The sequence below is a fragment of the Novosphingobium aquimarinum genome (assembly GCF_009746585.1).
Classification (GTDB): domain Bacteria; phylum Pseudomonadota; class Alphaproteobacteria; order Sphingomonadales; family Sphingomonadaceae; genus Novosphingobium; species Novosphingobium aquimarinum.
Map to the genome: position 1 here is coordinate 1 of NZ_WRPO01000001.1, position 113,344 is coordinate 113,344.

A 113,344-nucleotide genomic window follows, 5' to 3' on the forward strand; every position below is an offset into this window, starting at 1 on the left:
CTTCAACAAACTCAAGAACTGGCGGCGCATCGCGACCCGCTACGACAAAACCAGGGAATCCTACCTTGGCTTCGTCGCTCTCGCCTCAGTCAAACTCTGGATACCCTTTGTCCACGAAGCCTAGCCTACGCTCTGGGCCAGCCGGTTTCTTCGATCCAACTTCTTCGCGGCGAAACTGCGCGCACCAAGCTTGTGCGTATCGGCCCGCCGCGCGGATGATCATGCTATGCTGATTGCCCAAGGGGATGCGCGCGACAGCCGGTTGGACCGCAACCTGGCCTTCGCGCTCGCGGCGGTGGCGGGCGGCCTCAATGCGGCGGCATTTCACGAGGTCGGCTTCTTCTCGGCCAACATGACCGGAAATGTGTCCGCCCTCTCCAGCCTGCTCGCGATGGGGCAGTGGCGACAGGGTCTTGGCTATCTCGCCATCGTCCTCTCTTTCATCATCGGTTCCCTGGTTTCGACGCTCGCGATCAACTCGGGCCTGCGACGTCGAATCGGTACCATCTACGCACGCGTCATCCTGATCGAAGCCGCTCTTCTCGCCGCGCTCGGTCTGGCACGCATGGCGCTCGATCGCTCCGCCGGCGTGCCGATGCTCATCGTCGGCCTCGCGTTTCTGATGGGGCAGCAGAACGCCATCGTTACACATATTTCGAACGCGCGCGTGCGCACCACCCATGTGTCGGGAATGGCCACTGATATCGGCATCGGGCTTGCCCGGATGCTCGATATCCTTCGCGGCAAAGCTGACCCCGCAGAGCATGGGGAGATCATGACCCGCCTGAGCCTACATACGGGCACGGTGCTGTCCTTCCTCCTTGGCGGCATCGCCGGGGTGCTGGCCTGGCGCATCGTCGGCGATCTCTGCTTCGTGATTGCGGGCCTTGTTCTCGCAGCCGTCGCGGCAAGTTCCATGCAACGCGCCGCCCAGATCATCTTGCGAAATGATCCGCTCGATTGATCAGCTTTGCTTCATTACTCATTACTATGGTGAAATGAGGCCATCGGCCAAAACAGTCAAAGAGGGCCGATGAACCTGCTGCCACAATGGACCGAAAAGGCTGACAAACGCGGGCTCGACCCGCTCGGCATGCAGAATAGTGGCGTGCTGCTCTACCAGTCGCTGCTCCCCGGCATCAGCAACGTCACCCTGCGCATGCGCTACTATGGCTATTATTGCTGGATCAGCGAAACCTATGCCCGCCGGGGCGCGACCAACGACTTCGAGACCTGGCGCAACTGGGTGCGCCGCGCCGAGGCCCTCTATGCCCTCGTCTCAGCACGGGCCGGCGAAACCGGGGTCGGCGGCATCGAATGGGCCAATCGCCGCCTTGCTGGCGCCGGACGTGTCATCGACTTCGAGGCGGCTGCCTCAACCGATCCGGCGCAGGAACGCTATCTTCGCCAGTCGCTCGGCGTCTTCGGCGGTGCCTATTACAGCCAGATGGCCGAAATGAACCTCTTCACCGAGAACCGGCACGGCATCCAGGTCGCCACCAAGGATCTCGGCCGTCGCGCAGCCTCCCTGTTTGCCGACGCCATCGGACCGGACCTCGCCAGGCTGCTGCGACAGAAGATCACCGACGCCAAGGTGACCCTCCGCGAACTCGACCGCCTTCAACCCATCGCGCCTTCGGAAATCCCCGAGGAAAGCGAGGAGCGGACCTTCTACGAAACATTGCTCTTTGCCCGGTCCGGCGACGAGGGAAAGACCGGGCCGAGCCGCGCCGCGTCTCTGGGCCTCATCCTCGAAACCGCCAACGCGCACGAAGAATGGCCAGGCCCCGACCAAGTCCGCTGGCATCTCTTCGATCCGCCCGAACAGGCCCTTCCTTCCCGGTTGGAGACCCAGCGACTCGCCTGGGAAGCCTATCAATGCCAGGACATGATGCAGGTGGCATGCGCAGCGCTGCTTGGCTGGGGCATAGCAATCATCAACGCCGAGCCACAAGGCAGGTCGCTCCCGGAAATCCGCGCGGATGTTGTCGCCCATCTGGAGAGGCTGGAGGACCCCGATCCGACTTTAAGTTGGCGCGTGCTGCGTCTCGGGGTCGATTCGCAGAGCTTCGCCTATGCCGATGTATGGGACGAACTCACCAGCGCACGCGGTGCGGCAGCTGACAAGGCCGTCAGCGCGCTACGCCTGATCGCTGCGCTCCACCAGAGGCTCCTTGACCGGCCCGATCTCGCCGGCGCCGCGGCGCAAGGTCTGCCCGATCGCGGGGTGGCCCATTCACTGCGCACAGAAATATCCTGGCTGGAAGGCAGGGAAGGGGAGAGCATCGTCCCTCTCATCGCCGACTATATGATCGAGCGCATCATCAGGCGACACAGCCATGTCGCCATGCAAAAGCTGCGGCGACAAGGCGATTATACGTTCCTGTACGAGCAGCGCGAAGGGCGCTTCGTCTATCTGGCCGCCTATCAGCCGGTCGCCACGACCCCGCGCCTGGCATCCGCAATTCAGTTTCTCGCTGACATCCATCTCCTCGACGACGACGGCCTGACACCACACGGTCTGGCGGCGCGGGATGCCGGTCAATGAAACTCCCCGATCGTCTGGGCCGCCGCAGCGGTCGCCCTTTCCATAGTGCGATCGCCACCAGCTTCGCCGTGGAATTCTCCGCGGTCGAGGAAATCCTGCTGCCACAGCTCATGGCCAGCGGCGCCGCGAACCTCCTTCTTCTGACCGATGCCCGCATGACCGCGCTCGCGCTCTCTGACGGCGCCACCCTTCCTGTCGCGCTTGGCCGCGACTATGCGCTCTACAGCCCGCCAGCCGCCGACGGTATTTTTCACCCGAAGATCATCCTGCAAGTCGGTCGGGAAAGCGCCAGGGCTTTCGTCAGTTCCGCCAACCTCACCGCATCCGGCCTTGCCGGCAACGCCGAGGTCGCGGTCGAGATCGAATGCAAGAACGAGGAAGGCCCCGAGCGCGACATCATTCGGGCCGTCTGGCGCTACCTCGACGCACTGGTGCCCGCCGCCAGTTCCCCCGCGCGCGATGCACTGCGCTGGGCGCACGAACGCGCGTCCTGGCTCGCTGGCCCGGCGACGGATAGGGCCCACGAGATGGAGGACGGGACCGCCATCGCTTTCCTCCATGGTCCCGGCGACACGGGAATAGCAGACCGATTCGTGTCGCTGCTCGATGGCGCGAAGGTCCAGACCCTGATGGTGATCAGCCCCTATTGGGACCATGACCTTGCTGCGCTGGCCGATCTCTCTCAGCGCCTCTCCCCCAACCGGATCATCCTGCCGATCGACCGCAATCATCACGAATTCCCGATCGATGCACCTTTTGCCAAAAAGGCGAGGATCGTCGATCTTCACTGGCCATCCCGGCGCTTCACCCACGCCAAGATCATCATCGCTTCGACCGCGCAGCACGACCATATCCTGTTCGGCAGCGCCAATTGCACACGCGCCGCGCTCGGAACGGCGGGGGCTGCAGGTGCCAACGCCGAAGCCTGCATCTATCGAAGGGTTCCGTCCGGCACAGCACGACAAGCCCTCGAACTAGACCGCTGGATCGACGCGGAACCCATCAAGCTTTCCGACCTGTCACCACCGGTCGCGACGTCCCCTATCCCGCTCGATACGATCGAAGCCCGACAACCCGGTACGTTCGAACTCGACCAAGGCCAGCTCTTCTGGACACCGGCACGCGCGGATACAGGGACCGGAGACATTGAGTTGCTCGATCGGTCGGCGCGCCTGATCGAGACCATCCCGGTGACGTCCTTCGTCCAGACCGACGGCCGGCGAAGCGCGCCGATCGATCCCGCATTGCACAGATCCTTGTTCTTCGCCCGCCTTGTCACGGGCGACGTCATCTCGACCCTCGCGCACATCACCCACCGTGCGATATTACGCGCCCGACGCCGGGAGGCCGCGACCGGCAGCGTGGCCCGCGCGCTTGCGCCTTTCACCGATGGCACGGATTTCGATCTCTGGATGCATCAGGCATTCGAGACCCTCGTGCGCGCGGACTTCGAGTCCGTGACCCAGCCGCGCGCCCTGTCAGCCGCCCGGCCGCAGGAGCGCAAAAGCGCGGACGAGCCGGCGGCGCCCGTCCGCTTGAGCTATGAGGAGTTCACCCAGGCACGCTCTGGCGTCGACCGTTCGGGCGGCGAGGGCGATAACAGTCTTGCCGGCACCTATAGCGACACGATTCGCGACTTCCTCAATCTGCTCTCCGGTCGAGGACCTGGAACGGACCAACCTGACGACGACGATGCGGCTTTTGATGACCCGTCTGACGAACAGGCCGACACCGACCACGAAGACGACCCGGCTGATGACAAGATTGAACCGCGCGACACCGACAAGCCATCTGTTGCGCCTGCGCCCGTCGACGCCAAGCTCTATGAGCGGCATATTCTCGGTTATTCCGAGGATCTGGAAGCCGGCGACGAGGCGCTCGGTTCCAGCGACGTGCTGCGCCTGCGCTACTGGATATTGTTCCTCCTCTACAAGGCCCGGTGCCCTGACCTGCCGAAGGGGCTGGACACATCCAGTGCCCTTCTTGGATGGCCACGCTTCGTCGTGCGCGTCCTTGTCGCCTTTTTCTGCGGCGGGAAACCCGCGATACGGCGCGTCATGCTCGCACGCGATTTCGAGGCCATGCCGGTCGATTTCATGGAATGCTGGATCACCATATTGTGGAGCCTGGAGGCGATCGAAAAACTGCTGGCGAACCAACGCAAGGACCGGGAGTTCCTCAAATATATTCCCGAGCTGCGCCGACGCGTGGTGTCCCTGCTCGGCCTGAGATCCGACGAACTTAATGGGGAGACCGCAACCGCGATTCGCGCCGGACTTGACCAGTCAATCGGCGTCAGGCTCGGCCTTGGTAGCCTCGCCGTTCGGCTCGACATGCCCCAGCCATAATGGCAGCCTGCTATTCTTGAAGTCCCAGTTCCCAAGCGGCGCAAACCATTCAGGCACCGCCTCGCCATGGAGCTGGATCACCTGATCGCCATCGACCGTCTGCGCGGCATAATAGCGGCTGAAAATCCGGCTTGCCCAACCGATCCCGTCAAAGCCCTGGTCTGATGGTTCCTCAGGCTGCGCGACGAACTCGACTCCGCCGATTTCGCCACCATCCATCCGCGCGATCGGCTCGTCCACGGTCCAATCGCCAAACAGGAAAAGGACCTGCGCCAGCCTGCGATCGCGAGGATCGGTGAGTTCCATGTCCCCGCTATACATGCGCGCCGCGCCGATCATGAACTCCGCCAACCCCTCCGGGCTCAACGTCCTTGGCATTTTTCTGTCGGCGTCGAGCACCAGGCAAAGCGGCGGCCGCGTCATGATGATCACCTCGCCAAGCCTGCCGAACTCATTCGCCATCACCGCGTCCTGCATGGTCACACGCAGGCCGCCGTCCGGACGGCGAAAACGCTCAGGAGAAATGACGGTCCAGATGTTCCAGAGCGACCAGAAGATCGCCAGCTTGAGCGGCGTGCCGACCATGTCGGCATAGGATTGCAGCGAGTTAAGGTAAGCCGCCGACATTGAGGTGCGCTGCTTGAATGGCTTGCTGCGGCGCACATTCTTAACCTCGACAAGCCATTGCTCGCCATCGTCGAGAACGACCCGAAAGTCGGGCGCACGCGCCTTCGCAGTGCCATGCACGCGGCCGATATCCTCAGTCTTCAACATCCGATAGCGCCCGAGGGTCACAACTGTCGCTTCGAACAGCCGTTCGGTCCGCGAGCCATGGATCAGCGTCGCGTCGGATAGCGCCGTTTCGAGCTTCGGTCGGGCATCCGCCATGAACCTGTCAATGAGCGTCCGATCGTTGAGCGCTATTCCTTCCCGCTGCGCGAAGGCGGCCAGAGATGCCAGCAGATCGAATGCCTTCGGCTGGGGATGTTCAGGGCTATCCTTGCTCACAGGCTACTCCAGGTCGAACCTGGTTCGACATCGGGCGGGTTCATATATTGCCGGAATCCAGCCAGATTCTCACCCTAAGATCTTCAGCATCGGGGAAAACCGGATCGTCTCGGCAATATCACGACGAGAGACATAGCGCCGGGAAAAGGCGCAATGCCTAGTCCAATTCATTGGGGGGACAGAAAAGGATCATCGCTTCCTCGAGCCTTGAGCTTCGCGCGCTGCTAACCTGGTGGAAGCTCTTGCCAGCATCTTCAACAGCCTTCCGTAGCTTCGGGGCCGGATGCTCCCAATCGTCCCTTACGGGGTCCGCCGCAGCGAAATAAATGTCCGCGTCACCGATAAGCCGCTTGTAATTGCTGTTGTGAATGGAGCCATGGTGCGGAAACATGAAGGTCGAAACTGCATCCAACAGTTCAGCATAATGACTCTCAAAGGCTTCCACATTAGCAGCCTTACGCAGCGGAGCATCACCTGTCCCAAGCCAGCCAATCTTCGCTTGAGGCTGGGGGGAGAGACCGGGGCAAATCACGGTTGCGCCGACGCGAGATGGTTCCGCGGGGCCTGAGTAGAGCGACAGGCTTGTTGCATTCTTGTTGCCAAACGCACGGCGATAGGCTTCGCCAAGGACTGCTGCCTGCTCGGTTATCAGCTTTTGGCGTTCCTCTGAATCGCGGATACGCTGACGAAAGGTCCCATCATCCCAGCCGAGAAGCGTTTCAGCGATCTCCGCGAAGAGTTCCTTCGCATCTTCGTCCGCATGTTGCACATATGGAAGAAACCGCCAGGCGATTTGCAGGTCCTTCTCTACTGAACCTTGGACGTCGATCACGCCGTTGCGAACATAGAAGCTGTCGCGCCCGGTGCTTCGAACCTCAACAGCTTCGTCGCCGAGCGGTCCCAGCTTCCACGGCAAATCTTCGGAACCGCCGCCGATCGGATCGGCAAGTGGCGCATCAGGCCCTGGACCGTCGTCGCTGCCCATAAGCAAGATTCGATCTGCGCCGAGATTCTTGAGCGTTCCCACGGTGTCGACAACGAGATTTTTGAAGAATTCCGGGACCGGCTCGTATCGAGCAGCCGCTCGAGCGAAAGCGACCACTTTCTCAAGATCGTCCACATACGGAATGACTACCGTAGCAACCTTGAGTTTCCCGTCTCCGATAAGGGCCGGAATGCCTGAAATATGATCGCCATCAAAATGAGAGAGGAACAGAAAATCAAGCTGCCGACTGCCACTCCTACGAAGAAAATACGATATCTCAGCTTCCACATGCTTGAGAGGATGTGATCCGCAGTCATAGATGTAGAGGAAGTCTGCCCTGGCAAGCTCTTTTCGTTCTGCCCATTCTTCAAAGAGGGTGCGGCTAGCTGCCAAGCGCGTCAGCCCACCAACGTGAAAACCTCCCTGGCCTACGGCAAATTGGATTCTGTGATGCCCGAGGATTATGCCGTTCATAATGCGGCTCCAAGCCTCGCTGTCATCTCGACTCAGCCGACTGGACCGGTTTCGAAAAGCTCGGTGCAGGCACTCCAAAACCTCACCAGGATTTTCGGAGATCCAGCACTCATAGCGCCGGCTACCTTCAACCAAATCAAGCACGGCCTGTTGTGCCACTGGGAATTGGCGCCATTTTGCAACCTCATGGTCGGCAGCAATGCTCTCCCGAAGGCGGGCAGCACGCATGCTCTGCGGATCATCTGCTTGGGCGCGTTCAAGTTCCAGAAGATCACGGACATGGGCGCACATGCGCTTCCACCGCTTGATTTGCAGCCCCCGCGGACATTTAGGTAAATGATTCCACCCGCTCAAGGCGATCTCCCCGTTTTCGTTGCAGCACCGCCCATCTGGACCAATGTCCACTTACTTGGATGCCCACACGTTACCGAACTATTTCCTGACGGCCCGGAATTGCTCATTCGAACATCCGGAAGGGATAAACGCACGAAGATACGCACCGCCAAGTCCCCATCTCCGCCATGAGCGCCATCAGACTGGGGCGGTGCCGTCTCCAAAATTCGCACTGAGATACTGCCCATAAGGCGGGTTCGTCACCGCCAGGGGCAGGGGATCGGCCAGGCCCCAGAACCTCGTAGTGGCCCAGATATAGCGCCCAAGGTCCGCCTCCCGAACACGGACATGCTCACTTGCCACCGACGTTCCGGGGAGGAGATCATGATAGTCGGCGGCGTGCTCATCCCACAGGTCCGGGGCGATCGCGCGCAGCCTTTCGCAGGACCGCCCCTCACCATGGCGCACGACATTGGCGACCACGAACATCTGCGTCAGCGCATCCCCAAGACCCTCGACCGAAAGATCGATGCCGGCCTGCTCGGCACAGCCCGCAAGCAGTGGCTCAAAGCCGGTGAGCCTGCTCATGTCGGCAATACCCGCATCCTGCGTCGCGCGCGCCCAGCGGCTCATTTGCCGCTCGAACAGACCGGCGAGGGTAAGGACAAACGCCTTGGCCGCCTCGTTGGCGGTATAATTGTCGACCTGCGCTGCAGCCCGATCGAGAAACTGATCAAGGCTATCAGCCTCTCCGGTCTCCAGCACCGCGTGGGACGGCAACTTCGCCATGACCGGCAGGATTACGCGGTCGAAGAACCGACCAAGATTGGCCTGAAAGATCCTTGGTAACTGCTCCACCGTCGACACTCTCGGTATCCCCTCGCGCGGTTCCATGTGCCCCCCGAAGGGCGAAGCTCTCTCGTTTCCTCGCAAGTCACCATAGCCTCGCTGTGGTGACGATGATGCGATACAGATGGACACGAACAATGGCGCAGGGGGAATGCGTGACAAGAGCCAAAGGCGATGCTCACCGCCAATCTTCAAGAAAGCCCTATAATGAGCGCACCGACCTTGAGAAGCTCCAGTCACAATGGACCAAATTATCCGGGCTTCACGGGCGCGATGAACCATCCGCGGCGATCGTGCGCTGCGCCACGGCTGCGGAAATCGCCGCGAATTATGCCGTGCGCACCGAGTGGGGTAAAAAGACCCAGTTCGATGCCGCCATCGTCGACCAGTTCCTCCGATGGGCAAATGGCCTCCCACTGAAGGTCGAGCGCCTGTTCATACCCGTTTTCTTCGCGACCCCCCGGACAAGCCCAACCGCACGCGCCCTGATCAGCTCGGCGGGCAAGATCAACACCGTCCGCAATGCCGTCGTCCACCAAGGGTCCTTCAGCAACAAGGACGAGGCCGAGGCGGTGATTGCCGAGGCGAAGACCTTCATCAACATGATCGTCGGGCTCTCGATCGACGGTTTCGATATCGACGCACAGGCCGCATCGGTCAGGGCCACAGTCCCTGCGGACGGAACGCCAGAGTGACCGCCGGGAGGCCCAAGCGGCACCATTATGTGCCGCAATTCTATCTGCGTCGCTTCGCCTGCCCGGACGATGCGAACAAGGTCCGTGTGGTCGAACGGCATGGCGATATCCTCGCGATCGACCGTAAATCCATCGACCGCATCGGCTATGAGGAGGCCCTCCACGACTATGTCGACGACGGGGTGGCCGGCTCTATCGAAGGCCCGATCAACCATATGATCGAGACGCCTTTCTCCAACAGTCTGACCTGGACAAAGATCGCCGATGGCGCCTGCACCAGCCTCGCCAAGGCCGACAAGATCCCGATCTATGGGTTCGCCCGTCACCTCCAGCGTCGCAATCTCGAGACCTTGCGCTTCATCGAGACCGAGTCCGCCCGCTTCGCAGACGGTGACCTCGATGCCGACCTGAGCGAGGAGGAGCGCGAGATGCACGCATGGATCGCAGCATCCGCCGACAATGCCCATGCCCTGTTCCGCGTTGGCGCCATGGACACGAATATCCCGGAAGACGCCGACGCCATCAACGTCATGGTCTGCCATTCGCCGATCCCTTTGCGGACCTCGACCAACCCGACACTGATGATCTCGGCGCCGGGCCATCAATCCATTTTCGGTGCCTTCTTCAACGAGCTGCGAACCTGGTGGCTCACACTCGATCGATATTGCGGCGCCTTCATCGTCGCCGGTGGTCCGCCCGGCTTCAGCAATTTGCCCATGCCGGCCGACGCAGCCCGCATGATCAACCAGCAGTATCTGGTCCAGCACGGCAACAGCATGACGGTCCGTTACCTCCTCGCCGATGATCCCTATCTCGATGATGATCTTGTCTGGGCCGGCTATGGCTTCGAGCGGTCAACGACCCATGGTGCCCGGTGGCGCAAGCTTGTCGTGGGGCAATGATCCGGCAATCGTGAACCAGCGCATTGCTATAGGGTCCGCCTCCGGTCCGGCGTGAAGGCTGAGCATCTCGGGATTGAAGGCCGAGCGATCGACGACGGGACAGGTATCCCAAGGTCGGGCGGATGCCCGCTGAAGCGGGCACCGGGCTCTATCTCCGCTCCGCTCCGACCAAGCCCCTGCGGGTCTTGGCCCCTGACGGGGTAACGATCCCTTCCGCAGGGGCACGGAGCAGGGGAGGCGTTCATCCCGAGGCGTCAGGATGAGCGGCACGACCACCGCAATGCAGGCTTCGCCTAAGGAATCGCGCTAGTCGCGCGATGCGGATCGTGGAGCCAGCAGACAAGCCATGGCGGCAACGCCGGCAAGGGCGATAAAGCCGACGCCGGTCGCGACCGATTGGTGGTAGCCGAGCAAGTAGAGGATCCAGAAGCCGCCGGTGAGGGCAAAGGGCAGTGTGCCCATGATGAGCGCCGCTTCGTCGAGGCGCCGAAAGATCAGATAGAGCAGGAGGAAAATGATCGCGAGCGTCGCTGGCACAACGATCTTCAGCCGATCGATTGCGCGCGAGAGATATTCGAACTGGCCGGAATAGGCGAGGCTGACCCCGGGCGAGAGCTTCACTTTGTGCGCCACGGCTGTTTGTAAATCGTTCACCACCGATGCGAGATCGCGTCCGCGCACATCGACATAGACCCAGGTCGAGGGCCTCCCGTTTTCGGTTTTCAGCATCGGCGGCCCATCGCTGATTGCGATCTGCGCGACGCTGCCCAAAGTGATTTGCTGGCCGGACGGCGTGAGCACGGGGAGGGCGCGCAGCGCGTCCGGACTGTCGCGCAGTTCGCGCGGATAGCGGACATTGATCGGATAGCGCGCCAGCCCCTCAACGGTCTGGCCAACATTTTCGCCGCCAATCGCACCGGCGACGATCGCCTGGACATCGGCAATATTGAGACCATAGCGGGCGGCGGTCATCCGATCGATCCGGACATCGATATAACGCCCGCCCGTAAGCCGTTCGGCCAGGGCCGAGCTCACCCCAGGCACGGTCTTGGCCACCTGCTCGACCTCGCGGGCGATATGGTCAATGACGGCAAGATCCGACCCCGAGACTTTGACGCCGATTGGGCTCTTGATGCCGGTCGCCAGCATGTCGATCCGGTTGCGGATGGGGGGCACCCAGATGTTCGCCAGGCCCGGCACCTTCACGGTGCGATCGAGTTCCTCGACCAGCTTGTCGGGTGTCATGCCCGGCCGCCATTGATCGCGCGGCTTGAAGCGGATCGTCGTCTCGAACATCTCGAGCGGGGCGGGGTCGGTCGCGCTTTCCGCGCGTCCGGCTTTTCCGAAGACGCTCTGCACCTCGGGCACCGACTTGATCATGCGATCCGTCTGTTGGAGGAGCTCCGATGCCTTGGCGGCGGACAGGCCGGGCAGCGCGGAGGGCATGTAAAGCAAGTCCCCCTCGTTCATGGCTGGCAAAAACTCGCCGCCGAGCCGTGACAAGGGCCAGGCGGTCGTCAGGAAGACCAGCCCCGCCAGGACTAGAGTTGCCTTGGGCCGTTTCAGTACCCAGTCGATGGCCGGGCGATATGCCCTCGTCAGCGCACGGTTGACCGGATTCGCCTGCTCGGAGGGAATCTTGCCCCGGATGAGCCAGCCCATCAGCACCGGCACGAGCGTCACCGAGAGGATCGCCGCCGCTGCCATGGTGTAGGTCTTAGTGAAGGCCAGCGGCGCGAAGAGACGCCCCTCCTGTGCTTCGAGCGTGAAGACCGGGACGAAAGACAAGGTGATGATGAGGAGCGAGAAGAAGAGCGCCGGTCCCACTTCGCGCGCCGCGTCGGTGACCACAGTCCACCGCGCCGGCCCTTCCAGCTCCTCACCGGGGTGGTCATGCTCCCATTGCTCGATCCGCTTGTGAGCATTCTCGATCATCACGATCGCCGCGTCGACCATGGCGCCGATCGCGATCGCAATGCCGCCGAGTGACATGATGTTGGCGTTGACGCCCTGGAGGTGCATCACGATGAAGGCGGCCAAGATGCCGAGCGGCAGCGTGACGATGGCGACCAGGGCCGAGCGCACGTGCCACAGGAACAGGGCGCAGACGATCGCAACGACGACGAACTCCTCCACGAGCTTGTGCGTGAGATTCTCGATCGCCGCATCGATGAGGTGCGAGCGGTCATAGGTCGGCACGATGGCGACGCCGCGGGGAAGGCTCTTCTTCAGGACCTCGAGCTTGTCCTGGACCGCTTGGATGGTGGCGCGCGCATCCGAACCCGAGCGCAGGATAACGACGCCGCCCGCTACCTCGCCATCTCCATCGAGTTCGGCGATGCCGCGCCGCATTTCCGGGCCGAGTTGGATGGTGGCAACGTCCCCGAGCGTCACCGGCACGCCGCCCGCCGCAGTGCGCAGCGGGATGGCGCGGAAATCGTCGAGTGTCTGGAGATAGCCTGAGGCGCGCACCATATATTCGGCCTCGCCGAGCTCGAGGACCGAGCCGCCGGTTTCCTGATTGGTCTGTTGGATCGCCGCGACGGTCTGGGCATGGGTGACGCCGAAGCCGGCGAGTTTCACCGGGTCGAGCACGACCTGATATTGCTTGACCATGCCGCCGATGCTGGCGACCTCGGCGACGCCAGGCAGACTCTTGAGCTCATAGCGCAGGAACCAGTCCTGCAGCGAACGCAGCTGGGCGAGATCATGCCCGCCGGTGCGATCGACCAGCGCATATTGATAGACCCAGCCCACACCGGTCGCGTCGGGTCCAATGGCGCTTCGCGCGGTGTCGGGCAGGCGCCCCTGCACCTGATTGAGATATTCAAGCACGCGTGAGCGCGCCCAATAGAGATCGGTGCCATCCTCGAAGATGACATAGACGAAGCTGTCCCCAAAAAAGGAATAGCCGCGCACGGTCTTCGCTCCTGGCACCGAGAGCATCGTCGTTGCGAGGGGATAGGTGATCTGGTTCTCGACGATCTGCGGCGCCTGGCCCGGATAGGTCGTGCGGATGATGACCTGGGTATCGGAGAGGTCGGGCAGCGCGTCAATCGGCGTGCTACGGACGGCGAGCAGTCCGCCCACCACAAGCGCCAGCGCGCCCAGCACCACGAACAGGCGGTTGTTGGCCGACCAGTCAATGAGCCGACCGATCATCGCGCCGCCTCGCGGTTGAGCGTACGAACGACGGGACCTTCCGCAGCCTGGTCGAAGCTGAAGACAACGCGGTCGCCCTTCTTGAAGCCGCGCGCCAGCGCGGGTGCGCTCAGCCTGAACGTCATCGTCATGGCCGGCCACTTGAGCGCAGGGACCGGCTCGTGGCTGAGGGTGATCCGATCGCCCGTGATGCTCTCGATCCGGCCATTCGTGTAATAGGCGCCCTGCGGGGACGCTTCGGCCCGCGGCGCGGAGGTTGTCGCTGCGATCGGACGGGCCTCTATGCCGGACAGGCTGGCCTCGGAGTCGATCAAGAACTGGCCCGAGGTGACGACCTTCTCTCCTGCTGCGAGACCGGCGAAGATTTCGGTCTGGCCTCCTGCCTCCGCGCCCATCTGCACTTCGGCAGGCCGATAACGCCCTTGCGGCAGGGCCAGCATGACGAGCGTGCGCTTGCCGGTGCGGATGATGGCCTCCGAGGGAACGAGCAGCGCTGTGCGCGCTGTGCCTCCGAAATCGACCGAGGCGAACATGCCGGGCCGCAGGCGTCCGCCGCGATTGGGAAGCTCGATGCGTACCGCAAGAGTTCGGCTTTCGGCGCTGACGCTCGGAAGGATCGCGGCGACACGGCCGGTGAAGCGCTCGCCCGGATAGGCGGCGAGTGTCGCGGTCGCGCCTTCTCCCGGGCGGAGTCTGCCGGCCATGGCCTCCGGGACGGCAGCGTTTAGCCATACCGTGCCAAGCCCATTGATCTCCGCGAGCGTCTGACCGCTTGTCACCGTCATCCCGGCCCTGACGCCGAGCGTCTTGATGGTGCCGCCGGTCGGTGTCGAGATCGTCGTGACATTATGCGGTCGTCCGCTGCTCTCGACGGCCGCGACCGTTCCCGGTGGCATACCAAGCAGCAGAAGACGCTGACGGGCGGCGCGGCTGAGGCCCGCATCGCCTATCCGACGTACCGCCAGATATTCCGTCTGCGCGCCCGCCCATTCCGGCACGAGGATATCGGCGAGCGGTGCGCCCTTGCCGATTACGTCGCCCGGCGCGCGCGCGTAGACGCGCTGAACAAAGCCACCGCTCCGCGCCTGCACAATGGCGACGTCGCGCTCGTTGAACTCGATCGTGCCGGTTGCCGTGAGGGCGGAGCCAAGCGTGCCCGTGCGCGCTTCCGCGATGCGCAAGCCAAGCGATTGCGTCCGCGCGGGGTCGATCGATACGCCAGCCTCACCGCTTGCCGCCTCGTCGGCATATTTGGGGACAAGCTCCATATCCATGAACGGCGACTTGCCCGGCTTGTCGAAATGCTGGCTCGGGACCATCGGATCGTACCAGTAGAGGATTTTGCGTCCGCCTTGAGTCGATGCAGTGGGCGGATCCCCATGGTTCAAGTTCGCCAGGCCATAACCAAGCCCCCCGGCTGCAATGGCGAGCACGGCTGCGGCAATCCCCAACTGCGCTCGCGAGGTGGTGTCGAATTTCATTGATTGTTTCCCCCAAAGGTGAGGACGAGCCGCGCGGCATCGCGCGCGACATCGGCCTCCCTGTCGAGCAACTGGAGCTCGATGTCGGCGACCATGGTCTGGGCCTCGATCACGTCGAGAAGCCCGGCACGACCCGCCGCATAGCTGGCGGTCTCGAGCTCGGCTCTGTTGCGCGCAAGCGGTAGCAAAGTATCGCGCGCGCGGACCCATTGTTCGTGGTGCATGTCATGGTCGGCAAGTCCGGCCTCGAGGTCCGCGAGGAGGGCTCGCCGCATGTCCTCCTGGTTCGCGAGCGCCGCAGCCGCGGTCGCTGCGCTGGCGGCGATCATCGGATCTTGGCGACGCCCTGTGAACAGGGGCAGGCTGATGGTCACGCCGGCCGAAACCATGTCCCCATAGCGCTCGGCCCGGCGCTGGTAGGCGACGTCGAATCCCCAGTCGGGGCGTTTGTCGGCGCGCGCGACGGCAACGTCAGCCTCGGCCTGGGCCACCCGAGCATGGGCCGCTCCGAGATCGGGATGGGCCTGGATGCTTGCCCTAAGCGAGGCGCCGTCGATGGTGAGGGCGGGAACCTCGCCGGCGGTCTCCGGCGACGGCTCGCCCGTTTAGCGTGAAAGGATAGCGCGCTGGCGTGCTACTGCGGCGACGAGTTCACTCCTGCGGTCTTCCAGGGCCGCAAGGGACTGCTGAACCTGCAGTGTTTGCGCCGGACGCGCTGCGCCGGAGCTGACGCTCGCTTTCGCGGCCGAAGGAAGGGGGGCAAGGCGAGAAAGGACACTCTCGAGCGCTGCGAGGCGGCGCTCCGCATAGGCGAGATCGATCCAGGCCAGCGCCGTTGCAACCTTGACCCGACGGGCCTCGGACAGCAGCGTGGCTTCAGCTGCCGCGAGATCGGTCCGGGCCCGTGTCGTGCGAGCATGGCGCTTCGCGGCATTGGGAACCTCCTGTGAGATGCCCACCCGTGCCATCGTCATGCTGTCCTCGGCAAAGCTTCCCGCCGGTGGGCCAGACACAGGAAAATTGTCGATGCCGAGCCCGAGCTTGGGATCGGGCAGCTGACCGGCGGCAGGCAAGGCGGAGCGCCGGGCGTCAGCCTCCAGCGCCTTGGCGCGGAGGGAAGGGGCCTGCGCCTCCGCACGCGCGAGTGCTTCTTCGAAGCGCAGGGGACCTGCGAGCGCGGCGGTCGTGGGTAGCGCCAGCAGCGGCATGGCAAGGAATAGGGTGCGCATGAATATCTCCCATTCGGAAGTTCGCGGTGCGCCGATCAACAGGCGGCCAACACGTCGCCGACGCAGGCACTTCGTCCCGCGTCGGCGCCGCGCGCTGGCCTGGCTGTTCTGATCTGACGGCCGGGAACCCAAGCTTAGCCGGCCGAGGGCGACATACGGTGGTCATGCATGGATTTCATGCAATCGGCCGCGCTCATCTTCATCATGTCACAGGCGCAGTTCGCCATCTGATCATTGTCGCGGACCCATATGCGCTTCTGCACCGGACCAGCTGCGCGCGGCCCAAATTGCGGGACCGATTTCCATTCCCAATGCCCTTGCGGCGCACTGTTCTGGTCAGCGGCCCATGCGGGCGCGGCGAGGCTGACCGCCAGCAGGGCGGCCGAAATCGACTTCTTGATCATCACGAATATCCTTTGACTGAATGGAGCGGAATCGCGGGGCGTCTGGACGCGACAAGAAGCCGCGCGCCTGACGGGCGCGATTGTTCAATCAGCCAAGGAGGGTGGGTGGTTCCGGCTCGGGCGCGTACTCGTGCCCATGCAGGACGCTGACGGTGGTCCAGAACATGGTCTGGTCGTGAAACCATGGGGAGGCGGGCGTTGGCGCTGCATTGCCCAGCACGATCGGCACGACGCATCCCATCGCTCCGATGCAATCGAGCGTCAGCCCTTTGCACGGGGTTCCCTTGGGCGCGGGCTGCTGCTTGGCCATCATTGCCATGCAATCGGCGTCCATCGCCATCGCTTTGGGGGCACTCTTGGCCACGGGCACGCCGTGCGCATAGGCCAGCTGCGCCCCGAAGAGGCCGAGAAGCGCTCCGACAAGGAGCAAAGAGGCGAGCAAGCGTTTCAAGACGTTTTCTATCTATCGCAGCCCATTCTTCCCGACAATCGCCATCTATCCTTGATGGCGCGCAAATATCCGTGTGCCTGACGGACCAAATGCGACGACAACATAGGGATCGCCGCGACGACCCGGGACCTCCATGCCCGGTGATCCCACCGGCATGCCCGCCACCGCAAGGCCAGTGATGCCCTTCGGGCGCTGGGCGAGCACCCGCTTTATATCTGCGATGGGAACGTGACCTTCGAAGACCAGGCCGTCGATGACCGCGGTATGGCAGGAAGCAAGCGCGGCCGGAACGCCGCGCGCGCGCTGGAACGTAGCTCGGGACTGATCGTCGACCATGGTGATCCGCCGTCCGAACTGCGCGCGCACCTGTGCGGCCCATTGCTCGCAACACCCACATCCTGGGTCGCGGTGAACCACGATCGGGCCCGCCGCATTGGCAGCGGTTGCCAAGAGCATCAACGCGGCTCCAAGCAGGTGGCGCTTCAGCATGTTCGGTCCTCTTTCCTTCATCTGCCTATACGCGGTTCCGGAGAAGAACCCCTCGAAATATGTCGCGCGTCAATCGAGGCGCGCAAGGATGACCTTCATCTGTTCGATCTCGCGGGCCTGCGAGCGAATGATCCCGCTGCACAACGTCTTGATCTCCGGATCGTGGATCGATGCTTCGCGGCACATCAGGATCGCGCCCGAATGATGCGGGATCATCGAACGCAGGAAAGCCCGGTCACCGATTGTCATCTGCGAACGGATCAGGGCGAACGACCCCAAGAAAGCGGCCGCTGATAAGGCGATGATCGCAAGATTGGCGGTACGCGAGGCGAACATGTGCTTCATCGCCAGGATCATCAGCACCACCATGGGTGCCACCATCATCAGCGTCATGTAGAGCGTGTTGAGATTGTTGTAGAAACTGTCGAGACTGTCGATCATGACGAACATCACGAGGTACATGATGACGCCGCTGACCAGAGTCTGCACGGCAAGGCTCAAATAGCCGTTCGCCTTGCTGCCTGCGTTCTGCGAATGGTCCATCTCCACTCTCCTGTCAGCCCCGGCTCGGATATCTGCCGCCTCACCTCCTGCGTGTGCGCTCAGAACCAGATCCGGACACCGGCGACAAAGCTCGTCGTTGTCGGATCTTCGCCGTCATCGCGCGCATAGCGGGCCGTCTGCCCGCTTTTCGCGTCGTAGGACACTCCCACATAAGGTGCGAACTGGCGCGTGATCTCATAGCGAAGCCGCAAGCCGAGCTCGGCGCTGGAAAGACCGGCCCCGATGCGGTTTTCCGGGACATCTTGCGCGGCGAAGTTCAGCTCCACCCGCGGTTGCAAGACCAGGCGCTGGGTGAGGCGCTGATCATAATAGCCCTCGACGCGCCCGAGCAGGTCGCCCTTGTCGGAGAGGAAGGCAGCGCCTTCGACCTCGAACCAATAAGGAGCAAGCCCTTCGAAACCGAGGACGGCATAGGCCCGGGAGGGATTGGGCTTGAAGTCGTAGCGCACGCCTGCCTGGAGGTTGAAATATGGCCCTATGGCGCGGCTGTAGAGCGCCTGGATCTCTGCTGCCTCTACACCGTCGCGGAAGGCACCTTCTCCTTCGGATTTCAGCGTGAGCCGGTTAATGTCGCCGCCGAACCAGGCCTCGCCGTCCCACCGATAGCCGTCACGACCCTCGCGGACCTGATATTCGGCAAGGTTGAACATGACCTGTGACAGCGTCTGTCCGCCTTCTTCCGCCATCATCTTCTGGCGCGCCCGCGCCATCTCGGCCGGAGGAAACTGGCGATCGGCATAATGGTCCATTGGGGGCTTTGGAGCCGGCGCACTGCCGGCAGGTAGCGCCGTTCCGGTCGGCTGCATGGCGGGCATCGCGGTCATGTCATGGCCGGCATGCTCGTCCTGATTGTCCATGCCCGGCATCGCGTCATGACCCATGGTCTCTGAGGGACTGGCGGACATGCCCGGCATGCTGGAGTGATCCATGCCCTGCATGTCATGCCCCTGATGCGCCGCAGGGGGCTGGGCAGGCTTGGGTGGTGCGCGCCGGGCTGGGCGCGCCGCGGGCGCTGATCGACGCGGCGCCGGTTTTCTTGCCTTGGGCTTCGGCTTTGCCGCCTTCGGCTGTGCCGCCGGCATCGACATCCCCGGCATGTTGTGCATCGAATGATCCTGCGCGAACGAAGGTGCGGCGAGGGCCATGGCGGACGACGCGGCGAGGAGGGAAGCGAGCCGCATCATGCGGCCTCTCCCTTGGGACGGACGCTGACGACGCGCATCATTCCTGCGTGCATGTGATAGAGCAGATGGCAATGGAAGGCCCAGTCTCCGACGGCATCCGCCGTGAAGTCCCAGGTCACCTTTCCGCCCGGCTGAACGATCACGGTATGCTTGCGCGGCCCATGATCCCCATGGCCGGTCACCAGCTCGAAGAAATGACCATGGATATGGATCGGATGACCCATCATGCTGTCGTTGATCAGGTTCACACGCACACGCTCGCCCTCAATGAACGGGATGGGCTCATGCACGTCGGACATCTTCTCGCCGTCGAACGACCACATGAAGCGCTCCATGTTGCCGGTGAGATGGATGTCGATGCTGCGAGAGGGCGCGCGCACGTCGGGATTGCGGTCGAGCGCCATCAAGTCCTTGTAAACGAGGACCTTGTGACCAACGTCCTCGAGACCCTGTCCTGGCTCGCCCGTCCGATCCATCGGCATCGGCGAGATGGTCTGGACGCCGGGTCCGCGCTTGACCTGAGGTGCGTTGGAGAAGTCGCGCATGTTCATCGCGCCCATGTCATGACCCGCCATGGGCTGACCGCCTGCCATCGCGCCATGGCCCATAGCCGCGTGATCCATCCCGCCCTGGGCCATGGAGGAATGGTCCATCGCGCCCATCGGGCCATGGTCCATTTCCGGCATGGTGCTTTGGGTCGCCGCTCCGGCAGCGATGCCCGAAGCGAGTCGTCCCGACGCATTCTTCTCGGCTGTCGGATCGACCCCGCGCGAGGGGCTCGATCCACCCGACATGTCCACGCCTTCCATGCCCTGCATCCCGGACATATCCATCCCCATGTCCTTCATCGTCGCGATGGGACGTTTGCGAAGGGGCGGAACCGGCGCGCTCATGCCGGCCCGAGGCGCTAGGGTCGCGCGCGCCATGCCGGAGCGATCGATACTCTCGCCGACGAGTGTGTAGGCCTTGTCCTCGGCAGGCGCGACGATCGCGTCATAGGTCTCGGCGACACCGATCTGGAACTCGTCGACCTCGACCGGCATGACATTCTGGCCGTCAGCCTGGACAATGGTGAGGCGTAGCCCAGGGATGCGGACGTTGAACGTCGTCATCGCGGAGGCATTGATAAACCGCAGGCGGACCCGCTGGCCCGGCGTGAAGAGCGCGGTCCAGTTGTCGAAGGGTCCATGGCCATTGACGAGATAGGTATAAGCGGCACCCGTGGCGTCGGAGATGTCGGTCGGGTCCATCCGCATTGCCCCCCAGTCGACCCGGTCCTTGAGCCGCTGGTCTTTCCCGGTGAGCAGACCCGCGAGCGTCTGCCGCTGGAAATTGAAATGGCCTGGATCGACCTTCATTCGCCGAAAGATCGCCTCTGGCGAAAGCTGGCTGTGGTCCGACAGAACGATGACATGCTCGCGGTCGAACCGGACGGGATCGGCACCAGCGGGATCGATGACGATCGGGCCGTAATGGCCAAGCTGCTCCTGGAGGCCGGAATGGCTGTGGTACCAATAGGTGCCGTTCTGGCGGACGGGAAACTCGTAGAGATAGCTCGACCGCGGCTTGATGCCTGGAAAGGACACCCCGGGAACGCCGTCGTGCTGGGGCGGCACGAGGAGCCCATGCCAGTGAATCGAGCTGTCTTCGTCCAGTTCGTTGATCACATTGAGCCGTACTGTCTGGCCTTCGCGAAGGCGGATGAGGGGTGCCGGCACGGTGCCATTGACGCCGATCGCGGCCGACCGTCGCCCATCGATCGTCATCGTTTGTCTTGCGATCTTCAGCGTTATGTCGGTGCCTGATACGGTTGGAAGCGGCGCTGTGAGCCCTTCGGAAACCGGTTGGGCCCATGCCGGCATCCAGGACGCCAACGCGGCCGTCCCGCCTGCAAACCCGACGCCTCGCAAGAAGCCCCGGCGGTCGAGGGTTGAAAGGTCCATTGCGCGCAATCCCTGTCCTGAACTCTCAGGGGTTACGCATAGCCCACATCAACCCCTCAAAATTTCTGCCAGTTTGGCCCGGGCGCGATAGAGCCTGGTTTCCACGGCCTTCTCGCTGATGCCGAGAATGCTCGCACTTTCGGCTTGGCTCATGCCTTCGATCGTTCGCAGGACGAGCACATCCTTGAGGCTGGCAGGTAGGGCGGCGATCGCGGCCATTGTCCGCTCTAGTTCGCGTCGGTCGTCGAGCCGGACGTCGGTCGCGATTCCGGGATCAGCGACGTCGATCGCCTCCTCGATCGGCCGTGCAAAGGTAAAGAGGCGGCGGACAGCGCGGCGCCGCGCCCAGTCGCGCGCCTTGTTGAGCGCGATGCGCGAGATCCAGAGCCGAAACGGTCGTTCGCCGTCATAGCTATGCAGCGCGGCGAATGCCGCGATGAAGCTCTGTTGGGTCAGATCGAGCGCTGCATCCGCGTCTCCGGTATGACCGCGCAGCAGACGAAAAACGCTATCCCGGTGCCGCCGCATCATCTCGCTGTAGGCCGGCTGTCGCCCACCCAGCGCAAGCGCAGCGAGCTCGCCGTCCGAGCAGCCGGCGAGATCAAGGCTCACGGTTCCTTGGCCGTGAGCGCCTTTACGACAGCCGCGTCGAATTTGGCGGCCTGGTCGGGTGTGAGGACCGCTCGCATGGCGAAGATGTGCTCCAGCGTTTCCTTCTGAAGCTGGCCCATCGCCTGATGCGAGCGATCGACTGCTGCGCCGACAGCGGGACCATAGCCATGTTCGGCCTGGATGGCGTCGGCGAGCCGCGCATTGTCCGCCCGAAGTTCGAGCTCCAGCGCCTGTTTGCGGACCGCGAAGCGGCGCTCGATCTCGTCCATGCGCGTTTGTTGCGCACTATCGAGGTCGAGCTCGTGGTGGAGCAGTGCATGTAGTTCATTTTCGACCGGGGCCGGCCCCGCGATAAAGACCCGGCCAAGGAAGGCGCCGGCGATCGCGGCCAGGAAGGCGATCACCGCAATCAGCAAGAGGCGACGGCGATCGCTCATTCGCTCGTGCCGAGAAGCGTCGAGGGCGCCAGCGCTGGGGGCGCGCCGAAGGGCGCGATGGATGCCACCCGAGTCTCGCGCGCAGGTATGGCTGAACCCAGAAAACCGACGGAGAGCGCGATGCCGGCGGCGATGCTGAAGACGGCTCCCGATAAAGGCGCGCCATGTCGGCGCTGGTAGGCAAGCGCGTCGATGACCACGCCGTCGATCGTCTCCAAACGCGGATCGACTGGAAGTTCTCTCAACCGGCTCAGTGCTGCATCAACGTCCATCATCTCGTTACTCCCACCCCTGCGCACTGGATTTACGCATGGTAGCGAAAAATCCCTCATCGCCAATCGGACGGGCACCAATGAGGGGTCGACGCCCGATCTGCGTAATGCTCATCGAACGCGAAGGAGATGTTCCATTAAGACCAAGGCCCTATTCGCCGCCGCGTTTGCGGCCCTTTCACTCGGCGTGTCGGCTCCGGCACTGGCACATCCAAAGCTCGTGAGCTCCTCGCCCGCTGCGAGCGCGACCGTTGCCGCGACAAACCGGCTGACCCTGACGTTTAGCGAGCGTTTGATGCCGCGATTGTCCGGCATCGACCTTGCGATGACCGGCATGCCCGGAATGGCCAATCATGCCCCTATGAAGATCGGCGGGGTGAGGACCACCGTTGGCGAGGATGGCAAGACGCTGATCGCGACTTTGCCGCGTCCGCTCGCCGCCGGCACTTACAAGCTGGATTGGCACGCCGTCTCGGTCGACACCCACCGCATCGCCGGAAGCCTGACCTTCACGGTCCGCTAAATGGCGGACTGGCCGCTCATCGCGATCCGCTGGGCCCTCTACGCGGATCTCGGGCTGCTGTTCGGACTGCTCCTCTTCGCGCTCTACGCCCTGACCGGCGACGAGCGTGAGAAGTTGCTGCGTCTCCGTGGGTCGATCATGGCGCTGGCCGTGCTGGGCATGCTGCTGGGCGTTTATGGCTTCCTGCAGACCGCTGCTGCCATGCTTGGGGTGGCTGTCGAAGGTATCGATCGCGCCAGCGTCATGATGCTGCTCACCGAGACGGGCGTTGGATGGGCTCTGCTCGCGCGCATGGCGGTCCTGGCCATTTTGGGCATTGCCGCCCTGACCACCGTGTTGCGTCGAATGGCTGGGCTCGCGCTCCTCACCCTTCTTGGCGCCATAGCAGTCGCGACCCTCGCCTGGTCGGGCCACGGCGCCGCCACCGAGGGACCGGCAGGGATTGTCCATTTGGCCAGCGACATTATTCATTTGCTGGCCGCTGGGGCCTGGATCGGCGCCTTGGCCGCGTTCATCCGCATCGCATCGCGCCGGGTCCAGACACCGGAAACCCTCAACGCGGCTCATCGTGCGCTTGCCGGTTTCGCGACGTCGGGGACGATCATCGTTGGCTTGATCGTACTGACAGGGCTGGTGAACAGCTATTTTCTAGTCGGTCCGCAGAATGTGTTGAGCGTTGCCGAGAGTGACTACGGCCGTCTCCTCCTGATCAAGCTCGCCTTGTTTGCCATCATGCTGGGGTTGGCGGCGGGCAATCGCTTTCGGCTGACGCCGGCGCTCGGCAGAGCGGTCGGCGGGGAGGGCAACGCAGCGGCGGTGGTGCGTCTGCAGCGAAGCCTGTGGATCGAAACCGCCACCGGCATCCTGATCCTCGGACTGGTTGCCTGGCTAGGAACGCTGCCGCCGCCAGCCTCCGGAGGTTCGTAGAAAAGGGTCTTGACCCTGACATGATGTCAGACCCTAGATCGGCATGCGTCGGAAAGGAGACGGTTTATGACCGATTCGAAGAACGCGGCGCATCAAGCCCATGGCTGCTGTGGAGGCCATGCGTGTCATGCGCATGGCGAAGGCATGAAGACAGAGGTCAAGGATCCGGTCTGCGGGATGACCGTCGATCCGGCAAAGACGCCGCACCACGCCGTCCACCAGGGCCAGGACTATCATTTCTGCAGCGCCGGCTGTCTCGCGAAATTCGAGACGGATCCAACGCGCTATCTCGCGGCGGAACCGCCCGCGCCGGTCGAGGCCGCGCCGGGAACAATCTGGACCTGCCCGATGCATCCGGAAATCCGCCAGGATCATCCCGGCCCTTGCCCAATTTGCGGGATGGCGCTGGAACCCGAAACGGTCAGCACGGACACGGGGCCCAGCGCGGAACTGGTCGACATGACTCGCCGGTTCTGGATCGGGCTGACGCTAACCCTTCCCGTGTTCGTCCTCGAGATGGGCAGTCATCTCATCCCGGCGCTTCATCGCCTTATCGACGCTACAACGTCGACCTGGCTCCAGTTCGCGCTCGCAACCCCGGTCGTGCTGTGGGCGGGGTGGCCATTTTTCGAGCGGGGCTGGGCATCGATCCGCACCCGTCATCTCAATATGTTCACGCTGATCGCGATGGGTACAGGCGTCGCCTGGGGGTACAGCGTCGTCGCGACGCTTGCTCCCTCGATATTCCCGGAGGCCTTCAAGGGCATGGACGGGACCGTCGCCGTCTATTTCGAGGCGGCCGCCGTCATCACCGTCCTCGTTCTGTTGGGACAGGTTCTTGAGCTTCGCGCGCGAGAACGCACATCAGGAGCCATCAAGGCGCTTCTGAATCTTGCGCCCAAGACCGCGCGCCGCATCGTCGGCGATGGACGGGAGGAAGAGGTCTCGCTCGAAACGATTGTCGTCGGGGATCGTCTGCGTGTGCGTCCCGGCGAAAAGGTGCCCGTGGACGCGATCGTCGAAGATGGACGATCAGCGCTCGATGAATCGATGGTCACTGGCGAATCCATGCCGGTCAGCAAGACCGTAGGCGATGTCGTCATCGGCGGCACGCTCAACCAGAGCGGCGCGCTTGTCATCCGCGCGGAGAAGGTCGGTCGGGACACGATGTTATCCCGGATCGTGCAAATGGTTGCCGATGCGCAGCGCTCACGCGCGCCCATCCAGAGACTTGCCGACCAAGTGGCGGGCTGGTTCGTCCCTGCCGTGCTGCTCGTGGCGATCCTGGCCTTTGTCGTTTGGGGAATTTGGGGCCCGGAGCCGCGCTTTGCCCACGGTTTGATCGCGGCGGTCGCAGTGCTGATCATTGCGTGCCCCTGTGCGCTCGGTCTCGCGACGCCGATGTCGATCATGGTTGGTGTCGGGCGCGGGGCAGGGCTGGGCGTGCTGATCAAGAACGCCGAAGCGCTCGAACGGCTCGAAAAGGTCGATACGCTGGTCGTCGATAAGACCGGCACATTGACCGAGGGCAAGCCTTCGGTAACACGGATAGTGCCTGCTGGCGGCTTCGATGCCGATGAATTGCTGCGCCTTGCGTCCGGCGTCGAGCGTGCATCCGAGCACCCGCTGGCGCTGGCGATCGTCGCGGCCGCTGAAGCCAAGGGCATTTCGATTCCGTCGGTCAGAGAGTTCGATTCTCCAACCGGCAAGGGGGCGATCGGCTTGGTCGATGGGAAGCGCATCACGCTCGGAAACGCCCGCTTCCTCGAGGAGAATGGCATTGCTGCCGGTTCCATGGCGAAGCAGGCCGACGAACTTCGCGAGGATGGCGCCACGGGAATCTTCATGGGTGTCGACGGCCAAGTCGCGGGCGCCTTTGCGATCGCGGACCCGGTCAAGGAGACGACGCCTGCGGCGCTGTCGGCACTGCGGAGCGAAGGCATTGCCGTAGTGATGCTGACGGGTGACAACCGGACCACCGCGCAGGCCGTGGCGCGAAGGCTGGGCATCGACAAGGTCGAAGCCGAAGTCCTGCCCGACCAGAAGAGTGCGGTCATCGAACGGCTGAAAGGTGAGGGCAGGACCGTCGCCATGGCTGGAGATGGCGTCAACGACGCGCCGGCTCTGGCGGCTGCCGATGTGGGCATAGCGATGGGTTCGGGCACCGATGTCGCGATTGAGAGCGCCGGTGTCACGCTCCTCAAGGGCGACCTGACTGGCATTGTACGTGCGCGACAGCTTAGCGAAGCGACGATGGCGAATATTCGCCAGAACCTCTTCTTCGCCTTCGTCTATAATGCGGCCGGCGTTCCGATCGCCGCGGGGCTGCTCTATCCCTTTTTCGGTATTCTGCTCTCGCCGATCATCGCCGCCGCGGCCATGGCATTGTCTTCGGTGAGCGTCGTCACCAATGCGCTCAGATTGAACAGAGTGAAGCTATGAATATCGGTGCAGCGTCGGAGGCCAGCGGTGTCTCCCAGCGTATGATCCGCCACTATGAAAAGATAGGATTGATCCCGACGGCGATGCGCCGCGACAGCGGCTACCGTGACTATTCGGATGCCGATGTGCATCGGTTGCGTTTCATCGCCAATGCGCGCGACCTGGGGTTTCCGATCGATGAGATAGCCGCGCTGCTTTCATTGTGGTCGGACCGCAGCCGAGCGAGCGCGGATGTGAAAGCTCTTGCCCTTGCACGAGCCGAGGAACTCGGGCGTAAGGCAGCCGCACTCGAAGCGATGAGGGCCTCTCTGGTACATCTTGCGGAACGGTGCCGAGGTGACAGTCGTCCAGACTGCCCGATTCTTGATCGACTGCAGTTAGAATGAGCACGAGCCTGGGGTGCGGAGGTCGTTCCCGCACATCTCGTCGGAATAGCGACCCAGGGGCGTCCCGTCGGACGGACGGCCAGGCGATATCCAACCACTGTACCTAAGGTGTAGGCATGGACCGGGAGCATATTTATCGCGGGCGGGATGGCTGCTCGCTTTTCGCGCGCGTGATCGATGCGACCGGCAAGGCCGATAGCGCGTCAATTGTCCTCTTTCACGGGGGTGGACCAGATCATCAAAGTCTCTTGCCGCTCGCAGGGCAGCTCAGCGATTTGGCGCGGGTCATCACTCCCGATATTCGTGGCTATGGACGTTCCATATGCAAGATCCCTGATCTCCACCGATGGTCGCAGTACGCGCACGACGTAGCCTCGCTGTTGGATCATTTGGAAATCGACACGGCGATAGTCGGGGGAGCCGGCCTCGGCGGAACCATCGCTCTGCGCGCAGCTATTGAGCACCCAGGGCGAATAGCAGCGCTCGTGGTCATGAGTATGGAGGACATCGAAGACGACGCGGCAAAAGCGGCTGAAATCAAGTTTATGGAGGATTTTGCGTGCCGCGTACGTAAAAGTGGACTTGAAGCGGCCTGGCAGCCGATTCTGAAGAATCTGGCGCCCGTGATCGGCTCCATGGTGAGGGAGGCGATCCCACGGTCGAGTCCCGACAGCATTGCCGCTGCCGCGGCTATTGGTCGCGATCGCGCTTTTCGGAGTGTTGCGGAACTCGCGCAGATCGACGTGCCCGCGCTAATTTTTCCCGGCATCGACTGGCGACATCCGGCTCGGGTAGCAAAGGAAGCCGTCGCTACCATGCCGCAAGGCCGAATGGCCGCGATCGGTATGTCCGGCCAACTTACGAACAGTCAAGATTACGCAGCTGCCTTCGCGCCGGAGATCCGGGCTTTTTTGAAAGGTCTTCCTTAATCCGCGCTCTGTCGTGATTTCGATAAAGAAGTGCCGGCCACGGCGCAGCGCCGGGATTGTTCGTAAAGCCTTGCCGCGAAGGTCGGCGGTCATGTGTGCCGCCAGACCTTAATGGCTGAGATAATGAGGATGACGGCCAGCGCCGGCAGCAGCACAAATGCCGGAACAATCCCCAGCAGCAGTCCGCCGACGAAGGTTCCGCAGATCGAGCCGAGCGCCATCACGAGCAGGAACGTCCGATTGCGGCCGAGCACGGCGAAACTCTGGTCGCGGCTGTAGCGAGTGAAACCGACAAGCATGGTCGGCAGGCTCACCGCGAGCGAAAGGCTGCCGGCCAGCTTTATGTCGGCGCCGAACAGCAGCACGAGCGTCGGAATCAGCAGTTCGCCGCCCGCTACGCCCAGCAGGGACGCGACCACACCGATAGCAAATCCGGCGACAATGCCGGCGAAAAGTTGAACGGTCCCGGTCAAGAGTGGCTGGCCTGCGTTGGAGCCGTGGCCGAAGAGCAGCACGGCAGCGATGACCACCAGCAACACAGCAATAACCTTGTAGAGCGTCTTGGACTTTGCTCGCACCGCCCATCCGGCGCCGAACCAGGCACCGACGAGGCTGCCGACGAGCAAGTTGAGAATGATCGGCCAGTGCGCGGCGACAGCGTCGAACGGCACGGTTCTAGAACGGAAAATGAGCGCTGCTGCGACGACGATGAGGCTCATGGCCTTGTTGAGGATGACCGCCTCAAGCGCTGCGAACCGGAAGGGGCCAATCAGGAGCGGCAAGCGGAACTCCGCGCCGCCCAGACCGATCAGACCTCCGAGTGATCCGATCACCGCTCCACCGCCAAATGCCAACGGCAGGTGGCGGGCGGGTGTTGCGGTGGCGGCATCCTGCATCATAGCGCAGTGATTACACAGATGACGAGTCGGGTGCAGCTACGTTGCCTGACCCGAGGGGTTCATCATTCCCAACTTCTATCCCGTCGAACAAGGCGGCCTGCAGCCGCACTAGCGATTCTCCTGCCAGACGCAAAACGGAACGCCTGCTACCTAGAGAGCTACCTAGAGCGGTAACGCCCATCCTCCGCGAAACGATTGGGCGATCTAACTAACTGTAAAATATGGGAAATTTGGTGGACGCACTAGGGCTCGAACCTAGGACCCGCTGATTAAGAGTCAGCTGCTCTACCAACTGAGCTATGCGTCCACCGGAGCGTTGCCCTTGCGGGCCCGCGGCCGGGGCGATTCGCCCCGGGAGGGGTCCGTATAGCGATAGGCGCTGCGATGTGAAGCGCTAATTTCGCGCGCGTTTCAGCCGAGGCGTTTGGGGGCCTGGTACCAGCGATTGACGGCCATGATCGCGCCCAGGCAGATCATGTTGGTCATCATCGAGGAGCCGCCGTGACTCATGAAGGGCAGGGGGATGCCCACCACGGGAGCGAGGCCCATCACCATCATTAGGTTGATCGCGACGTAGAAGAAGATCGTCGCGGTCATGCCGGCGGCCAGCAGCGAGGAGAAGCGATCGGGCGTTCGCAGCGCCACGCGCAGTCCCCAACTCAGCACCAGCGCGAAGACGAACAGCACGAACAGGCCGCCCATCATGCCCCACTCTTCCGCCATGGTGGCGAAGACGAAGTCGGTATGCGCTTCCGGCAGATAATCGAGATGGCTTTGCGAGCCATTGCCGAAGCCCTTGCCGAACAGTCCGCCCGATCCGATCGCGATCTTGGACTGGGTGATGTGGTAGCCGGTGCCCAGCGGATCGTTCTCGGGATCGAGAAAGGTCAGGACGCGCTTGCGCTGGTAATCATGCAGGAAGGCGAAGAAGGCGACCGGAGCGAGCACCACCCCAGCCGCGCCCGCGCCGAGGAACCAGATCAGCGGCAGTCCCGCCAGGAACATGATCACGGCGCCGCCGAAACAGATCGCCAGTGCGGTGCCCAGATCGGGCTGGAGAATGACGAGACCGGCCGGCAAGGCGATCAGCAAGCCCGCCGGCACCAGTCCGCGCCAGCTCGCGGTCATCGGCGCGGGCAGCGTCTCGTAGAAGCGCGCGAGCACCAGGATGATGCCGGGCTTCATCAGTTCTGAGGGCTGGAGCGTCATGAAGCCGAGGTTGAGCCAGCGTTGGCTGCCCCCGCCCATGCCGCCGATCAGCTCGACCAGCACGAGCAGAACGCAGATCGCGCCATAAGCCGGATAGGCCAGCTCGCGATACCATTCGCGCGGGATCCGCGACATGACGATCGCCATGACCAGGAACACCAGGAACCGGTAGACGTGCGAGGCCGCGTAAGGCTGCAGATGGCCACCCGCGGCCGAATAGAGCACCGCGGCGCCCAGCGAGACGAGGCCCAGCAGCGGAATCAGGACTTGCCAAGGCTGGCGCCCGATCGCTTCGGGAACGAACTGGCGGCTTCTCACTGGCCGGTTCCGGCAGGGGGCTGGAGAGGGATGAAGGGTGCGTTCGCGGAAGCGGTGGGCGCCGGGGCCCCACTGGTCGTCGGCGTCGCGGCGGGGGCGGGCGCCGTCGGCTCGGGACGCGGCGACTGCGCGGAATTGACGATCGGCTGATCGTCCGCGGGCGACTCTTCGGCCTCGCGCACCTTTTCCTTTTCCTCTTCGGCTGACACGGCGGGCGCATTGCCGCCATATTCGGCGGCATAAGCGGCATAGCGCTTGTCGAGCCGCTCCTGCGCCGTGCCGCCCCAGCCTTCCTCGAAGCCATGCAGCATTTCGAGCGCCTTGTGCGGGTCGAACAGGAACGTCATCACGTCACGCGCGATCGGATAGGCGGCACCCGAACCGCCACCATGCTCGACCACCACCGCGCAAGCGTACTTGGGCTTGTCGAACGGGGCGAAGCAGATGAAGTGGCCGTGGTCGCGGTACTTCCACGGCCCGCCCTTGCCGCTCGAGATATTGAGCCCGACGACTTGCGCGGTGCCGGTCTTGCCGGCCATCTTCACATCTTCGATCGGCAGACGAGCGCGCCCGGCGGTGCCGGGGCCATTGATCACATCGGACATGGCCTGGTGGATGTAGTCGAGGTGGTCCTGCGGAATGCCGAGCGAGGGCGCATTCTGCGGCTTGCCGGTGTAGATCAGGCGCGGCATCAGCTTGCGGCCACTGGCGATCCGCGAGGCCATGACCGCCTGCTGCAGCGGATTGACCAGCATGTAGCCTTGGCCGATCGTGGCGTTCACCGTGTCGTAGTCGGCCCATTCCTTGCCGTACTTGCGCAGTTTCCACGCAGGATCGGGCACGGTGCCGTAGGACTGGCCGACGACCGGCAGATCGAACTCCTGCTGCAGGCCGAGGTGCTTGGCCATCTCGGCGATCTTGTCCATGCCGATCTTCTGGGCGAAGTGGTAGAAGTAGACGTCGCAGCTCTGGTAAATGCCCTTGGCCATGTTGACCTGGCCGTGTCCGCGCCGGTTCCAGCAGTGGAACACGCGGTTGCCGACCCGAAGCCCGCCACCGCAGAACACCGAAGCGTCCGGGTCGAGCCCGGCTTCGCGGAAAGCAAGCGCGACCATGGGCTTTACGGTCGATCCCGGTGGATAGAGCCCGCGCAGCACCTTGTTGCGCAAGGGCACGTGATCGTCGTCGGCGAGCATCTTCCATTCGAGCCGGCCGATGCCATCGGAAAAACTGTTCGGATCGAAGCACGGCATCGAGGCCATCGTGAGGATGTCGCCGTTGGTGCAGTCCATTACCACCACGGCGCCCGATTCGGGGCCGAGACGGCGCGAGGCATAGTCCTGCAACGGACCGTTGATGGTCAACTTGACCGGGGCGCCAGGATCGTCCTCGCGGGTTTCGAGATCGCGGACGATGCGCCCACTGGCGGTCACCTCGACGCGGCGCGCACCGGGCTTGCCGCGCAGGCGGTGCTCGAACACTCTTTCGATCGCGTCCTTGCCGATCTTGTAGCCGGGAGTCACCAGCAGCGGGTTGCGCTCTTTTTCGTAGTCCTCGGCAGATGCGGTGCCGACGTAGCCGACGAGATGGCCGACGGTGCACCCGGTCGGGTAGTAACGAGAGAAGCCGCGCTGCGTCACGACGCCAGGCAAATCCGGCAAGCGCACGCTGACGGCGGCGAAGCGGTCCCAATCAAGACCCGTCGCGACTTCGATCGGCGCGAAGCCGCGCGACTTTTCGATCTTGTCGAGCAAGTCGCGGATCTCGACTTCGGAGAGTTCGAGCAGCTTGCCCAGTTCGGCCACCGTCGCGAGCGGATCGGTCATCCGCTCGGGGATCGCATCGACCCGGAAATCGGCGCGGTTCGAAGCGAGCGGGGCGCCGTTGCGATCGAGGATCCAGCCGCGGCGCGGCGGGATCAGCGAAAGATTCACGCGGTTGCTTTCCGCCTCGAGCTGGTACTTTTCGTTCTGCGTGACCGACAGATAGCCGAGCCGACCCGCGAGCAACACGCCGACACCGGCCTGCAGCGATCCGAAGACCAGGCTGCGCCGGTCGAAACTGTTGCGCAGCGTCGCCATGCTGACATGGCGCGGTTTGAACCACTTCATCGAATTTCCCGGAAGGGGATCAGGCGAAAGCGGTCAGCGAGCGCCACGACGCGGCCGACAAAAGGATAGCAAAGGAGCGAAATGACGATCTGCGGCACGATGACATGAAGCGGCGTCGAAGCGCCGGCGATATTGGCGATGAAGAGGCTGAGCACAATATAGGCGACGATCAGGCCTATGGCCACCAACCATTCGGTGAGAAAGTTGCGCCAAGGCAAGCGATCTTCGATTTCGTCCAGCACGATCGCCGCCAGCGACCACAGCAGAACCGCCGAACCGACCGGCTGCCCTGAAAAGAGATCGTCGAAGAAGCCCAGCGGCAAGCCGGCCCAGACCGGCATCAGCCCAGGGCGCAACTGCCGCCAGGCGACGAAGGCCAGAAACCCGAGCGGTGGCATGATCGGCGCGGAGGCGATCAGCAGCATACCGGGCAGGATCGAGCTGATCATCACGCTCGCCCAGGGAAGTCCCCGGGCGAGAAAGGGCGACGGCACGCGGTTGATCCGCTTGCGGCCCGCCTGATCGACTTTCACGAAACCGGGAAATTTCACGGCGTCGGGGCCTCGTCCTGAGTGTCCTCGGCTTCGATGCTCGTCGGCTCGTCCCTGTTTTCCGGGACGACGGGCGGTTCGGGCGCCCAGGATTGTTCGACGACCACGAAGTCCGCGTGCGACGGATCGCCCAGCACGCGGGCGATGCCGCCGTCGCGCAGCAGGGTGGTGATCATCGCGATGGGGACGCCCGGTCGATAGAGCCCGCCCGATCCCGACGTGACGAGAATGTCGCCCTTCTTCAGCGGATTGATCCCGAGATTGATGAGCCGGATGCGGATCGTGCCGTCGCCAAGGCCTTGCGCGAAGGCGGGAATGCCATCGCGCGCGCGGCGGACCGGGACTAGGCTTTCGGTGTCGGTGACGAGCAGCACGCGCGAACTGGTGATGCCGGCTTCGAGCACGCGACCGACGAGGCCCATCGTCGAGCGCACCGGCATGCCTTTTTCGACACCGCTGGTGCGTCCCGCGCCGATCGTGGCGAAACGGCGGGTGCTGGCCGCGGTCGAACTGGTCATGCGAGTCACCGCGACGGCGGGCGGATCGCTACGCGCGATCCCCAGCAGCCCTTTCAGCCGGGCGTTCTCCTCGCGCACGGCGGCGGCTTCGGCGAGCCGCACTTTGGCTACGGCCAGCTCGCGCTCGAGCCGGGCATGGCTCGCACCGGCTTTGAAATAGCCGGAGATGGTGGAAAAGATGTCTTGCCCCGCTGCCCGCGTGCGCGCCGCGCCGCCGCCCACGGGTGAGACCACGTCTGCAGCGATCGCGCGTGGCCCGGAGAACACTGTCGGACCGAAGATCGAGACGATCAGCAAGACCACGCCCAGCAGCGCGCCGGCCACGCCGGCAGCGTAGTTGAAGAACGAACTGTACTGCGCCCTGCGCGAGTGGCCGGAGCGCCGGTTCAGAGGCGGCGCCATGCGCTCTGCTTCTCCTCCATCGCAGGGAGCCTCCCCCCGCTATGTTTGCGATCCGAGGCGGCGAGCCTCAGGCGGTCATCAACACGCCGCGATAGATCGGATCTTCCATGGCCCGGCCTGTGCCGAGCGCGACGCAGGAGAGCGGATCTTCGGCAACGCTGACCGGAAGCCCGGTCTCTTCGCGCAGGTAGACGTCGAGCCCCTGGATCATCGCGCCACCGCCGGTGAGGACGATACCCTGATCGACGATGTCGGCGGCGAGTTCGGGCGCGGTGTTTTCCAGCGCGATGCGCACGCCTTCGATGATCGCGCCGATCGGTTCGGACAGCGCTTCGGCGACGTTCGCCTGGCTGATCGAGATTTCCTTGGGTACGCCGTTGACGAGGTCGCGACCCTTGATCTGGATGGTTTCGCCGACCCCGTCTTCGGGAATCATGGCGATGCCGTAGTCCTTCTTGATCCGCTCTGCCGTGGCATCGCCGATCAGCAGGTTGTGGTGGCGGCGCACGTAGGAGACGATCGCTTCGTCCATCTTGTCACCGCCGACGCGGACCGACGTCGTGTAAGCGAGGCCGCGCAGCGAAAGCACCGCGACTTCGGTGGTGCCGCCGCCAATATCGACCACCATCGAGCCGACCGGCTCGGTAACGGGCATGTCGGCACCGATCGCGGCAGCCATCGGTTCGAGGATCAGATAGACCTGGCTGGCGCCGGCGTTGCTGGCCGCATCGCGAATCGCGCGACGCTCGACCGAGGTAGAGCCCGAGGGCACGCAGATCACGATCTCGGGATAGCGGAACATCGAACGCTTGCCGTGCACCTTGCGGATGAAATGCTTGATCATCTCTTCGGCGATTTCGATGTCGGCGATGACGCCGTCGCGCAAGGGACGAATCGCCTCGATGTTGTCCGGCGTCTTGCCCATCATCATCTTGGCGTCGTCGCCGACGGCCTTGACCTTCTTGATGCCGTGCAGCGTCTCGATCGCCACCACCGAGGGCTCGTTCAGCACGATGCCGCGATCCTGGACGTAGACCAGCGTATTGGCCGTACCGAGATCGATCGCCATGTTCTGGGAACCGAATTTGAAGAATCGCGACATCATCGAGGCCATCAGAATTCCGTAAACTTTTCGAGTGTTTGCGCCGGAGACCGCAGCGAGATTCGACCCGCAGGCGAGCGTGGAAGGCGGCTCCTTAGCGTAGGCTCGAAACAAACGCCAAAATTTTGTGCAGTTTTGGCTGGGGTTAAATTCGGACTCCATCTCGAATACGCGGCGATTCGTCGCTAATGTCCGGGTCGTGGGTCCTCGGCCCCGGCCCACGCCCCCAACCGTGGTCCGGGGCCGTAGTATTAGCTGGATCGATCCCGATGTCCGAAATCCGCCGTCTTCCCGACGATCTCGTCAATCGCATTGCGGCGGGCGAAGTGGTCGAGCGCCCGGCTTCCGCGCTGAAGGAACTGGTCGAGAATGCCATCGATGCCGGCGCGACCGTGATCGACGTGAAGCTCGCCTCGGGTGGGCTCGATCTGATCGAAGTGACCGACGACGGCTGCGGGATGGCGCCCGACGACATCGCGCTGGCGCTCGAACGACACGCGACCTCCAAGCTTTCCCACGGAGCGATCGAGCAAGTCGCGACGCTGGGCTTTCGGGGCGAAGCGCTGCCGTCGATCGCGAGCGTCGCGCGGCTCACCATCGAAAGCCGGCCGAACAGCGCCGCGGAGGGCTGGCGCCGCGTGGTCGACCATTCCCGGCTCACGAACGACGGCCCCGCCGCACTGCCGCCCGGAACGCGCATTCGGGTCGAGAACCTGTTCGGGCAAGTCCCGGCGCGGCGCAAGTTCCTGCGCACGCCGCGCTCCGAATACGCCGCTTGCCAAGACGTCGTGCGCCGCCTGGCGATGGCGCGTCCGAGCATTGGCTTCACTCTGGAGCACGATGGCCGCCGCACGATCGCGGTGCAGCCCGGCGAAGCGCTGGCGGCGCGAGTCGCTCGCCTCGTGGCGCGAGAGCTCGCCGAGGATGGCGTCGTGATCGAGGCGGAGCGGGCCGGATCGCGGCTCACCGGCGTCGCCGGGCTGCCGACCTTCAATCGAGGCGTTGCCGATCACCAGTATTTGTTCGTCAACGGGCGGCCGGTGAAGGACCGGCTGCTGGTCGGCGCGGTGCGCGGGGCCTATGCCGACATGCTGGCACGCGATCGTCACGCAGTGCTGGCGCTGTTCCTCGATATCCCGCCCGAAGACGTCGACATCAACGTCCATCCCGCCAAGACCGAGGTCCGCTTCCGCGATCCCGCTTTCGTGCGCGGGTTTCTGGTCGGCGCATTGCGGCATGCGATGGAAGGCGCGGGCCAGCGCAGCGCGCAGGCGCCGGCGGCCGGAGCGATGGCGAACTGGCAGTCGGAGCCGATCGCCGAAGCAGCGCCGCCGCCATCCTCCCTGCAATCGCTGTTCGCGCGCCAGCATTCCGTTGCTGCTCCGGGCGTCCGCGAGGCGGGGGCCGCGTGGCGTAGTTACGAGAGCGAAGTCATGGCGCCGCCCGCCGCGCGAGCCGAACCGGCTGATCCTGCGAAGGACGAAGCCCGCGCCTTTCCGCTCGGCGTCGCGCGCGGGCAAGTGGCCGAGACCTACATCGTCGCCGAAGCCGAGGACGGTCTCGTCATCGTCGACCAGCATGCCGCGCACGAGCGGCTCGTGCTCGAACGCCTCAGGGCCGCAGGCGCGGGCGATGCCATGGCGCGCTCGCAAGCGATGCTGCTGCCCGAGGTCGTCGAGCTGGAGGAAGTCGATTGCGACCGGATCGAAGCCAAGTTCGAGGATCTCGCGCGGCTCGGGCTTGCACTCGAACGCTTCGGACCGAGCGCGCTTCTGGTCCGCGCCATTCCCGCCGCGCTGGCGAAGGCCAATGTCGCCGCGCTCGTGCGCGACATCGCCGACGATCTCGCGCGCCACGGCGACGCACTGCTGCTGGGCGAAAAGCTCGACTTGGTGCTGGCGACGATGGCCTGCCACGGCTCGGTGCGCGCCGGCCGCGTGCTGTCCGTCGCCGAAATGAACGCGCTGCTGCGCGAAATGGAGCGCACGCCGCGTTCGGGCCAATGCAACCATGGCCGCCCCACGTGGGTTAAACTCGCGCACGAGGATATCGAGAAGCTTTTCGGACGGAAATGATGCGAAGAACCATGGCGGCGCTGGCAGTGGCCACATTCCTTCTGGCCGGTTGCGGCGACAGTGCGGACGAGCCTTCCGACGAGGGTACGGTCAGCCCCGCCGAGGCCGCGCGCGACGTCGCCATGGTCGAACGCATGAACCGCGTCGAGCCCAACCCGATCCTGCCGCAGGAATTCAATGCCGACGACATGGCGCGCTACGATCTGGGACGGGGCTGCAAGTTCCGGATCGAAGGCGAATCCGCCCCGATCTTCGTCGCCCAACGTGAGCGCGGCTATCTCAAGATCGACGGTGAACTCCAGCCGGTGTCCGCCAAGGGCGGCAGCGCCGAATTGCCGGGTGGCGCACACTCGATCTACATCGGGCTCAACAGCTGGGTCGAACTCGTGGCGCAGGCAGGGGAGGGCGGAGACGAGCGGAGCTGGCCAAGCCGCCTCGTCATCCATGATTCGCAAGAACGGGTGGCCTACGACAAGTCCGGGCAAGTGACCTGCGGCACCTGAGCAACCGCCGCCTGGTTAGCTTAGGGTTCGTTCGTAACCCCGGCTCGGTAAGCCGATTGACCTTAAAAGCGTAAAGTATAACATTCGCCGCTGCGGGGATCGAAGCAACAGCGGGCTGACGAACCTTAGATGTCACGGCCCGATGGCGAATGCATGGGGGCTAAGATGACTGCACCGACAGCGACCATCGTGAAGTTCGATTCCATCGACAAGACCTTGCGATCCGTCGCGCTCGCGACGGCTTATCAGCAACTCAGGAAGATCCGCTGGCAGGATTACAATGTTCTTCCCGGTTTGTATGGATACTGGAAGGTAGGGCCGGGAGCGGTGACGGTGGATCAGCCGCACGTCAACGCAATCAAGAAGCAAGCCAATTTCAATTATGGCGAGCGTTGGAAGTACGCCATGCGCGCGCTTTCGTTGCAGGGCTTCATCGGGCTGGAAACCTACCTCACCCAGTGCGAACGCATCCGCGACAAGGCCTGGCGGGATATCCAGACGGACTTCGCCCAAGCCCAGCGCGACAATCAGGAAGCGATCCGGACGTCCGAACGCGCGATCAGTCAATGGGCGGCGATCAAGTTCGTCTCGCAAAGCTCGCTCGCCGTTCTCAGCGTCCCGGCCGGTATCGTCCTGACAGGCTCTGCCGCACTGCTCGCGGTCGGGATCGGGGCCGGTACCAGCATGGCCTGTTCGGTCGCGAAGAACTGGAATCAGGCGCGGGGGGCCAAGGCGGTCGCGATCGACGGCGTCAAGGAAGCGGGCAAGTTCGGTGTCGGCAAGGGGGCCGAGAAGCTGACCGAGGAAGGTCTGAAGCTGATCGACAACGGCAACGCGGCGATTCAGTCCGTGTCGGGTTCGGTCCAATCCACCAAGCAGGCGCTCCAGGCTCGCAATATGGCGCATGGCAGCAAGACGGTGCGCAACGCCAGCGCCGCGGTGGTCCGGCAGGAAGGCCGGGCCATGATTCAGACGGGCAGTCGCATGGCCGCAGCCGGGAAATTCGGGATACCCATCGTCTTTGCAGCGCTGGATATCTACTCTGCCTGGGGCGACTACAAGGCGGATACCAAGTTCTAGCGGGTCCGCTTCGGAACACGGTGGCCCCCCGCGCGCCGCTTGCCCGTCAGATGGCTCTGGCGAGCATCCAAAGGGCCATGCCGACCATGAACAGGTTCTCGGTCAGCGAAACGAAACCCAACGGCACGTTGCTTCCTCCACCGACGCAGGCGCACTTGAGCTCGCGCTTCTGGATATAGACCGCGTAGAAGACCGAGATCGCGCCGACCGTACCGATGAACCCCGCGATCGGGATCGACAGCCACGGCAGGGCCTGCGCCGTCATCAGGGCTCCCGCGAGCCATTCGGCGAACGGGTAGACCTTGGCGTAGGGCACATAGCGGCGTGCCAGGAGGTCGTAGCCCAGGAACATCGTCGAGAAGCTCTCGACATCCTGCAGCTTGAGCATCGCCAGCAGCATCATCGTGATCGAGACGAACCATTCCGCCGTGCGCAGCGTGAACGGCGTGCCGAACGCCGCGAAGCTGACGGCCAGCGCCGCGCCCGCCGCCGTGGCGAAGACGGCGAGCACCGGCTTGTAGCTGGTGGCGTCGGGATCGGGCAGGGGGTTGCCGAACCACGCTCGTAGATCGGTATAGCCGCCGACCCGCTCGTCCCCGATGAACGTCTGTGGAGTCGTCTTGACGTCATGCTCTTGCTTGAAGGCGTCGGTCTCCGCGCGGGTCGTCAGCCAGTGGTCTTCCACCTCGTAGTTGTGTTTGCGGAGCAGGTGCAGGGATTTGAGCCCGTAGGGACAGACGTGCTTGTCCATCACCATTCGATACACGCTGGCTTTTCTCTGCACTGGGTTCCGCATGACTATTCCTTTCGCGCGTTCAGGCCCGGAAAGCGGGAACGCGGCCGTTGTCACCGAGATCGGGAATGATCCGGTACCTTGCAAGAACGAGGCTGAACAAACCGAAGAGCAGCAGTCCGATCGCGGTCAGCGTGAACACGAAACCTTCGCCGGCAAGCGAGGCCACGGCATCACCCAGCGTCTTGATCTGATCGCTTCCGCCCGAAGCGAAACCGGCCTTGATCAGCGACAAGGCGATGACCGCGTAAACGACGGCGCGGGCGAGGAAGCCGGCTCCGCCCAGCCAGCGGGTCGCGCTGGGCGCGCGGCTGCTGATGCGGTTCATGAAATCGCCGGTGATGGCCTTCTTCGCCTGGAAGATCGCAGTCACGCCGAATGCGATACCCAGCAAGCCGATGACGACGCCGCCGAAGTCGACCGAGAGCACGCCAGCGGCGGCTTCCTGCGCGCCGCCCCCTTGCGAGGATGACGAATCGCCCGCGTCACTGCTCGCGAACTTGTAGGCGGAGTAAGCCAGCGCCAGGTGGCCGATGCCGCTTCCGAGGTGCCCGATGCGCTTGCCCCAGCCCTTGGCATCCGACCCATTGTTCTCGATGTCGAACAGCGGCGAGCAGAAGCGGAAGAGAGCGTAGGCGGTGAGGCCCACGACCATGATCCACAGGATCGCGGTGCCCGCCGGGTAATTCTCGATCGCCTGGAAGATGCCGCTTGTGCCTTGCGCGATCTGCTGCGCGCTGGTCAATGCGATAAGGCCGAGCACAGCGTACATGATCGCCCGACTGAAGTAGCCGACACGTACCAGCCAGTTGAATTTCTCGGACTTGTCTACCATCGGGCGTTCCTCCTGTTGGAAAGACCAACACGCGAAAACGCACCTTGTGCCCGAATGGGCCCAATTTTGCTCAGACGTTGAACTTGAAGTGGAGAACGTCACCGTCGTGAACGGTGTAGTCCTTGCCTTCCTGGCGCAGTTTCCCGGCATCCTTGGCGCCGGACTCGCCGCCCAGCGCGACATAGTCGTCGAAGGCGATGGTTTCGGCGCGAATGAAGCCGCGTTCCATGTCGGAGTGGATCTCACCTGCGGCTTCGGGAGCCTTGGCACCGCGGTGCACCGTCCATGCCCGCGCTTCCTTGGGGCCGACGGTGAAGAACGTCAGCAGATCGAGCAGCTCGTAGCCGGCACGGATGATGCGCGCGAGGCCGGTTTCCGACAGCCCCATTTCCTCGAGGAAGGCGAGCCGGTCTTCGGCGTCCATGCCGGTCAGTTCGGCTTCGATCGCGGCCGAGACGATCACGGCGCTGGCGCCCTCGGCCGCCGCTTTCTCGAACACGCGCGCCGAAAAGGCATTGCCCTCGGCTGCCGCATCTTCCTCGACGTTGCAGACATAGAGCACCGGCTTGGCGGTCAGCAGCTGGGCTTGGCGGAAGATGCGCGCTTCTTCCTCGTCCTTGGGCTCGGTCAGGCGCGCGGGCTTGCCGTTGCGCAGCAGGTCGAGCGCCTGGCCCAGCACGCTGGCCGTAATCTTGGCTTCCTTGTCGCCGCTGGTGGCTTTCTTCGCGGCGGCGGGAACGCGCTTTTCGAGGCTTTCCAGATCCGACAACAGCAGTTCGGTCTCGACCGTCTCGGCATCGGCGATCGGGTCGACGCGGTTGTCGACGTGCTGGATGTCGTCGTTCTCGAAGCAGCGCAGCACGTGGATGATCGCATCGACTTCGCGGATGTTGCCGAGGAACTGGTTGCCCAGGCCCTCGCCCTTGGAGGCGCCGCGCACCAGACCGGCGATGTCGACGAAAGCCAGCTGAGTGGGGATGATCTTGCCCGACTTGGCGATTTCGGCCAGCTTGTCGAGCCGCGGATCGGGAACGCCGACTTGCCCGACGTTCGGCTCGATCGTGCAGAACGGGTAGTTGGCGGCCTGCGCCGCCTGCGTCTCGGTCAGGGCGTTGAACAGTGTCGACTTGCCGACGTTGGGCAGGCCGACGATCCCGCAACGAAAACCCATGTATTCCTCCGGTGAAAACCTTGAGCGGCGCCCTTAGCGGGCAGGCGCCGGCTTGGCCAGTTTTGCGGTTTCCCGCCAGTGGGATCTTCAGCGTTTCACTGAATTTTCACCCCGCCGGGGGTATGGCAGCGACCATGAAACTTCGAACGCGCCTCGCTATTCTGTTGCTGCCGCTGGCCTTGCTGGCCGGCTGTCAGGACGATCCGCAAGCCGATTTCGCCAGCGCGCGCGACAGCTTCGCGCAAGGGGACTACGTCGCGGCCGCGAACGCGGCGACCACTGGACTGCGCGCGGCGCCCGACGATGTCGCGATGCTGCGCCTGCTGGCTGACAGCCAGTTGCGTTCCGGCGATGCGGATGGGGCTGCTCGTACGATCGACCGGGTTGAACGCGGCGGGCTCGAAGCGCCCGAGGTTGCGCGCCTGCGGGCCGAACTGGCGCTGCTGGAAGGCGAGCCGCAACGCGCTTTGGCGCTGGTCGGGAAAGACGGCGGCGCAGACACGCGCTTCGTTCGCGCAGAGGCGCTGCGCCAGCTTGGCCGCCAGAACGAAGCGACGGCGATCTTCGAAGCGGGGCTTGCCGAAGGCAAGGACGTGCGACTGGCGACCGCCTATGCGCGCGCGCGGCTCACGCAAGGCGATACCGAGGGGGCGGCGCGCATCTACCAGCGCATGCGCGAGTTCGCGCCCAAGGCTTATGCGACCCGCGTGCTGGAAGGTGACCTCGCCGATGCGCAAGGGCAGACCAATGCGGCGATCCGGGCCTTCGCCGGCGTGATGAAAGACTTCCCCAACCGGGCGGAGCCGATGATCGTTCTTGCCGCACTGCTGGACGAGAAGGGGAAGGTCAAACAGGCGCAGGCCGTGCTCGACAAGGCCGAGGCCATCGCGCCCAACGACGAGCGGCTGTTTGCGCTACGCGTCCAGCTTCTGTCGGAGCAGGGCAAGTGGAAGGAGATTCGCGAGGCGCTGCAAGGCCGGGAAAGCACGCTCGAACCCGCGTCGGCGCTGGGCATGAGCTATGGCGAGGCGCTGCTGCGGCTCGGTCACCCCGAGCAGGCGCGCGTTCTGCTGAGCCGCGCGGTGCTGATGCGCCCGCAGAATCCTTATCCGCGCATGCTGCTGGGCGAGGCGCAACTGGCGACCGGCGATGCCGAGGGCGCCTGGGATACACTGCGCCCCGTTGCCGAACGCCCCGATGCCAATCCGCAGCTGCTGGACGTGGCGAGCAAAGCGGCCAAGGCGGTGGGCGATCCGGCCGCGGCGGGATTGTCCGCGCGGCTTCACGATCCCGCCGCGCCGTGGAATCGGAAAGCCGCCGCCGGCTGATCGCCGGCGACGGCCATTATCGAAACCGAACGGGCTTCGGCGCTTAGCGGCGCGCGCGGCGGCGGCGGGCAACCGCGAGGCCGATGAAGCCGAGGCCCATCATGCCGAGCATGCCCGGCTCGGGAACCGGCGTGCCGCCCGAGGTCGAGCCGCCCGAAGTCGAACCGCCCGAGGTCGTGGTGGTCGTCGAGCTGCCGCTCGTGGAAGAGCCACCGCTCGTGGTCGAACCGCCCGAGGTCGTGGTCGAGCTGCCCGAGGTCGTGGTCGAGCCACCCGAGGTCGTCGTGGTGGTCGAGCTGCCCGACGAGCTCGAGGAGCCGCACGACTTGCTGCCGGCGCTGTGGCCGCAATCGCAGTAGTGCGTGTGCCAGCCGCTCCACCACGTGGCATGAGCCGGAGTAACGCTCATCATCAGGGCGGCGCTGGCCGAGGCGGCGGTGAGTGCAAGCTTGCGTGTCATTAGGAATTCCCCCTTACTGGAATGGTTCACGACTTGTGACGCAAACGCCGTGCCAGATGAGGATTCCCGGGAGTTTCGATGGTTAATGGTCATGCGGGAAGCCGGAAGGTGTAATTCCTACCGACGTTTTTACCAAGATTCCGCCAGGTGGGCTCAACCCTGCTGACGCAGCGCCACATCGCTCATGAAACGCGCGTCTTCGCCAAGGGCCAGGCGATCGGCTTCCGCCGCAATCGCGCCGAGCATGTCAGCCAGATCGTCGGTCTCGGCTTTGGCGAAGTTGCCGAGCACGTGACCGGTGACGCGGTCCTTGTGGCCGGGGTGGCCGATACCGAGCCGCACGCGGCGGAAATCGGGGCCCAGATGCTTGTCGATGGAGCGCAGGCCGTTGTGGCCGGCAATGCCGCCGCCCTGCTTCACCTTGACCTTGAAGGGGGCGAGGTCGAGCTCGTCGTGAAAGACGGTGAGGGCGCCGGGGTCGAGCTTGTAGAACCGCAAGGCCTCGCCCACGGCGCGGCCGCTTTCGTTCATGAAGGTGGCGGGCTTCAGGAGCAGGACCTTGTCGCCGCCGCCGCCCGAAGGGATACGGCCTTCCTGGACCCAGCCGAGAAACTTCTTCTGAACAGGGCCGAAGCCATGGACCGCGGCGATCGTGTCGAGCGCCATGAAGCCCACGTTGTGCCGGTGCATCGCATATTGCGGACCGGGATTGCCGAGGCCGACCCAGATTTGCATGTGATGGAAGGGAAGGCGGCCCCGCGTTTTGGCGGGGCCGCCTTCCGATTAATCCTCGACCTGCTCGGTGACCTCCGTCTCACCTTCGGCGCGCTCGGCGCCTTCGGCCTTCTTGAGCGCCGACGGGGCGACGATCGTCGCGATCGTGAAGTCGCGATCGGTGATCGCGCTTTCCGAACCGGCCGGCAGCTTGACGTGGCTGATGTGGATCGAATCGCCGACATCGAGGCCGGTGACGTCGATCGCGATCTCGTCGGGGATCTTGTCCGCATCGCACACGAGATCGAGCTCGTGGCGCACGACGTTGAGCACGCCGCCACGCTTGAGGCCCGGCGAGGCGTCCTCGTTGGCGAAGATCACGGGCACGTTGACCTGCACCGTCGCATCCTTGGCGAGGCGCATGAAGTCGACGTGCAGCGGGCGATCGCTGACCGGGTGGAACGCGACGTCCTTGGGAAGCGTGCGCACCTTCTTGCCACCGACATCGACCATGACGATCGAGTTCATGAAGTGGCCGGTGCCGAGCTGACGCATCAGCTCCTTGGCTTCGACATGGATGGCAAGGGGGTCTTCCTTGCCGCCATAGACGACGGCGGGGACGCGGCCTTCACGACGCAGTGCACGGGAGGCTCCCTTGCCTGCCCGCTCGCGCGTCTCGGCCGGCAGGGTCAGCGAATCGCTCATGATCTCTACCTTTCGAAACTTCTGGATGAGAATACTTGCCCGCCGCGCCTCCAGGGATGACCATGGCGGGAAGCGGCGCCCGTTAGCGGCAATCCGGGCGAAACGCAAGCAGAACGGGTGCGCGAAGCGGCTAGCGCACGCGGATCACGCGATACCCTGCTGCCGCGAGCAGCGCGGGAAGTCCCTCTGGCCCGGCGAGATGCGCAGCCCCCACCGCGACGAAAGGGCGATGCCCCGCGCCCAGGCGCGCGACGATTTTATCGACCCAGCGCTTGTTGCGTCCGGTGAACAGCGCGGCCCGCAATTCCGGATCGGCCAGCAGCCCGCGTTTGGTCTCGCGCACGATCGCCTCCATGTCGCCGCGCGCCCAGCTATCCGGTAGCGCGCGCTCGCCGGCATCCGGGTCGACGAGAATGGCACGAAGCAAATCGCGCTGTTCCTCTTCGGGCAGTGCATCGAAGATCCGCAATTGCGCGTCCGCGCCTTCGAGCTCGCGCACCGGGCGATTCCCGGCAGCGGCGATGACCGCGCGATCGATGCCATAAGACGGGTCGGCATTGCTGGCCGCCGCGCGCGCGAGCGTCATCGCGGCTGCCCACGTCTCGACATCGGCGAAGGCGTCGTGCTCGAGCCCGAGGTCATCGAGCCGGGTGGCCAAAGCCTTTCGGTCGGACGGTGGCACCCGTTCCAGCAGCGGCGGCAAGTTGGCTGTGTGCGAGAGCGCATCGAACTGCGCGGTCAGGCGCTTCGGGTCCATGTCGGCGACTTCGACGACGATCTCGTCCGACGCCGCCAGGGCTCGGGCGACGTCGGGGGTTTTCCATTTCATCGGTCCGTCGGCGGCATGGATCGTACCGAACAGCCAGGCCACTTCGCCGTTCCGGCCCTCGACCCGCCACAGAGCGGGGTCGGCCTCGCGCGAGGCGGGGGCGCATTGCGCCAGGACCAGCAGCAGGATCGGGCCAAGCACGATCCGCAGTGTCCGCAGCGCCGGGCACAGCACTATTGGACCCGCTTCGCCTCGATGCCAGTAGCGGCGAGCTGGTCCTGCACGCTTCCGACCCCGGCGAGGTGCCCGGCGCCGACCGCGATGAACACCGTCCCCGGCTGTTCGAGCCTCTTCCCGATCCAGCCCGCCCAGGCCCGGTTGCGCCGGATCAGCAGGATTTCGAGGAGTTCGGCGTCGGATTCGGCATCGTTGATCAGAGCCGCAAGCTCGTCGGCATCGCCCTTCTTCCAGGAATCGACCATCGCCGCGAGATCGGTTTTGATCGTCGGCAACTGGTCGAGCACGCTGGCGAGATAGCGCTCCTGGGTGGGCTCGGGCAGCGTGTCGAAGAGGCCGATCTGGTAGTCGGGCGTTTCCAGCCCGATGTGCGCCATGGCACGCTTGTCCCCACGCGCGACGAGCGCCTTTTCGACGCCGTTGTCGGTCGCATAGCCCAGCTGCATCAACGGCAGGGTCGAAAGCCCGACCGCCGCGTACCAGGCCTCGAAGCGATCGAAGGCCGTCACCGGCACGGCAAGGTCCGTGAGCGCGGCCTCGTATTCGGCCCGGTCCTCGGGCTCGAGCGTATCGCGAAGTGTGGAGCCGGGGAGGCGGGTCGCCTTCTCGGTGATCAGCGCGGACATCCTGGCCGGGCCCGGATCGATGATTTCGGTGACCAGTTGATCGGAGTGGTCGAACGCCTCTGCGACCGGGCCGTTGAACCAGTCGATATCGGGCGGCAGGATATGGACAGTCCCGAAGAGCCAGATCGTCGTGTCCGCGTCGGCGACCTTCCATAGGGCGGGATGCGCGGCGGATGGGGTTGGAGCCGCCGGATCGACTGATTCCTCGATCGTGACGGCGGAGGTGCCGTCGGTATTCCTTGCAGCGGCGCCGGCTTCGGACGTCGGCGCAACCTGTTCGGCGTGGAGCGCCGTCCCCGGCAGCAGTAGCGCCGCCAGCAGCAGGACGGCTCGAAACAGAGGGAAGCGGCGGTGGGTCGTGTCCATGGCGCGCCTTATAGCGCGCGGCACGATGGCGTCGACCTGAACCGCGCCGCACTGTGCGGTTGACGCTCCGATGGCCATCGCTAAAGCCCCCAAGCCTATGTCCGCCACTTTATCAGCCAATCCGCCCGTGAAGTCCGGGCCGCTCAGCTTTCAGGCCATGATCCTGACGCTCCACTCGTTCTGGAGCCGGCACGGCTGCCTGATCCTGCAGCCTTACGACATGCGGATGGGCGCAGGCACGTTCCATCCGGCCACCACGTTGCGCGCGCTCGGCCCCGAGCCGTGGAAAGCCGCTTACGTCCAGCCCTCGCGCCGGCCGACCGATGGCCGTTACGGCGAGAACCCCAACCGACTGCAGCATTACTATCAGTATCAGGTGATCCTGAAGCCGAACCCCGAGAACCTGCAGGAGCTCTACCTCGAGAGCCTCGCCGCGATCGGTATCGATCCACTGGCGCACGACATCCGCTTCGTCGAGGACGACTGGGAAAGCCCCACGCTGGGCGCCTGGGGGCTGGGCTGGGAAGTCTGGTGCGACGGCATGGAAGTGACCCAGTTCACCTATTTCCAGCAAGTCGGCGGGTTCGATTGCAAGCCGGTCGCGGGCGAGCTGACCTACGGCCTCGAACGCCTCGCGATGTACATCCAGGGCGTCGACCGCGTGTACGACTTGCGCTTCAACGATGAAGGCGTGTCCTACGGCGATGTGTTCCTGAAGAACGAACAGGAACTGTCGAAGTACAACTTCGAGATCGCCGACACCGAGCAGCTGTTCAAGGGCTTCCAGCACGCCGAGGCCGAATGCCGGCGCTGTATCGAGGCCGAAATCCCGCTCGCCGCTTACGATCAGGCGATCGAGGCGAGCCACTTGTTCAACCTCTTGCAGGCGCGCGGCGTGATTTCGGTTCAGGAACGCGCCAGCTACATGGGCCGCGTGCGCGATCTCGCCAAAGGCTCGTGCGAGGCGTGGATCGCCAAGAACGCCGACCGCTGGGCCGCCGAATACGAGGGGTGGAGCGCGTGAGCGTGAAAGTCGTCAAGGGCGGTACGCACCACAACGGCCATGCCTCGGCCAAGACATTGTTGCGCAAGGACGCGGTCGAAGTGCGCGGCGCGGACGTGGTGTTCGAGAACGACAAGCTGCGCGTCACCACCATGGGCGATCCCGATGCGCCGGGCGTCTTCGTGTGCTTCACCGGCACGCAGCTCGCGATGGGCGGGATCGAGGCCGAGGAATTCGTCGGCTCGACGCGTTCGCCGGGCTTCAGCGCGCTGTTCGTGAGCGATCTTGCGCGTTCGTGGTACAACGCCTTTCCGCCCGAAATGCTGGTCGACGCGATCGCCGGTCGCACCGAGGGCAAGCGCATCGTGACGCTCGGCAATTCGATGGGCGGCTACGGCGCGATCTGGGCGTCCAAATATCTGCCGGTCGAAACCGCGATCGCCTTTGCACCGCAGTTCTCGATGAATCCCAAAGTGGTTCCGGGCGAGAAGCGCTGGGGCAAATTCCGCCGGGGCATCAAGCAGTGGCGTCACCAAAGCCTCGCCGATCATTTCCGTGACGAGGTGCGCTACGTGACGATCAACGGCGACGAGCCGCTCGACCGCCAGCACTGGAGTGCCTTTCCGCAAGGCACCAACATGGAGCACCTGCTGGTCGCGGACACGCAGCACTTCCCCGCCGCGCACTTCAAGAAGGCGGGCGTCCTCGGCGAAGTCATCGCGCTGTGCGCCGAGGGCACCAGCCCCGAGCCGCTGATCCGCAAGACCGGCTTCGACGTGACCCGCATCGGAGGCGGCAATGCCTGATTTTCTGCTCGAACTGCGCTCCGAGGAAATTCCCGCGCGGATGCAGGCCGGCGCGCGCGCCGATCTGGAAAAGCTGTTCCGCAAGGAAATGGACGCCGCCGGTGTTTCGTGCAGCGACATCACTGTGTGGTCCACTCCGCGCCGCCTCGCACTGATCGCGCGCGATGTGCCGACCGCCACCGAAGCCGTGCGCGAGGAGACCAAGGGCCCCGCCACCGCCGCGCCCGAGCAAGCGCTGGCCGGGTTTCTCGGCAAAGTCGGGCTGACCAAGGACCAGCTCGAAGTCCGCGAACTCAAGGGCAAGCCGACCTACTTCGCGGTGGTCGAGAAGCCGGGCAGGGCGGTCGCGGACGTGCTCGCCGAAGCGATCCCCGCGATGGCACGCGCCTTTCCCTGGCCCAAGTCGATGCGCTGGGGAGCGCAGTCGCTGTCGAGCGCCTCGCTGCGCTGGGTGCGCCCGCTTTCGGGCGTGGTCGCGATCCTGGGCGAAGAGCTGGTCGAATGCGAAGTCGGCGGCATCGCCTCGGGCTACGTCACGCTTGGCCACCGCTTCCACGCGCCCGGCGAGATCACCATCGGCGGCGCGCACGATTATGCCGACAAGCTGCGGCTCGCGCACGTCATCGTCGATCACGAGGAACGCCAGGGCATCGTCCGCACCAAGGCGCGCGAGGCGGCTTCGGCGGCGGGCCTGACGCTGGTCGAAGACGAGGGGCTGGTGATCGAGAACGCCGGCCTCACCGAATGGCCGGTGCCGCTGCTCGGCCGCTTCGACGAGGACTATCTCGCCGTGCCGCCCGAAGTGATCCAGCTCACCGCGCGGGTGAACCAGAAGTATTTCGTGTGCAACGATGCGGACGGCAAGCTCGCCAACGCGTTCGTCTGCACTGCCAATATTGACGCCACCGATGGCGGCGCGGGCGTGGTCGACGGCAACCGCAAGGTCCTCGCCGCGCGGCTGTCGGACGCGCGCTTCTTCTGGGACCAGGACCGCAAGACGCCGCTGGCGGAACAAGCGAAGAAGCTGGAGCGGATTACCTTCCACGAAAAGCTCGGCACGGTCGCCGACAAGGTGGAACGCGTCGCCAAGCTGGCCCGCTGGCTGGTCGAAGAAGGCATCGTAACATCCTCCCCGAACCGGGGAGGGGGACCAGCGAAGCTGGTGGAGGGGCAAGCGCCCCCTATCCTCACCCCGCAACCCGAGACGACCCCGCCCGTGCCCCTCCACAGTCCTGCGGAAGGTCCCCCTCCCCGTTCCGGGGAGGTTCTGGCGCTCGCCGACATGGCCGAGCAGGCCGCGCGCCTCGCCAAGGCCGACCTCGTCACCGAGATGGTCGGCGAGTTCCCCGAACTGCAGGGCCTGATGGGCGGTTACTACGCCCGCGCCGAGGGCCTGCCCGACGCCGTCGCCGATGCTATCCGCGATCATTACAAGCCCGTCGGCCAAGGCGACGAAGTGCCGACCGCGCCGGTTACCGTGGCGGTATCGCTGGCGGACAAGCTGGATACGCTGGTTGGCTTCTATCTGATTAAGCAGGAACCAACAGGTTCAAAAGACCCATTTGCTTTGCGTCGAGCCGCCCTTGGGCTTATAGCCATGGCGATTGAGAACAAGTTGCCGCTCAATGCGTTTTTGATTGCGGCCAACGCGTATCATCCAGCATCTTGGAATGCTAAATTGGTTGCTCTTTCTCAAATCGGTCTTTTTCATAAAGACGATTTGAGCAGCGTTCGCAAAGCTCTTTACGCGCAGACAGAGAGCTATCGCTTTGAATTGACCCCACATACTATTGAAATAGATGTGGACCGGCGAAGCATACTTCGAGCAGAATCGAATGATGGCTCCTTCGAAGTACCCGAAATATTAGGTCCGATCGATTTGCCAACTAAAATCGTGGATTTTCTTGTAGATCGCCTCAAGGTCCAGCAGCGCGAAGCGGGCGTCCGCCACGACTTGATCGATGCCGTCTTCGCGCTTGGCGGCGAGGACGACCTCGTTCGCCTTCTCGCCCGCGTCCACGCGCTGCAGGCCTTTGTCGAAACCGAGGACGGCACCAACCTCCTCGCCGGCTACAAGCGCGCGGCCAACATCCTCAAGAAGGAAGGGTTCGACACCCCCGATCGTCACCCCAGCTCCGAGACCGCCAGCGAAAGCGGGATGCCGGATCAAGTCCGGCATGACGTGGAAGGCGTATACGCCGACGAGGATCCGATGGAGAACGTCGACGATCCGCAGATGCGTGAAATCTACGCGCAGCAGATGGCCGAGCGGACCGCGACGGCGCTTTCCTACACGCCCGAACCGGCGGAAAAGGCGCTGATGGATGCGCTCGATTCCGCCGAGCCCGCCGCCGCGCGCGCGGTCGAGGCCGAGGACTTCGCCGCCGCGATGGCGGCGCTTGCGGGCTTGCGCGCGCCGATCGATGCGTTTTTCGAGGACGTGACGGTGAACGATGCGGATCCCGCCAAGCGGCATACGCGTCTTGCCTTGCTTGATCGGTTTCGTGTTGCAGTGCACAATGTTGCAGATTTTTCGAAGATCGAGGGTTGAGCCACGCACCGTGTCACCTTCGATTTTCGCCAGTTTATTCTGATTGGTCCGCTGTTTAGGCGGCATAGTTGAAGGCGACTGTGTGTCACCTTCGTCAACTTTGAGGGCAGGACGCATGGCTACCGTGGCACAAAGGCAGGTCTACACTTTCGGCGGCGACGCCCGCAGCGACGATCCCCGCTCGCGCGACAAAGTGATCACCGGCGGCAAGGGCGCCAACCTCGCCGAAATGGCCAGCATCGGCCTGCCGGTGCCCCCCGGGTTCACCATCACCACCGAGGAATGCGTGAAGTATCTCGCTGAAGGTGGCGATTTCTCGGCCGAACTGCGCGCCGACGTCGCCGAGGCGCTGACGCATATCGAGACAACCGTCGGCAAGAAGCTGGGCGACGCGGCCGATCCGCTGCTGGTTTCGGTGCGCTCCGGCGCGCGCGTTTCGATGCCCGGCATGATGGACACCGTCCTCAACCTCGGGCTGAACGACGCCACGGTCGAAGGGCTGGCGGCGACCTCGGGCGATGATCGCTTCGCCTGGGACAGCTACCGGCGCTTCATTCAGATGTACTCCGACGTGGTGCTCGGCCTCGACCACCACTTGTTCGAAGACGCGCTGGAGATGGCCAAGGAAGACAACGGCTATCACACCGACACCGAACTCACCGCCGACGACTGGCGCAAGGTCGTCACCGAATACAAGGGCATCGTCGACAAGGAGCTGGGCAAGCCGTTCCCGCAGGACGTCGAGGAGCAGCTGTGGGGCGCGATCCGCGCGGTTTTCGATTCCTGGGATTCGGACCGCGCCAAAGTCTACCGCCGGCTGAACGACATCCCCGGCGACTGGGGAACTGCGGTCAATGTGCAGGCCATGGTCTTCGGCAACATGGGCGATACATCGGCCACCGGCGTCGCCTTCACCCGCGACCCCGCGACCGGCGAGAAGGCCTATTACGGCGAATGGCTGGCGAACGCGCAGGGCGAGGACGTGGTCGCGGGTATCCGCACGCCGCAGTACCTCACCAAGGACGCGCGCGAAGCGGCAGGCGCCAAGCCGCTGTCGATGGAAGAGGCCATGCCCGAGGCTTACGGACAGCTGGCCGAAGTCTTCGAGACGCTCGAAAGCCACTATCGCGACATGCAGGACATCGAGTTCACCGTGGAACGCGGCAAGCTGTGGATGCTGCAGACCCGCTCGGGCAAGCGCACCGCCAAGGCCGCGCTCAAGCTCGCGGTCGACATGGTGGGCGAGGGCCTGATCGACGAAGCGACGGCGATCAAGCGCGTCGATCCGATGGCGCTCGACCAGCTGCTGCACCCGACGCTCGATCCCGATGCGCCGCGCGATGTGCTGGGCCGCGGGCTTCCCGCGTCGCCGGGCGCGGCTTCGGGCGCGATCGTGCTCGATGCCGATACCGCCGAAAAGCGTGCGGAACGCGGCGATTCGGTGATCCTGGTGCGCGTCGAGACCAGCCCTGAGGACATTCACGGCATGCATGCGGCCAAGGGCATCCTCACCGCGCGCGGCGGCATGACGTCGCACGCCGCCGTGGTGGCGCGCGGCATGGGGCGCCCGTGTGTTTCGGGCGCGTCTGCGGTCTCGATCGACCTCAAGGCGCGCAAGCTGCGCATCGGCAGCCGCGAATTGTCCGAAGGCGACGTCATCACGCTCGATGGCGCCTCGGGCGAGATCATGGCGGGCGAAGTGCCGACGGTGGAGCCGGAACTCGCAGGCGACTTCGCCACGCTGATGGTCTGGGCCGACAAGCATCGCCGGATGAAAGTGCGCACCAATGCCGAAACCCCGGCCGACTGCCGCATGGCGCGCCAGTTCGGGGCCGAGGGCATCGGCCTGTGCCGGACCGAGCACATGTTCTTCGATGCCAACCGTATTTCGGCCGTGCGCCAGATGATCCTCGCCGAGGACGAAGCCGGTCGCCGCGCGGCGCTGGAAAAGCTGCTGCCGGCGCAGCGCAGCGACTTTCAGGAGATCTTCGAAGTGATGGCGGGCTTGCCGGTCACGATCCGCCTGCTCGATCCGCCGCTGCACGAGTTCCTGCCGCAAGGCGATGCCGAGTTCGCCGAACTGGCCGAAGCGATCGGCATCGGCGCCGATACGCTCAAGCGCCGCGCGGGCGAACTCCACGAATCGAACCCGATGCTCGGCCATCGCGGCTGCCGCCTCGGCATCACGTTCCCCGAGATCTACGAGATGCAGGCGCGGGCGATCTTCGAGGCGGCGTGCGACGTCGCCAAGGCATCGGGCGATGCGCCGGTGCCCGAAGTGATGATCCCGCTGGTCGCGACGCGCAAGGAAGTGGCGATCCTGCGGGTCTTGATCGAACGGATCGCGGCCAAGGTGTTCGAGGACAAGGGCATCACGCTCGAATACCTCGTCGGCACCATGGTCGAACTGCCGCGCGCCGCGCTGATGGCGGGCGAGATCGCAGAAGAAGCGCGCTTCTTCTCATTCGGCACCAACGACCTCACGCAGACCACGCTCGGCGTCAGCCGTGACGATGCCTCGCGCTTCCTTGGTCCCTACGTCGAAAAGGGCATCTACCCGCGCGATCCGTTCGTGAGCCTCGACATCGACGGCGTTGGCCAACTGGTGGAGCTGGCCGCCGAGCGGGGCCGGGCCACGCGTCCCGATCTCAAGCTCGGCATCTGCGGCGAACATGGCGGCGACCCGGCCTCGATCGCGTTCTGCGAAGCGCAGCGGCTCGATTACGTCAGCGCCTCGCCCTACCGCGTGCCGATTGCCCGCCTTGCCGCGGCGCAAGCCGCGCTGGGCTAACGTTCGGGTGGGCGGCGGCCCGAGAGCGTGAGGATGGTGAAGCGCTCCCGCGTTCGGCCATCCTCCGCCGCCTCGGCGAAGGCCCGGCGAGCCCGTTCGAGTCCCGCCTTCCCAAGCGGCGGGCCCGGATCGGCCAGCACTTGCGAGAGGGCCTGGTCGCGCACGTCGCCGATCAGAGTGCCGAACGCGCGGTAGGCCACGTCGATATCGCGCAAGTCCGCCACCGGATCGGCGAAACCGGCGCGCTGGAGCAATTGCCCGCCCGCCCGCGCATCGATCTGCGGATGGATCCGCGCCGAGGGGCGCTCCGCATCCGCGGCCAGCAGCGCGGCGCGCAGCGCGGGCAGGCTGCCGGCTCCGGGAAAGCTCGCGATCATCATGCCGCCGGGGCGCAGGGCCTGACGGATATGGATCAGCGCGCCGGGAAGATCGTCGATCGTATCGAGCGTGCCGAGGCTGGCGATGAGATCGTAGCCGGCATCGGGGTAGGGCGCTTCCTCGTCGAAGCCGTCCGCCGGTTCGCGGACTTGCGCCGTCCAACCACGGCTGCCCAGCGTCGCGGCGAGCGTCTGCGTCAGGTCCCCGATGACGAGCGCGCGGCCCGGTTCGAGCCGCACGAAGCCGATCCGTTCGAGCACGTCGTCGGCCATGTCCTCAAGCACGAACCGCGCGGCGTCTTCCCGCCGCTGACGGGCGATCGCGCGGCGGCGCACGACTGCGCGACGCGGCTTGTCGAAGATGCGGGGCGGTCCTTGCTCGGTCACGTGCGCCTCCTGCCGTGTGCGGACCGGACACGCAAGCGCTTGCGGGCCGCGGGCAAATGGCTAATCATCAGGCTATCATGAGCCTTCTCTCGCCGATCGTGGACAAAGTCCTGCCGCCGCGCTGTCCGCTGTGCGGCGACGGCATCAGCGCGCAGACCGGTTTGTGCAGCGCCTGCTGGAACAAGCTGGTGATCCCCGGCGAACCGGCCTGCAAGCTGTGCCAGCGCCCTTTCGACGAAGATGAGGTGGGAGAGGATGCGGTCTGCGCGCCGTGCTTGGCAAAGGCGCCGCAGCACGATGGAGTCGCCGCCGCCACACTGTATAACGAAGCGTCCAAGCAGCTCGTCCTAGCCTTGAAGCATGGCAACCGGATCGCCTTGGCGCCGATGATGGCGCACCAGATCGCTGCCAAACTGCCGATGTTGAAACCAGGAACGTTGATCGTGCCGGTCCCGCTCCACCGTGCGCGGCTTTGGTCGCGCGGGTACAACCAGGCCGCGATCCTGGGAGAGGAACTGGCTCGTCTGACGGGCATGATGCTGGTGGTCGATGGTCTGCTGCGGCGCAAGTCGACTCCGTTCCTCGGCAATCTCGATCGCCGGTCGCGCAGCAGTGCGTTGTCCGGCGCGATCACCGTCAATCCCAGTCGGCGCGAGATGATCAAGGGTGCGAACGTGGTTCTGGTCGACGATGTGCTGACCAGCGGAGCGACCAGCAACGCCTGCGTATCCGCGCTCAAGCGCCGCGGTGCGCAATCTGTCGTGATCGCCTGCTATGCCAGAGTGCTCGACGAAGTGTTCTGAAAACGCGCGTTCGAAGATCCGATGCTCGCGACGGGGCGTTCGCGCAGCCCTCGGTAGCCACATGCAAAGACGCCCGGGACCATGCGATCCCGGGCGTCCTCGTGACGAAACTAACGGGGCCCTGCTTGCGCATCTTGGCGGCACCCCTGAAGGCCGCCAGACCCGATCCCTCATGTCTCGTGAGCCAATCCGGGGTTAGTCGGATCAAAGCTCTTACTCCCTGAACCCTGGCGCCTGTTTTACAGCACCTTTATGGTTCAGTGTGCAGCCCCCCCGAGCTGCGATCTCTCAATCGACCGAATCGGGCTGCGATGGAAGGGTGTTTGCAAATCGATCCTAATTTTGGTGTAGGGCTGTTGTGAGTTTGCAACATTCCGGCAAACCGAAACAGCGGAGGATCCCTTGAACAAGCCTCAGGCCACCGACACCGTCGAGCGCGAAACCGGAACGCGGTTCATGCCGCGCTTCGACGAAAAAGGCCTGATCTCGGCCATTGCGGTCGATAGCGAGACTTTGCAGGTCCTCATGGTCGCCTACATGGATGCCGAAGCGCTCGATCGAACGCGCGAAACCGGTCTGGCGCACTTCCATTCCCGCTCCCGGCAGCGGTTGTGGTGCAAGGGCGAGACCTCGGGCCACTACTTGCGCATCCAGGAGATCCGCGTCGATTGCGACCAGGACGCGCTCGTGCTGCTGGTGAAGCCCGAGGGCCCCGCCTGCCATACTGGGAAGACCTCATGCTTTTATCGGGTGCTCGATAACGGCAGCTTGTCGCCCGTGTGACCTTTGCGGCTTACTCCGGCAGGAAGTCGGGGACCGAAAGGTAGCGCTCCCCCGTGTCGTAATTGAAACCCATGACCCGCGTTCCGGCGGCAAGATCGGGCAGCTTCTGCGCGATCGCCGCCAGCGTTGCGCCCGAGCTGATGCCCACCAACATGCCTTCCACGCTGGCCGAGCGCCGGGCCCATTCCTTGGCATCTTCCGGCGGTACCTGGATGGCACCGTCGATCGACTGGGTATGGAGATTGGAGGGAATGAACCCGGCACCGATACCCTGGATCGGATGCGGGCCCGGCTGTCCGCCCGAGATCACCGGAGATAGCGTGGGCTCGACCGCGTAAGCTTTCATCGCGGGCCAATCCTGCTTCAGCCGTTCGGCGCAGCCTGTCAGATGGCCGCCCGTGCCGACGCCGGTGATCATCACGTCGATCGGCGTATCGGCGAAATCGGCCAGGATCTCCATCGACGTCGTGCGGACGTGGATGTCGACGTTGGCCGGGTTGTCGAACTGTTGCGGCATCCAGGAACCGGGCGTCTGCTCCACGAGCTCGCGAGCGCGTTCGATCGCGCCCTTCATCCCTTTTTCCTTGGCGGTGAGGTCGAACTGCGCACCATAGGCGAGCATCAACCGGCGCCGCTCGATCGACATCGACTCGGGCATGACCAGCACGAGCTTGTAGCCCTTGACCGCCGCCACCATGGCCAGGCCGATGCCGGTGTTGCCCGAGGTCGGCTCGATAATCGTGCCGCCGGGCTTGAGGCTGCCATCGGCTTCGGCCGCTTCGACCATGGCGAGGCCGATGCGGTCCTTGATCGAGCCGCCGGGATTGGCGCGTTCGCATTTCACCCAGACTTCATGGTCGGGAAAGAGGCGGGACAAACGCACGTGGGGGGTCTTGCCGATCGTGGCGAGAATGGAATCGAATTTCATGGGCCGCTCTCCCTGAGCCGGTATTGCGGGGCAAAGGTGCGGGCGCGGCGAAGTTCGGGGAACAGCCAGGCCCACAGGATGGTAACGACTATGGCACCCGTTCCGCCGAATACAACCGCTCCGGTCGCGCCCAGCAACGCTGCGGCGAAGCCGGACTGCAACTCGCCGAGTTCGTTGGACGCAGAGATCGCGAGACCTGAAATCGCCGAGACTCGACCGCGCACATCGTCGGGCGTGTTGAGCTGGACCAGCGAACTGCGGATGAACACCGAAACCATGTCCGCCGCGCCCAGCAGCGCGAGAAATCCCAGCGAGAGCAGGAAGTTGCGCGACAATCCGAAGGCGAGAGTCATCGCGCCGTAGCCGATGACCGCCAGCAGCATCTTCCAGCCCACCTCGCGTTCGAGCGGTCGCCACGACAGCAGCACGGCGACGAGCGCAGCGCCAACCGCCGGCGCGGCGCGCATCTGACCCAGGCCTTCGGGGCCGACGTGCAGGATGTCGCGCGCAAACACGGGCAGCAGCGCCGTAGCGCCGCCCAGCAGCACCGCGAACAGATCCAGCGAGATGCAGCCCAGCAGGAAGCGCTCGTTCCAGACGAATTGGAAGCCGCCCACGATCTGGCGCAGCGGATGCGTTCGGCGTGCCTCGGGTGGGGGCGGCGGAAGACTGCGGATAGCGAGGATCGCGACAATGGCCACCGCCATCAGGCTGACCGACACCCAGTAGGGCAGCGACCGCTGGCTGGCGAAGAGGAATCCGGCGGCTGCCGGCCCAACCACCGCACCGGACTGGAACGCGATCGAATTGAGCGCGATGGCGCGGGGAATCAGCGCGGCCGGCACGATATTGGGAGCGATCGCCGACATCGCCGGGCCGACGAACACACGCACCGCTCCATGCGCGGCGGCAAGTCCGAACAGGACGGGCAGACTGCGCCATTCCGCGACGGTCACGAAACCGAGCGCGGCCGCGACCGCGACATCGAGCACCATGGCCATGGCCGCCACGTAGCGACGGTCGAACCGGTCGGCGACGACGCCGGCAATGGGGGTGAGCAGCATCAGCGGTACGAACTGCGCAAAGCCGAGCAGGCCGAGCTGAAACGAGGCTGCCGGTATGCTCATCCCGTATTCGGCGCGCGCCACATCGTAGATCTGGTAGCCGACGATGACGACCATTCCGGTCGTCGCGAGAACCGAGGCAAACCGAGCCAGCCAGAAGCGGCGATAATCGGGAATGCGTAAGGGCGACTTGAGAGATTCGGCGGCGTTCACCCGCGCCCCTTGCCACCGCACCAAGCGCTTTCCAAGCGGATTGGCGGCGTCACAAACCGTCAGGGATCCGTCAGCTTGTCAGGGAGCCCGGCGGATCTCGCGAAACGCGATCGGTGGCGCTTGCGTCAGCGGCGGTTGGGGCGAAGCCGCGGATTGGGCTGCAAGGTATCGACGAGCTGCATGAAATCGTCGAGCCGGATGATCCGCTCGAACTGGAAGCCGGCGCGTTCCTCGTGAGCCCAGATCAGGTGGGCCTCGATCCGGCCGATGATCGGCAGCCGCAAGTCGAGGCGCTCCCCCCGCTCGAGGTCGCCGTCGACGTGCGCCATGAAACCCTGGGCCGAGATGTTGACGATGTGCAGGTGGACATCGCCTATGGTCCGATGTTCAGCGATCACTTTGTAATCGACCGGATGGCGTGCCGCCCGACGCTTGTCGGTTACGGTCAGCTGTGCACCTGCGACCATGACTTCTTCCCATATTTTTCGTTGCCCGCCGCGATCTTGAACGGAATAGGCAAACAAACGGTAAACCGGCAAAATCTTGCTGGTTCAACAGGACGAATTATGCCGCTTTGTGGCGGATTTCCGCCGATCAGCCGGACTGGAGGATGCCGTGCTTCTTCTTGCCCAGGCTGATCTTGGCGGTCGATCCTGCGGCCAGGGTGATGAGATGGCCGGGATCGGTCACCACCGAGTCGTCGATCCGCACCGCGCCTTCGGCGACTTTGCGCTTGGCCTCGCCATTGCTGCCGGTAAAGCCGATCTCGGTGCAGGCCGAGACAATCCGGATACCTTCGGCTGGTACCATCAGCACCGGCAAATCGCCGCCAAGGTTGCCCCCCGCGAAGGTGGCTCGTGCCGTTTCGCCCGCGTTGCGCGCGGCTTCCTCACCGCGACACAGTTTGGTCACCTCGTCTGCAAGGATCACTTTGGCGTCATTGATCTCCGCGCCTTCCAGCGCCTCGAGCCGTGCGATCTCATCGAGCGGGAGATCGGTGAACAGGCGCAGGAACCGGCCCACGTCGCGATCGTCGCAATTGCGCCAGTATTGCCAGAAATCGTAGGCGGGCAGCGCGTCCTCGTTGAGCCAGACCGCGCCGGCGGCGGTCTTGCCCATCTTGGCGCCGTCCGCCGTGGTGAGAAGCGGCGTGGTCAGCCCGAACAGCTCGCTCCCGTCCATGCGGCGAGCCAGCTCGATTCCGTTGACGATATTGCCCCACTGATCCGACCCGCCCAGCTGCAAGCGGCAACCCCGCCGCTGCGCCAGCTCGCGGAAGTCGTAGGCCTGGAGGATCATGTAGTTGAATTCGAGGAACGTCAGCGGCTGCTCGCGATCGAGCCGCAGTCGGACCGAATCGAACGTCAGCATGCGGTTCACAGTGAAGTGCGGGCCGACGTCGCGCAGCAGCTCGATGTAGCCGAGCTGCGAAAGCCACTCATCGTTATCGACCAGGACCGCGTCGGTCGGACCATCGCCGAAGGTCAGCACCCGCTCGAAGATCGTGCGGATCGAGGCGATGTTGTCGCGGATCGTGTCGCCGGTCAGCATCCGCCGGCTTTCGTCCTTGCCGGAAGGATCGCCGACCTTGGTGGTTCCGCCGCCCATCAGCACGAACGGTTTGTGGCCGGTCTGTTGCATGCGGCGCAGCATCATGATCGGCACCAGACTGCCGACGTGGAGCGATGGCGCGGTCGCATCGAAGCCGATATAGCCCGGCACGACCTGTCGACCCGCAAGCGCATCGAGCCCCTTGGCATCGGTGACCTGGTGAATGTAGCCCCGCTCTTCGAGCAGGCGGAGCAGGTCGGAATTGTAAGTCATGGCGGCCTTCCTGAACGAAGCGCGCGCCTAGCATGGAGAATGCCGCTTGCAAACGGCGAGCCTTGTCAGCCACCCCGCGTATCCGCCGCGCTCAGTCCGTTCGATCACCACGCGCATCACGCCCGATGGCGAGTGGGTCCGCCTGCGCTGGCGTATCGAAGGGGCGAACGACCTCGTCGTTCCCGCTTTCGCGGGCAAGGGCAGGGCGGACAACTTGTGGCGGACCACCTGCTTCGAACTGTTCCTGCGCGCGCCGGGTGAGCGCGCCTATGTGGAATTGAACCTGTCGCCCTCCGAGCGCTGGGCCGCTTACGAGTTCACGGGCTACCGCGAAGGGATGGCCGAGCGTCCGGCACCGCGCGAGCCGGCCTGCACCATGAGAGCCGGCGAGGCACTGGCGATTTTCGATGCCGCCGTCCCCTCCGCCGCGCTGCCGCCGTTGCCCTGGGAATGCGCGATGGCCGCGGTGATCGAGGAAACGGGTGGGATCAAGAGCTACTGGGCGCTAGGACACGGCAAGCCCGAGCCCGATTTCCACGATCCGGCTTGCTTCGTCCTTTCGGTTCCGGCACCGGGCGGGGCATGAATTTCGGCATCGATCGCCTGCTGGCGGACCCCGACCTCCTGCGTCAACTCGAAGGCCGCCGCGTCGCGCTCGTCGCGCATCCGGCTTCGGTGACGGCGAACCTGACCCACTCGCTCGACGCGCTGATCGCGGCGGGCGTGAACGTGGCCTCCGCCTTCGGGCCGCAGCATGGCCTCAAGGGCGACAAGCAGGACAACATGGTCGAAACAGCGGACGAGACCGACCCTGATTACGGGATTCCGGTGTTCAGCCTCTACGGCGAAGTGCGGCGGCCGTCGGGACAAATGATGTCGACCGCCGACGTGTTCCTGTTCGACCTCCAGGATCTCGGCTGCCGGATCTATACGTTCGTGACGACGCTTCTTTACCTGCTCGAGGAAGCGGCGAATGGCGGCAAGAGCGTGTGGGTGCTCGACCGGCCCAATCCCGCCGGGCGACCGGTGGAAGGCACGCTGCTGCTGCCGGGTCAGGAAAGCTTCGTCGGCGCCGCGCCGATGCCGATGCGCCATGGCTTGACGATGGGCGAAATGGCGCAGTGGTTCGTGCGTCATTTCAAGCTGGACGTCGATCTCAAGGTCATCGCGATGGAGGGCTGGCAGCCCAACGGTTCCCCCGGTTTCGGATGGCCGCAAGACCGGATCTGGATCAATCCCAGCCCGAACGCCGCGAACCTCAACATGGCGCGCGCCTATGCCGGCACGGTGATGATCGAAGGCACGACGCTGAGCGAGGGCAGGGGCACAACGCGGCCGCTCGAAGTGCTGTTCGGCGCGCCGGACCTCAATGCGGGGGCCGTGCTCGCCGGAATGCACCGTGTCGCGCCGCAATGGCTCGATGGCTGCGCCTTGCGCGAATGCTGGTTCGAGCCGACCTTTCACAAGCATCAGGGCAAGCTGTGCAACGCGATCATGGTCCACGCCGAAGGTCCGTTCTACGATCACACCGCCTTCCGACCCTGGCGGCTTCAGGCGCTGGCGTTCAAGGCCATTCGCATGGTTGCGCCCGACTATCCGATCTGGCGCGACTTTCCCTACGAGTACGAATTCGACCGGCTCGCGATCGACGTCATCAACGGCGGCCCGGCGCTGCGCGAATGGGTTGACGATCGTGCATCCGAAGCTGGCGATTTGGAGGCGATCGCGGCCCTTGACGAGGCCAACTGGCGCGAAACGGTCGCGAACGTGCTGCTGTACGATTAGGATTCGCTCGTCATACGGCCCAGCTGATGGCGACGAGTCCAGTCCGTAGGCACCACTGGTCATTCTCGTCATGCTGAACTTGTTTCAGCATCCATCGCGCCTCACCGCTCAGGTCCGGAAGGGTGGCAGCATGGATGCTGAAACAAGTTCAGCATGACGGCGGATGCGAGATTGCACCTGCACCTTTGCTGAGGCGCTTAGGCCTCACTCAGTGTTTCTTCCGCGTCAGTTCCCGCATCGCATCGTCCAGCCCGCCCAGAGTCAGCGGATACATCGCGTCCTGCATGATCTCGCGGATCATCCGCGTCGAACTGGAATAGCCCCACTGCCGCTCGGGCGTGGGATTCAGCCAAACGGTGGCGGGATATGTCTGTCGCACGCGCTGCAGCCAGGTCGCGCCGGCTTCCTCGTTCATGTGTTCCACCGAGCCGCCGGGGTGCGAAATCTCGTAAGGGCTCATCGCGGCGTCGCCGACGAAGATCACCTTGTAATCGTGCCCGTACTTGTGGAGCACGTCCCAGGTCGGTGTGCGTTGCGACCAGCGCCGGCGGTTGTCCTTCCAGACGCCTTCGTAGAGGCAATTGTGGAAGTAGAAGAATTCGAGGTTCTTGAATTCCGCGGTGGCTGCGCTGAACAGCTCCTCCATCAGCGAAACGAACGGGTCCATCGAGCCGCCCACATCCAGGAAAAGCAGCACTTTGACGGCATTGCGCCGCTCGGGCCGCATGCGAACGTCGAGCCAGCCCTGTTTGGCGGTGCCTTCGATCGTCGCGTCGAGATCGAGTTCCTCGGCCGATCCCTCGCGCGCGAAACGCCGCAGGCGGCGCAGCGCGACCTTGATGTTGCGGGTGCCCAGTTCCTTGCTGTTGTCGAGATTGGCGAATTCGCGCTTTTCCCAGACCTTGATTGCGCGCTTGTGCCGGCTTTCGCCGCCGATGCGCACGCCTTCGGGATTGTAGCCCGAGTGACCGTATGGCGAGGTGCCGTTGGTGCCGATCCACTTGTTGCCGCCCTGGTGCCGCTTTTCCTGTTCTTCGAGCCGCTGCTTCAGCGTTTCCATGATCTCGTCCCACGAGCCTTTCGACTTGATCTGCTCCATCTCCTCCGGCGAGAAATAGCGTTCGGCGAGCTTTTTCAGCCATTCCTCTGGGACTTCGACCGGGGTCTGGCCGTAGTCCGTGAGAATGCCCTTGAAGACTCTTTGGAAGACCTGGTCGAACCGGTCGAGCAGGCCCTCGTCCTTCACGAAGGTGGCCCGGCTTAAATAATAGAAGGCTTCGGGCGTCTGCTCGATCACTTGCTTATCGAGCGCCTCGAGCAACACGAGATGCTCCTTGAAGCTGGCGGAAATGCCTGCGGCGCGCAGCTCGTCGACGAAATTGAAGAACATGGGCGCAAGGCTAGTCCACCCCGCGCGGCACCGCAAACCCAATTCCCGCTTCGGTCAGATCGGCGGGCACGATTGGAAGTGCCGGCGGCATCGCTATAGGCTCGCCGCATGACATTGACCCCGAATCAAGTGCAGACGCTCACAGATGAAGCCCGCGCGGCCTTGTCGCGGCGCGATGGCAAAGCCGCCGTCGCGGCGCTCGAACAGCTGCCCGACACCCCACCGCTCACGCTGGCGCAGGCGCATCTCATGGCGGGGAACCGGGAAGCGGGTGAACTGGCGATCGACCGCTTGCTGGAAAGGGAACCGCGCCATGTCTGGGGCCTCATCATCAAGGGCGATTGCCGGATGCAGGCCGGCGACAGCCGCGGCGCCAACGCCTTCTTCCGCGCTGCCCTCGATGCCGGCGCCAAAGTGGCGCAGCCCGGCCCCGATCTGCGCACCGCACTCGGGCGGGTGCAGGAGCGGCTTGCGGGGCTGGCGGCGCGCTTCGAGGAGGACTTGCGCGGTACCCTCGAAGGCATGGGGGAAGCTCCGTCGCCACGGATCGCCGACGCGCTCGACATCCTTACCGGCCGCAAGCAGATCTACATGCAGCAGCCGCAAAGCTTCTACTTTCCCGGGCTACCGCAAATCCAGTTCTACGAGCGCGAGAGCTTTGACTGGATCCCCGAAATGGAAGCGCGCACCGAAGCCCTGCGGGCGGAGCTGCTGGGCGTTCTGGATGATGCGGACGGCGGCTTTCGGCCCTATGTCGAGAGCGAACCGGGACGGCCTGCCAAGCTCAATGCCATGGTCGGTGATGCGCGCTGGAGCGCCTATTACTTGTGGGAGAACGGTGCGCTGGTTGCCGAGCATGCGGAGCGCTGCCCGCAAACCGTTGCCACGCTGGAACTCGCCCCGATCCCGGTGATCGCGCGCCGTTCGCCGATGGCGTTGTTCTCGCAGATGCAGCCGGGCATGCACATCCTGCCGCATAGCGGGTTCTTCAATACGCGCCTGATCTGCCACTTGCCGCTGATCGCGCCGGAAGGATGCGAGCTGCGGGTGGGCAACGAGACTCGCCCATGGCGTCAGGGCGAGATGCTGGTGTTCGATGACAGCATCGAGCACGAGGCATGGAACCGCTCGAATTCGACTCGGGTGGTGCTGCTGTTCGAGATCTGGCGACCCGAGATCCGCGAGGCGGAACGCGACATGCTAACCCGCATGTTCACCTATATCGCGGCCTACGAATCCTAGGCCGATCGCTAGGTTGGGTCACGGAAATCGGGAGTGTTGGACTACTAATCCTTGCGTGGCGGCAGCGGCGGCTGATGCTCGAACTGTTCTAAGTCCGGATCGATTGTTGCCCAGTCGGGCGCTTCTGATGTCCAGATCGCGGACTTCGGGGCCAGATCGCCGGCATCGTCGAGCACACCGAGACGCACGACCCAGGCTCCATCGCGGGCGGCGTTGCGACCGAACATCTGCGTGCCGCAAGTGGCGCAAAAGCCATGCGCAATGCGATTGCCGCTGGCTGCCTCGTAGTCCCACCAGGCGACGTCGCCGGTCACGGTCATAGCGTCGGTCATAAACAAGGCGTTGTTGGTCGGACCGCTTGCCGCGATGCGACGGCACTGACGGCACCAGCACTGGCGCACCCAGAGCGGTTCGGACGTGATCTCAAGGCTCACGGCGCCGCAGCTGCAGTGGCCCTGGTAAGGCGCTGTCATTGTACATCTCCATTGATGCGCGTGCTGTCGGGGCCTTGTTCGAAGTGCGGGATCTTGAAATCGAGCGGTGCCCACGAAGGCGCGCTCTCGACCCAGATAAGCGATTGCGGCGCCATCAGTTCGGGATCGTCGAGCGTGCCGGCGCGCACCCGCATCGGCATTCCGGCCGGCTCGACGGTCTTGCTGTAAAGCTGCGCGCCGCATTGCGGACAGAAGCCGCGTTCGACCGTGTTGCCGCTGTCTGCGGTCATCGCGATAGTGCCGATCTCGCCCGTGTAGACCACCGCCACTTCGGGAAAGAGCACATTGATCGTCGCCGAGCCGCTGGCGATGCGCTGGCAATCGCGGCACCAGCAGGCGCGAGCGCCGAGGGGCTCCGCGTCGATCGTGAAGGTCACTTGCCCGCAGAGACATTGTCCGGTGTGCACGGCCGTCAGCTTCCGCGCCGCGACATGAAGGCAAGACGTTCGAACAGCATCACGTCCTGCTCGTTCTTGAGCAGCGCGCCATGCAGCGGCGGGATCGCCTTGGTCGGATCCTGGTTCTGCAACACGTCGAGCGGCATGTCCTCGTTCATCAGCAGTTTGAGCCAATCGAGCAATTCGCTGGTCGAGGGCTTCTTTTTGAGGCCCGGCACTTCGCGCAGCTCGTAGAACATCTCCATCGCCTTGGTGACCAGCGTCTTCTGGATGCCGGGGTAGTGCACGTCGATGATCGCCTGCATCGTCTCGCGGTCGGGGAACTTGATGTAATGGAAGAAGCACCGGCGCAGAAACGCGTCGGGCAGTTCCTTCTCGTTGTTCGAGGTGATGACCACGATCGGGCGTTCCTTCGCTTCGATCCGCTCCTGCGTCTCGTAGACGTCGAAGCTCATGCGATCGAGTTCCTGGAGGAGATCGTTCGGAAACTCGATGTCGGCCTTGTCGATTTCGTCGATCAGCAGCACCGGCAGTTCGGGCGCGGTGAACGCCTCCCACAGTTTGCCCTTCTTGATGTAGTTCTTGATGTCGTGGACCCGCTCGTCGCCGAGCTGGCCGTCGCGCAGGCGGGCGACCGCGTCGTATTCGTAGAGGCCCTGGTGGGCCTTGGTGGTCGACTTCACGTTCCATTCGATCAGCGGCGCGTTCACCGCCTTGGCGATCTCGTGCGCCAGGACGGTCTTACCCGTCCCCGGTTCGCCCTTAACTAGCAGCGGGCGGCGCAGCAGTACGGCCGCGTTGACCGCGACCTTGAGATCCTCGGTGGCGACGTAATTGCTGGTACCTTCGAAACGCTGCATGACTGGTCCTAGACGATTGCTAAGTCCGCAACGGTAGGTTGTGCAGCGCAGCGAAGCAAGCGTGCCGCAGCTGTTCAAGCCTTCGCCGGCGCGATGGACAGACGATGCGATGGTCGTCAGACATCCGGAATGACCGGGGGGTTCTTCAGCACAGCGGCTTGGCTCGATCGGGGCAGGGTGCGCGGATATCTCCTCCTGCTCGCGCTGCTGAATGCCCTTACGCTGGGATTCCTGCTGGCGACTTCGACGAACGGGGTCGATCGCAACGGCTATCTGCTGGGAACCGATTTTCTCAGCTTCTGGACTGCGGGCCGGATGCTCGCCGCCGGGCAGGACGTCTACGATCAAGCCGCGCATATCGCCGCGCAACGCGCCTATTTCGTGCAGCAGGGTGAGGCGTTCACGGCATTCTTCTATCCGCCCTCGTTCCTGCCGCTGTGCCGGTTGCTGGGCATCGGGCCCTATTTCGTCTCGCTGGCGATCTGGCTCTTGGCGACCGGCGCGTTCTACGCCTGGAGCGTCTCGTGCTGGCTCCGCGCATCCCTCCGCGAGCATCCCTCAATGTGGATACTACTGGCCGCGTTCCCGCCCGTGCTCATCACGATTACGCATGGCCAGACCGCGTTTCTCGTCGCCGGGCTGATGGGCGCGGCGACGTACTTCGTGCCGCGCCGACCGGTTCTTGCGGGCGTGCTGTTCGGGCTGGCGACGATCAAGCCGCAGTTCGGCCCGCTGGTGCCGCTGGTGCTGCTGCTGACCGGACAGTGGCGCGTAATCGCTGCCGCTGCGGCGTCCTCACTCGCCTTGGCTTTGCTCGCGACGCTGGCTTTCGGCCTGCAGCCGTGGGCCGACTGGCTCGCACTGAGCGCCGCCGCGCAAGCAGCGATGAGCCAAGGGTCGGTCGGATTCTCCAAGATGGTGAGCCTGTTCGCAGGAGCGCGATTGCTTGGCGCTCCGACATGGCTCGCTTATGCTTTGCAGACCGTATTGAGCGCGGCTGTCGTGATGTCCATCGCGGCGGCAGCGGTGAGCCGCGGGTGGAGCGATGCTCTCGGCGCGGCGCTGCTGGTGGGGGCGCTGCTCGTCACCCCGTTCATGCTCGACTACGATCTGGTGCTGCTGGCCTTCCCGCTGATCTGGCTGGCGGGGCAGGACCACCGCCGCTGGGAGCGCCTGACGATCCTGCTCGCCTTCGCCGCGCCTGCCTTCGCCCGGCCGCTCGCGCTCAGCATCGGTGTGCCGATCCTGCCGCCGATCCTGCTGGCGCTGTTCGTGGTATTGCTCCGGCGAGCGCGACAACCGCGAGACGATGACAACCAGCATGACGGCATTCCATTGTCGAACTCTAGAACCGGCTGAACATATGCGGGTGCCGGTCGACGAAGCGGCGTAGCCAGTGATCGGTGCGATCGTGCCGCGCGCGGCGCATGTAGCGCCAGCCCGCCAGCGCCATCACCAGCGCGCCGAGCGTATCGACGATCAGGTCCCACATCGTGTCCGTCAGGCCGGAGGGATCGCCGAGCATGGCCTTTTGCATATTGGTCCCCGCGAGCTGGTCCATCGCAAACTCGAAGATTTCCCAGACCGCGCCCAGGCTCACGCTGAAGCTGAAAGCGAACAGCGCCAGAAAGCTCGGCCGCATCGAGACATCGACCATCTCGTTCTCGTTGAGCACGTAGACCACCAGAAAGCCGACGAGGCCCAGCAGCACGCCCGAGCTGGTGTGCAGCACCAGATCCCACCACCAGAAGCGAATGTAGAAGTCCTGCACTTCGCCCAGGAACAGCGTCGCGAACAGGAACACGACGACGAACACCTGGATCTCCGAGGGGACTTGGATCGGCATGCGGCGCGGGAACAGCGCGGGGAACGCGATCAAGGCCATCAGCAGCACGGTGGCGAACACATGCATCCATCGCGCGCTGAGCACCAGCAGCACCGCTTCGGCGCCCATGATCAGTTCGAGCGCGATCAGCAGCCAGGCATGCAGTCTGCTGGGCAGCAGGGTTCCGCCAGACAAGGCGGTTGGATCGTCGCTCATGGTCTTGCCTTTTTGTCCGCGCGCGGGCTTTGCTGCGGAACATGGCTTGCCGTTGCGGGCTATTCTACCCTGAAAGAGATGAAGTCCCACGCGGGCTGAGAAAGAGGCACATGAGCAACAAGATCCGACAGAACCGCAACATCGCCTTGCTGATCGATGCCGACAACGCTTCGCCCAAGAGCCTCGAGGCGGCCCTGACGATCCTCGGCGATCTCGGCACCGTCAACGTGCGGCGGATCTACGGCAACTGGGCCAAGCCCGGGCTCAAGGGCTGGTCGAAGATCGTCCACCGCTACGCGATCGAGCCGCAGCAGCAGTTCGACCTGACCAAGGGCAAGAACGCGACCGACATGAAGATGACGATCGACGCGATGGACCTGCTCTACGGCGGCCATGTCGACGGCTTCGGGCTGATGACCAGCGATTCGGACTTCATGCCGCTCGCCATGCGCATCCGCCAGAACGGCACTCCGGTCTATGGCTTCGGCACCGCCCGCACGCCCGAGGCCTTCCGCCAGGCCTGCACCCGCTTCATCGACATCGACCAGATCGCCGAAGAAGAGGACGAGGACGTGACCCCGACGCCCGCGCCGCAGGTGGAAGACGAAGTGGTCAAGCTGCTCGGCGACGCCTGGAGAGCGAGCAAGCGCGACGACGAGGGTTACGCAAGCTTGTCCGAACTCGGCCAGCGTGCGGCGAACCGCTCCAGCTTCGACGCACGCAGCTATGGCTTCTCGCGATTGTCGGAACTGGTGCAAAGCCTGCCCAATTTCGCGACCCAGAAGCGCGAGAGCGGACTGTTCGTGAAGCGACTGCGGTAAGTACCCTGACTGCAGACACACCAGCACCCCACAAGCTCAGGCTGAGCGGACTTGGTTGAGCGACGCCATGGGAAACTGGAGGACCAGTCTCCAATGTCTGAATAGTCGTGCGACTTTCGGGTTTCAGATCGGCATGAGCTGAAATCAACCATCCTGGCAAAGGAACCCCTCTCCGAAAAACGGCCAAATCTAGAGAAAACGATCATGGGGGTTGGGCAGTCTGGGGATCGATCAGGGAAGGTTGTTGAAGGTGAGCCATTACGCTATCGATTCGTCGGATTCGGTTTGGATTTTGCTAAATGCCCCGCTTCCCGCATTCCATCTTCGCACTCGGCTTCGCGTTCTTCGCGGTGCCTCTTCTTGCGCAAAACTCCGTCGCGGGATCCAATGCTGAAGCTTTGCCTAGTGTCACATTGCCACCCGAAATGGATCGCGTCCTCCGCGAATACGAGCACGCCTGGAGTATAGGAGATGCTGAGGCCCTCGCCTCACTCTTCGCAGATGATGGGTTTGTTTTGCAGAACGATGCTTCACCCGTCCGTGGACGTTTAGCTATTCAGGATATTTATCAAGGGCAAGGCGGCGCTCCATTACGTCTACGCGCGCTCGCTTATGCAAGTGGTACCACATACGGTTACATAATCGGATCGTATGGTTACGGCTTGCAATCCAGCGATGTTGGGAAGTTTACCCTGACGCTTCGGCGAGAGCCCGGTGAAAGATGGATGATCTTTTCGGATATGGATAACTCGAACGTTCGACGCCGGAACATCGCAACTCCGCCTGCCGCGACTCCTTGATCAGATGGCCACGGCGACTAACTGCCTCCCGGTTGGAAACCTCCAGCGGAACACAACCCGCCAGGTAATTCTTCAAGCTATTGATCGGGTGTTTTCTCAGGATTGTTCCCGAACTGGTCTTTCGAGATTGCCGCTTGGAGATGGAGGAACGGGATGCTCTTGCGCTCTTTTGAGCGTCCGCTTTGGCGTCGAGTCCGGAAGGGCAGCCTCCGTGGATCACGAACCAACAGCCGTCATCCGATCAGCCAGCCCCACCCTCAAGCATCAATCAAATCCGGGTCCAGTTCCCCCGCACGGTTCTGGATGAACATGAAACGGTGCTCGGGGTTGCGCCCCATGAGGCGGTCGACGAGGTCCTTCACCGCCGCGCGGCCTTCGTATTCGGGGGGCAGGGTGATGCGGATCAGTGAGCGGCTGTCCGGGCTCATCGTGGTTTCGCGCAATTGCTGCGGGTTCATTTCGCCCAGGCCCTTGAAGCGGCCGACTTCGACCTTCTTGCCCTTGAACACGGTCGCTTCCAGCTCGGCACGATGTTCATCGTCGCGGGCGTAGGCGGACTTGCTGCCCGAGACGAGCCGGTACAGCGGCGGCTGCGCGAGGTACAAGTGTCCCTTGCGCACGATCTCGGGCATTTCCTGGAAGAAGAACGTCATCAGTAGCGTCGCGATGTGCGCGCCGTCGACGTCCGCATCGGTCATGATGATGATGCGATCGTAGCGCAAGTTGTCGGCGTTGCAGTCCTTGCGGATACCGCAACCTAAAGCGAGTTGCAGGTCCGCGATCTCCTGGTTGCCGCGGATCTTGTCGGCGCTGGCGCTGGCGACGTTGAGGATCTTGCCGCGGATCGGCAGGATCGCCTGCGTCTTGCGGTCGCGCGCCTGCTTGGCCGAGCCGCCCGCGCTGTCTCCCTCGACGATGAACAGCTCGGTCTCGCCGCTGCCTTCGCCCGAACAATCGGTGAGCTTGCCGGGCAGGCGCAACTTCTTGGCGTTGGTAGCGGTCTTGCGCTTGACGTCGCGCTCGGCCTTGCGGCGCAGGCGCTCGTCCATGCGCTCCATGACATGGCCGAGCAGCGCCTTGCCGCGATCCATGTTGTCCGCGAGGAAATGGTCGAAGTGATCGCGCACTGCATTTTCGACGAGGCGCGCGGCTTCGGGCGAGGTCAGCCGGTCCTTGGTCTGCGACTGGAACTGCGGATCGCGCACGAAGACCGACAGCATGATCTCGCTGCCGACGATCATGTCGTCGGGCGTGATGTCCTTGGCCTTCTTTTGACCGACCAGATCGGCGAAGGCGCGGATGCCCTTGGTCAGCGCGGCGCGCAGGCCCTGCTCGTGGGTGCCGCCGTCGGGGGTCGGGATCGTGTTGCAGTACCAGGAATAGGCGCCGTCCGAATAGAGCGGCCAGGCGACCGCCCATTCGACGCGGCCTTGCTCGGTCCCATCATCGCTCGCCGGAAAGTCCTGCGAGCCCGAAAAGAACTGGCTGGTGACGCATTCGCGACCGCCGACTTGCTCGGCCAGATGGTCGGCGAGACCGCCGGGGAACTGGAAGACGGCCTCGGCGGGCACTTCCTCGCTTGCCAATTCGGGCGAGCACTTCCAGCGGATTTCCACGCCGGCGAAGAGGTAGGCCTTGGAGCGGACCAGTTTGAACAGCCGCAGCGGCTTGAACTTCTGGTCGCCGAAGATCTCGGTATCCGGCACGAAGGTGACGCTGGTGCCGCGCCGGTTGGGCGTCGTGCCGATCTTTTCCAGCTTGCCGGTCGGAAGCCCGCGCGAAAACTCCTGCGCGTAGACTTCCTTGTTACGCGCGACCTCGATGCGGGTGAGCGTCGACAGCGCGTTGACCACCGAGACACCGACGCCGTGCAGGCCGCCCGAAGTCGCGTAGGCCTTGCCGGAGAACTTACCGCCGGAGTGCAGCGTGGTGAGGATTACCTCGAGTGCGGATTTGCCGGGATACTTGGGATGCTCGTCGACCGGGATGCCGCGGCCGTTGTCGGTGATCGTCAGCTTGCCGGCAGCGCCGGGTTCCGCCTCCAGCGTGAACTCGATGCGATTGGCATGGCCCGCGACCGCCTCGTCCATCGCATTGTCGAGCACTTCGGCAGCGAGGTGGTGGAGCGCCCGTTCGTCGGTGCCGCCGATGTACATGCCGGGGCGGCGCCGTACGGGCTCCAGCCCCTCGAGCACTTCGATGGCAGAGCCATCGTAGGCCTCGCCCCCGGAAGCCGGCAGCTTATCGAACAGGTCATCGGACATCGTGCCCCTTTTAGCCTGCGCGGAATCCGGCAGGCAAGCACGGCGTCGGTCTTATCCTCAGCGGCCGAATTTGGCAGGCGCCGGACTGATCACCGTGTTGCCCCCGGCGGTGACTTCGCGGACTTCGAAAGCCCGCTCGATCACGCCGTCGCGGCCGAAGCGGAACGGGCCGTCGAGCCCGAGAAAACCATCCGGATCGACCAGATTGCGCATCGGAAAGTCGGTCCCAGGCTTCCAGTTTTTGGCGACGCGCAGCGACAGCAGCACGGCATCGTAGCCGAGCGTCGCAATGCGATAGGGCTGCGAGCCGAAGCGCGAGCGGTAGCTCTTGGTGAACTGGCCGAAGTTGCGATCGCTGACCGCGGCATACCAGGCGCCGCGCAGCGCTGGCGAAGAGGTGACATCCTTCTCGCCGCTCCACAATTCCGTCCCGAGGAGGCGTGGCCCGGCATTGCCGGTGCCTTTAAGAACGGGCGCGGCGCGGGCGGACATCGAACCGCCATCGGCGATGAGCACGGCGTCATAGCCGCCTTTCTCCGCGAGGCGGCGCGCAGCGCTCGTCACCGAAGCGCCGCTGCGGTCGTAGGCTTCCATCGCCACGACGCTGCCGCCGCCCTGGCGCACGCTGGCCATCAGCGCATCGGAGGCGCGCTGCCCGTATTCGCCGCGAGGCACCAGCGCCCCGAAGGCGCGAATGCCGGTGCCGATCGCGTAGTCGATCGTTCGCGCGACCGACTGGCCGGGCAGGTTGCCCATGATGAAGACGTCGCGCTGCGCCGCGGTCTCATCGTTCGAGAACGAGATCATCGGGACGTTGGCGGGCCTTGCCGCCTTCACGACTTCGGGGACGTCGCTCGAAAGCAGCGGGCCGAGGATCAGCTTGTTGCCGTCCGCCACCGCGCGCCTAGCGGCGTCGGCGGGATTGATCGCGGTATCGTAGGTCGTGACGCGCAGGTTCTGCGCGTTCGTGTCGAGCACCGCCATCGTCGCGGCGTTAGCCAGCGATTGGCCAACCGCGGCATTGGACCCGCTCAACGGCACGAGCAGCGCGACGCGGTGGCGCTCGTTGTCGGTCGGCAGGGTGGTGGGGCTGGGCGCGGGAGCGGGCGCAGGGGCGGGCGGCGGCGCCTCGGTTGGGCCCTTGGGTATGACCGCGCAGGCGCCGAGCAACGCCATCGCCCCGGTCGCCAGAAGCTTGCGCCGATCCAGCCTCGATCCGAACATCACTTGCCGCTCCCCGTTAAATTAGGCCATGGCTGTCATCCATGGACGACCCTCTTTCGCCGGGCCTCTACTTGGTGGCAACCCCCATTGGCAATCTGGGAGATATCACCCGCCGCGCGGTCGAGGTTCTCGACCGGGTTTCGATCGTCGCATGCGAGGATACGCGGGTGACGGGCAAGCTGCTGCATCATCTCGGTTTGTCGAAGCGCATGATCCGCTACGATGACCACGCATCACCGCAGGATCGTGCGCGGCTGGTCGAGATCATGCGCAACGAGCCGGTCGCGCTGGTGAGCGACGCGGGGACGCCGCTCGTGTCCGATCCGGGGTACCGCCTGGTACGCACCGCGAGAGAAGAAGGCATTTCCGTGACGTCGTTACCGGGAGCCAGCGCTGCGGTGCTGGCCCTAACGCTTTCGGGTCTGCCCAACGATCGCTTCCTGTTCGCGGGGTTCCTCCCCGCGAAGGAAAAGGCGCGCGACGCCGAACTCAGGGAACTGGCCGGCCTGCGCGCGACGCTGATCTTCTACGAAACCGCACCGCGCATCGTTGCCGCGCTGGACGCCGTCGCGCGCGTCCTGCCGGGCCGCGAAATCGCCGTGGCGCGAGAACTCACGAAGAAATTCGAAGAATGCCGCAGCGGCAGCGCCGAGGACCTGAAAGCGCACTTCGAAGCCAAGCCCGCCAAAGGCGAGATCGTCCTGCTGATCGGCCCGCCGCCCGACGAAGCCGTAACCGCGATCGATGCCGAAGCGATGCTGCGCGAGGAATTGCGATACGCCAAGCCCTCCCAGGCAGCAGCGGCCGTGGCCAAGGCGACGGGGCTCGATCGAAAGTCCCTCTACGCGCGGGCGCTCGAACTCAAGTGACCACACCGTCGTGACGGCGCTGTCGTGACGGCCAGGCGCCATCGGGCCGAGCGGCAAGGGCGGAGAGCCGAAACCCTGTCGGCCTGGTACTTGCGACTTCAGGGCTGGCATATCGTCGGCCAGCGGGTCCGCACGCCGCGCGGGGAGATCGACATCGTCGCGCGGCGCGGCCGCACGGTCTGTTTCGTCGAGGTCAAATGGCGGCGCCGCGCCGAAGATCTCGATCTCGCGATCGATCCCTGGCGTCTGCGACGAGTCGAAGCGGCCGTCGAGGCCGTCGCACCGCGCTATGCCAGGCCCGACGACGATATCAGGATCGATGTTCTGCTGATCGCCCCATGGCGCTGGCCGCGCCGGATCAAGAATGCATCTCAATCCGGCGCGTGAAGCGATCGCAGGGGTGGAATGCCGCAGGGAAACGGCAGGAGGTTACGAGCGCTTCGGAGGAACTGTTCAGCGTCGGTGGAATTGGAAACTAGTCGCCGAACTCCTCTTTTCCCATTAAGCGGCGCCTAAGCAAAATCCTCGGGCTGGAATTGACATGAAACTGCGCATCGCGGTCCAGATGGACCCTATCGAAACGATCAACATCGCCGGCGATTCCTCGTTCGCGCTGATGCTGGCGGCCCAGGCCCGAGGGCATGAGGTCTTTCATTACGACGTCCGCACGTTGGCTTACGACAGCTCGTCGGGCGCGGCCGGGACCCTGACCGCGTGGGGCGCCCCCGTCACGGTGCGGCGCGAAGCAGGCAACCATTTCACCCGGGGGGAATACCGCCTGATCGATCTTGCGCGCGACATCGATGTCATCCTGATGCGGCAGGATCCGCCGTTCGACCTGGGGTACATCACCGGCACGCATCTGCTCGAACGGCTGGCCGGGCAGACGCTGGTGGTCAACGACCCGGTCTCGGTCCGCAACGCGCCCGAAAAGGTCTTCGTGCTCGATTTCGCACGGTTCATGCCGCCGACGTTCATCGCGCGCCGGATCGAAGACGTGCGTCGCTTCCATGCCGCGCATCCGGGCGAGCTGGTGGTCAAACCGCTGCACGGCAATGGCGGCAAGGCCGTGTTCCGCGTGCCTGCGGACGGCGCGAATCTGGGCGCGCTGACCGAGCTGTTCGGTCAGGTCTGGCCTGAACCGTTCATGGTCCAGCCCTTCCTTCCTTCCGTGAGCGAGGGCGACAAGCGCATCGTCCTGGTTGACGGCGAATTTGCCGGCGCCATCAACCGCAAGCCGGGGGAAGGTGAGTTTCGTTCCAACCTCGCCGTCGGCGGCTATGCCGAAGCGGCGACACTCACTTCACGGGAAGAAGAGATCTGTTCGGCGATGGGGCCGGAACTGCGCGCGCGCGGACTCGTTTTCGTAGGCATCGACGTGATAGGCGGACAATGGCTTACAGAAATCAACGTGACCTCGCCCACCGGCATCGTCGCAATCGACAAGTTCAACGGCACCGATACGGCCGCAGCGCTGATCGAAGCGTGCGAGCAGCGCCACGCCGCGATGTAGGCTTTTCATGGCGGGAATCCGGCCGTGCATGACTGGATCATCTCGCTGATCGGAAGCGGCGGCTACTGGGGCATTGCCCTGCTGATGGCCTTGGAAAACATCTTCCCGCCGATTCCTTCCGAGCTGATCATGGGCATCGGGGGCATTTCGGTCGCGCGCGGTACGATGACGATCGTGCCGCTGCTGATTGCCGGAACCGTCGGCGCGACGATCGGTAACTACGTGCTGTTCCTCGTTGCCTACAAGCTGGGGTACGAGCGCTTGCGACCTTTCGTCGACCGCCACGGACGCTGGCTGACGCTGGAATGGGACGATCTGCAGCGCGCCGCGCAGTTCTTTCACAAGCACGGCCAGTGGGTCGTGTTTCTATTCCGGTTCCTGCCGATTTTCCGCACCGTCGTGTCGATCCCCGCCGGCTTGGCGCGCATGAGCCATTGGCGGTTCCTGGTCTTCACCTTCTGCGGAGCGGCGATCTGGAATCTGGCGCTCATCAAGGCCGGCGAGTGGCTGGGACGCGCGTTTTCCGAACTGGAAACGTGGCTTGGCTACGCCACGATGGCCGTGCTGGTCGTGAGCGTGCTCGCCTACGTCTGGCGCGTGGTGCAATGGCAGCCGTCGAGCGCCAAATAAGGCTTCAGCCGCGCTCCCGGGGATGGGCATGGCGATACACGTCCAGCAGCGTGGCTGCGTCCACCTTGGTGTAGATCTGCGTCGAGCCGAGGCTGGCGTGGCCAAGCAATTCCTGCAGACTGCGCAAGTCGGCGCCCGCGCCCAACAGATGCGTCGCGAAGGAATGGCGCAGCGCATGCGGCGTCGCACTGGCCGGCAGACCGAGCGCGACGCGGGCGCGCGCCATCGCCTTTTGCACCATGCCTTGCGATAGCGGCCCACCCTTGGCGCCGCGAAACAGGGGCTCGTCGCGCACCAGTGGCCACGGACACTTCGCCAGATAGTCTGCCACGGCTTCGCGTGCGATGGGGAGCAGCGGCACTACGCGCTGTTTGCCGCCCTTGCCAAGCACCGTGATCGTTTCGCCCAGCGGGATAGCCGATCCGGGGATCGAGAGCGCTTCGCTGATCCGCATGCCGGCGCCGTAGAGCAGCAGCAGCACTGCCCGGTCGCGCGCGCCGATCCAGGGCTCGACGTTGTCTTCCTCGACTGCCAGCGCCAGGTTCACAGCCTCGTCGGGCGTGACGGGGCGCGGCAGGCCTTTCTTCACTCGCGGGCCGCGCATCCTCGGGCCTTGCACGTGATCGAGGCCGGCCATTTCGCGGGCGAAGGCGAGAAATCCCTTGAGCGCGGAGAGCTCGCGCGCCGCCGAAGGGTTGCCGAGGCCGTCCGCGCGGCGATCGGCCAAGTGCCGCCGCAAGTCGGCGACATCGAGCCGTGCGACACGGTTCCAGCTCGTCGTGTCGAGCGTGTCGAGCAAACGCGCGGCGGTCGCGACATAGGCGCGCACCGTGTGCGGACTGCGCCGCCGGCCCTGCGCCAGGTGATTGCCCCAGGCTTCCAGGAGATCGCCGCTGGTCACGCCAGCACGAGATCCGCGCGGACTAGTTCCGCCAACAGCGCATCGAGCAGCGACATTCCCGCCGGCGTCACGCCTAGCCGCGTGCCGTCGCGTTGCAGCAGGCCCTGCTGGGTGTAGAACGCGGCTTTGTCGTCATCGACCAGTTCGCTCGGGGCCAGCGCGAAGCGGTCCGCCAGCGCGGCAAGATCGATGCCTTCCGCGAGGCGCAGCCCCATCAGCAAGGACTCGGAGGCTTGCTCGCGCGGGACGAGCCCACGGTCTTCGCTGATGCCGTGGCCCTTGGCAGCCATGCTCGCGAGCCAGTTTTCGGGCTTGCGATGCCGCTGCGTCGCGACGCCGCCCCGCCGGCCATGCGCGCCGGGGCCGATGCCGCAATAATCCTGGTATCGCCAATAGGCGAGGTTGTGCCGGCTCTCCTCGCCGGGGCGGGCGTGATTGCTGATCTCGTAAGCGGGCAACCCTGCCGCCGCGGTCAGTTCGCGGGTGAGATCGAACAGATCCGCCGCGGCATCGTCGTCGAGCGGGACGAACGCGCCTTGGCGCGCGAGCGTGGCAAAGCGCGTGCCCGGCTCGATCGTCAACTGGTACAGCGAGAGGTGTCCCGTGCCGAGCGAGAGCGCGTGGCGGAGGTCCGCTTCCCACTGCGTGGGCGTGTGCTCGGGGAGCGCGTAGATGAGGTCGAACGACACGCGATCGAAATGGCGCTGCGCCACGTCCAGCGCCGCCAGACCTTCGCGCCCGTCGTGCAAGCGACCCAGGAAGCGTAGCGACGCGTCGTCAAAGGCTTGGAGGCCCAGCGAAGCGCGATTGATCCCGGCGCTGGCGAGCGCGGCGTAGTTTGCCGCCTCGACCGAAGAGGGATTGCCTTCCAGCGTGATCTCGCAGTTGTCGCAAAAACCCCAGAGCCGCTCGGCTTCGGCAAGCAATGCGTCGACGAGGGCAGGGGGCATCAGCGAGGGGGTGCCGCCGCCGAAGAACACACTGTCGAGCGGTTCCCCTGCCGCCACTTGCGCTTCGTGGCGCATGTCGGCGATCAGGGCCTCGCGCCATTGCGCCACGTCCACGCCTTGCCTGACATGGCTGTTGAAGTCGCAATACGGGCATTTCGCCAGGCAGAACGGCCAGTGGATGTAGAGCGCGCGGGCCATGGCGGCGACTCTAGCTGCCGAACTGCTCCGCGACCAGCTTTGCGAAGGCATCGGCGCGGTGGCTGATACGGTGCTTCTCTTCGGGATCGAGCTGCGCGAACGTGACGTCGCGGCCTTCGGGCACGAACACGGGATCGTAGCCGAAGCCCATCGTGCCACGCGGCGGCCAGGAATACGTGCCGTCGACGCGGCCTTCGTAGACCGCTTCCTCGCCATCGGGCCAGGCGATTGCGAGAGTGCAGGAAAACCAGCAGGCCCGGTCGGCATCCGGGCCGATCTCGCTGAGCAGGCCTTCGACTTTGCCCATCGCCATATACCAGTCGCGGCCTGCCGCACCTTCGAACCACTGCCGCTCGGCCCAATCGGCGGTGTAGACGCCCGGCCGCCCGTCGAGCGCGGCCACCGAGAGCCCGCTATCGTCCGCCAGAGCCGGGATCTGCGACGCTTTTGCCGCAGCATGCGCCTTGATCAGCGCATTCTCAACGAAAGTCGTGCCCGTCTCGGCGGGTTCGGGGAGGCCGAGGGCACCGGCGGACAAGCAATCGATGCCGTAAGGCGCCAGCAAGGCACCGATTTCCTTCAGCTTACCCGCGTTGTGCGTCGCGATGACGAGGCGGCCGCCCCCTAGCCTTCTGGTCATTTAGCGCCCGGTCGCTTTCGCCTGCTCGGCGAAAATCCGTTCGCAGCCGATCCGCGCGAGACGCAGCAGCCGCAGCAAGTTTTCCTCGTCGTAAGGCGCGCCTTCGGCCGTGGCTTGCGCTTCGGCGATCAGGCCGCCCTCGATCAGCACGAAGTTTGCGTCGGCATCGGCCGAGCTGTCTTCGATATAGTCGAGATCGAGCACCGGCGTGCCGTTGTGGATGCCACAGGAGATCGCGGCGACGCGGCCGGTGAGCGGGTCTTCCTTGATCTTGCCGTCGGCGATAAGCTTGTCGACCGCGAGCCGCAGCGCGACCCAGGCGCCCGAGATCGAAGCCGTGCGCGTACCGCCATCGGCCTGGATGACGTCGCAATCGAGCACGATCTGGCGTTCGCCCAGTTTCTTCATGTCGCAGATCGCGCGCAAGGAGCGACCGATAAGCCTCTGAATTTCCTGGGTGCGGCCCGACTGCTTGCCCTTGGCCGCTTCACGGCTGCCACGCGTGTGCGTCGCGCGCGGCAGCATCGAATATTCCGCCGTGACCCAGCCTTCGCCCTTGCCGCGCAGGAACGGGGGCACTTTCTCCTCGACCGACGCAGTGACCAGCACCCGCGTATCGCCGAAGGAGATCAGCACTGATCCTTCCGCATGCTTGGTAAAACCGGTCTGAATTTCGATGGCGCGCATCTCGTCGGGCGCGCGGCCTGATGGTCGCATGAAGCTGTCCTGTATTGATTGTGGCCCGTGCCCCTTCGCGCATTGCCCTTGAGGCTGCAAGAGCGATGCTTAAGTTGCACGCGATGTCAGGCCCACCGCTTACCGAACTCAACGATCGCGCGCGCGCGATTTTCCGCCTCGTTGTCGAGGGGTACCTGACGACCGGGCAGCCGGTCGGCTCGAAGACGCTGGCAGGAGCGAGCGGGCTGGCGCTGTCGTCCGCGACGATCCGCTCGGTGCTCGCCGATCTCGAGCGTAACGGCTTGCTCGCTGCGCCGCATACGAGTGCAGGGCGGATGCCGACCGAGAGCGGCTTGCGGCTCTTCGTCGATGGCATGATGCAGATGACCGAACCCACGCGGGAAGAGCGGGCCGTGATCGAAAGCCGCCTTTCCGAGCCGGGGCCGATCGAGGCCGCGCTGGAAGCGACCAGCGCCATTCTCTCCGATCTTTCCGCCTGCGCCGGCGTCGTCATGGTGCCCAAGCGCGAATCGCGGATCACGCAGCTTTCGCTGGTGCCGATCGCGGCGAATCGGGTGCTGGCCGTGCTGGTCGGTACCGACGGCAACGTCGAAAATCGCATCGTCGAGCTTTCCGCCCCGCCGCGCCCCGGCGCGCTGGAAGAAGCGTCGAACTACATCACCGCGCATCTTTCGGGCCGGACTCTGGCCGAAGCCGCCAAAGCGATGCGCGAAAATCTGTCTTCCGGCCGGTCGGCCTTGGACGAAGCCAGTCGCGACCTGGTCGAACGAGGGCTGGCCGTGTGGAGCACGGATGCCACGGACCGCCCCGTGCTGATCGTGCGCGGGCAGGCAAACTTGTTGGACGAAGCGGCGATCGTCGACATCGAGCGGGTGCGCTCGCTGATCGACGATCTCGAAAGCAAGCAATCGGTGTCCGAACTTCTCGACATGGCGCGCGAGGCGCAATCGGCGCGCATTTTCATCGGCGCGGAGAACCGGCTTTTCGCGCTTTCGGGCAGTTCGGTGATCGCCTCGCCGTTCCGCGATCGCAGCGGAAGTGTCGTCGGCGTTGTCGGCGTGATCGGACCAACTCGGTTGAACTATGCGCGAGTCGTCCCCATGGTGGATTTCACCGCCCAGAGCCTGGGCAAGCTCATCGGATAAGTTGGAACCAGCAGGACATGACGGAAGACAATACCAAGCCGCAGGACGATCCGGCGGTCGCCGAGGAATTAAAAGGCGTTCCCGAGGATCTCGTGGAAGGAACCGAAAAGGTCGAAGTGGGCGGCGAGCTGGCGCGGCTCAAGGACGAGCTCGACGCCGCCAAGCAGGAAGTGCTTTATGCGCGCGCCGAGACACAGAACGTGCGCCGCCGGCTCGAAAAGGACATCGCCGATTCGCGCACATATGCAGCGACAAGCTTCGCGCGGGACATCCTGTCGGTCGCCGATAACCTGTCGCGCGCACTGACCGCGATTCCCGATGAAATGCGCGAGGACGAGAAGATGAAGGGCCTCGTCGCGGGCATCGAGGCCACGGGACGCGAGATCGACAAGGTTTTCACCGCGCACGGCATTACCCGCATCGCCGCGATGGGCCTCCCGCTCGACCCCAATCAGCATCAGGCCATGCTCGAAATCCCGTCGAACGACACCGAGCCCGGGACTGTGGTTCAGGAATTGCAGGCCGGCTACATGATCAAGGACCGCTTGCTCCGTCCCGCGATGGTGGCGGTCGCGAAGAAGCCGGATTGAGCCATTCGCCGCCGGCGTTCCGGATCTGTAGACCCCGACTGACGACGGGCAGAGCTTAGGCAGGGATAGGTCGTTCACCGAAGCCGGGAACAATTTCGTCGGGACATCCGTTGCATAGCGACAAATTCAGATTCCCGACGGAGATATTCATGCGCAAGCTCATCGTTCCCATCCTCGCCGCAGGCGCGCTTTCGCTCGGCGGCTGTGCCAGCAACTATTCGGGCGAAGGCGCTCTGGCCGGCGGCGCGCTTGGCGCGGGTGTCGGTGCCGTGACCGGTGGCGACGTCGGTACGGGTGCCGCGATCGGTGCAGCAGCTGGCGCCGCGGTCGGCTCGCAGGTCAAGAAGGATAAGAACGGCGGCTGCTATCGCTACGACCGTTACGGCGATCGCTATTACGATCGCGATTGCTGAGGTTTAGCCGCCTTTAGTCACGAAGGGCGCGTCCGGTTGGGCGCGCCCTTTTTGCATGGGGCTGAAGTATACCCGAGCGCGGATCAGCGCGGCGGGCCGAAGGGAATGATCCCGCGATAGCTCTCGCGCGGCGGCGCCCCCGAAACGTGCATCCCCCGATCGAGCAGGAAGACGTGGCGGACGATCTCGGCCTGCTGTTCGATCCCGTAGCGATCGAGCCGCCATCCCGGCCGCAGGGTGTAGTCGTACCGGCACAGGGGATGGCGCATGAGCGGAAGGTACCAGGTCCCCCGCCGCTGCGACTGCCAGACATGCGTCATCTCGTGGACGAACAGCCCTTGCAGCGCGAGCGACGCATGCGCGAAGTCGTCGCAATAGGACGCATTGCGCGGGTGGAAATGGACATGCCCGGTCGGCGCCATGAGCGTATCGACCGGTTGGAACGGGAACCAGCGCCGCCGTTTGACGCGAACGGGGGCATAATCGACCGAGTCGCCGAAGACCGAGCGCAGCAGGTCGACCTCGCCGCCCGTCAGCGACCGATCGCCGCCTGCCGGGCAGGCCGCGACGCTCTCAGGCCCGCTCAGTGGCTACCCTCGTGATCCATGCCGGCCATGCCCTGCATCCCGCTGCCGATCGCTTCGATCTTGATCGGCATTGAAAGCTTGTCGCCGCCAGTAAATGTCAGTGTCATTTCCGCGGCACCGCCGGGGACCAGCGCCGGGTCGATGTCGAACGCCATCACGTGCAAGCTGCCCGGTGCGAACGTGACGTCCTTGCCGGGCTCGACCGGGACAGCGTCCACCGGCTTCATCGAACCGCCGATCGTGTTGTGCATTTCCGCCCGGCCGACGCCGTCGATGTGCACTGCGGCGATATCGACGTTCCTGGCCGAGCCATTGTGCAGCACGAAATAGGCGACGCCCGGGCGCCCTTCGACCGCGGGCAGCACGAGCCGCCCGTCGCCACCAACGAGACCCGGCTTGGCATCGGGCATCGGGGCCACGGTTTCGCTCTCGGCAGGGGCGGGCGCTTCGGACTGCTGGCACGCGCCAAGCGCGAGAACGAGGCTGGCACAAAGCAGAAATTGCGCGGTGTTCGGGCGGTACACGCTTGGGGAATCCTTTCGTTCGACCCTCGTCGGGACGGCGCGACTAATGCCGCGCTGCGGCACTTGTGCCAAGCAAAACGTCTCCTATATCGCCGGTCGACGACTTGGAACGTCATCGAGCCGCCAAGCCGCCTTGCCGTTGCGGGAGGCGATCCGTGCGGTGTCTTTAACTGACGTGAGGAATGGGGATAATGGCAAAAGTAATCGGTATCGACCTCGGCACGACCAACAGCTGCGTTTCGGTAATGGACGGCGGCAAGCCCAAGGTTATCGAAAATTCGGAAGGTGCGCGCACAACGCCCTCGATCGTCGCTTTCACCAAGGATGGTGAGCGCCTGATCGGGCAGCCGGCCAAGCGCCAGGCGGTGACCAATCCGGATAATACGGTTTTCGCGGTGAAGCGCCTCATCGGCCGCCGCTTCGACGACCCCATGACCAAGAAGGACATGGAGCTCGTCCCGTACAACATTACCAAGGGCAAGAACGGCGACGCGTGGGTCAATGCCGGCGGCGAAGACTATTCGCCCAGCCAGATCAGCGCGTTCATCCTGCAGAAGATGAAGGAAACCGCCGAGAGCTATCTTGGCGAGACCGTCACGCAGGCCGTTATCACGGTTCCCGCCTACTTCAACGACGCGCAGCGCCAGGCGACCAAGGACGCCGGCCAGATCGCGGGCCTCGAAGTGCTGCGCATCATCAACGAGCCGACCGCGGCCGCGCTGGCCTATGGCCTCGAGAAGAACGACGGCAAGACCATCGCGGTCTATGACCTTGGCGGTGGCACCTTCGACATCTCTATCCTCGAGATCGGCGACGGCGTTTTTGAAGTGAAGTCGACCAACGGCGACACGTTCCTGGGCGGTGAGGACTTCGACACCAAGCTGGTGGAATGGCTCGCGGACAAGTTCAAGGCCAAGGAGAACATGGATCTCCGCACCGACAAGCTTGCTCTGCAGCGCCTGAAGGAGGCGGCCGAGAAGGCCAAGATCGAACTGTCGAGCACGGCTTCGACCGAGATCAACCTGCCCTTCATCACCGCGCGCATGGAAGGCGGCAGCACCACGCCGCTGCACCTCGTCGAGACCGTGACTCGCGCCGACCTCGAAAAGATGGTCGCCGACCTGATCAAGCGCACGATCGAGCCCTGTAAGAAGGCGCTTGCCGATGCCGGCGTCTCGGCTTCCGAGATCGACGAAGTCGTGCTCGTGGGCGGCATGACCCGCATGCCCAAGGTCCGCGAGACGGTGAAGGACTTCTTCGGCAAGGAACCGCACACCGGCGTGAATCCGGATGAGGTGGTTGCCATGGGCGCCGCGATCCAGGCCGGCGTGCTGCAGGGCGACGTCAAGGACGTGCTGCTGCTCGACGTGACCCCGCTTTCGCTGGGTATCGAAACGCTGGGCGGCATCATGACCAAGATGATCGATCGCAACACGACGATCCCGACCAAGAAGAGCCAGGTCTACTCGACCGCCGAGGACAACCAGCAGGCGGTGACGATCCGCGTGTTCCAAGGCGAGCGTGAGATGGCTTCGGACAACAAGCTGCTTGGCCAGTTCGATCTCGTCGGCATTCCGCCGGCACGTCGCGGCGTGCCGCAGATCGAAGTCACGTTCGACATCGACGCCAACGGCATCGTCAACGTTTCGGCCAAGGACAAGGGCACTGGCAAGGAACAGCAGATCCGCATCCAGGCTTCGGGCGGTCTTTCGGACAACGACATCGAACAGATGGTCCAGGATGCCGAAAAGTTCGCCGAGGAAGACAAGAAGCGGCGCGAATCGGCCGAAGCGCGTAACAACGCTGACAGCCTCGTCCATGCGACCGAGCAGCAGATTGCCGAACACGGCGACAAGATCGACGCTGGCCTTAAGTCGGACGTCGAGGCCGCGATCGCCGCGACCAAGACGGCGATCGAAAGCAACGACACCGCCGAGATCACGGCCAAGTCGCAGGCGCTGACCGAAGTCGCGATGAAGATGGGCCAGGCTATCTACGAGAAGGAGCAGGCCGCCGGCGCGTCGCCCGAAGGTGATGCAGGCGCGGCGAATGCCTCGGCCGGCGCCGACGAGGACGTCGTCGATGCCGAGTTCTCCGAAGTCGACGAGAACAAGGGCTGACGGACCTGATGAAAACCGAAGCCGCCACCGGTGAACACCTCACCGGTGGCGGCCAGGTTCTCATGAGGGGTGGATAACGTGGCTGCTACTGAAATCGATTTTTACGAGCTGCTCGAAGTCGAGCGGACGGCGGACGACAAGACGATCAAGTCCGCCTACCGCAGGCTGGCGATGCGCTATCATCCGGACAAGAATCCGGGCTGTGCCGAATCCGAAGCGCGTTTCAAAGCGATCAGTGTCGCTTACGACTGCCTGAAGGATCCGCAGAAGCGCGCGGCGTACGACCGTTATGGCCACGCCGCGTTCTCGCAAGGCGGCGGTGGTGGCGGTGGCGCGGAATTCAGCGACATCGGCGACATCTTCGAATCCATTTTCGGCAGCGCGTTCGGCGGTGGCGGGCGCCAGCAGGCCCGTCGCGGCGCCGATCTGCGCTACGACATGGAAATCTCGCTCGACGAGGCGTTCCATGGCAAGCGCGCCGAACTGACCATCGAAGTCTCTCAGACCTGTGAGCCGTGCAGCGGATCGGGCGCCGAGCCCGGCACTGGGAAGCGCCGCTGCAACATGTGCGCCGGCCACGGCAAAGTCCGCGCGCAGCAGGGCTTTTTCGTGGTCGAGCGCACGTGTCCGACTTGCCACGGCCGAGGCGAGATCATCGAGACACCCTGCAGGGTTTGTCGCGGCGAGGGCCGGGTCGATGAGCCTCAGCAGATCGAAGTCAATGTGCCGCCGGGCGTCGATTCGGGCACGCGCATTCGCGTCTCGGGCAAGGGCGAGGCAGGGCCGTACGGCGCTCCGCCGGGCGACCTCTATATTTTCCTGCATGTTGCGCGCCACGCGATGTTCGAGCGCGAGGGAACGACACTCGTCACGCGCGTCCCGGTGACATTCACCACCGCAGCGCTTGGCGGATCGATCGAGATTCCCGGGATCGACGGCGAACGGATCGAGCTGGACATTCCCTCCGGCATCCAGTCGGGCAAGCAATTGCGCCGGCGCGGGCAGGGCATGCCAGTGCTGCAGGGCCGAGGGCGTGGCGATCTCGTGATCGAGATCACCGTGGAAACCCCCACTCGCCTTTCCGCGCGGCAGAAGGAAATCCTGCGCGAATTCCAGGAAACCGAGACCGGTGAAGAGTGTCCGGAGAGCCTGGGCTTCTTCGAGCGTCTGAAAGGCGTTTTCGGAAGCTAGGCCTAACCGGCGTTATCGCCCCGGGTTATGGTCTTCCGATCGAGTGTCCGCTTCGCGCCGCGCGGCGATCTCCCGACGGAGTCTGGAGATGAGTTGCGGATCGGCTTGCAACCGGTCCTGCTCTTCATCGAGGATCGCCACGAAGGCCTCATCGCGGAACGCCGCTTTGGCAGTCTCGGGCATGGGTTCCGGCTCGATCATCGAGCAGATCAGATCGATCATCCGTTCGGCTCCGTGCAATCGCCCCCACAAGTAATCGTTCTCGCGATAGGCGCGCGAGAAGAAGGCGCCGAAATTGTGGAACTCGACTCCGCGCAACGTCGCATTCGCGCCGCCGCCGCGGATCGCATTGCAATCCTCGGGCGAAATGCGGTCGACCTTGATGCGGTTGAACTCGTTGAAGGCCTCGCCGCGCAGCAGCGGCAGCGTGACGGTGTCGTAGAACGGAAACCCGAGATAGCCCAGCAGTAGCCGCCGCCGGAACGGAACCGGAAGCTCGGCGAACAGGTCCGCCAGCAGGCTATCGACTTGCGCATCGGCCTCGGCGAGCGCGCGTGTGTGGGCGATGCGGCCCAGGATCACTTCGGGATAGGTAAACACACCCGAGGCAAGCTCGCCGAAGTCCTTCCCGAGGCGGGACGAGAGCTGCCGGTCGAGGTACATCGCAAGCGCTCGGTACACGACATCGCGCGCGTGATCGCGCATCGCCTCGGTCGCCTCGTCGTCCTCTTCGCGTTCGGTCGTTATCAGCCGAGCAAGAACGCGCAGGCGTCGCACGCGGTATTCAAGATCGAACTCGCGAAAGAACGCGATCGCATTTCCGGGGGCCCCGCCGCGCAACGACGACATCCGGTCCAGCCCCGTCGTGGCGAGATGGCGATGGAGCCGCTTGGCCACCATGGCGGACGACGCCTTCGACCGTGCCGGCATGGCATCGGCAATCGTGCTCGCGAGATCCTCGACGATCATCGCATACTTGAGCTGCGCATAGCCATGGAAGGCGTATCCTGCCTTCTCCCATGCCGCGACCTGGGCTTTGGACCGCCATGCCGCGAGCCGCCGCGGCGTGGGGCGATCGAGGAACAGCGTTCGGCCGAAGAGCCGGCCGACGGTCTCCTCCACTTCGGGCCGCACCGCATCGATGACGGAGCGCAACATCGCCACTTCCTCGGACTTGCGTTCGAGCGCCTCCAGATTGTCGTGGATCGGCTGCGTGCGCGGGATCGAAGACAGCGAACCGAAGATCGTCGAAAAGAACCCGGGTACGCGCGCCGCCGCCGGCGCAGCGTCGGTCTCCGCAGGGCTTTTCGGCACGGGGTCGATATAGACAAAGCGCCGATCCACCTCGCGATGCGCGGGACGATCGCGCAGCACGGCGATCGCATCGGCAAACGGGGCATTCACCAGCACGGACCCATCGATCAGCGCGACGTGTTCGACGTCGTTGCTGCGCACGTGCTCGGGCATGATCCGTTCGAGAAACGCCCCGCGAGATGGCCATTCCGCCTCGACATCGCGCACCATCCGATCGATCTCATTGACCATCAGCGGAGGAAAAGCGCCGGGAAAGCTCGCCGTCGCGCGAGCGGCGAACACCAGTTCTGGGCGAGGCGCCAAGGGCGCTCCGCCTCCCTCGGGCGTTGCCGCGCGGAAGCCGATCGTCAGCCGGTGTTCGCTTTCGAGGACCAGTGGCGGGCTGTTGAGCCGCAGCGGCTGCAGACGACCGGTAAAGTCGGTGGTCGTCACGAAGAGGTCGATCGGGTGGCCGGGCGGGAGCAGGGGAACAGTTGCGGGAGTGTCGGCCATCGCATCGAGAGCGGAACGAATGAGGTGCGAAAAGCCGAGGCCGCTGAAGGGCGGCTCGAACCAGCGCGAGCGGATCAGCCGCGACAGCTTTTCCCGCACTTCCGCTTCGGTCTCCGGCGCCACCGATTGGCTGACGTCGCCCCCCGGTCGATTGAGCAGGTAGTTCACCAGCGGCGCAGCCCAGAACTTCGCACCGCGCGAGCCCGGCTTCGCCTCGGGATCGAGCAGAACATCGACATCGGCCTGCTCCAGCCAAAGATCGGTCAGAGGCTCGAGCGATTGCCCCGAGTGGATTGCCTGGGCCAGGAACACGGAGTTAATTCCGCCCGCACTCGCGCCGGCGACGATATCCGTCAGGACGCGCAACCGCAGGCCGTAATCGTCACGCAGGGTCTCGAGCAGGCGGGCATAGACGCCCTGAACCCCGGACGGCGCAGACTCGCCCGACCATGCGGTCTGGCTTGCGCGGAGCACTTTCCACAGCTCCTTGGTGACGCCGTGCATGTAGACCGCGAGGCTGATTCCCCCGTAGCACACGAGCGCGATCCGCAGTTCCTTCTGCCGCATACCTGCGGATTGGCAGAGACACGCGCGTCTGGCCACCCCGCGAAACGCCTTCAACGACATGTCGTCTCGAAGGCGGCGGCGCGCTGGCCTTGCGTTCCGTATATGTTCTGGCTATCGAGGCGCATGGCCAAGCCCAAGCGTCGATTTTCCTGTCAGGCCTGCGGCAGCGTGAGCACGCGCTGGCAGGGCCAATGCGCCGATTGCGCCGAATGGAACACGCTCGTCGAAGACGTGCCGCAGACCGTTTTTTCGGCCAAGCACCACCTTTCGAGCGGAGGGCGCGCGATTCAGTTCGAGGCGCTCGATGCGCCTTCGGAACCCTTGCGGCGGCGGGGCAGCGGGCTCGCGGAATTCGACCGCGCCCTGGGTGGCGGGCTCGTGCCGGGCTCGGCGATCCTGATGGGCGGAGACCCCGGCATCGGCAAATCGACGCTGCTGCTCCAGGCGGCGGCGCATGTCGTGCGGGCGGGGGGGGTCGCGGTCTACGTCAGCGGGGAAGAAGCCGCCGCGCAAGTGCGCATGCGCGCCGATCGGCTCGAGGTTTCCGATGCGCCGCTTCGGCTCGCCGCCGCGACTTCGGTGCGCGATATCCTGACGACGCTCGGCGAAATGGCGCCGCCCGCGCTGCTGGTGATCGATTCGATCCAGACCATGCATTCGGACCAGATCGAAGGTGCGCCCGGAACCGTCAGCCAGGTGCGCGGCTGTGCGTTCGAGCTGATTCGGTACGCCAAGGAGAACGGCGTCGCGCTGGTGCTGGTCGGGCACGTCACCAAGGATGGCTCGATCGCCGGGCCGCGGGTGCTCGAACACATGGTCGACGTAGTGATGAGCTTCGAAGGCGAGCGCAGCCATCAGTATCGGATCCTGCGCAGCATCAAGAACCGCTTCGGCCCGGTCGACGAGATCGGCGTGTTCGCGATGGAAGGCAGCGGCCTTGCGGAAGTCGGCAATCCCTCGATGCTGTTCCTCTCCGGCCGCGAGGATTCGGTCGCAGGCAGCGCAGTCTTCCCGGCGATGGAAGGCACGCGGCCTGTGCTGGTCGAAGTGCAAGCGCTGATCGTTCGGTTGCAGAGCGGCGCGACGCCGCGCCGTGCCGTCGTGGGCTGGGACAGCGGGCGCCTCGCAATGCTGCTCGCGGTGCTGGAATCGCGCTGCGGCCTCAGCTTTTCCAGCGCGGAAGTCTACCTCAACGTGGCGGGGGGCTATCGCCTCGCCGATCCGGCTGCCGATCTCGCGGTGGCGGCGGCGCTGGTGTCGGCCATGGGCGACAAACCGCTGCCGGCGAACACGGTGTGGTTCGGCGAAGTATCGCTCGCGGGCGAGATCCGGCCGGTCGCGCATGCCTCGATCCGACAGCGCGAAGCGGCCAAGCTTGGCTTTTCGCGGGCTTGTGGGCCCGCCGGTCCGAACGCGCCGGAGCGCAGCGCGAACTATGTCGGCATCGATCTTCTGCCGAAGCTCGTTGACCGCATTTTGGCAAACGCATAATTCAGCCGGAAATGACTGGTCTTGATATTGCCGTTTTCCTGTTCGTCGGGGTTGGCGCCGTCTCCGGCTTCTTCCGTGGCTTCGTTCAGGAGGTTCTCGGCCTCGCCGCCTGGTTTCTCGCGATCGTCGCGATCCGGTATGGGCATACGCCGCTGACCGAAGCGCTCGAATCGACCACCGGCACGGCGTCGGGTGCAGCCGTGCTGGCTTTCGCGATCCTGCTCCTCGTGCCCTATCTACTGGTGAAGTTCCTTTCGCGCTGGGCCGGGCAGCGCAGCCGAAAATCCGTTCTGGGTCCGATCGATCGGGTTCTCGGCCTCGGGTTTGGCGGGATCAAGGGGGTGATCATCATCGTGCTGGCCTTCTCGGTCCTGGTACTGGCCTACGATACGATCTGGGGCGTGGGTGGTCGGCCGGATTGGATCCGGCAGGCCCGCACCTATCCTTTCGTCAATGCCGCGAGCGAGGCGATGGTGACGATGATTTCCGAGCGGCGCGAGGAAATGCGCGCCGCCGAACAAGCGCCGCCGACCTCATGAACGCGACTGTCCTCTACACGCCTCCGGTCCTTGCCCTCGCCACTGGTCTTTCGGCATGGCCCTGGGATGACGAGCTGACGATCGCGGCAGAAACGCGGTCGCGCGCCTGCGGGAGCACGCTCAAGCTCGGGATCGATCTCGATAGCGAAGGCCGCGTCGCCAGGCTGGGCCTGCGCTGTCAGGCCTGCGCTATCGGCCAAGCAGCCGCGGCGATCTTCGCCGGAGCCGCCGAAGGTCGCACGCTCGATGCGATCGTGCGCGACGGCGAAGCGATCGCCCGGTGGCTTGCAGGATCTGACGAGATGCCCGACTGGCCCGGGCTCGAAGTGATCGCACCTGCTGCTGCCTATCCCGGTCGGCATGGGGCGATCATGCTGCCGTGGAATGCCGCAGCGGCCTTGCTTCCCACCGCCTGAGCATAACGCTAAGGCTTCGATAGCAACGGGGGAAGGGACGGCGCCATGGCGCAAAGCGGCACGCACGATACGACCAAGCAGGAGCTCAGCTCGTCCGACATCCGCCTGGTTATCGGAGCGAGTTCGGCGGGCACGATCTTCGAGTGGTACGATTTCTTCATCTATGGAACGCTCGCGGTTTTCGTCGGCAAGGCGTTCTTTCCCCAGGTCGGCCCCACCTTGCAGCTGCTGCTGGTCTGGGCCGGTTTTGCCGTCGGCTTCGGCTTTCGTCCGCTCGGCGCGATCCTGTTCGGCTATTGGGGCGACAAGTTCGGGCGCAAATACACGTTTCTCGTCACCGTCACCTTGATGGGCATTTCGACCGCAGGTGTCGGCCTCGTGCCGACGGCGGACACGATCGGGTTGTGGGCACCGTTCATCGTGCTGTTGCTGCGCATTCTCCAGGGCCTGGCGTTGGGCGGCGAATATGGCGGCGCAGCGATCTATGTGTCGGAGCATTCGCCCCCCGAACGGCGCGGCTATTACACCGGCTATATCCAGGCCAGCGTGGTCGGCGGCTTCGTCCTGTCGATCATCGTCGTGTTGGCCAATCAGGCCGTGTTCCCGGTCGAGACCCTGGCCGCGTGGGGCTGGCGGGTGCCGTTCCTGCTGAGTCTCGCGCTGCTCGCGATTTCCTTGTGGATGCGTCTCAAGTTGTCGGAAAGTCCGGTGTTCGTGGCCATGCAGCAGGAAGGCGAGATTTCCGGCAATCCCTTCAAGGAAAGCTTCACCTATCCGGGCAACAAGCGCCGTATCTTCATCGCGCTGTTCGGCGTGACGGGGGTTCTGACCACGATCTGGTACACCGCATTCTTTTCGGCGCTCTCGTTCCTCAAGGGGCCGATGCGGGTCGACGCGACGACGGTGGAAGTCGTGATCGGCATTTCCGCGCTGATCTCGATGAGCTTCTATGTGCTCGTCGGGCACTGGTCAGACCAGGTCGGTCGCAAGCTGCCGCTGGTGCTGGGCGCGGGACTGACGCTGGCGTTGCTGTTCCCGATCTTCTGGGGCCTCGGCGCGCTGGCCAATCCCGGCCTTCAGGCAAGCGCGCGGCAGGCGCCGGTGATCGTTTCGGGGCCGCAATGCGTGACCGATCCCTTCGCCGATCTGTCTGGCGGCAGCCTGAGCCAATGCGGGCTCCTGCTCGAAACGCTTACGGCGAGCGGCGTGCCTTACTCGGTCGTACCGTCCGAAGCCCTTTCGCTCACGGTCGGCGGCGATCCCGTAAACCTTGGCAAAGCCTGGTTCCCCCGCGATGAGGCCGAGAAGAAAGTCGCCGGAACCGCGCGCAAGGCGGGGCTCGAAGCCGCTCTAGCCGCGAAAGGGTTCAATTTCGACGTCCAGCATCCGGGGCTCGGCGCCTTGGTTGGCATTGGCGTGCTGCTCGTGACTCTTGGGGGCCTCTCGGCGCTGACGTACGGAGCTGTCGCGGCATTGCTGTGCGAGATGTTTCCAGCCCCGATCCGCTATAGCTCGATGTCGATCCCGTACCACATCGGCGCGGGCTATCTCGGCGGCTTCCTGCCGTTGATCGCCAGCTACATCAACGCGCGCACGGGCGATGCCTATGCCGGGCTCTGGTATACCTGGGTGGTCGTCGCACTCGGGCTCGTCGTTGCCATCTGGGGATTGAAGGGCGGACCGCCGCGCGATTTCGAAGCCGATGCCACCTGAACAGCCGGCCGCCGCTCTGCGGCTCGATCTCGATCTCGATGCTCTGCAGCATAATTGGCGATCGCTCGACCGCATGTCCGGCTCGGCAAGGGCAGGGGCCGCGATCAAGGCCAACGGCTATGGGCTCGGTTCGCAGCGCGTGGCGCAAGCGCTGCATGCCGCAGGATGCCGCGACTTCTTCGTCGCGCATTGGTGCGAAGCGGCGGATCTGGGCGATGCGATTGCCCCGGCAGCGCTTGCCGTCTTTCACGGACCTTTGACGGAGGCCGACTGCGCTTTTGCGCTGGCAACGGGCGTGCGCCCGGTCATCAATTCGATACCGCAGGCGCGGCGCTGGAACGCGGCCGGCGGCGGGCGATGCGATCTGATGGTCGATACCGGAATGAACCGTCTCGGCCTGCCGCTGGGTGACCTTGCGGACGAGAGCATCGCGCAGCTCGAGATCGAGGTGCTGCACTCGCATCTCGCCTGCGCCGACGAAGAGTCGCCGCTGAACGATTTGCAGCAGCAACGCTGGAGCGAAGTCCGAACGAGGATTCCGCATCGCCGCGCTGCACTGGCGAACAGTGCCGGGATCGCTCTCGGCGCGCAGTTTCACGGCGATCTCACCAGACCTGGCCTGTCGCTTTATGGCGGCATTCCCCGGCCCGAACTCGAAGGCGTGATCCGCCAAGTCGCGCAGCCTGCCGCCGCCGTGCTGCAAGTGCGGGACATCGCGGCGGGCGAGGGCGTGGGCTACAACAGCCAATTCGTCGCGCCCCGCGCGATGCGGATCGGCACGATCGCAGTCGGCTATGCCGATGGCTATTTGCGCTGCTGGTCAGGTATCGGTTCCGCCGCCAACAAGGCGAGCCCCCTGCCGGTGCTCGGGCGAGTGAGCATGGATCTGACCATCCTCGATTTGTCTGCTGCGCCCGAGACTTGCGAAGGTGATTGGGTCACGATCGACTACGATCTGCCTCGCGCCGCCAGCCTGACCGGACTGTCGCAATACGAATTGCTGACGTTGCTCGGCCGCCGTTTCGCCCGCTGAATGCCCTTGCGGCCAGGGTTTTGCCATGCGGCATTTTGTTGCGTTGCAGTATGCCCCGATGATATGCTCGGTGTTTAAAGATACCGGGGACGTGAGATGCCAGAAGCCAAAGGGTCGGAAGACGACATCGTCATCATTAAGAAGTACGCCAATCGCAGGCTCTACAACACCCGATCCTCGAGCTACATCACGCTGGACCATCTCGCCAAGATGACCCGCGAAGGCGTTGAATACAAAGTGCTCGATGCGAAGAGCGGCACCGACATCACGCATACGATCCTGACCCAGATCATCATGGAGGAAGAGTCCAACGGCGAGCAGATGCTGCCCGTGAGCTTTCTGCGCGAATTGATCGGCATGTACGGCAATTCGATGCAATCACTCATTCCGCACTACCTCGAGGCGTCGATGGAGAACTTCCGCGCCAATCAAGTGAAGCTGCACAAGGCCTTCGAAGACAGCCTCGGCAACAACCCGCTCGCCAAGCTGGCAGAGCAGAACATGGCGATGTTCAAGGCGGCCGCGTCGGCGTTCATGCCGGGCGGGGAGAAGGGTGAGGCGGCGACGACGCCTCCTGCCACCGACGATACCGCCGGCGATCTCTCTGCGCTGAAGGAACAGATGGCCGCGATGCAGAAGAAGCTCGACGAACTGGGCAAGTGACGCCGCCGCGGGCGCAGCGGCCCGCAGCGCGCATTCTGCTCACCGACGCTCTCGGGCGTGTTCTGCTGTTTCGCTTCGATCCTGACGATCGTCCGCCGTTCTGGGTCACACCTGGCGGGGCGCTCGACCCCGGCGAAACTTACGAAGCGGCTGCTCGCCGCGAACTGCAGGAGGAGACGGGCATTGTCGCCGATCCCGGCGCGCAAGTGCATCGCAAAATCGCCGAATTCATCACGATCGAAGGCATCCCGGTGGTGGCCGACGAGCGCTTCTTTCGCGTCGCGATCGACGATCATGGCGATCACCTGATCGACGTCGCCGGGCACACCGCACTCGAGCGGCAAGTCATGCGCTCCTGGCGCTGGTTCGACCACACCGCGCTGGCGGAACTCGACGAAGCGTATTTTCCTGAAGACCTCGCCGAAATGCTCGGTTGGTAGATCGCCTCTTCACCGCTCCGCGATCTGCGGCTAACAGCCCCGCCATGAACAAGCCTGCCGCAATCCGCCATGCCCTGTCCGTCAAGCGCGAGGACGACTTCGCGCAGTGGTATCAGGAAGTCATTTCCGAAGCCGAGATGGCCGAGGAATCGGGCGTGCGCGGCTGCATGGTCATCAAGCCGTGGGGTTATGGCATCTGGGAGCGCATCCAGCGCCTGATGGACGACCGGATCAAGGCCGCAGGCGTGCAGAACTGCTATTTTCCGCTGTTCATTCCGCTGTCGTACTTCGCCAAGGAAGCTGAGCATGTCGAGGGGTTCGCCAAGGAAATGGCGGTCGTCACGCATCACCGCCTGATCGGTGACGGGGAAGGGGGGCTGGTCCCCGATCCCGAGGCGAAGCTGGAAGAACCGCTGATCGTGCGGCCGACTTCGGAAACCGTGATCGGCGCCGCCATGTCGCGCTGGATCCAGTCCTGGCGCGACCTGCCATTGCTCACCAACCAGTGGGCCAATGTCGTGCGCTGGGAAATGCGCACCCGGATGTTCCTGCGCACCAGCGAATTCCTCTGGCAGGAAGGCCACACCGCGCATGCCAATCGTGATGACGCGATGGGCGAGACCCTGCGCGCGCTCGAAATGTATCGCGACTTCGCCGAGACCGAGCTGGCCATGCCGGTAATCGCAGGCGAGAAGCCCGAGAACGAGCGCTTCCCCGGCGCGGTCGCGACTTATTCGATCGAGGCGATGATGCAGGACGGCAAGGCCCTGCAGGCGGGCACCTCGCATTATCTGGGCACGGCTTTCGCCCATGCCGCGGGCATTCAGTATCAGGACCGCGAAGGCACGCAGCAGTATTGCCACACCACCAGCTGGGGCACTTCGACGCGTATGGTCGGCGGCGTCATCATGACGCACGGCGACGATGACGGTCTGCGTGTCCCGCCAATGATCGCACCGCAGCAAGTCGTGATCCTGCCGATGCTGCGCGACAATGACGAGGACGAAGCGCTACTTGCCTATTGCGAGGACTTGCGCAGCGCCGTCGCGGCACAGTCCGCGCTGGGCGAGCCGCTGCGCGTGCTGCTCGACAAGCGGCCCGGCAAGGCGACGCAGAAGCGCTGGGCCTGGGTCAAGAAGGGCGCGCCGATCGTGCTGGAGATCGGCGGGCGCGATGCGGCGGCGGGACAGGTCTCGATGCTGCGCCGCGACCGGCTGTGGAATGCGGCGGGCAAGCCGGATTTCGCCGCGCTGGCCAAGGACGATTTCGTCGCGCGTGTCGCCGGCGAGGTCGAGGCGTATCAGGACGTGCTTTACACGCAGGCGCGTGAGCGGCGCGATGCGCAGATCGTGCGCGACATCGACACGATGGATGCGCTGAAGGCGTTCTACAGCGAGGATAAGCGCTATCCGGGCTGGGTCGAAGTGAACTGGTCGAAGCCGACCGGGGAAGACCTCGATGCGGTGGTAAAGCAGCTCAAGGAACTGAAGCTCACCGTGCGCAACGTGCCGCTCGATGCCGCGCCGCCGACGGGCGACTGCATTTTCACCGGTCGCCCCGCCGTCGAGCGGATCTACGTCGCGCGCGCCTACTGATCCCGAACGTGCTTCTTGCCATGGCGCCCGTGCGCGGCGACAAGGGGGCATGCGCAAGACCTTAACATCGCTCGCTTTCATCGCCACGCTTAGCGCGGGCGGCGCGCTCCACGCTGCCGGGTCCGAAACCGGTGAGCCTGAGGCCGCCGTTTCCGAGGCGCGTCTGCGCGCGAATGTCGAATCGTTGGTCGGCTTCGGAACGCGGCACACGCTGTCGTCGCAGGACGATCCGCAGCGCGGGATCGGCGCCGCGCGGCGCTGGGCTGAAGCGCAGTTTCGCCAGTCCGCCAAGGCCTGCGGCGACTGCCTCGAGATCGTGCTGCCGGAAACGATGGCGACCAGCGAACGGATCCCGGAACCGGTTCGCCTCGTCGATGTCGTCGCAATCCAGCGCGGCACCGAACGGCCGAACGAAGTCGTGATCGTGCAAGGGCATATCGATAGCCGCGTCTCCGATGTGATGGACGCGAAGAGCGACGCGCCGGGCGCCAACGACGATGGCTCGGGAACCGCCCTGGTGCTCGAAGCTGCGCGCGTTCTCAGCCAGCATAAGTATCCGGCCACGATCGTCTATGCCGTACTGTCAGGCGAGGAGCAGGGGCTCCTCGGTGGCAAGCTGCTCGCGGACTACGCCACGAAGCAGGGCTGGACAGTGAAGGCCGTGCTCAACAACGACATCGTCGGCGGCTCGTGCGGATCGGACGGCTACTGCGACGATACCCACGTGCGGGTCTTCTCCGAAGGGACCCGCGCCGATGCGGGCGATGGCTTGCGCGCCGAAGCGCGGCGTTACGGCGGCGAGAACGACAGCCCCTCACGCAATCTTTCGCGCTACATCGCCGGGCTCGACGATCCGGCCCTGGAAGTCCGCCAGGTCTGGCGCGCCGACCGGATGGGCCGGGGTGGCGATCACTTGCCGTTCAATGCGCTGGGCTATCCCGCCGTCCGCTTCTCGGTCGCGGTGGAGGATTACGAGCACCAGCATCAGGATCTGCGCACCGAAGACGGCACGAAATATGGCGACACGATCGACGAGATGGATTTCCCCTATCTCGCCAAAGTGACGCGCCTCAACGTCGCCTCGCTCGCCGCGCTTGCAAGTGCGCCGATGCCGCCTGCGCCGAAGGTGGATGCAGCGGTCAAGACCTGGACCGATCTTACCTGGGACGCGGTACCTGGCGCCACCGGCTACACGATCTGGAAGCGGCGCACCGATGCGCCCTCTTGGGAGGCCGAACCCGTGATCGCCAACGTCGCCGCGACCAGCGCGCGCCTCGATGGCGTTCGCGGCGACGATTGGCTGTTCGGGGTCAGCAGCACGGGCCTCGGGGGCGCGCGTAGCCCCATCGCCAGCGCCGTCCCCGGCGGCGCTTTCGCCCCGCTCGAGGCAAACGCCGACTAATCTCTCACTGGTCCTTTTCCAGTTCGGCCTTGTAGGCATCGAGGCTGATGTCGCGGCCGAGGAATTCGCGAACCAGGTCCGCTGCGGGCCGGGTGCCGCCGCGTCCGAGCACCATGGTGCGATAGGCTTTGGCGGTCTCGGCATCGCTGAGGCCCGCGCCGGCGAAGCGCGTGAACAGATCGTCGGCGATCACTTTGGACCAGCGATAGGTGTAGTAGATCGCCGAATAGCCGTTGAGGTGCCCGAACGCGTCCTGCATCTGGACGTAATCGGGCATCGGGATCACCGCGTATGCGCCGAACCAGCCCCGGGTCGCCGCGCCGAGATTGTCGGGCACCGGCTGCTTGTGGAACTGCAGCGAGACATTCGTATAGCCGAGCTGCACCATGTCGCCGTAGCCGAGGTTGAAGTAGCGCGCCCGGTTCATCTTCTCGACCAGTTCGCGCGGGATCGTGTTGCCGTCCTTGTCGACCGCGAACTTCGCCAGCGTATCGTAATCGTAGACCCAGTTCTCGAGCATCTGCGACGGCGCTTCGACAAAGTCCCATTCGGTCGCGACGCCGGACTGGCCGAACCAGTGCTGCGTCCCGCCGAACATGCCGTGAATCATATGGCCGAATTCGTGAAGGAACGTCTCGACGTCCGAGTGTTCCATCAGGCCCGTTGCGTGATCGCCCTTGGGAAGGTTCATCACCAGCGCACCGACCGGCGGCTCGCCATCGACCACGCCGGGCCGCAGCGGGATCATGTTGGCATGGCTGTACTTGCCCGGTCGCGGGTGCGAATCGAAATAGAAGCGGCCGATCACCTTGCCGTCGTCGACCATCTCGTAAGTCTCGACATCCTCGTTCCACACCGGCGTCTGCCAGGGGCGGATCTCGATGCCGAACAAGTCCGCAGTGAGCCGCAGGATGCCGTCGCGCACGTTGTCGTACGCGAAATATTGCCGGGCTTCCTGCGGATCGTAGTCGTAGTACTTCTGCTTGACCTTGGGGCTCAGCCAGCCGGTCTGCCAATATTTCACCTCGGTCGCGCCCGGCTGCAGCTCCTGCAGCACGGCGAGGCTCTTGGCATAGTCGCGGCGGGCGGCGGGTCGAGCGGCCTGCGCCATATCGGCCAGCAACGCGTCGACCTTGTCAGGGCTGTCGAGCATCTTGTCTTCGAGCACCAGCGCCGCGTAATTCGGCCGACCCAGCACTTCGGCGAGCTCCTGCCGCAGCGCGAAGAGCTGCTTCAGCAGCGGGTCGTTTTCGGGATAGGCGCGCTGGTTGTAGACTTCGCTGAGACGCCGCCGAAGCGCGTCGCTTTCGGCATAGGACATGACCGGAACATAGTCGGGGTAGTCGGTGGAAATCTCAACCAGACCGTCTTCGCCCGGCTTGTGCGAATCGATGAAGTCCTGGGGGAGCCCGGCGAGCTCTTCCGGCTTCACCTTGATGACTTTGCGCCCCTCGGCGATGTTCGTATCGAACTGCGTGCCGACCTCGGAGATCTTCTCGTTGAGCGCTTGCACTCTGGCCCGCCCTGCCTCGTCGAGCGCCACGCCCGAGCGTTCGAAGCCGCCGATCGATCGTTCGAGGTAATAGGCCGTCGCGGGATCGGCCTTGCTGGCATCGATCGCCTTGAGACGATCGTAGATCGGGCGCGACAAGCTCAGCTTGCTCGAAAGCTTGCTGAGCTCGACCGTGCAGTCGGACCCGGCTTCGCGCCGCTCTTCGTCCGCCATCACTTGCTTGTAGAGTTCGAATTCGCCCGAACCGGCATTCAGCAAGGCGCCGATGGCGTCGAACTCGGCAAGCGTGCGCTCGATCGTCGCAGTCCCTGTCTCGGCTTCCAGAGCGGCCTGCCGCCGTGCGATCTCGTCGGTGATCGTTTTGCACTTGGCCTGGATCGCGGCGGCATCCGGCGCCGTCGCGAGGATCGGGCCCATGGCCGCGCGCACGCTCGGCTGGTCGCTCGCGGCAAGAGATGGAGTGGAAGTCATGGCGGTGGCGGCAAACAGGCTCATGGTCAGGCGGCGCAGGGACATCAAGATCATACCTCTCGTCAAGGGCTCAAGCTTGTTAACCAAGTTTCACGTGCCAGGGAACTGGTCTCGGAAAGAGCGGGAATGGTTTCAGCAAGCCTGTTGTAAGATAGTATCCCTTTCCCGATCCAGCCCATGCGCAGAGTGCGCTGCCATTGCGGGCAGCCCCGGGCACGCTTAGATCCATCGCTATCATGCCCATGCAACACCCCCCCGGCTTGCCGACCCGCCAGAAGATCCTCGATTTCATCCGCGACAGTTCCGAACCCGCCGGCAAGCGCGAGATTGCCCGCGCCTTCGGATTGAAGGGGCAGGAGAAGATCCAGCTCAAGGCCCTGCTCAAGGACATGGCCGAAGAAGGCCTGATCGACGGCAAGCGCACGGCCTATCACCGCATGGGCGGGGTTCCGAAGGTCACGGTGCTGCGCGTCGTCGATGTCGATGATGGCGAGCCGATCGCCGTTCCCGATACCTGGCAGCCGGACGATGCCACCCCGCCGCCGCGCATTCGGCTCGTCGAACAGAAGGGCAAGCCGCGTCGCGGCGGATCGGGCGTTGGCGCGCTCAAAAAAGGCGACAGGGTTTTGGCGCGGACCGAAGAGTCCAACACTGGTTGGCGCGGCTATCCGATGAAGAAGCTTGCGCTGCGCGAAGAGCAAGTGCTGGGCGTGGTCGAGATCGACGCTGCGGGCAAGGCCTGGCTCGCACCGGTCGACAAGCGCCAGCGCCATTCCTCGCCGATCACCGATCTCGGCGGCGCGGAGAAGGGCGAACTGGTATTGGCCGAGCCGGCGGGTCGCTCGCAACGTTCGGGCGTGAAAGTCACGCAAGTGCTGGGCGAGCCCTTGGCGCCGCGTGCGTTCAGCCTGATCGCGATCCACAAGCACGGCATCCCCAACGTGTTCGATCAGCAGACGCTGGACGAAGCGAATCGCGCCGCCGCGCTGCCGCTCGATGCCGAACGTCGCGAGGATTTGCGGCATTTGCCGATCGTCGCGATCGATCCGGCGGATGCGCGCGACCATGACGATGCCATCTGGGCGGAACCGGATGGGGAAGGGGGCTTTCGCGCGTTGGTCGCCATCGCCGATGTGTCGTTCTACGTGCGCCCCGGCGGGGACATCGATCGCGAAGCGCGCAAGCGCGGCAATTCGGTCTATTTCCCCGATCGCGTGGTGCCGATGCTGCCCGAAGTGCTTTCGGCCGATGTCTGCTCCCTGGGGGCAGGCGAGGATCGCGCGGCGATGGCCTGCCACCTCGAAATCGACGCGAAGGGCAAGATTACCGCGTGGCGCTTCACGCGCGCGATCGTGCGGATCGCCGAAGACATAGCCTATGAAGACGCGCAAGCGCGGATCGATGCCGGTGAGGCTGAGGAGCATCTGGCTAACTTGTGGAGCTGCTGGCGCCTGCTCGCCGCCGCGCGCGAGGATCGCGATCCGCTCGAACTCGAATTGCCCGAGCGCCGCGTGGTGCTCGACGAAAAGGGGCGCATTGCCGAGATCGCCCTGCGCGAACGGCTCGATGCGCACCGCGTGGTCGAGGATTTCATGATCGCCGCCAATGTCGCGGCGGCCAAGGCGCTGGAAGCGAAAGTGGCCCCCGTCGTCTACCGCGTCCACGAGCCGCCGAGCCGCGAGAAGCTGGTCGCGCTGAAGGACTACATGGCGACCTTCGGCAAGAAACTGGCGATGGGGCAAGTGATCACGCCTGGCCTGTTCAACCGCATGCTCAAGGACGTAACCGACGATGCCGAGCGCGCGCTGGTGATGGAAGCGGTGCTGCGCAGTCAGACCCAGGCCTACTACGGGCCGCGCAACGCGGGCCACTTCGGCCTCGCGCTCGCATCCTACGCGCATTTCACTTCGCCGATCCGGCGCTATGCCGATCTGTTGGTGCACCGCGCCCTGGTCGATGCCTACGGGCTCGAGCAGCCCGCGCCCAAATCGGATCTACCGAAAACCTCCGGCCTTTCCGATCGCGACCGCGAGGACTTGTCGCGCGTTACCGACGCCATCAGCAAGGCCGAACGTCGCGCGATGGAAGCGGAGCGCGATACGATCGATCGCTACGTCGCTGCATGGCTGTCCGCGCGCGTCGGCGAAGTGTTCGAGACGCGGATTACGGGCGTGCAGAAGTTCGGCTTCTTCGCGACGATCATCGGCCTGGGCGGCGACGGGCTGGTCCCGGTCTCGACGCTGGGGAGCGAGCGCTTCCATTACGACGAGAAGTCGCAGACGCTTTCGGGTGAGGAAAGCGGCACAACCTATGCGATGGGCAACCGGCTGCGTCTGCGCCTGGCCGAAGCGAACCCCCTCACCGGAGCGCTCAAGTTCGAGCTTGAAGAGGGCGGGTCCGCCCAGATCGAACCGCGAGGAAAACCGCTACCCCTGAAGAAACGCGGCCAGCATCTCGCCGGCAAGCGGGGGCGGCCGGGCAATATCCGTCACCAAGGTCGCAAGCGCAAATAGCCAACCTAGATTTTCAAATCGCGGATCACTTGCGAAGCGAGCTTCGTATGGCGCGACGTGGCAGAAATCATCGTGTTAAGCGCACCGAGCGTCTTGTTCATATCAGCCATCGCTTGCGAGGCGAGCGCCGTCTGAGAAAGATTGTTGGCGCCGATGTTGCCAAGCTTGATCCACAAATCGTTCTTCTGAGTCTCAAGATTGAACTGCGGGCTGGCTTGTGCCTTTTCAATCGCCTGAGACAGCGCCGCGATATACGCGGCTTTCTGCATAACGGGCATGATCGGGCTGAGGGCTGCAACATTCACATTACTGCCGCCGGGCTTGCGCAAACCGCCGATGGCTTCGATCAGTTTGTTAGGATTACCACCGATATTCATGCTGCTGCCCTCCGTATGACTGCCAGTGCGCGGAGGATATTCTTCGATACGAAAACAGCAAGAATGAAGTCAGGTCAGCTTTTCGATTTCGTCCGCGCTCAGATGGCCCGGAATCACGAAGATCGGGCAGGGCATTTTGGATGAAACAGATCCGGTGAAATGCGCCACCAGCGGGCCCGGCCCGCCCTCGGTCGCCGCTCCAAGCACGAGCGCGGAGACTTCGGGATGCTCGGAAATATATTCGCGCACGATTTTCACGTCTTCGCCCATGCGAACCGAGATCAGCGGCATTTTTCCGCCTTGCGAAAGCAAGTTGCCTGCTGCCGCGGTCGCGAGGGTTTCCGCGCGCGACCGCGCTTCTTCCTCGATTGTCGCCTGCACGCCGCCGAACGCGTTGAAGGGCTGCGGCGGTACCAGCGCCAGCAAGTGGACGGTGCCGCCGGTCTTGGCGGCACGCCGGGCCGCGAAGCGCATGGCCACCAGCGCTTCTTCGGTCTCGTCGACGATTACCAGATAGACGCGCATCGCTGCAATCCTCCCCCAGGGGGAACCATATCGGCCTGATCGAACCGATGCGCAACCTATCGCAGCGTTCGAGCGCTGGGTGCTTGCCCCGTGCGGATGAATTGTCCACATGGGGCGCGTGAACGCGACGCAGGTCGCCCTTTGGTCAGTCAGGGATCCCGAACGTCCATGCCGATTGAAATCAAGATGCCCGCACTTTCTCCGACCATGGAAGAAGGAAAACTGGCCAAGTGGCTGGTCAAGGAAGGTGACGAGGTCGCCTCGGGCGACATCATGGCCGAGATCGAGACCGACAAGGCGACGATGGAGTTCGAAGCGGTCGACGAAGGCACGATCGGCAAGATCACCGTCCCCGAAGGGACCGAGGGCGTGAAAGTCGGAACCGTGATCGCCGTGCTGGCGGGCGAAGGCGAGGATCCGTCGGATATCGAAGCGCCCGATCCCGGCAAAGCCAAAGCTGCCGAGCCGAAGAAGGCGGAATCTGCGCCTGAGCAGTCGGTGTCGAAATCAGCCGAAAAGCCCGCGCCTGCACCAACACCAACGCCTGCCCCTGCGAAATCCGGGGGGGCGAAAGAGGGACGTACCTTCGCATCACCGCTGGCCCGACGACTGGCCGCAGAGAAGGGCATCGATCTCGACAGTCTCCCCGGTTCGGGACCGCACGGGCGCATCGTGAAGGCCGATGTCGAAAGCGCCAAGGCCGGTGCGGCAGCACCCAGGACGGCTCCCGCATCATCGCAGCAGTCCGCGAGCGAGACCGCCGACAAACCCGCGACGGTCGAAATGGTCGCGGATACCCGCGCGCTGCTCGACGACAGGATCCCGCACGAAGTCGTCGCGCTTTCGGGGATGCGCAAGACCATCGCCAAGCGGCTCGCACAGTCGATGCAGCAGGCGCCGCACATCTACCTGACGCTCGATGTGCAGCTCGACAAGCTGATGGCGATGCGCGCCGAGATCAATGCCGCGCTCGAGAAGCAGGGCGTGAAGGTCTCTGTCAACGACATGCTGATCAAGGCGCTGGGCAAGGCGCTGATCGACGTTCCCGAATGCAACGTGACCTTCGCCGGCAACGAGATGATCAAGTACGCGCGGGCCGACATATCGGTGGCGGTCTCGATCCCCGGCGGGCTCATCACGCCCATCGTCCAGAACGCCAACGCCAAGTCGGTCTCCGAGATCGCCAGGGCGACCAAGGACCTCGGCGCGCGCGCCAAGGAAGGCAAGCTCAAGCCCGAGGAATATCAGGGCGGCACTGCCTCGATCTCGAACATGGGCATGATGGGGATCAAGCAGTTCACCGCCGTGATCAATCCGCCGCAATCGACGATCCTGGCGGTCGGGGCGGGGGAGAAGCGCCCCTGGGTCATGCCAGACGGCAGCCTTGGCGTTGCCACGGTGATGAGCGCCACCGGCAGCTTCGATCACCGTGCGATCGATGGCGCCGACGGCGCCCGGCTCATGGCCGCGTTCAAGGAATACGTGGAGAATCCGCTGGGGATGGTTGCCTGACCATGTCCGAACCCGAGGGCGAACTCGTCATCCGCGTGACCGCGATGCCGACCGACCTCAATCCGTATGGCGGTGTGTTCGGTGGCTGGCTGATGTGCCAGCTGGCGCTGGGCGCGAGTTCGCTGGTAACGCGACTGACCGGACTGAAGGCGGTCGTCGTCGGCGCGACCGACTTCGCCTTTCCGGGCGTCATGCAGGTAGGCGACGAATTGAACGTGTTTGCTCAAGTCATCCGCACCGGACGCACATCGGTCACGGTGCGCACGCAAGGGCTCGGTCGCAGCCGAGCGGGTCACGATCAGATCGAAGTGGCGAACGGAAGCTTCACGTTCGTGGTGCTCGACACCGATGACAAGCCGTGCCCGGTCGCAACCGAACTTCGGGTGGCGTGACGTGACCGAGCCGGTTCGCGACCCTGTCATCCGTGTCACAGCCATGCCGGCCGACGCCAACGCCTATGGCGACATCTTCGGGGGCTGGCTGCTCAGCCTGATGGATTCGGGCGCGGGCTTGCTCGCCGCGCGCCATTCGCGCGGTCGCGCGGTCACCATCGCGCTCGACGGGATGACGTTCCATCTTCCGGTGGGCGTTGGGGACGAAGTCTCGGTCTATGCCGATCTGGCAAAGACCGGCCGCACTTCGATGACCATCGCCGTGGAGGCCTGGCGCCGGCATCGCACCGAGGACGAAGCCGTTAAAGTTACCGAAGCGACCTTTACGTTTGTCGCTATCGACGATGCGGGCAAGCCCCGCCAGTTACCTGAGGGGAGTTAAGACAAGTGGCAGATTCCTACGACGTCATCGTTCTTGGTTCGGGGCCCGGTGGCTATGTGTCGGCGATCCGCTGCGCGCAGCTTGGCCTGAAGACCGCGATCGTCGAGCGCGAGCGGCTGGGCGGCATTTGTCTCAACTGGGGCTGCATCCCGACCAAGGCGCTGCTGCGCTCGGCCGAGATCATGCACTACATGCAGCATGCCAAGGACTTCGGTCTCAAGGCGAAGGAAATCGAGGCCGATCTCGAAGCGGTGGTGAAGCGCTCGCGGGGTGTCGCGGACCAGCTCAATCGCGGCGTCACCGGCCTGATGAAGAAGAACAAGATCGCGGTGCACATGGGCACGGGCAAGTTGACCGCGCCCGGCAAAATGACCGTGACCGACGCCGACGGCAAGACGAGCGAGCTTCAAGCCAAGCACATCATCATCGCAGTAGGCGCCCGCGCGCGCGAGTTCCCCAGCGCCAAGGCCGATGGCGAGCGCATCTGGACCTATCGCCATGCGATGACTCCCAAGGAAATGCCGTCCAAGCTGCTGGTCATCGGATCGGGCGCGATCGGGATCGAGTTCGCCAGCTTCTACAACGACATGGGCGCGGACGTGACCGTGGTCGAGATGATGGACCGGATCGTGCCGGTGGAAGACGCGGACGTTTCGACCTTCCTCCAGAAGGCACTGACCAAGCAGGGCATCACGATCAAGACCAAGGCCAGCGTCGGCGCGATCGAGAAGAGCGGCAAGGGCGTGAAGGTCGCGATCAAGGACAAGGACGGCAAGGAAGAGACCACCGAGTTCAGCCATGTGATCGTGGCCATCGGCATCGTTCCCAATGTCGAGAACATCGGTCTCGAAGAACTCAAGATCGAACCCGACCAGCGCAATTTCATCAAGATCGACGAGCTCGGCCGCACGAACGTCAAGGGAATGTGGGCGATCGGCGATTGTGTCGAAGGCCCCTGGCTGGCGCACAAGGCGAGCCATGAGGGTGTGACCGCGGCCGAGGCGATTGCGAAAGAGCTGGGCAACAAGGATGTCCACCCGCACCCGCTCGACCGGAACAACATTCCGGGCTGCACTTACTGCCACCCGCAGATCGCCAGTGTCGGCATGACCGAAGCGAAGGCGAAGGAAGCGGGCTACGAGCTGAAGGTCGGCAACTTCCCCTTCATCGGCAACGGAAAGGCGATCGCGCTGGGCGAGCCCGAAGGCTTCATCAAGACGGTGTTCGATGCCAAGACCGGCGAGCTGCTCGGCGCGCACATGATCGGCGCCGAAGTGACCGAGCTGATCCAGGGCTACGTGGTCGGCAAGACGCTAGAGACTACGGAAGCGGAGCTGATGAACACCATCTTCCCGCACCCGACGCTGTCGGAGATGATGCACGAATCCGTGCTCGCCGCTTACGGGCGCGTCGTTCACATGTAAGTGAGGGGCAGGGGGGCATGACGCTCCCCTGCTTATGCCGTGGCCGCGCTCAGACTTCCTGTGCGGCGCGGGCGATGTGTTCGAAAACGGCGACGTGGAGCGGTTCGCTGAATTCGCAGCCGACCGCACCGCCGCGCTGCCAACAGATCCGCGCGCTCAGCATGTGCAGACCGGGGATGCGCACGCGCAGCGGAAGCTCCCCGCGTACCTCGGGCAGATGGGCGATGCGAAACCCTTCGCGCGAAAGATCGTCGAGCCGCGCCTTCTTCCAAGGCCGCGTGCCCTGGCGCACGTCGCAGATCAGGGCGACGCCGACGCGCTTCGAGCGCGCGGTGGCCTTGGTCTGGCGTAAGTTGAATGGCTCGTGCTTCAAAAGCTGCTCCCTGACTAAAGTCCACTTTTGAACGCGAACGATTACGATGGGGTTAGCGACGCTCTCTACATTCATCCAAACGTGATGAAATTCCAGCCCGCCGCCGCTTCCGCTGTCTGCTCGTTCAAGATCAACGTATCATTGTCGAAGACATCGAGCAGCAGGATCTCGCTGTTCTGGCCGTTGACGTTATACGTGATGTAGATGTCGTTATACACGTTGTCGGCGTCATGGCCGACCGCGCCATAAGAGAACTCTCCCGGTGTGGCGTTGGTCACGTGGATGCGATCGTCGGCATTCATGTTCGCGATCGTAACGTGCGTTTCTCCGGCCTTCGCGTTCAGCGTCAGGTCGACCGAATCCTGCGGATCGAGCTCGATCGCGGCCAGACGATTGTCGCTGCCCATGCCTTCGAGCACGATGTCCCCCGAGATCGCATCGCCGATTCCGGCAAGGGACGTGGCAGTCGCCTCGCTGCTGCCGGTGATCGCGCGATCGCCGAGATAGACGCCGCCGTTCTCGATCCGCAGCGAGAGGTTCGTTCCGCCGAAATCGATGTCCATGCCGACGGGCCCGACCGGGATGCGGATCTCGACCTCGTCGGAAACCAGCACGAACGACGATCCGTCGAGATAGCCGACATAGTCCGCCGTATCGCCGAGGACGTGAAGCGTATCTCCCCCCTTGTTGAAGGAAGGATCGAAGACGATCTCGCCGCTGGAATGGAAGATTTCCTCGCTGCCCGCGCTGGTTCCAAAGACGGAGAAGTCCCCGCTGGTGTGAACTGCAGCGCCGCCTTGGAGAGTGATCGTTCCATTCGCGGAACCATCGACCGGATCGCCCAAATCGGGATTGGCGACCGGAACGCTGATGATCTGCAACGCATCAGAGGTAACCGTTTGCGAACCGATCTTCACCTTGCTGGCGGCGGTATCGATTTTCAGTTCGAGGTAGCCATCGGAAAAGCCGAGCAGGTTGCTGGTCGGACCGACGGGTATCGTGATTTCGGCATTGGCGTCGGTGAGAATGGCCGATGTTCCCTCGAGCCGGATGGCATAGCTGGAGGAATCGCCGGGAAGGCGGATCACGTCGCCGCCCTTGTTGAACGACGGATCGAACGCGTAGGCGCCGGTGACGTCGAACAGGCTGACATCCTGCTTTCCGTTCGTGCCGAACACCTTGCCCGAACCGCCGACGCTGCCGGAGAAACCATCGCTCATCCGCAAAGTGAAGCCCGGCAGATCGGGAATGATCGGGATCGGTTCGGGCGTTTGGCCGCCTGATCCGGTTCCCGGATCCGTGAGCGCGCCCGCCACGAGCGCGGCGGACGCCGCATCCCAGTGGTAGATCCCATCGGAGAACATCAGCGTTTCGACGCCCGTCAGAGTATCGCTGCCTTCGCCGTTGCCTGACACGCTCAGCGCCGTTCCGCTCATCGACACCGAATAGGCGGAATGCTTGCCCGAATAGACCGCGACATCGTTGCCCGCGCCGCCATCGAGGCTATCGTTGCCGAGGCCGCCTTCGAGCGTGTCATCTCCGCCGTTGCCGGAGAGAGTATCGTTGCCCTTGGTGCCGACGATCGTCTGGTCGCCGCCATCGCCCGAGATCGAGAGTCCGACAGTGCCGAGGCCGCGGATCGTGTCGACCGGACCGCTGACGGCCACCGAGCCCGACGTGAGCAACGTGTCGCCATCGACGACGTCGAGCTTGAGATTGCCGCTCAGCGTCGCGTCGACGGTTACCGCCGAGGAAAGGCCTGCACCGGTTAGCGTGATCGTCTTGGCGCCGGTCCCGGTCTGCAGCGAATAGCCGCCCGTCTCGTAGCTGGTGATGGAATCGTTCCCGACCGCGACCTTCAGCGTGCCGAGGCCCTCGCCGACCGAATAGAACGCATCGTCGTTGGCATCGTCATAGGCGACGCCGGTCACGAAGGTCAGGCTGCGCGTGCCGAAATCCTGGGTGATGACGTATTCGCCGACCGAGGTCCGGCCATCGGTTTCGCGGTCGATCGCGATGCCGACTTCGGTGTAGCCGCCCGACATGATGCTGCGGCGGTGACCCGCCGGATCCTGAATGCCGTCGCCGGTTTCCCGGTAATCGGGATTGACGGTCCCGTCTGTCAGGTCCTCGTCATCATAGCCCCAGTCGATCATGAAGCCCGCGTGGCCGTAGAGCGGTGACTGCGCGAAGGCGAAGACGTTTTCGCCCGCGGCCTGATATTGGTAGCCCGCGTCTCTCAGGCGGTCTCCGAGGCTGGCTTCGCCCTGGGCCTGGTGCGTCTGGATATCCTGCGCAATCATGACCGCGTTGTGGTCTTCGGCGGCATCGGCGAGCTGCGCGCTCCAGGCCAGCGGAGCGGTGGGCGTCAGCGCCTGATATTGCGTGAACAACGCCGACATATCGACGCCGAACGACCGCAGAGCGCTGGCGATCGCGGGGTCCGGAGACGATATCGACGAATAGGACGTGATGTAGCGCTCGGCATTGGCCAACGGATCGAGCCGCGTCTCGTTGAGCAGTTCAAGCATGTACTGTTCTTGTGCGCTCGGGGCTGCCATGTTCCTAAGGTCCTCGAATATCTACTTAAAGTCACACGTTCGCGAAGCTTCGACCATCTAGGCCGACGGGATGAACGTTCTCTTACTCGCCGCCCCGGACTATGCCGGGGTCGCGGGGGCGCCCCTTAGGTGGGTCACACGAGAAGGGGCAAGGCCCCGGTGCGTCGCTTGCGGGACGAACGGTGGGAGATGCAGGGCAAAGCGTCGCAAAAGGGTCGCACGGGTACGGCGCGGAGACGTCACGCAGACCGAAAGTGGCGGAAGGGGTGGGATTCGAACCCACGGATACTCGCGCATCGCCGGTTTTCAAGACCGGTGCAATCGACCACTCTGCCACCCTTCCGAGGCAATTTCCGCCGCATAGTCGAAGTCCGCGCCGAGGCAAAGGGGCAGGTTGTGCGTGCGGTGCGACGAGCGCGCGGGGGGCCGACCAGCGCCGGGCATTCACATGACGGAGCGGTTGTGCGACATGGGCTGATGATGGCCAAGTTCAAACGTCCCACCCCGTCCCGTATCCTCGCCGCCTTTGCCGCGTCCGCCCTGGCGATGGTCGCTGGCCCGGCTTGCGCGCAGCCTGCGGGCCAGAGCTTCGGTTCCTATCTGCAGACCGTTGCCTCGCATGCCCGCGCTCAGGGAGTGAGCGATCGCACGATCGCCAGCGTCCTTTCGCCGTTGACGCCCAATCCGCGCGTGATCGAGCTGGACGGGGGGCAACCGAGCCGTCGCTCCGCCCCGCCGCCGCTCGCACCCTATCTCGAGCGTCACGTCGATTCCGCTCGCATCAGCCGCGGTCGCGAGCGCTATGCGCAAGTGCGCGGAATGCTCGGTCCGATCGAGCAGCGCTATGGCGTGCCCGGCAAGATGATGCTCGCGATCTGGGGGCACGAGACCAATTACGGTAGCTACATGGGCGATTTCGATCTTGCGCGCTCGCTGGCGACTCTCGCCTGGGAAGGCCGCCGCCGCGATTTGTTCGAAGGCGAACTGATCGCGCTGCTCAAGATGGTCGATCGCGGCGTGCCGCAGTCTCGGCTCAAAGGCAGTTGGGCGGGCGCCTTCGGCAATCCGCAGTTCCTGCCGAGCGTCTACCTCCGGCTTGCCGCCGACGGCGATGGCGATGGCGATACCGACATCTGGTCGAGCTATGCCGACACGCTGGCTTCGATCGCCAACTATTTCCGCCAGGCCGGCTGGCGGCCGGGGCAGCCCTGGGGCGTGCTCGCCTCGGTGCCGAGCGGCTTCAATGTCTCGCGCTACGATGCCGAGCTCGTTTCGCCGAGCTGCGCCGCGGTGCATGAGCGCCATTCGCAGTGGAAGCCGGTTTCCGAGTGGCGCGCACTGGGCATCTCGCCCCTCGCACCGATCGGCGACGACGTCATGGCTTCGCTGTTTCAGCCAGACGGTCCGGGCACGCGCGCGTGGCTGTTAACGGGGAATTATCGGGTCATCCTCCAGTATAACTGCTCGAACTACTACGCCATGTCCGTGGGGTTGCTTGCAGATGAGATTTCCCGTTAACCAGATCCTGCCGTTCGCGGCGACCCTGACGCTGAGCCTCGCGCTCGCGGCCTGCAACGGTGGGGGGGCGACGACCGGCGCGTTGGCGTCGGCGCCGCGAACCGGTCCTGCCGGGGATTATCCGGTGGTGATCGGCGATCCCTTCACCATCGGCGACACGACGTATCGCCCGGACGACCAGCTCAATTACGATGCGGTCGGCATGGCGGTCCTCGACGACGATCCCGAGGCCCTCGGCATCAGCGGCGCGCACAAGACGCTGCCTTTGCCCAGCTATGCCGAAGTCACGTCGCTCGATAGCGGTCGCACGATCCTGGTTAGGCTCGAACGGCGGGGCCCCATGCGCAACGATACGCTCATCGGTCTGTCACCCGCCGCGCTGGCCCAGCTCGGCGCAACGGGAGAGACGCCGGTGCGCGTGCGCCGGGTCAATCCGCCCGAAGTCGAACGCGCCGCCTTGCGCAAGGATGGCGAAGTGCCGGTGCGCATGGAGACGCCCGAACCGCTGCTGAACGTGCTGCGCCGCAAGCTTGCCGAGCAATCCCCGCTCGGCCCGCCGCCGGCGACTCCGCCCGCGCTCCCGGACGCGAAGCTCGCCCAGATCAAGGGCCCTGCGCCGGCTTCGGGCACGGTAAACGCACAAATGCCGCAACCGTCCAAAGCCCCCACGATCGCACCGGTCGAGCCCGATCTGGCCGCCGCACCGGTTCCGCAACCCAGCGCGACCGAAACGAAGACTGTGGCGGATATTCCGCCCGCGAAACCCGAGGCCAAGCCGGCAACCCAAGCGGCAAAGCCTGCCGTTGCCGAGAAGCCGGCGTCCGGCGATAGCCTCGTCGTCCAGGTCGGCGCCTTTTCGAACGAAGCAGGGGCACGCAAGCTTGCGCAGAAGCTCGACGGCAAGGTCACGCATCCGGGTAAGTACTGGCTTGTCCGTCTTGGCCCCTTCGCAAGCCGTGGAGAAGCAGGCCCGGCGCTGGAGAAGGCGCGGGCTGCAGGCTATAGGGATGCGCGAATCCAGCGCATGAATTGACGCGAGCGGCACTCCCCGCGCGAAGTCGGTGCGGCGCGGGCGGGAGAAGCCGCAACTTGAAGATACGAATACCGACGGTTTTGGCGCTGGCGCTTTCGAGCGTCCCGGTTTCGGCTGCCCTGCCGCCGCCGCCAGCGGAAGTCGATGAAGTCCCCGTAAGCTTCCTGATCGATGCAGGCTCGGGACAAGTGCTCGAAGAGCGCCGTGCCGATGTCAGCTTCGCGCCCGCCTCGATGACCAAGGTGATGACCACTTTCGTCGCCTTCGAGGAGAACAAGGCCGGTCGCTTGCCGCTGCATCGCAAGTTCGTGGTGCCCGACAAGATCGCGCGGGAATGGTTCGCCAAGGGTACCAGCATGTACCTGGAGGGTGGCGAGGCGCCGACGACGGATCAGTTGCTCCACGGCATCATGACCGCGTCTGCCAACGACGCCGCGGTCGTGCTGGCGGCGGGGTATACGGGCAGCGTCGATGGATGGTCGTTCCTGATGAACGATGCGGCAAAGCGCCTTGGTATGACGCGCAGCCACTTCAACACGCCCAATGGCTGGCCCGACGAGGGCCGCACGTATGTCAGCGCACGCGATCTGGCCAAGCTCGGCGAGGCGATGATCGTGCGCTATCCGGCGCTCTACCACCGATATGCCGGGGTCAAGTACTGGTCTTACGGCGGACGCGTCTTGCGCAGCCATGATCCGACCGTGGGTGTGATCCGCGGCGCGGACGGGATCAAGACGGGGTACACCGCCGATGCCGGGTACTGTTTCCTCGGATCGGCGGAGCGCAAGGGACGCCGGCTCATCATGGTCGTGGGGGGCGCGCGCTCCACGCCGGTTCGCAATGCGGCGGCGCGGGCCTTGCTCGAATGGGGGTTCACGGCCTGGGACGCGCGACCACTTTTCGCGCGCGGCGAGCCC

107 protein-coding genes, 2 tRNA genes and 1 pseudogene (1 of these 110 cut by a window edge) are annotated in these 113,344 nt (G+C 64.4%); 54 read left to right on the top strand and 56 right to left on the bottom strand.

Features of this window, described 5'->3' with window-relative positions; translation table 11 throughout:
* From GQO94_RS00005 to GQO94_RS00020, 4 genes and pseudogenes are all read left to right on the top strand, one after another.
* Nucleotides 1–124 (top strand): annotated as a pseudogene (locus GQO94_RS00005) (IS5 family transposase); the annotation flags it as partial.
* Between the two features lie 102 nt (nt 125–226).
* Complete coding sequence (locus GQO94_RS00010) at nt 227–964, top strand: YoaK family protein (protein WP_156839104.1); 738 nt, start codon at nt 227–229, stop codon at nt 962–964.
* Nucleotides 965–1,033: 69 nt separating this feature from the next.
* Nucleotides 1,034–2,548 (top strand): hypothetical protein, encoded by a 1,515-nt coding sequence (locus GQO94_RS00015; RefSeq protein ID WP_156839105.1) that lies wholly within the window; start codon nt 1,034–1,036, stop codon nt 2,546–2,548.
* Nucleotides 2,545–4,896 carry a phospholipase D-like domain-containing protein gene (locus GQO94_RS00020; protein ID WP_156839106.1) on the top strand — a complete coding sequence of 784 codons (2,352 nt, stop codon included), beginning with the start codon at nt 2,545–2,547 and terminating at the stop codon, nt 4,894–4,896. The genes GQO94_RS00015 and GQO94_RS00020 overlap by 4 nt, the downstream gene beginning before the upstream one ends.
* Here the strand turns inward: GQO94_RS00020 and GQO94_RS00025 are convergent.
* The 3 genes from GQO94_RS00025 to GQO94_RS00035 all read right to left on the bottom strand — a co-directional run bounded on the left by GQO94_RS00025 (nt 4,834) and on the right by GQO94_RS00035 (nt 8,563).
* On the bottom strand, nt 4,834–5,904 hold the full coding sequence (locus GQO94_RS00025; protein WP_156839107.1) for a hypothetical protein: 1,071 nt from the start codon (nt 5,902–5,904) through the stop codon (nt 4,834–4,836). The genes GQO94_RS00020 and GQO94_RS00025 overlap by 63 nt on opposite strands.
* 157 nt (nt 5,905–6,061) lie before the next feature.
* A complete protein-coding gene (locus GQO94_RS00030; protein ID WP_156839108.1) occupies nt 6,062–7,717 on the bottom strand; it encodes an MBL fold metallo-hydrolase in 1,656 nt (551 codons plus the stop codon).
* 177 nt (nt 7,718–7,894) lie between these two features.
* Nucleotides 7,895–8,563: a hypothetical protein gene (locus GQO94_RS00035; RefSeq protein WP_232332687.1), complete on the bottom strand. Its 669-nt coding sequence runs from the start codon at nt 8,561–8,563 to the stop codon at nt 7,895–7,897.
* Between the two features lie 92 nt (nt 8,564–8,655).
* Here GQO94_RS00035 and GQO94_RS00040 point away from each other — a divergent pair, with 92 nt between their 5' ends.
* A complete protein-coding gene (locus tag GQO94_RS00040) occupies nt 8,656–9,240 on the top strand; it encodes a hypothetical protein (protein ID WP_232332715.1) in 585 nt (194 codons plus the stop codon).
* On the top strand, nt 9,237–10,142 hold the full coding sequence (locus tag GQO94_RS00045) for a DUF4238 domain-containing protein (RefSeq protein WP_198045724.1): 906 nt from the start codon (nt 9,237–9,239) through the stop codon (nt 10,140–10,142). Before GQO94_RS00040 ends, GQO94_RS00045 begins: the two co-directional genes overlap by 4 nt.
* Before the next feature lie 306 nt (nt 10,143–10,448).
* Here GQO94_RS00045 and GQO94_RS00050 read toward each other — a convergent pair whose 3' ends face one another.
* The 13 genes from GQO94_RS00050 to GQO94_RS00105 form a co-directional block, all read right to left on the bottom strand.
* Nucleotides 10,449–13,304 (bottom strand): efflux RND transporter permease subunit, encoded by a 2,856-nt coding sequence (locus GQO94_RS00050; protein ID WP_269748705.1) that lies wholly within the window; start codon nt 13,302–13,304, stop codon nt 10,449–10,451.
* Nucleotides 13,301–14,785 (bottom strand): efflux RND transporter periplasmic adaptor subunit, encoded by a 1,485-nt coding sequence (locus GQO94_RS00055; RefSeq protein WP_156839111.1) that lies wholly within the window; start codon nt 14,783–14,785, stop codon nt 13,301–13,303. Before GQO94_RS00055 ends, GQO94_RS00050 begins: the two co-directional genes overlap by 4 nt.
* Nucleotides 14,782–15,342: a TolC family protein gene (locus GQO94_RS21305; protein WP_332310810.1), complete on the bottom strand. Its 561-nt coding sequence runs from the start codon at nt 15,340–15,342 to the stop codon at nt 14,782–14,784. The genes GQO94_RS00055 and GQO94_RS21305 overlap by 4 nt, the downstream gene beginning before the upstream one ends.
* Nucleotides 15,343–15,390: 48 nt before the next feature.
* Nucleotides 15,391–16,014, bottom strand: coding sequence for a TolC family protein (locus GQO94_RS21310; protein WP_332310800.1), 624 nt, complete (start codon nt 16,012–16,014; stop codon nt 15,391–15,393).
* Nucleotides 16,015–16,148: 134 nt separating this feature from the next.
* Complete coding sequence (locus tag GQO94_RS00065; protein ID WP_156839112.1) at nt 16,149–16,418, bottom strand: hypothetical protein; 270 nt, start codon at nt 16,416–16,418, stop codon at nt 16,149–16,151.
* 88 nt (nt 16,419–16,506) lie between these two features.
* Complete coding sequence (locus GQO94_RS00070; protein WP_156839113.1) at nt 16,507–16,869, bottom strand: hypothetical protein; 363 nt, start codon at nt 16,867–16,869, stop codon at nt 16,507–16,509.
* A gap of 45 nt (nt 16,870–16,914) precedes the next feature.
* Entirely contained in the window at nt 16,915–17,358 is a 444-nt protein-coding gene (locus tag GQO94_RS00075; protein WP_156839114.1) for a DUF411 domain-containing protein, read from the bottom strand.
* 69 nt (nt 17,359–17,427) lie between these two features.
* On the bottom strand, nt 17,428–17,901 hold the full coding sequence (locus tag GQO94_RS00080) for a DUF305 domain-containing protein (RefSeq protein ID WP_156839115.1): 474 nt from the start codon (nt 17,899–17,901) through the stop codon (nt 17,428–17,430).
* 59 nt (nt 17,902–17,960) lie between these two features.
* The gene (locus tag GQO94_RS00085; protein WP_156839116.1) at nt 17,961–19,106 is read right to left on the bottom strand and encodes a copper resistance protein B; all 1,146 of its coding nucleotides are present in this window, start codon (nt 19,104–19,106) and stop codon (nt 17,961–17,963) included.
* On the bottom strand, nt 19,103–21,049 hold the full coding sequence (locus tag GQO94_RS00090) for a copper resistance system multicopper oxidase (RefSeq protein WP_156839117.1): 1,947 nt from the start codon (nt 21,047–21,049) through the stop codon (nt 19,103–19,105). The genes GQO94_RS00085 and GQO94_RS00090 overlap by 4 nt, the downstream gene beginning before the upstream one ends.
* Nucleotides 21,050–21,097: 48 nt before the next feature.
* Nucleotides 21,098–21,661 carry an RNA polymerase sigma factor gene (locus tag GQO94_RS00095; RefSeq protein WP_232332688.1) on the bottom strand — a complete coding sequence of 188 codons (564 nt, stop codon included), beginning with the start codon at nt 21,659–21,661 and terminating at the stop codon, nt 21,098–21,100.
* Complete coding sequence (locus GQO94_RS00100) at nt 21,658–22,098, bottom strand: Spy/CpxP family protein refolding chaperone (protein WP_156839118.1); 441 nt, start codon at nt 22,096–22,098, stop codon at nt 21,658–21,660. The genes GQO94_RS00095 and GQO94_RS00100 overlap by 4 nt, the downstream gene beginning before the upstream one ends.
* The gene (locus GQO94_RS00105) at nt 22,095–22,373 is read right to left on the bottom strand and encodes a hypothetical protein (protein WP_156839119.1); all 279 of its coding nucleotides are present in this window, start codon (nt 22,371–22,373) and stop codon (nt 22,095–22,097) included. The genes GQO94_RS00100 and GQO94_RS00105 overlap by 4 nt, the downstream gene beginning before the upstream one ends.
* Before the next feature lie 133 nt (nt 22,374–22,506).
* Between GQO94_RS00105 and copC the strand changes: the two genes are divergently transcribed.
* The 5 genes from copC to GQO94_RS00130 all read left to right on the top strand — a co-directional run bounded on the left by copC (nt 22,507) and on the right by GQO94_RS00130 (nt 27,577).
* Nucleotides 22,507–22,893 (top strand): copper homeostasis periplasmic binding protein CopC, encoded by a 387-nt coding sequence (copC, locus tag GQO94_RS20910; RefSeq protein ID WP_232332716.1) that lies wholly within the window; start codon nt 22,507–22,509, stop codon nt 22,891–22,893.
* A complete protein-coding gene (copD, locus tag GQO94_RS00115) occupies nt 22,894–23,820 on the top strand; it encodes a copper homeostasis membrane protein CopD (protein ID WP_156839121.1) in 927 nt (308 codons plus the stop codon).
* A 66-nt stretch (nt 23,821–23,886) separates the two neighbouring features.
* Complete coding sequence (locus tag GQO94_RS00120) at nt 23,887–26,262, top strand: heavy metal translocating P-type ATPase (RefSeq protein WP_156839122.1); 2,376 nt, start codon at nt 23,887–23,889, stop codon at nt 26,260–26,262.
* Nucleotides 26,259–26,648 carry a Cu(I)-responsive transcriptional regulator gene (gene cueR, locus GQO94_RS00125; protein WP_156839123.1) on the top strand — a complete coding sequence of 130 codons (390 nt, stop codon included), beginning with the start codon at nt 26,259–26,261 and terminating at the stop codon, nt 26,646–26,648. The genes GQO94_RS00120 and cueR overlap by 4 nt, the downstream gene beginning before the upstream one ends.
* A 116-nt stretch (nt 26,649–26,764) precedes the next feature.
* Nucleotides 26,765–27,577 carry an alpha/beta fold hydrolase gene (locus GQO94_RS00130; RefSeq protein ID WP_156839124.1) on the top strand — a complete coding sequence of 271 codons (813 nt, stop codon included), beginning with the start codon at nt 26,765–26,767 and terminating at the stop codon, nt 27,575–27,577.
* Between the two features lie 89 nt (nt 27,578–27,666).
* On the opposite strand, the gene GQO94_RS00135 is transcribed toward GQO94_RS00130, so the two are convergent.
* The 7 genes from GQO94_RS00135 to GQO94_RS00165 form a co-directional block, all read right to left on the bottom strand.
* Nucleotides 27,667–28,476, bottom strand: a complete 810-nt coding sequence (locus GQO94_RS00135) for a sulfite exporter TauE/SafE family protein (protein ID WP_232332689.1) — start codon at nt 28,474–28,476, stop codon at nt 27,667–27,669.
* Between the two features lie 231 nt (nt 28,477–28,707).
* Nucleotides 28,708–28,783 (bottom strand) — tRNA-Lys (locus GQO94_RS00140).
* Nucleotides 28,784–28,887: 104 nt separating this feature from the next.
* A complete protein-coding gene (gene rodA, locus GQO94_RS00145; RefSeq protein ID WP_156839125.1) occupies nt 28,888–30,003 on the bottom strand; it encodes a rod shape-determining protein RodA in 1,116 nt (371 codons plus the stop codon).
* Nucleotides 30,000–32,114: a penicillin-binding protein 2 gene (gene mrdA / locus GQO94_RS00150; protein ID WP_156839126.1), complete on the bottom strand. Its 2,115-nt coding sequence runs from the start codon at nt 32,112–32,114 to the stop codon at nt 30,000–30,002. The genes rodA and mrdA overlap by 4 nt, the downstream gene beginning before the upstream one ends.
* Nucleotides 32,111–32,647, bottom strand: a complete 537-nt coding sequence (gene mreD / locus GQO94_RS00155) for a rod shape-determining protein MreD (protein ID WP_332310811.1) — start codon at nt 32,645–32,647, stop codon at nt 32,111–32,113. Before mreD ends, mrdA begins: the two co-directional genes overlap by 4 nt.
* Before the next feature lie 14 nt (nt 32,648–32,661).
* Complete coding sequence (gene mreC / locus GQO94_RS00160) at nt 32,662–33,585, bottom strand: rod shape-determining protein MreC (protein WP_156839127.1); 924 nt, start codon at nt 33,583–33,585, stop codon at nt 32,662–32,664.
* A gap of 67 nt (nt 33,586–33,652) precedes the next feature.
* The gene (locus GQO94_RS00165) at nt 33,653–34,699 is read right to left on the bottom strand and encodes a rod shape-determining protein (RefSeq protein WP_156839128.1); all 1,047 of its coding nucleotides are present in this window, start codon (nt 34,697–34,699) and stop codon (nt 33,653–33,655) included.
* A 257-nt stretch (nt 34,700–34,956) separates the two neighbouring features.
* On the opposite strand from GQO94_RS00165, the gene mutL reads away from it, so the two are divergent.
* From mutL to GQO94_RS00180, 3 genes are all read left to right on the top strand, one after another.
* On the top strand, nt 34,957–36,762 hold the full coding sequence (mutL, locus tag GQO94_RS00170) for a DNA mismatch repair endonuclease MutL (RefSeq protein ID WP_156839129.1): 1,806 nt from the start codon (nt 34,957–34,959) through the stop codon (nt 36,760–36,762).
* Nucleotides 36,759–37,265: a DUF6692 family protein gene (locus tag GQO94_RS00175; RefSeq protein ID WP_156839130.1), complete on the top strand. Its 507-nt coding sequence runs from the start codon at nt 36,759–36,761 to the stop codon at nt 37,263–37,265. The genes mutL and GQO94_RS00175 overlap by 4 nt, the downstream gene beginning before the upstream one ends.
* Nucleotides 37,266–37,430: 165 nt before the next feature.
* The gene (locus GQO94_RS00180) at nt 37,431–38,345 is read left to right on the top strand and encodes a hypothetical protein (protein WP_156839131.1); all 915 of its coding nucleotides are present in this window, start codon (nt 37,431–37,433) and stop codon (nt 38,343–38,345) included.
* Between the two features lie 46 nt (nt 38,346–38,391).
* Here the strand turns inward: GQO94_RS00180 and GQO94_RS00185 are convergent, their stop codons facing one another.
* The 3 genes from GQO94_RS00185 to ychF form a co-directional block, all read right to left on the bottom strand.
* Nucleotides 38,392–39,141, bottom strand: a complete 750-nt coding sequence (locus tag GQO94_RS00185) for a glutaredoxin family protein (RefSeq protein ID WP_156839132.1) — start codon at nt 39,139–39,141, stop codon at nt 38,392–38,394.
* Nucleotides 39,142–39,160: 19 nt separating this feature from the next.
* A complete protein-coding gene (locus GQO94_RS00190; RefSeq protein ID WP_156839133.1) occupies nt 39,161–39,973 on the bottom strand; it encodes a DUF1206 domain-containing protein in 813 nt (270 codons plus the stop codon).
* Nucleotides 39,974–40,043: 70 nt separating this feature from the next.
* On the bottom strand, nt 40,044–41,144 hold the full coding sequence (gene ychF / locus GQO94_RS00195; protein WP_156839134.1) for a redox-regulated ATPase YchF: 1,101 nt from the start codon (nt 41,142–41,144) through the stop codon (nt 40,044–40,046).
* Between the two features lie 134 nt (nt 41,145–41,278).
* Between ychF and GQO94_RS00200 the strand changes: the two genes are divergently transcribed.
* Entirely contained in the window at nt 41,279–42,472 is a 1,194-nt protein-coding gene (locus GQO94_RS00200) for a tetratricopeptide repeat protein (RefSeq protein ID WP_198045725.1), read from the top strand.
* A 43-nt stretch (nt 42,473–42,515) separates the two neighbouring features.
* Here GQO94_RS00200 and GQO94_RS20915 read toward each other — a convergent pair whose 3' ends face one another.
* The gene (locus tag GQO94_RS20915) at nt 42,516–42,584 is read right to left on the bottom strand and encodes a hypothetical protein (protein ID WP_332310812.1); all 69 of its coding nucleotides are present in this window, start codon (nt 42,582–42,584) and stop codon (nt 42,516–42,518) included.
* Between GQO94_RS20915 and GQO94_RS20920 the strand changes: the two genes are divergently transcribed.
* On the top strand, nt 42,556–42,831 hold the full coding sequence (locus GQO94_RS20920) for a hypothetical protein (protein ID WP_232332723.1): 276 nt from the start codon (nt 42,556–42,558) through the stop codon (nt 42,829–42,831). The two genes, GQO94_RS20915 and GQO94_RS20920, sit on opposite strands and share 29 nt — an antisense overlap.
* Before the next feature lie 254 nt (nt 42,832–43,085).
* On the opposite strand, the gene pth is transcribed toward GQO94_RS20920, so the two are convergent.
* The 4 genes from pth to GQO94_RS00225 all read right to left on the bottom strand — a co-directional run bounded on the left by pth (nt 43,086) and on the right by GQO94_RS00225 (nt 46,349).
* A complete protein-coding gene (gene pth / locus GQO94_RS00210; protein WP_156839137.1) occupies nt 43,086–43,667 on the bottom strand; it encodes an aminoacyl-tRNA hydrolase in 582 nt (193 codons plus the stop codon).
* A 48-nt stretch (nt 43,668–43,715) separates the two neighbouring features.
* A complete protein-coding gene (locus tag GQO94_RS00215) occupies nt 43,716–44,351 on the bottom strand; it encodes a 50S ribosomal protein L25/general stress protein Ctc (RefSeq protein WP_156839138.1) in 636 nt (211 codons plus the stop codon).
* A gap of 130 nt (nt 44,352–44,481) precedes the next feature.
* Complete coding sequence (locus GQO94_RS00220; protein ID WP_232332691.1) at nt 44,482–45,354, bottom strand: TraB/GumN family protein; 873 nt, start codon at nt 45,352–45,354, stop codon at nt 44,482–44,484.
* Nucleotides 45,354–46,349, bottom strand: coding sequence for a TraB/GumN family protein (locus GQO94_RS00225; protein WP_198045726.1), 996 nt, complete (start codon nt 46,347–46,349; stop codon nt 45,354–45,356). The genes GQO94_RS00220 and GQO94_RS00225 overlap by 1 nt, the downstream gene beginning before the upstream one ends.
* Nucleotides 46,350–46,506: 157 nt before the next feature.
* Here GQO94_RS00225 and GQO94_RS00230 point away from each other — a divergent pair, with 157 nt between their 5' ends.
* The 4 genes from GQO94_RS00230 (at nt 46,507) to ppdK (ending at nt 53,500) form a co-directional block, all read left to right on the top strand.
* Entirely contained in the window at nt 46,507–47,373 is an 867-nt protein-coding gene (locus tag GQO94_RS00230; RefSeq protein ID WP_232332719.1) for a glycine--tRNA ligase subunit alpha, read from the top strand.
* Nucleotides 47,370–48,158, top strand: coding sequence for an alpha/beta fold hydrolase domain-containing protein (locus GQO94_RS00235; RefSeq protein WP_156839141.1), 789 nt, complete (start codon nt 47,370–47,372; stop codon nt 48,156–48,158). The genes GQO94_RS00230 and GQO94_RS00235 overlap by 4 nt, the downstream gene beginning before the upstream one ends.
* Entirely contained in the window at nt 48,151–50,709 is a 2,559-nt protein-coding gene (gene glyS, locus GQO94_RS00240) for a glycine--tRNA ligase subunit beta (protein WP_156839142.1), read from the top strand. Before GQO94_RS00235 ends, glyS begins: the two co-directional genes overlap by 8 nt.
* 115 nt (nt 50,710–50,824) lie before the next feature.
* Entirely contained in the window at nt 50,825–53,500 is a 2,676-nt protein-coding gene (gene ppdK, locus GQO94_RS00245; protein ID WP_156839143.1) for a pyruvate, phosphate dikinase, read from the top strand.
* Here the strand turns inward: ppdK and GQO94_RS00250 are convergent.
* On the bottom strand, nt 53,497–54,264 hold the full coding sequence (locus tag GQO94_RS00250) for a methyltransferase domain-containing protein (protein WP_156839144.1): 768 nt from the start codon (nt 54,262–54,264) through the stop codon (nt 53,497–53,499). The genes ppdK and GQO94_RS00250 overlap by 4 nt on opposite strands.
* Before the next feature lie 77 nt (nt 54,265–54,341).
* Between GQO94_RS00250 and GQO94_RS00255 the strand changes: the two genes are divergently transcribed.
* Complete coding sequence (locus tag GQO94_RS00255) at nt 54,342–55,067, top strand: ComF family protein (RefSeq protein WP_232332692.1); 726 nt, start codon at nt 54,342–54,344, stop codon at nt 55,065–55,067.
* Between the two features lie 402 nt (nt 55,068–55,469).
* Complete coding sequence (gene hisI / locus GQO94_RS00260; RefSeq protein WP_269748706.1) at nt 55,470–55,850, top strand: phosphoribosyl-AMP cyclohydrolase; 381 nt, start codon at nt 55,470–55,472, stop codon at nt 55,848–55,850.
* Nucleotides 55,851–55,860: 10 nt separating this feature from the next.
* Here the strand turns inward: hisI and cysK are convergent, their stop codons facing one another.
* The 4 genes from cysK to tyrS all read right to left on the bottom strand — a co-directional run bounded on the left by cysK (nt 55,861) and on the right by tyrS (nt 59,879).
* Nucleotides 55,861–56,778: a cysteine synthase A gene (gene cysK / locus GQO94_RS00265; protein WP_156839146.1), complete on the bottom strand. Its 918-nt coding sequence runs from the start codon at nt 56,776–56,778 to the stop codon at nt 55,861–55,863.
* The gene (locus GQO94_RS00270; RefSeq protein WP_156839147.1) at nt 56,775–58,055 is read right to left on the bottom strand and encodes an MFS transporter; all 1,281 of its coding nucleotides are present in this window, start codon (nt 58,053–58,055) and stop codon (nt 56,775–56,777) included. The genes cysK and GQO94_RS00270 overlap by 4 nt, the downstream gene beginning before the upstream one ends.
* A gap of 125 nt (nt 58,056–58,180) precedes the next feature.
* Entirely contained in the window at nt 58,181–58,522 is a 342-nt protein-coding gene (locus GQO94_RS00275) for a PilZ domain-containing protein (RefSeq protein WP_156839148.1), read from the bottom strand.
* A 127-nt stretch (nt 58,523–58,649) separates the two neighbouring features.
* Complete coding sequence (gene tyrS / locus GQO94_RS00280) at nt 58,650–59,879, bottom strand: tyrosine--tRNA ligase (RefSeq protein ID WP_156839149.1); 1,230 nt, start codon at nt 59,877–59,879, stop codon at nt 58,650–58,652.
* A gap of 46 nt (nt 59,880–59,925) precedes the next feature.
* On the opposite strand from tyrS, the gene GQO94_RS00285 reads away from it, so the two are divergent.
* Both GQO94_RS00285 and GQO94_RS00290 read left to right on the top strand, forming a co-directional pair.
* Complete coding sequence (locus GQO94_RS00285; RefSeq protein ID WP_232332693.1) at nt 59,926–60,465, top strand: DOMON-like domain-containing protein; 540 nt, start codon at nt 59,926–59,928, stop codon at nt 60,463–60,465.
* On the top strand, nt 60,462–61,664 hold the full coding sequence (locus tag GQO94_RS00290) for an exo-beta-N-acetylmuramidase NamZ family protein (protein ID WP_156839150.1): 1,203 nt from the start codon (nt 60,462–60,464) through the stop codon (nt 61,662–61,664). The genes GQO94_RS00285 and GQO94_RS00290 overlap by 4 nt, the downstream gene beginning before the upstream one ends.
* Before the next feature lie 208 nt (nt 61,665–61,872).
* Here GQO94_RS00290 and GQO94_RS00295 read toward each other — a convergent pair whose 3' ends face one another.
* The gene (locus tag GQO94_RS00295; RefSeq protein ID WP_156839151.1) at nt 61,873–63,054 is read right to left on the bottom strand and encodes a vWA domain-containing protein; all 1,182 of its coding nucleotides are present in this window, start codon (nt 63,052–63,054) and stop codon (nt 61,873–61,875) included.
* 108 nt (nt 63,055–63,162) lie between these two features.
* Between GQO94_RS00295 and GQO94_RS00300 the strand changes: the two genes are divergently transcribed.
* Nucleotides 63,163–64,296 carry an aspartyl/asparaginyl beta-hydroxylase domain-containing protein gene (locus GQO94_RS00300; protein WP_156839152.1) on the top strand — a complete coding sequence of 378 codons (1,134 nt, stop codon included), beginning with the start codon at nt 63,163–63,165 and terminating at the stop codon, nt 64,294–64,296.
* A 44-nt stretch (nt 64,297–64,340) separates the two neighbouring features.
* On the opposite strand, the gene GQO94_RS00305 is transcribed toward GQO94_RS00300, so the two are convergent.
* From GQO94_RS00305 to GQO94_RS00315, 3 genes are read right to left on the bottom strand one after another with little or no spacing between them, the layout of a single operon-like run.
* Nucleotides 64,341–64,769, bottom strand: a complete 429-nt coding sequence (locus GQO94_RS00305; protein ID WP_156839153.1) for a GFA family protein — start codon at nt 64,767–64,769, stop codon at nt 64,341–64,343.
* On the bottom strand, nt 64,766–65,197 hold the full coding sequence (locus GQO94_RS00310; protein ID WP_232332694.1) for a GFA family protein: 432 nt from the start codon (nt 65,195–65,197) through the stop codon (nt 64,766–64,768). Before GQO94_RS00310 ends, GQO94_RS00305 begins: the two co-directional genes overlap by 4 nt.
* A gap of 5 nt (nt 65,198–65,202) precedes the next feature.
* Nucleotides 65,203–66,048, bottom strand: coding sequence for an AAA family ATPase (locus GQO94_RS00315; RefSeq protein WP_156839154.1), 846 nt, complete (start codon nt 66,046–66,048; stop codon nt 65,203–65,205).
* 129 nt (nt 66,049–66,177) lie between these two features.
* Between GQO94_RS00315 and GQO94_RS00320 the strand changes: the two genes are divergently transcribed.
* The gene (locus tag GQO94_RS00320) at nt 66,178–67,407 is read left to right on the top strand and encodes a glycosyltransferase family 87 protein (RefSeq protein ID WP_156839155.1); all 1,230 of its coding nucleotides are present in this window, start codon (nt 66,178–66,180) and stop codon (nt 67,405–67,407) included.
* Here the strand turns inward: GQO94_RS00320 and GQO94_RS00325 are convergent.
* Nucleotides 67,394–68,089: a hypothetical protein gene (locus GQO94_RS00325; protein ID WP_232332695.1), complete on the bottom strand. Its 696-nt coding sequence runs from the start codon at nt 68,087–68,089 to the stop codon at nt 67,394–67,396. The two genes, GQO94_RS00320 and GQO94_RS00325, sit on opposite strands and share 14 nt — an antisense overlap.
* Nucleotides 68,090–68,199: 110 nt before the next feature.
* Here GQO94_RS00325 and GQO94_RS00330 point away from each other — a divergent pair, with 110 nt between their 5' ends.
* Both GQO94_RS00330 and GQO94_RS21345 read left to right on the top strand, forming a co-directional pair.
* Complete coding sequence (locus GQO94_RS00330; protein ID WP_156839156.1) at nt 68,200–68,910, top strand: NYN domain-containing protein; 711 nt, start codon at nt 68,200–68,202, stop codon at nt 68,908–68,910.
* A gap of 425 nt (nt 68,911–69,335) precedes the next feature.
* Nucleotides 69,336–69,710 carry a YybH family protein gene (locus GQO94_RS21345; protein ID WP_408636568.1) on the top strand — a complete coding sequence of 125 codons (375 nt, stop codon included), beginning with the start codon at nt 69,336–69,338 and terminating at the stop codon, nt 69,708–69,710.
* 257 nt (nt 69,711–69,967) lie between these two features.
* Here GQO94_RS21345 and parE read toward each other — a convergent pair whose 3' ends face one another.
* Nucleotides 69,968–71,974 (bottom strand): DNA topoisomerase IV subunit B, encoded by a 2,007-nt coding sequence (gene parE / locus GQO94_RS00340; protein ID WP_156839158.1) that lies wholly within the window; start codon nt 71,972–71,974, stop codon nt 69,968–69,970.
* 57 nt (nt 71,975–72,031) lie between these two features.
* The gene (locus GQO94_RS00345) at nt 72,032–73,198 is read right to left on the bottom strand and encodes a penicillin-binding protein activator (protein ID WP_156839159.1); all 1,167 of its coding nucleotides are present in this window, start codon (nt 73,196–73,198) and stop codon (nt 72,032–72,034) included.
* Between the two features lie 41 nt (nt 73,199–73,239).
* Between GQO94_RS00345 and rsmI the strand changes: the two genes are divergently transcribed.
* The 4 genes from rsmI (at nt 73,240) to GQO94_RS00365 (ending at nt 76,210) form a co-directional block, all read left to right on the top strand.
* Nucleotides 73,240–74,067, top strand: coding sequence for a 16S rRNA (cytidine(1402)-2'-O)-methyltransferase (gene rsmI / locus GQO94_RS00350; RefSeq protein WP_156839160.1), 828 nt, complete (start codon nt 73,240–73,242; stop codon nt 74,065–74,067).
* A gap of 24 nt (nt 74,068–74,091) precedes the next feature.
* Nucleotides 74,092–74,454 (top strand): YraN family protein, encoded by a 363-nt coding sequence (locus GQO94_RS00355; protein WP_156839161.1) that lies wholly within the window; start codon nt 74,092–74,094, stop codon nt 74,452–74,454.
* 154 nt (nt 74,455–74,608) lie between these two features.
* Nucleotides 74,609–75,580 (top strand): glutathione synthase, encoded by a 972-nt coding sequence (gene gshB, locus GQO94_RS00360; RefSeq protein ID WP_156839162.1) that lies wholly within the window; start codon nt 74,609–74,611, stop codon nt 75,578–75,580.
* Nucleotides 75,581–75,604: 24 nt separating this feature from the next.
* Entirely contained in the window at nt 75,605–76,210 is a 606-nt protein-coding gene (locus tag GQO94_RS00365; RefSeq protein ID WP_198045727.1) for a DedA family protein, read from the top strand.
* A gap of 4 nt (nt 76,211–76,214) precedes the next feature.
* On the opposite strand, the gene GQO94_RS00370 is transcribed toward GQO94_RS00365, so the two are convergent.
* From GQO94_RS00370 to rph, 4 genes are read right to left on the bottom strand one after another with little or no spacing between them, the layout of a single operon-like run.
* Nucleotides 76,215–77,111 (bottom strand): tyrosine recombinase XerC, encoded by an 897-nt coding sequence (locus tag GQO94_RS00370; protein WP_156839163.1) that lies wholly within the window; start codon nt 77,109–77,111, stop codon nt 76,215–76,217.
* Nucleotides 77,108–78,259 carry a radical SAM family heme chaperone HemW gene (hemW, locus tag GQO94_RS00375; RefSeq protein ID WP_156839164.1) on the bottom strand — a complete coding sequence of 384 codons (1,152 nt, stop codon included), beginning with the start codon at nt 78,257–78,259 and terminating at the stop codon, nt 77,108–77,110. Before hemW ends, GQO94_RS00370 begins: the two co-directional genes overlap by 4 nt.
* Before the next feature lie 10 nt (nt 78,260–78,269).
* A complete protein-coding gene (rdgB, locus tag GQO94_RS00380) occupies nt 78,270–78,899 on the bottom strand; it encodes an RdgB/HAM1 family non-canonical purine NTP pyrophosphatase (RefSeq protein WP_156839165.1) in 630 nt (209 codons plus the stop codon).
* Entirely contained in the window at nt 78,900–79,616 is a 717-nt protein-coding gene (gene rph / locus GQO94_RS00385) for a ribonuclease PH (RefSeq protein ID WP_156839166.1), read from the bottom strand.
* An 83-nt stretch (nt 79,617–79,699) separates the two neighbouring features.
* On the opposite strand from rph, the gene hrcA reads away from it, so the two are divergent.
* From hrcA to GQO94_RS00400, 3 genes are all read left to right on the top strand, one after another.
* A complete protein-coding gene (gene hrcA, locus GQO94_RS00390; RefSeq protein ID WP_156839167.1) occupies nt 79,700–80,743 on the top strand; it encodes a heat-inducible transcriptional repressor HrcA in 1,044 nt (347 codons plus the stop codon).
* A 17-nt stretch (nt 80,744–80,760) separates the two neighbouring features.
* Nucleotides 80,761–81,333, top strand: coding sequence for a nucleotide exchange factor GrpE (gene grpE / locus GQO94_RS00395; RefSeq protein ID WP_156839168.1), 573 nt, complete (start codon nt 80,761–80,763; stop codon nt 81,331–81,333).
* Between the two features lie 149 nt (nt 81,334–81,482).
* Complete coding sequence (locus GQO94_RS00400) at nt 81,483–81,746, top strand: YMGG-like glycine zipper-containing protein (protein WP_156839169.1); 264 nt, start codon at nt 81,483–81,485, stop codon at nt 81,744–81,746.
* An 83-nt stretch (nt 81,747–81,829) separates the two neighbouring features.
* Here the strand turns inward: GQO94_RS00400 and GQO94_RS00405 are convergent, their stop codons facing one another.
* Together GQO94_RS00405 and GQO94_RS00410 are read right to left on the bottom strand one after the other, a co-directional pair.
* Nucleotides 81,830–82,168: a hypothetical protein gene (locus tag GQO94_RS00405; RefSeq protein ID WP_332310803.1), complete on the bottom strand. Its 339-nt coding sequence runs from the start codon at nt 82,166–82,168 to the stop codon at nt 81,830–81,832.
* A 161-nt stretch (nt 82,169–82,329) separates the two neighbouring features.
* Entirely contained in the window at nt 82,330–82,857 is a 528-nt protein-coding gene (locus GQO94_RS00410; RefSeq protein WP_232332696.1) for a copper chaperone PCu(A)C, read from the bottom strand.
* 191 nt (nt 82,858–83,048) lie between these two features.
* Here GQO94_RS00410 and dnaK point away from each other — a divergent pair, with 191 nt between their 5' ends.
* Entirely contained in the window at nt 83,049–84,977 is a 1,929-nt protein-coding gene (gene dnaK, locus GQO94_RS00415) for a molecular chaperone DnaK (RefSeq protein WP_156839171.1), read from the top strand.
* A 78-nt stretch (nt 84,978–85,055) separates the two neighbouring features.
* Entirely contained in the window at nt 85,056–86,168 is a 1,113-nt protein-coding gene (gene dnaJ / locus GQO94_RS00420) for a molecular chaperone DnaJ (protein WP_156839172.1), read from the top strand.
* A gap of 12 nt (nt 86,169–86,180) precedes the next feature.
* Here the strand turns inward: dnaJ and GQO94_RS00425 are convergent, their stop codons facing one another.
* Nucleotides 86,181–88,541, bottom strand: a complete 2,361-nt coding sequence (locus GQO94_RS00425; RefSeq protein ID WP_156839480.1) for a patatin-like protein — start codon at nt 88,539–88,541, stop codon at nt 86,181–86,183.
* Nucleotides 88,542–88,664: 123 nt separating this feature from the next.
* Here GQO94_RS00425 and radA point away from each other — a divergent pair, with 123 nt between their 5' ends.
* The 9 genes from radA to GQO94_RS00470 all read left to right on the top strand — a co-directional run bounded on the left by radA (nt 88,665) and on the right by GQO94_RS00470 (nt 97,833).
* Nucleotides 88,665–90,032 (top strand): DNA repair protein RadA, encoded by a 1,368-nt coding sequence (gene radA / locus GQO94_RS00430; protein WP_156839173.1) that lies wholly within the window; start codon nt 88,665–88,667, stop codon nt 90,030–90,032.
* Between the two features lie 11 nt (nt 90,033–90,043).
* A complete protein-coding gene (locus GQO94_RS00435) occupies nt 90,044–90,571 on the top strand; it encodes a CvpA family protein (RefSeq protein ID WP_156839174.1) in 528 nt (175 codons plus the stop codon).
* Entirely contained in the window at nt 90,568–90,987 is a 420-nt protein-coding gene (locus GQO94_RS00440) for an iron-sulfur cluster assembly scaffold protein (RefSeq protein ID WP_156839175.1), read from the top strand. Before GQO94_RS00435 ends, GQO94_RS00440 begins: the two co-directional genes overlap by 4 nt.
* Before the next feature lie 45 nt (nt 90,988–91,032).
* Nucleotides 91,033–92,700 (top strand): MFS transporter, encoded by a 1,668-nt coding sequence (locus tag GQO94_RS00445; protein ID WP_156839176.1) that lies wholly within the window; start codon nt 91,033–91,035, stop codon nt 92,698–92,700.
* Nucleotides 92,690–93,733, top strand: coding sequence for an alanine racemase (gene alr / locus GQO94_RS00450; protein WP_156839177.1), 1,044 nt, complete (start codon nt 92,690–92,692; stop codon nt 93,731–93,733). Before GQO94_RS00445 ends, alr begins: the two co-directional genes overlap by 11 nt.
* 96 nt (nt 93,734–93,829) lie before the next feature.
* Nucleotides 93,830–94,396, top strand: coding sequence for a polyhydroxyalkanoate synthesis repressor PhaR (phaR, locus tag GQO94_RS00455; protein ID WP_156839178.1), 567 nt, complete (start codon nt 93,830–93,832; stop codon nt 94,394–94,396).
* Entirely contained in the window at nt 94,393–94,836 is a 444-nt protein-coding gene (locus GQO94_RS00460; protein WP_156839179.1) for an NUDIX hydrolase, read from the top strand. The genes phaR and GQO94_RS00460 overlap by 4 nt, the downstream gene beginning before the upstream one ends.
* Before the next feature lie 44 nt (nt 94,837–94,880).
* Nucleotides 94,881–96,431 (top strand): aminoacyl--tRNA ligase-related protein, encoded by a 1,551-nt coding sequence (locus tag GQO94_RS00465; protein ID WP_156839180.1) that lies wholly within the window; start codon nt 94,881–94,883, stop codon nt 96,429–96,431.
* A gap of 49 nt (nt 96,432–96,480) precedes the next feature.
* A complete protein-coding gene (locus GQO94_RS00470) occupies nt 96,481–97,833 on the top strand; it encodes a M28 family peptidase (RefSeq protein ID WP_156839181.1) in 1,353 nt (450 codons plus the stop codon).
* A 4-nt stretch (nt 97,834–97,837) separates the two neighbouring features.
* Here the strand turns inward: GQO94_RS00470 and GQO94_RS00475 are convergent, their stop codons facing one another.
* Nucleotides 97,838–99,871, bottom strand: a complete 2,034-nt coding sequence (locus GQO94_RS00475; RefSeq protein WP_156839182.1) for a M3 family metallopeptidase — start codon at nt 99,869–99,871, stop codon at nt 97,838–97,840.
* A 182-nt stretch (nt 99,872–100,053) separates the two neighbouring features.
* On the opposite strand from GQO94_RS00475, the gene rnr reads away from it, so the two are divergent.
* On the top strand, nt 100,054–102,330 hold the full coding sequence (rnr, locus tag GQO94_RS00480) for a ribonuclease R (protein WP_156839183.1): 2,277 nt from the start codon (nt 100,054–100,056) through the stop codon (nt 102,328–102,330).
* Between the two features lie 5 nt (nt 102,331–102,335).
* Here rnr and GQO94_RS00485 read toward each other — a convergent pair whose 3' ends face one another.
* Together GQO94_RS00485 and GQO94_RS00490 are read right to left on the bottom strand one after the other, a co-directional pair.
* A complete protein-coding gene (locus GQO94_RS00485) occupies nt 102,336–102,707 on the bottom strand; it encodes a hypothetical protein (protein ID WP_156839184.1) in 372 nt (123 codons plus the stop codon).
* Nucleotides 102,708–102,776: 69 nt separating this feature from the next.
* Nucleotides 102,777–103,232, bottom strand: a complete 456-nt coding sequence (locus GQO94_RS00490; RefSeq protein ID WP_156839185.1) for a universal stress protein — start codon at nt 103,230–103,232, stop codon at nt 102,777–102,779.
* Nucleotides 103,233–103,400: 168 nt separating this feature from the next.
* On the opposite strand from GQO94_RS00490, the gene GQO94_RS00495 reads away from it, so the two are divergent.
* Genes GQO94_RS00495 through lpdA form a run of 4 tightly spaced genes read left to right on the top strand, consistent with a single transcriptional unit; the run spans nt 103,401 to nt 106,942 of the window.
* Nucleotides 103,401–104,744 carry a pyruvate dehydrogenase complex dihydrolipoamide acetyltransferase gene (locus GQO94_RS00495; protein ID WP_156839186.1) on the top strand — a complete coding sequence of 448 codons (1,344 nt, stop codon included), beginning with the start codon at nt 103,401–103,403 and terminating at the stop codon, nt 104,742–104,744.
* Nucleotides 104,745–104,746: 2 nt separating this feature from the next.
* On the top strand, nt 104,747–105,136 hold the full coding sequence (locus GQO94_RS00500) for an acyl-CoA thioesterase (RefSeq protein ID WP_232332697.1): 390 nt from the start codon (nt 104,747–104,749) through the stop codon (nt 105,134–105,136).
* A complete protein-coding gene (locus tag GQO94_RS00505) occupies nt 105,093–105,518 on the top strand; it encodes an acyl-CoA thioesterase (protein ID WP_198045728.1) in 426 nt (141 codons plus the stop codon). The genes GQO94_RS00500 and GQO94_RS00505 overlap by 44 nt, the downstream gene beginning before the upstream one ends.
* 5 nt (nt 105,519–105,523) lie before the next feature.
* The gene (gene lpdA, locus GQO94_RS00510; protein ID WP_156839188.1) at nt 105,524–106,942 is read left to right on the top strand and encodes a dihydrolipoyl dehydrogenase; all 1,419 of its coding nucleotides are present in this window, start codon (nt 105,524–105,526) and stop codon (nt 106,940–106,942) included.
* Between the two features lie 49 nt (nt 106,943–106,991).
* Here lpdA and GQO94_RS00515 read toward each other — a convergent pair whose 3' ends face one another.
* From GQO94_RS00515 to GQO94_RS00525, 3 genes are all read right to left on the bottom strand, one after another.
* On the bottom strand, nt 106,992–107,315 hold the full coding sequence (locus tag GQO94_RS00515; protein WP_232332698.1) for a PilZ domain-containing protein: 324 nt from the start codon (nt 107,313–107,315) through the stop codon (nt 106,992–106,994).
* 71 nt (nt 107,316–107,386) lie between these two features.
* The gene (locus GQO94_RS21190) at nt 107,387–109,846 is read right to left on the bottom strand and encodes a CAP domain-containing protein (RefSeq protein WP_269748707.1); all 2,460 of its coding nucleotides are present in this window, start codon (nt 109,844–109,846) and stop codon (nt 107,387–107,389) included.
* 285 nt (nt 109,847–110,131) lie between these two features.
* Nucleotides 110,132–110,219: transfer RNA gene (locus GQO94_RS00525), tRNA-Ser, on the bottom strand.
* Between the two features lie 137 nt (nt 110,220–110,356).
* Here GQO94_RS00525 and GQO94_RS00530 point away from each other — a divergent pair.
* The 3 genes in view from GQO94_RS00530 to GQO94_RS00540 are tightly spaced (at most 56 nt apart) and all read left to right on the top strand, a layout consistent with a single transcriptional unit that may run on beyond the window.
* Nucleotides 110,357–111,394, top strand: coding sequence for a lytic murein transglycosylase (locus GQO94_RS00530; protein WP_198045729.1), 1,038 nt, complete (start codon nt 110,357–110,359; stop codon nt 111,392–111,394).
* On the top strand, nt 111,378–112,427 hold the full coding sequence (locus GQO94_RS00535; RefSeq protein WP_156839192.1) for an SPOR domain-containing protein: 1,050 nt from the start codon (nt 111,378–111,380) through the stop codon (nt 112,425–112,427). The genes GQO94_RS00530 and GQO94_RS00535 overlap by 17 nt, the downstream gene beginning before the upstream one ends.
* 56 nt (nt 112,428–112,483) lie before the next feature.
* Nucleotides 112,484–113,344, top strand: the 5' portion of a protein-coding gene (locus GQO94_RS00540) for a D-alanyl-D-alanine carboxypeptidase family protein (protein ID WP_156839193.1). Its footprint extends 288 nt past the window's final position; only the first 861 of its 1,149 coding nucleotides appear in the window; its start codon is at nt 112,484–112,486; its stop codon lies beyond the right edge, outside the window.

Excerpts from the sequence above, each read along its gene's own strand:
- GQO94_RS00010 (WP_156839104.1), top strand. The coding sequence starts at position 227 with ATGCTGATTGCCCAAGGGGATGCGCGCGACAGCCGGTTGGACCGCAAC.
- GQO94_RS00015 (WP_156839105.1), top strand. The coding sequence starts at position 1,034 with ATGAACCTGCTGCCACAATGGACCGAAAAGGCTGACAAACGCGGGCTC.
- GQO94_RS00020 (WP_156839106.1), top strand. The coding sequence starts at position 2,545 with ATGAAACTCCCCGATCGTCTGGGCCGCCGCAGCGGTCGCCCTTTCCAT.
- GQO94_RS00040 (WP_232332715.1), top strand. The coding sequence starts at position 8,656 with ATGATGCGATACAGATGGACACGAACAATGGCGCAGGGGGAATGCGTG.
- GQO94_RS00050 (WP_269748705.1), bottom strand. The coding sequence starts at position 13,304 with ATGATCGGTCGGCTCATTGACTGGTCGGCCAACAACCGCCTGTTCGTG.
- GQO94_RS00055 (WP_156839111.1), bottom strand. The coding sequence starts at position 14,785 with ATGAAATTCGACACCACCTCGCGAGCGCAGTTGGGGATTGCCGCAGCC.
- GQO94_RS21310 (WP_332310800.1), bottom strand. The coding sequence starts at position 16,014 with ATGCGCACCCTATTCCTTGCCATGCCGCTGCTGGCGCTACCCACGACC.
- GQO94_RS00065 (WP_156839112.1), bottom strand. The coding sequence starts at position 16,418 with ATGATCAAGAAGTCGATTTCGGCCGCCCTGCTGGCGGTCAGCCTCGCC.
- GQO94_RS00075 (WP_156839114.1), bottom strand. The coding sequence starts at position 17,358 with ATGCTGAAGCGCCACCTGCTTGGAGCCGCGTTGATGCTCTTGGCAACC.
- GQO94_RS00080 (WP_156839115.1), bottom strand. The coding sequence starts at position 17,901 with ATGGACCATTCGCAGAACGCAGGCAGCAAGGCGAACGGCTATTTGAGC.
- GQO94_RS00085 (WP_156839116.1), bottom strand. The coding sequence starts at position 19,106 with ATGATGCGGCTCGCTTCCCTCCTCGCCGCGTCGTCCGCCATGGCCCTC.
- GQO94_RS00090 (WP_156839117.1), bottom strand. The coding sequence starts at position 21,049 with ATGGACCTTTCAACCCTCGACCGCCGGGGCTTCTTGCGAGGCGTCGGG.
- GQO94_RS00100 (WP_156839118.1), bottom strand. The coding sequence starts at position 22,098 with ATGAGCGATCGCCGTCGCCTCTTGCTGATTGCGGTGATCGCCTTCCTG.
- GQO94_RS00105 (WP_156839119.1), bottom strand. The coding sequence starts at position 22,373 with ATGATGGACGTTGATGCAGCACTGAGCCGGTTGAGAGAACTTCCAGTC.
- copD (WP_156839121.1), top strand. The coding sequence starts at position 22,894 with ATGGCGGACTGGCCGCTCATCGCGATCCGCTGGGCCCTCTACGCGGAT.
- GQO94_RS00120 (WP_156839122.1), top strand. The coding sequence starts at position 23,887 with ATGACCGATTCGAAGAACGCGGCGCATCAAGCCCATGGCTGCTGTGGA.
- cueR (WP_156839123.1), top strand. The coding sequence starts at position 26,259 with ATGAATATCGGTGCAGCGTCGGAGGCCAGCGGTGTCTCCCAGCGTATG.
- GQO94_RS00130 (WP_156839124.1), top strand. The coding sequence starts at position 26,765 with ATGGACCGGGAGCATATTTATCGCGGGCGGGATGGCTGCTCGCTTTTC.
- GQO94_RS00135 (WP_232332689.1), bottom strand. The coding sequence starts at position 28,476 with ATGATGCAGGATGCCGCCACCGCAACACCCGCCCGCCACCTGCCGTTG.
- mrdA (WP_156839126.1), bottom strand. The coding sequence starts at position 32,114 with ATGAAGTGGTTCAAACCGCGCCATGTCAGCATGGCGACGCTGCGCAAC.
- mreC (WP_156839127.1), bottom strand. The coding sequence starts at position 33,585 with ATGGCGCCGCCTCTGAACCGGCGCTCCGGCCACTCGCGCAGGGCGCAG.
- GQO94_RS00165 (WP_156839128.1), bottom strand. The coding sequence starts at position 34,699 with ATGGCCTCGATGATGTCGCGATTCTTCAAATTCGGTTCCCAGAACATG.
- mutL (WP_156839129.1), top strand. The coding sequence starts at position 34,957 with ATGTCCGAAATCCGCCGTCTTCCCGACGATCTCGTCAATCGCATTGCG.
- GQO94_RS00175 (WP_156839130.1), top strand. The coding sequence starts at position 36,759 with ATGATGCGAAGAACCATGGCGGCGCTGGCAGTGGCCACATTCCTTCTG.
- GQO94_RS00180 (WP_156839131.1), top strand. The coding sequence starts at position 37,431 with ATGACTGCACCGACAGCGACCATCGTGAAGTTCGATTCCATCGACAAG.
- GQO94_RS00185 (WP_156839132.1), bottom strand. The coding sequence starts at position 39,141 with ATGCGGAACCCAGTGCAGAGAAAAGCCAGCGTGTATCGAATGGTGATG.
- GQO94_RS00190 (WP_156839133.1), bottom strand. The coding sequence starts at position 39,973 with ATGGTAGACAAGTCCGAGAAATTCAACTGGCTGGTACGTGTCGGCTAC.
- ychF (WP_156839134.1), bottom strand. The coding sequence starts at position 41,144 with ATGGGTTTTCGTTGCGGGATCGTCGGCCTGCCCAACGTCGGCAAGTCG.
- GQO94_RS00200 (WP_198045725.1), top strand. The coding sequence starts at position 41,279 with ATGAAACTTCGAACGCGCCTCGCTATTCTGTTGCTGCCGCTGGCCTTG.
- GQO94_RS20920 (WP_232332723.1), top strand. The coding sequence starts at position 42,556 with ATGAAGCCGAGGCCCATCATGCCGAGCATGCCCGGCTCGGGAACCGGC.
- pth (WP_156839137.1), bottom strand. The coding sequence starts at position 43,667 with ATGCAAATCTGGGTCGGCCTCGGCAATCCCGGTCCGCAATATGCGATG.
- GQO94_RS00215 (WP_156839138.1), bottom strand. The coding sequence starts at position 44,351 with ATGAGCGATTCGCTGACCCTGCCGGCCGAGACGCGCGAGCGGGCAGGC.
- GQO94_RS00225 (WP_198045726.1), bottom strand. The coding sequence starts at position 46,349 with ATGGACACGACCCACCGCCGCTTCCCTCTGTTTCGAGCCGTCCTGCTG.
- GQO94_RS00230 (WP_232332719.1), top strand. The coding sequence starts at position 46,507 with ATGATCCTGACGCTCCACTCGTTCTGGAGCCGGCACGGCTGCCTGATC.
- glyS (WP_156839142.1), top strand. The coding sequence starts at position 48,151 with ATGCCTGATTTTCTGCTCGAACTGCGCTCCGAGGAAATTCCCGCGCGG.
- ppdK (WP_156839143.1), top strand. The coding sequence starts at position 50,825 with ATGGCTACCGTGGCACAAAGGCAGGTCTACACTTTCGGCGGCGACGCC.
- GQO94_RS00255 (WP_232332692.1), top strand. The coding sequence starts at position 54,342 with ATGAGCCTTCTCTCGCCGATCGTGGACAAAGTCCTGCCGCCGCGCTGT.
- cysK (WP_156839146.1), bottom strand. The coding sequence starts at position 56,778 with ATGAAATTCGATTCCATTCTCGCCACGATCGGCAAGACCCCCCACGTG.
- GQO94_RS00275 (WP_156839148.1), bottom strand. The coding sequence starts at position 58,522 with ATGGTCGCAGGTGCACAGCTGACCGTAACCGACAAGCGTCGGGCGGCA.
- tyrS (WP_156839149.1), bottom strand. The coding sequence starts at position 59,879 with ATGACTTACAATTCCGACCTGCTCCGCCTGCTCGAAGAGCGGGGCTAC.
- GQO94_RS00290 (WP_156839150.1), top strand. The coding sequence starts at position 60,462 with ATGAATTTCGGCATCGATCGCCTGCTGGCGGACCCCGACCTCCTGCGT.
- GQO94_RS00295 (WP_156839151.1), bottom strand. The coding sequence starts at position 63,054 with ATGTTCTTCAATTTCGTCGACGAGCTGCGCGCCGCAGGCATTTCCGCC.
- GQO94_RS00300 (WP_156839152.1), top strand. The coding sequence starts at position 63,163 with ATGACATTGACCCCGAATCAAGTGCAGACGCTCACAGATGAAGCCCGC.
- GQO94_RS00305 (WP_156839153.1), bottom strand. The coding sequence starts at position 64,769 with ATGACAGCGCCTTACCAGGGCCACTGCAGCTGCGGCGCCGTGAGCCTT.
- GQO94_RS00315 (WP_156839154.1), bottom strand. The coding sequence starts at position 66,048 with ATGCAGCGTTTCGAAGGTACCAGCAATTACGTCGCCACCGAGGATCTC.
- GQO94_RS00320 (WP_156839155.1), top strand. The coding sequence starts at position 66,178 with ATGACCGGGGGGTTCTTCAGCACAGCGGCTTGGCTCGATCGGGGCAGG.
- GQO94_RS00325 (WP_232332695.1), bottom strand. The coding sequence starts at position 68,089 with ATGAGCGACGATCCAACCGCCTTGTCTGGCGGAACCCTGCTGCCCAGC.
- GQO94_RS00330 (WP_156839156.1), top strand. The coding sequence starts at position 68,200 with ATGAGCAACAAGATCCGACAGAACCGCAACATCGCCTTGCTGATCGAT.
- GQO94_RS21345 (WP_408636568.1), top strand. The coding sequence starts at position 69,336 with ATGGATCGCGTCCTCCGCGAATACGAGCACGCCTGGAGTATAGGAGAT.
- parE (WP_156839158.1), bottom strand. The coding sequence starts at position 71,974 with ATGTCCGATGACCTGTTCGATAAGCTGCCGGCTTCCGGGGGCGAGGCC.
- GQO94_RS00345 (WP_156839159.1), bottom strand. The coding sequence starts at position 73,198 with ATGTTCGGATCGAGGCTGGATCGGCGCAAGCTTCTGGCGACCGGGGCG.
- rsmI (WP_156839160.1), top strand. The coding sequence starts at position 73,240 with ATGGACGACCCTCTTTCGCCGGGCCTCTACTTGGTGGCAACCCCCATT.
- gshB (WP_156839162.1), top strand. The coding sequence starts at position 74,609 with ATGAAACTGCGCATCGCGGTCCAGATGGACCCTATCGAAACGATCAAC.
- hemW (WP_156839164.1), bottom strand. The coding sequence starts at position 78,259 with ATGGCCCGCGCGCTCTACATCCACTGGCCGTTCTGCCTGGCGAAATGC.
- rdgB (WP_156839165.1), bottom strand. The coding sequence starts at position 78,899 with ATGACCAGAAGGCTAGGGGGCGGCCGCCTCGTCATCGCGACGCACAAC.
- rph (WP_156839166.1), bottom strand. The coding sequence starts at position 79,616 with ATGCGACCATCAGGCCGCGCGCCCGACGAGATGCGCGCCATCGAAATT.
- hrcA (WP_156839167.1), top strand. The coding sequence starts at position 79,700 with ATGTCAGGCCCACCGCTTACCGAACTCAACGATCGCGCGCGCGCGATT.
- grpE (WP_156839168.1), top strand. The coding sequence starts at position 80,761 with ATGACGGAAGACAATACCAAGCCGCAGGACGATCCGGCGGTCGCCGAG.
- GQO94_RS00400 (WP_156839169.1), top strand. The coding sequence starts at position 81,483 with ATGCGCAAGCTCATCGTTCCCATCCTCGCCGCAGGCGCGCTTTCGCTC.
- GQO94_RS00405 (WP_332310803.1), bottom strand. The coding sequence starts at position 82,168 with ATGGCGCCGACCGGGCATGTCCATTTCCACCCGCGCAATGCGTCCTAT.
- dnaK (WP_156839171.1), top strand. The coding sequence starts at position 83,049 with ATGGCAAAAGTAATCGGTATCGACCTCGGCACGACCAACAGCTGCGTT.
- GQO94_RS00425 (WP_156839480.1), bottom strand. The coding sequence starts at position 88,541 with ATGCGGCAGAAGGAACTGCGGATCGCGCTCGTGTGCTACGGGGGAATC.
- radA (WP_156839173.1), top strand. The coding sequence starts at position 88,665 with ATGGCCAAGCCCAAGCGTCGATTTTCCTGTCAGGCCTGCGGCAGCGTG.
- GQO94_RS00435 (WP_156839174.1), top strand. The coding sequence starts at position 90,044 with ATGACTGGTCTTGATATTGCCGTTTTCCTGTTCGTCGGGGTTGGCGCC.
- GQO94_RS00440 (WP_156839175.1), top strand. The coding sequence starts at position 90,568 with ATGAACGCGACTGTCCTCTACACGCCTCCGGTCCTTGCCCTCGCCACT.
- GQO94_RS00445 (WP_156839176.1), top strand. The coding sequence starts at position 91,033 with ATGGCGCAAAGCGGCACGCACGATACGACCAAGCAGGAGCTCAGCTCG.
- alr (WP_156839177.1), top strand. The coding sequence starts at position 92,690 with ATGCCACCTGAACAGCCGGCCGCCGCTCTGCGGCTCGATCTCGATCTC.
- phaR (WP_156839178.1), top strand. The coding sequence starts at position 93,830 with ATGCCAGAAGCCAAAGGGTCGGAAGACGACATCGTCATCATTAAGAAG.
- GQO94_RS00465 (WP_156839180.1), top strand. The coding sequence starts at position 94,881 with ATGAACAAGCCTGCCGCAATCCGCCATGCCCTGTCCGTCAAGCGCGAG.
- GQO94_RS00470 (WP_156839181.1), top strand. The coding sequence starts at position 96,481 with ATGCGCAAGACCTTAACATCGCTCGCTTTCATCGCCACGCTTAGCGCG.
- GQO94_RS00475 (WP_156839182.1), bottom strand. The coding sequence starts at position 99,871 with ATGATCTTGATGTCCCTGCGCCGCCTGACCATGAGCCTGTTTGCCGCC.
- rnr (WP_156839183.1), top strand. The coding sequence starts at position 100,054 with ATGCCCATGCAACACCCCCCCGGCTTGCCGACCCGCCAGAAGATCCTC.
- GQO94_RS00485 (WP_156839184.1), bottom strand. The coding sequence starts at position 102,707 with ATGAATATCGGTGGTAATCCTAACAAACTGATCGAAGCCATCGGCGGT.
- GQO94_RS00490 (WP_156839185.1), bottom strand. The coding sequence starts at position 103,232 with ATGCGCGTCTATCTGGTAATCGTCGACGAGACCGAAGAAGCGCTGGTG.
- GQO94_RS00495 (WP_156839186.1), top strand. The coding sequence starts at position 103,401 with ATGCCGATTGAAATCAAGATGCCCGCACTTTCTCCGACCATGGAAGAA.
- GQO94_RS00500 (WP_232332697.1), top strand. The coding sequence starts at position 104,747 with ATGTCCGAACCCGAGGGCGAACTCGTCATCCGCGTGACCGCGATGCCG.
- GQO94_RS00505 (WP_198045728.1), top strand. The coding sequence starts at position 105,093 with ATGACAAGCCGTGCCCGGTCGCAACCGAACTTCGGGTGGCGTGACGTG.
- GQO94_RS21190 (WP_269748707.1), bottom strand. The coding sequence starts at position 109,846 with ATGCTTGAACTGCTCAACGAGACGCGGCTCGATCCGTTGGCCAATGCC.
- GQO94_RS00530 (WP_198045729.1), top strand. The coding sequence starts at position 110,357 with ATGGCCAAGTTCAAACGTCCCACCCCGTCCCGTATCCTCGCCGCCTTT.
- GQO94_RS00535 (WP_156839192.1), top strand. The coding sequence starts at position 111,378 with ATGAGATTTCCCGTTAACCAGATCCTGCCGTTCGCGGCGACCCTGACG.